This window comes from Nocardia sp. NPDC050435 (assembly GCF_040655395.1).
GTDB lineage: Bacteria > Actinomycetota > Actinomycetes > Mycobacteriales > Mycobacteriaceae > Nocardia.
The window spans coordinates 57,672-172,169 of record NZ_JBFAJW010000011.1; the positions used below are offsets into that span (position 1 = coordinate 57,672).

Genomic DNA, 114,498 nt, shown 5'->3' on the forward strand with positions numbered 1-114,498 from the left:
CCACGCTGCTCACCACCCAGTATCTGGAGGAGGCGGACGCGCTGTGCGACCGGATCATCGTGATCGACCACGGCGTCGTCATCGCCGAGGGCACCGCCGACGAGTTGAAGGCGCGCACCGGCGGCGCGTACTGCGAGGTGGTGCCGCTGGATCTGAAGGATCTGCCGACCATCGCCGAGGCGCTGGGTTCGCTGCTGCCGGACGGTAATCGGGCGACCCTGTCCGCCGACGCCGACCGCATCGCGATCCCCGCGCCGGACGGCGCGAAGACATTGGCCGAGGCGCTGCGGCGGCTGGACGACGCGGACGTCGAACTGGTCGACATCGCCCTGCGCCGCCCGTCGCTCGACGACGTGTTCCTGCAGCTGACCGGACATCTGGCCGCCGCCGAGGCGGAGGAGGTGGCATGACGGCCGGGGCCTGGCTGACCGACGCGCGCGCCACGCCGGTCCGCGTCCAGCAATGGTGGGTGCTCACCTCCCGGCTGATCCTGCCGTCGCTGAAAACCGGTGAGGTGCTGTCCTCGATCCTCGCGCCGGTGGCGTTCACGGCCAGCTTCTACATCCCGCTGAAGACCGTGATGACCTTCGCGGGGCACGGATTCAGCAGTTACGCGCAGTTCATGATGCCGATCGTGATCCTGCAGGCGGCCGCGTTCACCGCGATCGGCGCGGCCTTCCGCGCCGCGACGGACGCGGTCGCCGGCCTGGACCGGCGGTTCGGCTCGATGCCGATCGGGCCGCTGGTGCCGGTGGCGGCGCGCATGGCGGGCAACGTGTTCCGGCTGCTGATCGCCCTGGTCGCGGCGCTGCTCTCGGGGTACGCCATCGGCTTCCGCTTCCATCTCGACGCGGCGCACACGATCGGATTCCTGGCGTTCGCCATGCTGATCGGCGTCGCGCTGACCCTGGGCGCGGACGTCATCGGGACGGTGTCGAAGAGTCCGGAGGCGACCACCCAGGCCCTGGTGCTGCCGCCGCTGATCCTCGGCATGCTCTCGACCGGGCTCGCGCCCGCGAGCCAATTTCCTTCCTGGGTGCAGCCTTTCGTGCGCAATCAGCCGATCTCGCAGTTCGCCATCGGACTGCGCGCGCTGGCCGGGGACACGAAAGGCGATGCGGGCACGGTGAACTGGGAACTGATGGGACCGCCGCTGCTGTGGGCGATCGGGATCCTGGCGGTGTGCCTGCCGCTGGTGCTGCGGCTGAGTTCGAGGAGGGCATGATGGTGCTGTCGATCGCGCGTGCGGACAGTCCGGCCGAGACGGCGCCGGTCTCGCTGGTGCGGCACACGGTGATTCAGACGCAGCGCCTGCTGCTGCGCTGGTCGCGCAACCCGGTGGCGCTGCTGGAGACGCTGATCATCCCGTGCCTGCTGCTGCTGATGCTCGACATCGTGGTGGGCAACCAGATCGAGAAGTTCGCCGGCACCGACGCGCTCTACGGCTCGGTGCCGATGGTCGCGATCGTCGGCGCCCTGTCGGGCGCGGTGGCCGGCGGAGTGATGCTGGGGCGTGAGCGCGACGCCGGGCTGCTGGCCCGGTTCTGGGTGCTGCCGGTGCATCGCGCCTCGGGGCTGATCTCGCGTGTGCTCGCCGAGGGCTGCCGCATCCTCGCGGGCACGCTGGTGGTGATCCTGGTGGGTCACCTGCTCGGCTTCCGTTTCCAGCAGGGTCCGGCGGCCGCGCTCGCCTTCGTGTGCGTGCCGGTGCTGTTCGGTCTGGCCTTCGCCACGATGGTCACCGCGGTGGCCGTCTTCACCGCGAAAGCCACACTGGTGGAGGGGATCACGATCCTGAGCTCGCTGCTGATGTTCTTCAGCACCGGGTTCGTGCCGCTGATCGCCTATCCGCAGTGGATCCAGCCGGTGGTCCGCAATCAGCCCATGTCGGTCGCGGTGGACGCGATGAAGGGCCTGGCGCTGGGCGGGCCGATCGCGCACCCGCTGCTGCTCACGGTGGTGTGGTCGCTGGGCCTGATCGTGGTCTTCGCGACGCCCGCCGCGCTCGGGTACCGGCGGGCCAGCCGGCGCTGAGCTCAGGCCAGCAGCACCACCCGGTCGGCCTGCGGATCGAACGCCAGCACGGCCCGGGACGGATCCGTCTCGGGGGAGAGCCGGACGGGCTTGCCCAGATGCCTGCCGATCGTGCCGAGGAACTCGCAGAGCAGGTCGACCCCCTGCTGCCCCTGCAACTCCCGCAGATCCACGTCGAAGTCGACGGACTCGGCGGCCCACGGGCGGAACACCATCAGCACGTCCGCCCGGGGCCGCACCCGCAGCTCCGGCATCGCGGCGTCCTCGGACCGGCCCAGCACCTCCTCGGCCGCGGGCAGGTCCGCGGGCACCCCGTCCTCGCTGTACTCCCACTCCCAGCCGCTGGACCGGATCAGCTCGAACAGCGCCTGCCAGTCGGCCGCGGTGGTGCCGGCGATCGTCAGGTCGGGCAGCGCGCCCATGGTCTCGGGGTCGAACAGGCTCCGCACGTCATCCCACAACAGATCAGGCATCCGGCCATTCTCCCCGGCCGGTGCGCCGCCCCAGCGCTCAGGCCAGCGCCCGCACCAGTTCGGCGGCCAGCGGGGCGGAGGAGGCCGGGTTCTGACCGGTGTAGAGGTTGCGATCGACCTCGATGTGCGGGGCGAACGTGGCCGCCTCGCGGAAATCAGCGCCCAGGGCGACCAGGCGGTCCTGCAACAGCCAGGGAGCCTTGCCGGCGAGGCCGGCGGCGGTTTCCTCGTCGTTGGTGAACGCGGTGAGGCGGTAGCCCGCGAAGGGCGACTTGCCGTCGGCGTCGACGGCGGCCAGCAGGGCGGCGGGCCCGTGGCAGACGATGGCCAGCGGCTTGCCGGAAGCCAGTGCGGCCGTGAGCAACGCGCCCGAGGCCGGGTCGGTGGGGAGGTCTTCCATCGCGCCGTGGCCGCCGGGGTAGTAGACGGCGGCGTAGTCGTCCAGGACGGCGTCGGCGAGGCGAATCGGGTGGTGCAGTTCGGGGGCGGCGGCGAGGGCGGCGGCCGCCTCGTCCGCCGCGCTCTGGCCGCCGTTCGAGTCTGCGGTCAGGCTGACCTGGTCGACCGGCGGCACGGTGCCGGCCGGGGTCGCCACCACGATCTCGTGGCCCGCCGCGGTGAGCGCGGTGTAGGGCGCGAGGAACTCCTCGGCCCAGTAGCCGGTGGCGTGGGTGCTGCCGTCGTTCAGCGTCCAGTGGTCGGCGCCGGTCAGCACGAACAGGATCTTGGCCATGGTGGATGAGCCTTCCGTCGGGATGGATGTCGCGGTATCGACGATAGGAACGGAAGCGATCGGCCCGCCAATAGACTTTCCGATGTGAGCGATAGGGAAACCGATGGAGCCCTGGATCTGACCCAGGTGCGCACGTTTCTCGCGGTGTACCGGGCCGGGACGGTGACGGCGGGCGCGCGACTGGCCGGGCTGTCCCAGCCGACGGTCACCGCGCAGCTGCGGGCGTTGGAGCGGCGGCTCGGCTATCAGCTGTTCGAACGGTTGCCGCGCGGTGTCGCGCCGACGGCCGCCGCCTCGGAGCTGGCGGCGCGGGTGGCGGGCCCGCTGGACGCGCTGGAACTCGCGCTCGGCCACGGCGGCGCCACCGATCCCGCGCCCGAACCGCCGGTGCGGCTGGCCGGACCGGCGGAAATGCTCGCGGTCCAGGTGCTTCCGGCGCTGGCGTCGCTGGTCGAGCCGGGGGTGCGGCTCACCGTCACCGCGGGGCTGTCCGAGGATCTGCTGGCCGGGCTGCGCGCCGGGCAGTACGACCTGGTGCTGTCCACGGTCCGGCCGCGCGGCCGCGCGGTGTTCGCCGAGGCCCTGGTCGACGAGGAGTTCGTGCTCGTCGCCGCGCCCGGCGTGGCCGCCCGCGTCGATCTGGACCGGCTGGCGGCCGAGGGCCCCGCGGCGCTGGCGGGCCTGCCGCTGATCAGCTACGCGGCGGACCTGCCGATCCTGCGCCGCTACTGGCGGCACGTCTTCGGGCTGCGCCTGTCCGCTGAACCGGCCGTCGTCGTCGCGGATCTGCGGGCGGTCGCCGCGACCGTCGGCGCGGGCGCGGGGTTCAGCGTGCTGCCGCGCTACCTGTGCGCCGCGGACCTCGCCGCGGGGCGGCTGGTCGCACTCCTGGAACCCGCCGACCCGCCGATCAACACCGGCTTTCTGGTGCGGCGGCCCGGACCGGCGTCGCCGCACGTCGAGCAGGTGACCCGGCGGCTGCGCCGCGCCGCCCGCGACTGGTGACCCGCTCAGCGCTGCCGCTCGCCGAAGCGGCGGTGCAGGTAGTCGGCGGTGTGGTCGTCACCGGGGAGGAACGCCTCCAGGTGCAGCTCGGCCAGGGTGATGTCCACCGCGGTGGCGAAGGAGGTGATCGTGGTGATGAGCTGGAGCTCGCCCTCCGGGCTTCGCAACCGCAGCGGCACCGCGAAACCCAGGTGGTCGGGGCCCGGATGTGCCTCGGGCAGATAACTTTCCAGCTCGGCGATGAACTCGTCCAGGGCCGGGTCGGGGCTGCGCAGGGCGCGGCCGCGCAGGGATTCGGTGACGTGGCGGCCCCACTCCGGCAGGTTGACCACGTGCCGGGCCAGTCCCTCCGGGTGCAGGGCCACGCGCAGCACGTTCAGCGGCGGCGCCAGCAGGTGCGGCGCGGCCGTGGCGGTGAGCAGATCGAAGGCGGCGTTGGCCGCGACCAGCCGGCCGTAGGGCGCGATGACCACGGCCGGGTAGGGCAGGTGCCCCGTCAGGATCCGGTCCAGCGCGGCCCGTACCGGCGCCAGTTCCGGTGTGTCCAAGCTCGATTCGGGGAAGATCGGCGCGAACCCGGCGGCCAGCAGCAGGTCGTTGCGCTCGCGCAGCGACAGGCCCAGCGATTCGGCGAGCCGCACCACCATGGTGCGGCCCGGGCGCGAGCGGCCCTGCTCCAGGAAGCTGAGATGGCGCTGGCTGGTCTCGGCCTGGATCGCGAGATCGAGCTGGCTCACCCGCCGCAGGGTGCGCCAGTGCTTGAGCTGGCGCGGAAATCCGGTCGCCGCCGCTGTCGTCATGCGTCCCATCGTGGCCGAGGCCGCGCCGGCGCACCATTCCCCGCAGGGAATCGCGCGGCCGCATCCGCCGGAGCAAGCTCACCGCCATGAGCAAGGAATTGAACGACAACGAGCTGGCCGCCTTCGCCGAGCGCTACGTCGCGGTGTGGAACGAATCCGACGACGGCCTGCGCCGCAAGCTGATTCACGACCTCTTCGCGGTCGACGGCGCGCAACTGCTGATCGATCCGCCGCAGGCCGTGCGGGAGGCGCTGGCGGAGTTGGCTTTTCCGATCCCGCCGGTCGCGGTGCGCGGGCATGCCGAGATGGAACGCCGCGTGACCCGCGCCTACGAGATGTTCGTCGCGCCCGGTCACCGCTTCGCCGCGCGGGGCGCGGCCACGCGGTTGTCGACCGGCCTGATCGGTCTGGGCTGGGACATGGTCACCGCCGACGGCGCGGTGGCCGGTGCGGGCTACGACGTCATTGCCCTCGACGACCAGCATCGAATCCGGCTGGACAGCCAGTACATCGGCTGATCCCGGGCAGGTCGGCGCGCCTGGCTACAGTGACGGGATGTCGCAGCGGTTGAGTGTGGTGCCTTCGCGGTTCGTGATCGAGCATTTCCCGGAGGCGACCTTCCCGGAGGACGACGAGTGGATCGCCCTGGTGCGAGCGCCGGAGGGACTCACCGTGATCCGGGACGCGCCGCCGTGGGTGGACGCGGAGAAGTGGGTCGGCTTCTACGGCGGGGCCTCGGCGCACGGCCTGGACGTGCCGGGGATGCTGGCCGCACTGGTGGGCCCCTTGGCGGAGGCGAAGATCCCGGTGTTCGTCGCCTCCACCTATCACGCCGACCTGGTCCTGGTCCCGGAACACAAGCTCGAGACGGCGACCGGCGTGCTCGAAGCCGCCGGTCACCGCGTCGCGAGCTGAGGGTCAGGCCTCGAACGGGACGGTGTTGCCCGCCGCGTCACGCTGGCCGACGCCCGAGGTGATGGCCGCGGCCAGTTCGGCCGCGGTCTTCCAGGTGCGCGGCGGTTCGGCGGCGAGGTTGCCGATGGTGTACCAGTTCTTGTTGCCGCGGTAGCGGACCTGCCCCTTTCCGGCCTCGTCCACGGTGATATCGAGCTCGCCGGAGACCGTGCCCTCTTCCTCGGTCATGACGGCGGCTTTGACGGGGATCTCGATGATGTCGCTTATTTGAACTCTCCTCGAGAGACACAATCCGCGACCGCGGTGCGCAGGGCGGACTGTTCGGCGGAATCAACGGTCAAGCCATATTTTATCTTGACCCGGACGTAGCGATCGATGTAGACGCACCGGAAGGAACCGGGCGGCAGGTAGTTGGCGGCGTCCTGGTCACCCTTGGAGCGGTTGGCCGAGGGGTCCGACGCCTCCAGGTTGAGCGCGTCGTTCGCGATCCGGCGGCGGGTGTCCTCGTCGCCGCCGGCCGCCCCCGAACGCCAGGCTTCGGCCAGCGGCACGATGTGCTCGGCGTCGACCGAGGCCGAGTCGGTCATGAACTTGTAGGGCTTGAGCTTGCCGGTCTTGGCGTCGAGGAAGCCGTATCCGTCCTGCCAGCCGCCGCCCTTGCCGACGGTGATCTTGCAGGTCTTGGCGTCGAGGGTGACCGCGCCGGTGGCGTCGCGCAGCAGCATCACCTCGCGGGTGGTGCATTTGGCGTACTGGGTGAATTCCGCGCCGAAACCGTGCTCGGGCTTGTTGGTGTCCCAGTGCGGGAACTTCTCCCGGTCGTAGCCGCTCATCGAGCCTTCGGTGCCGACCTGCAACTGCTCCACCAGGGCGTTGATCTCGGCGGCCGAACCGGCGGGCGTGCCAGGGGAATTGGGTGCGCCGGGCGTGACCGGCGTGCTCTGCCCGCACCCGGCGAGCACCGCCAGGGCAACACACAGACCGGCCGCCCGGCCGAGGACCGCGGGCCGTGGGGCCGTGACCTTCATCGATTTTCCTAACGCCTGCAATCGGGAACGGCGTCAAGGTATCTCGCCGTAGCAGCCACGAAAGGCAATGCCACGTATGAGGTTAGGCACATTTGGTGACGCACGTCACCTCGGACGCGGTCACAGGCCGGTCAAAACCTGTGTCGAAACCAGGTGTACGCGACCGAACAAACCGAAAGGGCGGCCATGAAACACGAGACCGTCGATGTGCTCGATGCCTTCATTTCCTACTCCGACACCGGAACCGGCTCGGTGCCGGTTGTTTTCCTGCACGGCAATCCGACCTCGTCCTACCTGTGGCGGAACGTGATCCCGCACGTTTCGGATCGGACCCGGGCGCTCGCGCCGGATCTGATCGGGATGGGCGCCTCCGGCAAACCCGACAGCCGGTACCGTTTCGTCGATCATGCTCGCTACCTCGACGCCTGGTTCGACGCCTTGGATCTGGAGCAGGTGATCCTCGTCGGCCACGACTGGGGTGGCGCGCTCGGCATGGACTGGGCGGCACGCCATCCCGGGCGGGTGCGCGGCCTCGCCGTGCTGGAGACGTTCCTGCGACCGGGCAAGTCCAGCGACATGCCGCCGCAGGCCCGGGAGCTGTTCGCGAAGTATCGCGGTCCCGAAGGTGAGCGAATGGTGCTGGAGGAGAACATGTTCCTCGAGTTCAACCTGCCCGCGCAGGTGACGAACCTGTCGCAGGCGGATCACGACGTCTACCGCGCGCCCTACCCGACGCCCGCCTCGCGTCGGCCGTTGCTGGCCTGGCCCAGGGAGCTTCCGCTCGACGGCGAACCGGCCGACGTGGTCGCGATCATCGAGAACTACGGCAGGTATCTAGCCGGAGCGCACGAGTTTCCGAAGCTGATCATGGCGCTGGAGAACGGCCAGGGCGTCCCGGCGGCCGCGGTCGACTGGGCCGCGAGAACGTTCGCGAACGCGGAGAAGGTCATGATCCCACCGGCCAAACACCATGCCCCGGAGGACCGCCCGCACGAGATCGGCGCGGCCGTGGCTGCGTGGATCGACCGGCACGCGCTGGCAGAGCTGCCGTGATCTGCTGAACACCGTCGTCCGGCCGCTGGGTGCCGCAGCTCCGGGAAGCGCATGCTGTCTGTGTGGAATCCGAATCGGCCGGCCGCGCTGGCATCTTTATCGGGACCGAACATGGCATTGCGGAGCCTGCGCAGCGCGGGAGTCGCGCTGTGGGTTTCACGCGCGCCGCAGGGGATCCGACGCCGGACGACCAGCACGCGCTGGTCGAACGTGCGCTGGCGGGCGACCACGACGCTCTCGACGCACTGCTCCGCGAAATCCAGGATCCGCTGTACCGCTTGGCCCTCCGGATGACCGGCCGCCCGGTCGAGGCGGAGGACGCGACGCAGGAGATCCTGCTGCGCGTCCTCCAGCACCTGGGCACCTGGCGGGCCGAGGCCAAACTCCTGACCTGGGCGTATCGGATCGGCGTCAACTATCTGATCAACCTGCGCCGCCGTTCGCCGCAGGAGCGGGCCGAGCTCGACTTCGACCAGTTCGCGGCGGGTTTGGCCGATGGCCGGGCGGAGGAGGACTACCGGGGGCCGGACGCGGCCCTGCTGTCGGCTGAGGTCCGGCTCAATTGCAGCCAGGCCATGCTGCAATGCCTGGCCCGGGACGAGCGCGTCGCCTTCGTGCTCGGCGAGGTTTTCGAACTGCCGTCCACCGAGGCGGCCTACATTCTCGACATCACCCCCGCCGCTTACCGGAAACGGTTGCAGCGGGCCAAACAGCGCATCGGCACGTTCCTGGACGCCAGCTGCGGTGTCGCCAATCCGCAAGCGCTGTGCCGGTGTTCGCGCCGGGTCGACCAGGCGCTGCGCCTGGGCCGGATCGACCGGGACAGTCCGGTCTATTCGGCGCACCGCGTCGCCCCCGGTGGGCGCACGGCCGTCGAGGCCGAGGCGCAGATGATCAGGCTGCACGATGCCGCGGCGGTGTTGCGCGCACATCCGGATTACGCCGCGCCGCAGGTGAAACGGCAGGTGATCGCGGACCTGCTGGGTTCCGGCCGGTTCCCGCTGCTGGATTAGGCGCGGCGGGGATCAGGCAGGCGCCGGGACCGGAGCGCGCAGCAGCACGCCGCTGAACAGTCCGCGCAAGGTCTTCTGGACCACCACCGCCCAGGCGGTGACCAGCAGCGCGTAGAGCACCACCGCGGTTCCGGCGAAAAGGTAGGCGCCGGTGTGGGTGTAGAGCACGGTGCTGCCGGTGATGCAGGTGCCCAGGGGGAAGGTGAAGCCCCACCAGGTCAGGTTGAAGCTCAGTTCACCGGCGCGGTAGGTGCGGTAGGTGACCGCGATCGCGAGCGCCAGCCAGAGCATGGCGAAACCCCAGGTGATGATGCCGAAGATGACCGAGAAGACGGTCAGTCCCTTGATGTAGAGCTCGGGCAGGGCGCTGGGTGCGGCATTGGCGATCAGGCCGGAGGCGGTCACCGCCTGGCCGAGCGGGCCGAGCACGATCCACAGGGTCGGCACCATTTCGCCCTTGGAGACGCCGAAATGGACCAGGCGCGACCAGATCATGGTGATGGTGACCAGCGCGGCGATCAGCGACAGGCCGAACATGGCGACGCACACGATGATCATGGTCAGCCGGGCCTGCCCGGCCGGGGTGTGCGGGATCAGCAAAGCGCCCATGGACGCCGACACCATCGGCGGCACCACCGGCATGAGCCAGCCGCCGAAGGCGGCGTCCCGGGCGACCCGATGCCGGGTGAACATCCGGTAGGGGATCGCGAAGGCGGTGAACAGGCCGAGCACTGTGCCCACGCTCCACAGCACCCAGTCCACGGCGACGGCCGCGCCCAGCCCGATGACGTCGCGGCCGAGCAGCAGGGTGCCCGCGCCGACGGTCATCAGCGCCATCGGCGGCGCGCCGAAGAACTGCGACATGATCGGATTGGCCCGGTGGTCGCGCGCGTTGTCCGGGAAGCGGATCAGGTGCACGGCGTAGGCGACGGTTAGTCCGAGCAGCAGCAACGCGGAGACGCCCCAGACCAGGATCGCCGCCCCGCGCAGCCCGGGCAGGCGCAGCGGCAGGGTGGCGGCGGCCGTGGCGACGATCCCGGTCCCCATCACGGCCGCGAACCAGTTGGGTCCGAGGTGCCGCAGCGATTCGCGATCCAGCTCGCCGAACAGGCGCCGCGCGGGCGGAGTCAGGGTGGCGGTCATGGGTCCAGCTTCGCCGCCGCCGGGCGCGTCCGGTAGCGGCGCCATAGCTATGCATGCATAGAGTGGATCTATGCCCCTCTCGCCGCAGGTTCCGGATCTGGCCGCGCTGGATCTGCTGCTGTCGGTGATCGAATTGGGCAGCCTGGGCCGCGCGGCCCAGGCACACGGCATCAGTCAGCCCTCGGCGTCCTCGCGCATCCGCTACCTGGAGCAACTCGTCGGCATGCCGGTGCTGGAGCGCAGTACGCTCGGCTCCCGGCCCACCCCGGCCGGTGAGCTGATCGCGGCGTGGGCGCGGCAGGTGGTGGACGCGGCCGCGCAACTGGACGCGGGCATCCACGCGCTGCGCTCCGAGCGCGACTCCCGATTGCGGGTGGCCGCCAGCCAGACCGTGGCCGAGTATCTGTTCCCGGGCTGGTTGCTGAGCATGCGCGCCGCCGCCCCCGAGGTGACCATCGCCTTGGAGTCCGGCAACTCGGTCGAGGTCGCGCAGGCCGTGCTGGACGGCCGCGCGGGCATCGGTTTCATCGAGACTCCGCAGACCTTCCGCGGCTTGCAGAGTCACGAGGTGGCCCGGGACCACCTGCTCGTCGTCGTCGCGCCGCAGCATCGCTGGGCCCGCCGCGGGGTGGTGAGCCGCGCCGAACTGGCCGCCACGCCGCTGGTCCAGCGCGAGCCCGGCTCGGGTTCCCGGGCGCTCTTCGAAAAGGTTGTCGCCCAAGCGGTTCCGGGTTGGCGACCGGAGATCGCGCTGGAGTTGTCGTCCACCACCGCCATCAAGTCCGCCGTCGCCGCGGGGGTGGGCGTCTCGGTGCTGAGCTCGCTCGCCGTGGCCGCCGATCTGGCGAGTGGTGCGCTGGTCGCCGTCGCGGTGCCCGAGCTGGATCTGACGCGCAGCCTGCGCGCGGTCTGGCCGACCGGTCAGCGCCTCACCGGGCCCGCGCGCGACCTGTACGCGATCGCCGTGAAGGGGCCTCATAGCACCGCTCTATAGCTCGGCGCGCCAACCCCGCCCGGTCTCCGGGCGGGGTTCCGGCGGTGTTCAGGAGATGTTCTTCAGGAAGGAGACGGCGTTGGCGCTGCCCGCGACCACGACATCGAGCTTGCCGTCGCGGTCGAAGTCCGCGACGACCGGTGTCTGCGGCTGCGAGGTGACGCCGAACTCGCCGGCGCGGGTGATGGTGCCGTTGCCGTTTCCGCTGAACACCACCATCTTCGAGTTGAGCACCGCGGACATCGCGGCATCCAGTTTGCCGTCGCGGTCGAAGTCGCCGACGGCGATGCTGGTGGGGCCCAGGCCGGACAGCGCGACCCGGTCGGTCTTCGAGAAACCGCCCTGGCCATCGGAAGTCAGCAGCGTCGTGCTGAACGAGAAGGAGTCGGCGGTGATCACATCGTCGATGCCGTCGCCGGTGAAGTCGCCGGCGCGGACGTCCTCGGTGATCAGGCCCGAGGTGCTCGCGCCGCGCCGGTCGAAGCTGCCGTCCCCGTTGCCGGTGAACACGTGGACCTGTTGCAGCACATCGTTGTTCACTGCCAGGTCGACGCGGTTGTCGGCGTTGAACCGGCCGAGGGTGAACGCGGCGGCCACACCGGGGATGATGCTGGTGGGCCCGGATTCGAGGCTGCCGTCGCCCTTGCCGAACCAGGTCTTGACCCCGGCGGGGGCGAGGCTGAGCACGTCGGCCTTCCCGTCTCCGTTGGTGTCGGCGACCGCCACCTCCTGTTGCGCCCCCTCCAGTGTGGTGACCTTCTTCGGGGGCGCGAAGGTGCCGTCGCCGTTGTTGAGGAAGGTGGCCACGAAGGTCCAGGCCTGGGCCACCACGTCGGGCGCCCCGTCGCCGTTGAGGTCACCGGCGGCGACCGCGCCGTAGCCGTTGCCGACGGTGCCGACCCGGCTGCCGGTGCCGAACTTCCCGTCGCCCTTCCCGGTCATGAGGATCGGTCCGGCGCCTTGGAAGTCGGCGGCCACGATGTCGAGGATGCCGTCGCCGTCGAAGTCGGCGCCGACGGTGCCGGTGGGTGAGGGGCCGGGGCCCCAGGAGGGAAACGAGCCGCCGGAGGGCGAATCCACCTTGGCGGCGAAGGTGATCGGTCCGGCGTGGGCGGTACCTGCGGCGAACAGGCAGAGGGCGGCGGCGAGGGCGAGCGAAGTGGTGCGCATGAGAATTCCTGACGGGCGGGTAGGTTCGATACCTGGGCTCGGACCATATGGCGCACGTCACTTGAAGATATTGGTATTCAACGGAATTCGTTCAGGTGCCCAGCGCGGCCGGGCACAGTGCCCAGCTGTCGGCGTGCGTTTGCTGTGACCCGCAAAAGCAAATGCACAGCTATCTAGAAGTCACTGTCAGAAGTTCCTGATTCGCGCTGCCGGGGCGATTCGATCGATTTTGCTATGACCGCAATGTCCGATTTCGGAAGGGGGCATGCGGTGAAAAGCGAATGGTCAATCCGCTTCTGTTCAGCGGAAATGTGTCCCGCGTCGCACTCGTGATCATCTAGTGATGTGTTTCACAAATAACTCTTGCTGTATCGAAAACCGAATCCGGGTGGCCAGCGTCACAGGGGCGCGATTTTGTTGTGACCTAGAGTACCTATTAGCTTGCTTGAGTTGGCATTGCTGCCGGATTCGGAGAGATACCTGATGAACTTCGACACAACCCGCGCCCCCGGCGTGGGCGGAACTCGCGTATGACCCCGGATACCCGCGCAGCGCTGGAACAGCTCGAACTCCTGCGACAGGAGAAACGCCGCGACAGCCCGGTCCAGGTGGTCCGCAAGAACTTCTCCGACACCGTGGTGTCCTCCCTGCGCACCTTCGGCCGCGCGGTCGGCATCGCCGAGGAGTCGGTGACCGGAGCCGCCGGCGACATCGTGCGCGGCAAGTTCCAGTGGCGTGAGGCCATCCTGCAGGCCTGGCGGCTGATCACCGTCACCACCATCCCGGCCATCCTGATCGCGATCCCGTTCGGCGTGATCGTGTCCATCCAGGTCGGCAATCTGATCCACACCCTCGGCGCGGACTCGCTGCTCGGCGCGACCGGCGGCCTCGGCGTCATCAAGCAGGGCGCCCCGATGGCCACCGGCTTCCTGCTCGGCGGCGCGGGCGCGGCGGCGATCGCTGCCGACCTGGGCGCGCGCACCATTCGCGAGGAGATCGACGCCCTGCACACCATGGGCATCAACCCGATCAACCGGCTGGTGATCCCGCGGATGGCGGCCATGCTGATCGTGGCGCCGCTGCTCAATATCCTCATCATCTTCGTCGGCGTGCTCGCCGGATACGCGGTCGCGATCGCCGGGCAGGGCGTCACGCCGGGCAGCTACTGGGCCACCTTCGGCTCCTTCACCACCACCGCGGACGTGTGGGTTTCGCTGCTCAAGGCCCTGATCTTCGGCTTCCTGGTGGTGATCATCGCCTGCCAGCGCGGCCTCGAGGCCAAGGGCGGCCCGCGCGGTGTGGCCGACGCGGTGAACGCGGCCGTGGTGCTCTCGGTGGTCTCGATCGTCATCGTGAACCTGGCGATGACGCAGGTCACGGCCATGTTCCTACCCACGAAGCTGGCATAGATGACGACATCGGCCTACACCCCCAAGGGTTTTCGCTGGGTCCGCCGCTACTTCCGGCGCGGCTCCCGGGTGGCGCGCGCGGTCGACATGCTCGGCTTCATCGCGGTCTTCGTCTGGCAGGTGCTCTCGGCGATCCCGCTGACCCTCAAGCGGTACCGCGGCGAGACCATGCGGGCGATCACGAACATGACCTGGGGTCGCGGCTCCATCGTGGTCGGCGGCGGCACCGTGCCGATGATGATCGTGCTCGGCCTGGTGATGGGCGCCTCGGTCGCGGTGGAATCCTTCGCGACCCTGGACATGCTCGGCATGGGCCCGGTCACCGGCGTCGTCTCGGCCTACGCCACCACCCGCGAACTCGCCCCGATCGCCGCCGCCGTCGGCTTCGCCGCCCAGGCGGGCTGCCGGATCACCGCCGAGATCGGTTCCATGCGCATCTCCGAGGAGATCGACGCCATCGAATCGCTGGGCCTGCGCTCGGTGCCGTTCGTGGTGACCACCCGGGTGATCGCGGGCGCGCTGGCCATCGTGCCGACCTTCCTGATCGCGCTGATCCTGTCCTACGGCGCCTGCCGCGGGCTGATCACGCTGGTGCACGGGCAGTCCGCGGGCGTGTACGACCACTACTTCTTCCAGTTCGTCTCCGGTTTCGACGTGATCGCCGCGGTGATCAAGGTGGCCATCTTCGGAACCGTGGTGATCCTGGTGCACAGCTACTACGGCTTCTTCGCCAGCGGTGGCCCCGAAGGCGTGGGTATCGCCTCCGGGCGCGCGGTGCGGGCCAGCTTCGTGTCGATCATCGCCATCGACATGGTGCTGTCCATCGTGCTGTGGGGCTTCAACGCGGCGATCAGTTTTACGGGGTGAGTGATGCCTGAATACGGTTTGCCCGGCGTCGCCGCGGACAAGAAGAAAGCCCGCACGGTCGGGCTGGCGCTCGTCGCCGTGCTCGTGGTGGTGGCTCTGGCCACCACCGCGTACCGCAATCTGCGCACCGAGGACGGCCTGCGGATCGCGCTGCACACCGAGCAGGTCGGTGACGGCCTGTCCGCGGGCACGCAGGTGCGCCTGGACGGCGTGCAGGTCGGCAAGGTCGAGGAGATCAGCCCCGACGCCAACGGCACCCAGCGGATCATGTTGCGGCTGGACGGCTCCCGCCTGCACGGCATCGACGACAGCCTGCGCGTGGACTACGCCCCGGCCAACCTCTTCGGCATCAGCGAGCTCGAATTGCTGCGCGGCGCGGGCGGTTCCCCGCTGCGCGCGGGCGGGGTGATCGATCTGACCGGGCCGCGCTCGGACCGGGTCTACGACGCCACCATGGGCTCGATCCTGCGCAGCCTGTCCCAGGTCGGCGCGGCCGTGCTGACCCCGCAGCTGGCCACCGTGATCGCGCAGGTGTCCGCGGACTTCCAGGCGATGACCCCGCTGGTGCAGGCGCTGATCTCGGTCTCGAAGATCATCGCCGACAACCAGAACATGCCTGCCTCCGAGCTGCTCGGCAATCTCGGCCCGGCCTTCGACGGCGGCGGCAAGTTCGCGGGCGCGACCATCCAGATCCTGGACCAGATCCACGACATTCGGATTCTGCAAACCGACAAGGATCGCTACGACGTGGGCGTGGCGGCGCTGACCGGCAAGATCCTGCCGGGTCTCTCGACCACCGTGAACGCGGCGGGCGCGCAGCTGGCCGAGGCCACCGACATGCTCGCGCCGATCCTGACCGTGCTGGCGCGGATGGTGCCGCGGCCGCAGCAGTCGGCCGCCGAGCTGGGGCTGCTGCTGGAGCGGCTGCGCGCGGCCATGCCGGATACGCCGGACGGTCCGGTGCTGAACCTGAAGGTCGATCTGCAGAACGTGCCGGGCATCGCCGTGCCGCTGCTGGGTCTGCACGCACCCACCCCGTCGGCTGCGCCGACTGCCATCCCCGAGGAGGCTCAGCGATGACGGTACGTGCCGCGGCGTGGCGGCTGGCGCTGTTCGCGGGCGTGATGGTGGTGGTGCTGGCGCTGGTGCTGACCGCGATCAAGCGCCCGGTGGACGGCGAAACCCATGCCCACGACGCGCTTTTCACCGACGCGAACGGGCTCAAGGTCGGTGACGACGTGCGCATGTACGGCGTGCAGGTGGGCAAGGTGGAGCGCATCGCGCTGGACGGGGTCAAGGCCCGGGTCCATCTGACCGTGCAGGACGCGACACCGGTTTACGACAACTCGGTGCTGGCCATCCGCTATCAGAACCTCACCGGCCAGCGCTACATCGATCTGCAGCAGCAGCCGAATCCCGGTCTGCGCCTGGCCGACAACGCCACCATCGGCGCCGACATGACCCTGCCGTCCTTCGACGTGACCAGCCTGTTCAACGGCCTCAAGCCGGTGCTGGCCACGATGTCCCCGGAATCGGTCAACCGGTTCACCGAGAACATGCTCGCGGTGCTGGAGGGCGACGGCAACGGACTGGGCCCGGCGATGGAGTCCATCGCCGAGCTCAGCAAGTACGTGGGCGACCGGCAGCAGGTGATCGGCACGCTGGTCAAGAACATGTCCGACATCTCCGACCGGATCGGCGGCCGGGTGCACTACCTGGTGCCGCTGCTGGCGCGCCTCACCGACATCTTCGGCTCGCTGCAGGAGAACATCGGCGGCCTGGCGCGTTTCGCGATGACCGCGCCCTCGGTGCTGGGCCCGCTGGACCGCCTGCTGGCGACGCTGGGCCTGGACGAGTCCGGCGCGGCCGACCTGGACGCGCAGATCCGCCGGCTGTTCCCGGATCCGCAGCAGGCGGTCGAGGTGTTCGGCAAACTGCCCGGCCTGCTCGACGCCGTCGACAACGCGCTGCCGCGCACGGTGGCGGGCTGGAAACCGCAGTGCAGCAAGGGCGCCGCGGAGGTTCCGGCGCCGCTGCAGGTGCTCATCGGCGGACAGAAGGTGGCGGTATGCCAGGCATGATCTCCCGCCTGCTCGGCGGTGACCGGCGCGTGCTCGACGACAGCGCCAAGCGGCGGCGCGAAGTGCGCCTGGGCATCCTGGGCGTGGCGCTGCTGGTGGTCGGCATCGTCGCGGCGGGCGCGCTGTACGTGGTGCCCTTCGGCAAGAGCACCTATACGGCCGAGCTGTCGGAGGCCCAGTCGGTGAAGACCGGCGACGACGTCCGGCTGGCCGGCATCTCGGTCGGCTCGGTGAAATCGCTGGAGCTGAAGCCGGATCGGGTGGTGATGACCTTCACCGTGGACAGCGATGTCTTCGTCGGCGACAAGAGCTCGCTGGACGTGCGGATGCTGACCGTGGTCGGCGGCCACTACGTCGCGCTGTTCCCGGCCGGCGACAAGCCGCTGGGCGACAGCGCGATTCCCGCGGACCGGGTGCGGCTGCCCTACAGCCTGGTGCAGACCTTCCAGGACGCGACCACGCCGCTGAGCAAGATCGACGGCAACACCCTGCGCGACAACCTCGCCACGCTGAACACCTCGGTGAACAACGCGCCCGAGGCGGTGCGCACCACCCTCGACACCGTCGGCGGCTACATCGACGCCATCGAGCGCCAGCGCACCCAGGTCTCCAACGCCATCTCGGTGGCCAGCGAGTACGTGCGGATGTACGACGGCGCCAAGACCGATCTCGGCCGGCTGATGGACAACGCGAACCAGCTCGAGACCGTGCTGATCGACAAGCGCGGCGAGATGCGCGAGGCGGTGGCGCTGCTGAACAGCGTGGTGCAGCGGCTCGCGCTGCTCGCGCCGACCTGGGATTCCAGCCTGAAGCCGCGCGCGCAACAGCTCGCCGACGCGCTGCCGCAGCTCGAACAGCTGGGCGGGCGGCTGGATCCGGTGATCGCCTCCGCGCACGCGCTCACCGAGAAGCTGCGCGAGCTGGTGATTCCGGAGGGCGGGATCGTCATCGATCGCTCCGGCGACACCGTGCCGGCGCCCACCGGTCTGTGCGTGCCGCTTCCCGGGAAGGAGTGCTGATGCTGAACCGGGTACTCGGCAGTCAGGCGTTCATGTCGATCGCGGGTGCGGTCGTGATCGGGCTGCTCGCGGTCGCGGGCTATTTCGTCGTCTTCGATCCGCTGCACAAGACGCAGGCCTACTGCGCGATCATGCCGGACAGCATCGGGCTCTACGAGGGCAACCAGGTGACGATGCGCGGCATCACCGTCGGCACCGTCACCGCCGTGCGTAACCAGGGCTCCACCGTGCGGGTCGAGTTCGAGGTCGACGCCGAGCATCCGGTGCTCGCCGACGCCGCGGCCACCACGGTCTCCGACACCGTGGTCGCCGATCGCGAACTGGCCGTGCTGAGCACCGGCAAGGACACCGCGCGCTGGGACGGCGGCCAGTGCATCACCAAGACGCTGACCCCGAAGAGCCTCACCCAGACGCTGACGGCGCTGGCGCAGCTCTCCGATCAGATCGTCGGACCCGATCCGGCGCAGCCGAACGCGCTCTCCGACGGGCTCTCGGCGCTGGACCGCGCCACGGCGGGCACCGGGCCCCAGATCAACGAGCTGATCAAGAAGCTGGGCTCGGCGCTGAAGACGCCCGACGCCGACATCGCCAATCTGGCCGGCATCTTCGACGCCTTCGCCTCGGTGTCGCTGAAGGTGCAGCAGCACTGGGGTGATCTGCAATCCATGCTGACCAGGCTGGGCCCCGCGCTGCACCAGGCCAGCACCGAGCTGCTCGGCCCCGGCACCGAACTGTTCGACGGCCTGCGCCAGGTGCTGCCGATGCTCAACGACATCACGACCATGTTCGGCGGGCAGATCGGCGCGCTGCTGGATCAGACGGTGCCGCTGATCAAGCTGCTGCGCGCCAACGTCGGCTCGCTGCGCGAGATCGTGCTGACCGCGCCGGTGGTCGCCTCGGCCTTCCAGAGCGTGCTGGACCCGCAGACCGGTGCGCCCGGAATCGGTTACGCCCCACCGAAGGTCGCGATTCCGCAGCAGAACGCGGAGCAGGTGTGCGCAGCGCTCAACGCGCTCGCGCCGGGCCGGTGCGCGGGCGCGGCCGACGGAATGGTGCAGGTTCCCCTGACACAGCTGGTGCTGGGATCGGTTGGTACGCAATGAGATCGGTGACCCTGCGACTCCCGGACCGGCGGGCGCTGCGGCGCACCGGCCTCGCGCTGGCGCTCACGACCGCGGTCGCCCTCGGCGGCTGCGGGTTCGATCCGTCCGAGGTGCCGGTGCCCGGCACCTCGGTCTCGGGCTCGACCCATCGCGTGCAGATCCAGTTCGCGAACGTGCTGAACCTGCCGGCGCGGGCGAAGGTCATCGCCAACGGCGCGCAGGTCGGGACCGTGGAGAAGGTCACCGTCGTGCCCGCCGACAAGGCGCCGGCCGGACGTGGCGGCTACGTGGTCGTCGACGCCGAGATCTCCGACGCGGTGCAGTTGCCCGCCAGCACCATCGCCGAATTGCGGCAGAACACCGTGCTCGGCGATATCCACATCGCGCTGACCACGCCGCCCGACGGCTTCGGGCAACTGCTGGGCGCCGACGCCGTCATCGATCTGGCGCACAGCCGCCCGCCGGTGCAGCTCGAGGACACCATGGCCGCCATGGCGCTGTTCGTGCAGGGCGGCGCGGTCGGTCAGTTGCAGGACATCATCAACCGGTTCAATTCGGTGCTGCCCGAGGATCCGCGCGAGACCGCGCGGATCTCCCAGGTGATGGGCGCCGACGCCGCCGACCTGGCCGCGAACCTGGATTCGGTGGACGCCCTGCTGAACGGTCTGGCCACCAACGCCCAGGTGCTGCACGACATCCAGCCCGAGCTCGACAACATTCTCAGCGCCGAGTCGGTCCAGCACGTGAACGGGGCCGCGCGGTCCATCGACGAGGTCACCAAGATCTTCGGCGTGCTCGGCCCGGTGGGTGAGTCGCTGGTGTGGCTGGCGCCGCTGGTGCGATCCGGCGAGGCCGCCGCCAAGGCGTTCGTGCCGCTGGCCAGCGGAGGTCCGCTGGATCTGCGCTCGCCGTCGAATCTGGCGATGCTCGTGGCGTTCCTGCGGGACAAGGTGATTCCCTTCGCCGAGCGCGGACCGAAGGTGAATATCACCGGCGTGCAGGTGAATTCGGAGGGCACCGACACCGAGCAGCTGGATCGCATGGTGCAGGCGCTGCGCATGATCGGAGCGGTGCGATGAAGGTCAAACCCGGTTCGCTGGCCTCGCTGGCCGGTATCGCCGCCATCCTGATACTCGGCGCGGCCTATCTCACCTTCGGCGTGGTGCGGTTCGACCCGTTCGCCGACTACACCGACGCCTCTCTGGTGCTGAAGAATTCGGGCGGGCTCGGCGTGGGATCGCCGATCTTGCTCACCGGCATCGCGGTCGGCAAGGTGACCTCGGTCGAGAGCACGCCGGCCGGTGTCGAGGTCGGTTTCCGGGTGGACGGCGCGCACCGGCTGCCCACCGACAGCGTGGTCACCATCGAGCACCTGTCGGCCCTCGGCGAGCCCTATGTGCAGTTCGTCCCCAAGCGCGACGGCGGCCCCTATCTGCGGGCGGGCCAGCGGCTCGACACCGCCGACGTGCGCACGCCGCTGTCCATCGCGGAGGTGGCGCGAATGGTCACCAAGACGATGAACCAGCTCGACCCGGCCGTGGTCGATTCGCTGGTGCAGACCATGAGCAAATCGCTGACCGGCACCGAGTCGGTGATGCCCGAGCTGGCGCGCTCGGGTGATCTGCTGGCCGCCACGATCATGACCCGCTCGCCCAAGATCGCCGAACTGCTCAACAGTTTCCAGTTCGCGGCCAAGGACATCGATTGGGCGAATCCGGCGCTGTCGGAGGCGGCCCCGAATTTCGTCGAGTTCGGCAAGGTGCTCGACGGACTGGTCGAGGCGGTGGGCCGATTGGTCCTCAGCGACGGTGCGCCGGAGATGTATCTGGAAGGCAATGGCGTGGTGCCGTTCCTGGAACGGATCACCGAATGGCTCAACGAAGTCGGACCGGAATTGAAGTCGCTGATTCCGGGATTGCGGCCGCTGACCGACGCGATCGCGTCCAGTGCGCCGCAGCTCGATCTGAGCACATTGATCTCGCAGGCGCTGCAGGGCACCGATGCCGACGCGGTCAAAGTGCGGGTCTCGGTGAAGTGAGCCGGGCTTCTCTGCCAAGTCTTACGCGCAGTTAATCAGCAAATATTTGGACAACTTCATATAACGGCCGCTAACTGCGAAAATGCACCATGTCAAAGGTCGCGCAGTTTTCAGCTAACTTCCGGTAGCCTCCCTGGAGATCGGCTATTCGTGACGGTGTTCCCTGTTTCAACAGAGAAGGCGGTGCGATGGTGGAATCCGAAGGCGATCCCGGCCCGAGAGACGACTGGCGCGACAACACTCGCGTGCTGTCGATCGCTGCCGCGCTCGCGGCCGGTGCCGCGGTGATCGTCTCGGTTGCCGTCACCCTGAATTCGGAGCAGCCCGGCGACGACCGGCCCGACCGGATCTCCGCCGCCTATTCCGCCATCCCCAATTCACCGACCGTCGCACCGCCCCCGGCCCCGCCGTTTCCCGCCCGGCAGGTCGGCGACGACTGCTCGGCCGGTGGCGTGCAGGCGCGCTGGACCAAGCTCGAGGGCCAGTGGAACTGCTCGGCGATCAAGGTGGGGCCGAACGGAAAGAAGGTGGGGGAGGACTGCTCGGAGAACGGCGTCGTCAAACGCTGGAACTTCCTGCCCGACGGCAGCTGGGCGTGCAGCCCGCCGCAACGCGACCTCGCCGGCGCCTCCACCGCACCGCCCGTGCCTCCGCCGCCGCCGCCCGCTCCGGTCCCGCCGCCGCCTCCGCCGCCGGAGCCGGTCGCGCCCGAACCCGTGCCGGAACCGCAGTACGTCCCCGAGTACGCGCCGCCACCGCCCGCTCCCGAGCCGGCCTACGAGGCGCCCGCCCCCGCGCCGGAACCGCCCCCGCCGCCCCCACCGCCGCCGCCCCCGTTGCCCTTCGAACTGCCGCCCCTGCCGTTCTTTCCGCCGCCGGGGTGACAGCACGAACGACAGCACGACAGCCAGCCGCACGCGAACTACCTCCCCGTCCGTCTTCTCCGCGCAGAGGTGACAGCACTGATGACAGCCGCAACGAGCGACCGCATGGCAGCCGAAACGAGCGACCGCTCGACCGCATTGGGTCAGATGCTCATCGCCCTCCTGATCCTGCTGCTCTGGCGGGCGGGCCGGCTCTGTCACGCGCCGCCGCCGCCGCTGCCGGGGCCGGTCGCCCGGCTGCCGCGCCTGACCAGCGCGCATCCCTGGCAACGGCGACTACACAGGCACGACGCCGACGGCGATTTCCCGGCTCCCGCACCGATCCGCGCGTGCCCGCACGCGCCTCGCTGACCAGCGCGACCACCGCGAACACGCCGGGCCGACGGCGACACCCCGAAATTCGGTGGACGCGGCTGGGATCGTTGAAGGGTGATCGATGTTCCGAGGTTCTGCGCACGACGGCTGGTCCGGACGGCGGGTGACCCGGGCCGGATCTCCGTCCCCTGGGCAGCCCGTTGAACCCGATGTGGTGGCGGCGTTTCTCCGCGAAGAAGCCGGAACGCCGCATAACCCGCCCGGCGCCGGTGCCCTGGGGGGACCGTCTGCGCCCCAACCCGACCGCCACCCGTCCCCCGAATCGCGCCCCCACCCGCCACCGCTGGTAGCCGGCGTGGCGACACGGGGTCGGATATCCGACGGGCCGCCGGCCGCTCGATAGCGTACAGCTATGGCGATCGAGGGTGATCCGGGTGCGCGGGTTCCGGAGTGGGACGCGGTGCGCGGCTTCGCCGTGGCCGGGGTGGTGATCGCGCAGACCTGGCGGGTCACCGGCGTGCCGGCGACGGTGTCGCCGGGCGTGCTGGATCCGGTGCGGCATCTGCTCGCGGTCGTGGCCGAGGGGTGCTTTCTGCCGATTCTCGCGTTCCTGTTCGGTGTCGGATTTTCGGTGCTCGCCGAGCGGGCCGCCGCGCGCGGGGAGCGCCCGTGGCTGGTGCTGGGCCGGCGGGTGCTGGCTCTGGGGGTTCTGGGATTGCTCCACCAGGTGTTCCAGCCGGGGGAGGCGTTGCTGCCCTATGCGCTGGCGGGCGCGGTGATCCTGCTGCCCGCCACCGGGTTGCCCCGGTGGTGCGCGCTGGCCGGCGGGCTGGTGGCGACCGCCGGGGCGGTGCTCGCGCTGGGTGACGGATTCGGATTGTTGCCAGGGCTTTTCCTGCTGGGCCTGGCCGCCGCGCGCTACGGGGTGCTCGAGCGGTTCCGGGAGCGCGGGTGGCTGGTGGCGCTGGTGTTCGCGCTGGCTCTGCCGGCGGCGGTGCTGGCGGCGCAGTGGGAGTTCCGGACCCCGTATCTGGATCTGGCCAGTTCGGCCCCGGCGGTGGCGGGGCTGCTCGCCGGACTGGCCTACGCGACCGGTCTGCTGCTGGTGCTGCGCACCGGGTTCGGTGCGATCGTCGGCGACGTGCTGCGGCCGCTGGGGCGGATGGCGCTGACCAACTATCTCGGCGCGACGGCGCTGATCCTGCTGGCCGACGCCCGGCTGCACCTGTCGGCGTCGAACAGCTATGTGGCGCTGCTGCTTCTGGCCTGCGTCGTCGTGCTGGCGCAGGCCGTCGTCAGTACCGGATGGTCACGCTGGTTCGTTCATGGACCGGTGGAGTGGCTGTGGCGCTGCGTGACCTGGTGGGAGTGGGTGCCGCTGCGCCGGCGCGGTCCGGAACCGGCCGCGCCGCTCGGCCTGCATCTGCCCTGACCTCAGCCCAGGCGAATCGGCAGGGTGAGCGGCCCGCGATGCCGGAACCCCGAGCGCCACCGGATTTCCGCGGGGTCGGCCGCGAGCGCCGCGCCGGGCCAGCGCGTGTGGAAGTGGTCCAGCGTCGTGGCGGTGATGGTGCGGACCAGCGCCGTGCCCAGGCAGGAGTGCCCGCCGTGGCCCAGACCCAGGTGCGGGTTGCGCCGGCGGCTCAGATCCAGCCGGGCGGGCGCGGTGAAAACGGCGGGGTCGTGGTTGGCGGCCGCGAGGCACAGCAGGACGGTCTGCCCGCGGCGCACGGCGTATTCGCCCAATTGCAGGTCGGTGTCGGCGAATCGGGGCCCCGCGAGCACCTGCGGGGACAGGTACCGGAGCAATTCGTCGACGGCGCGTTCGGGTGCGGTGTGCAGCTGGGGGAGCTGATCCCGGTGCTCGAGCAGGGTGAGAATCGCACCGGCCACGAGATCGACCAGCACCTCGTACCAGACGAACAGCAGGTAGAAGAGCACGCCCTGCAATTCGTCCGCGCTCAGATCCCCGCGCCCGCGCGCCGCGACGAGGCGGCCGAGCACGGTGTCGGCGCCGCCGGCCCGCTCGAGGGCGCCCGCGACGATCGCCTGCATGGTGCGCAGGGTGTCGCGGGCCTGCGGCAGACCCGCCCCGGTCGGCAGCAGCGCCGAATTCGCCCACGTCAGTAGGGCTTCGCGGTCCGGCGCGGCCAGGCCGAGCAGTTCGCCGAGCACCGCCGCGGGCAGCGGCACCGCGAACCGCTCGACCAGGTCGACGGTGCCCGCCGCGTCCACATCTTTCAGCAGCGTGTCGATCAGCTCGGGGGTGCGCTCGGCCAGCCGCCGCGGCGTCAGCTCCGCGGTGATCGTGCGCCGCAGCCGCGCGTGCTCGTCCGGGGTGTTCCCGACCAGCGCGGCGAACGCCGGCGGCAACGTGAAACCCAGGTAGTCGCGCTGGTTCGAATGCACCGGGTCGGTGGTGAGGCGCTCGTCGAGCAGCCCCGCCCGCACGTCGGCGTAGCCGGTGACCAGCCAGGCGGGCGGCCCGTCCGGCGTCCGTACCCGGTGCACACCGCCGTCGTGGCGCAATCGATCGAGTACGGACCACGGCTCGGCCGCGAACCCGGTACCGAAGAATTTCAGCACGCTGCCCCCATCACCCTTGTCTGCCAACAGTTCTCGGCCCCACCCGGTGCGCACCAACCTACCCCGCGCGCGGCGCACCGGCACGCGCCGGTGGGCGATGTCGGCGCGGCTGGACGGGAAACCGCGCGGCGCACCGCACACTGGTCGGTCATGGACCAGTTGGTGTTGATGTTCACCCTGCTGTTCGCCACGATCCTGGCCGAGCCCCTGGCCCGGCGGATCGGGGTCGCCGCACCGGTCCTGATGACCTTGTTCGGATGCGTGGTGGCGCTGATCCCGGTGGCGCCGCGGATCGAACTGCCGCCGCATCTGATCCTGCCGCTGGTCCTGCCGCCGCTGCTGTACGCGGCCGCGCGGCGCACCTCCTGGCAGCAGTTCGCGGAGAACTGGGGCCCGATCGCCCTGCGCGCGGTGGGTTTGGTGATCGCGACGGCGATCGCGGTGGCGGCGGTGTTCCACCGGTGGTATCCGGGGGTGCCGATCGCGGCGGCCATCGTGCTCGGCGCGATCGTCGCGCCACCGGATCCGGTCGCGGCGACGGCGCTGGCCAGTCGGCTCGGCCTGCCGCGCCGCCTGGTCGTGGTGCTCGACGGTGAGGGCCTGTTCAACGACGTCACCGCGATCGTCATCTATACCGTCGCCGTGCAGGCGGTCGTGACCGGCCACTTCTCCACGGCGCACGCGCTGGGTGAGTTCGTGGTCGCCGCGGTGGTGGCGGTGCTGGTCGGACTGGCCCTGGGCTGGGCGGGCAGCAAATTGACCGCCTACCTCGAGGAAGCGTCCTGGCAGGTGGCGCTGAGCCTGCTGCTGCCCTTCGCCGCCTACGGCGTGGCCGAGGCCGGGCACGGGTCGGGCGTGCTCGCGGTGCTGGTGTGCGCGCTGTATCTGACCGACGCCGTCACCGATATCGGCGATCGCGACTACCGCCTGGTCGGCGACTCGTTCTGGGACATCATCGAAATGCTGCTGGCCGGTTTCGCATTCGGCCTGATCGGGCTGGAACTCGGCAATGTCCTGGAGACCACGGGCAAGGACTGGTCCCGGCTGCTCGGGGTCGCGGGCGCGGTGATCGCCGTGGTGGTGGGCTTGCGCCTGGTGTGGCTGCTGACCACCTGGGCGCTGGGCCGGAGCTGGTGGCGGCGGCAGGACGCCGACGAGCCCTATACCTGGCGCGAGACGCTGGTCACCTGGTGGGCGGGCATGCGCGGCGTGGCCAGTGTGGCGCTGGCGCTGGCCATTCCGCTGCTCACCGAGCGGGACGCGGCCTTTCCCGGGCGCACCGAGATCCTGTTCACGGCCTTCGCGCTGGTGCTGTTCACCCTGCTGGTGCAGGGGCCGACGCTGCCGCTGGTGGTGCGGCTCACCGGCGTGCACGCCGACACCCAGCGCGAACGCGAACTCGAGCGCGGGCTGTGGGCGCGGGTGATGCGCGCGCAGCTGAGCCGGCTGAAAGAGCTTGCGGCGCAGGAGCACCTGCCCGACGAGATGTACGAGAGCCTGCGCGAGCAGTTCATGCGGCGGCTGGCCCGGGCCGACCCGGAGGCCGCCGACGACGAGGCGCGGGCCCAGGCGATCAAGGACTTGCGGCTGGTCCGCGGGGTGCGCGAGGAGATCGTCGAGGCCGGTCGGCGGGAGGCGCTGGCCGCGCGGCGCGAGCCGGGAATGCCGCCGGATGTGGTGGACCGGGTGACCCGGCGCCTGGATCTGAACCCGCCGAAGGTCGGCTGAGAAATCCTCCGTTCGATCCGTTGTTTGGGTTGGTATTTGCCGGGAATAGCTCCGTTGTAATGCTCACTCCAGCGACAACGGGATTGTCATGATCATTCTCATCGGGCTGCTCGTCCTGATTGCGGCGGTCATCGTCGGCGTCGCCGGTGTAGCGGCGAACACCGGCGAATTCGACGCATCGACAGGCGAATTCGCAGTGTTCGACTACAGCTTCACCGCGTCCGCAGGCGAACTCTTCCTCTACGGCATGGCCGTCGGAGCCGTCGGAATGCTAGGGCTAGGCCTGCTGCTGGCCGGAGTCTGGCGCGCGTCCTCGCGGAGTCGGGCCACCCGCCGGGAGCTCAAGCAAACCCGCCGTGAGGTGGCGGCCGCGCAGCGTGCCGACACCACTCGACCGGCGGCCCCGGCGACCGGCAGCAAGCCGGTGTGGAGTTTCAACAAGTTCCTGCCGAAGTCATCCGGCTCGGTAAAGACCACACCCGGAGCGACCGCACCGCGGTGATTTTCACAAGCCTGGCGATCAGCGTTCGATCGTCGAGAAAGGGATAAGACAATGATTATTCTCGGATTGGTACTCCTGGTGGTCGGCTGGCTGCTCGGAATTCAGCTACTCGTCACCGCCGGCATCATCGTGCTGCTCGTCGGCGCCGTGTTGCTGATCGCCGGTTCGGTCGGCCGCCCGGTCGGTGGCCGGCGTCACTATTACTGATGAGGTCGTGCGATGTCAGGGTTGAATGATCGTCCTGCGGGCTCCGGCCCGCGGCGGGAAAACCGGTTCTCGCATCAAATTCAGGCGACCACAGGCAAAGTCAAGAAGTTCCTCGGCCGGGCGACGAACAATCGCCGGCTCGAGGCGGAGGGGCGCCGAGATCAAGCTCGCGGCAATCTGAAACGTGCCGCGGACAAAGTGAGGGATGCCTTCAAACGCTGACCTGGTCGCAAAGCTGCCGGCCGATGGGCACCGGGCCCATCGGCCGGCAGCTTTTTTGTGCCCGAACGACGAATGCGGCGATGGACTACGGGACCGGATCGGCCTGCGGAACCGGCGATCGCGGAGCGGGCGGAGATAATCGAGCGAGTAATTCGCAGACCGTGTTCTCCGGGACATCGTCGAAATGCTGATACCACTGGGCGATCGAATGGAACATGGCCGGAGTTTCCAGGCAGACCACATGATCGGCGGACCGGCTGAGGCTGCGGATGGCCCGGGGCGAACCGACCGGCGCGGCCAGGACGACGCGATCGGCGCCCCGCGCACGGGCCGCCTCGATCGCCGCGCGAGCCGTGGCCCCGGTGGCGACGCCGTCGTCGACGACGATCGCGACCCGGCCGTCCAGCCGCAGCGCGGAACCCGGCCCGCGATAGCGGACGATACTGCGGGACAGCGTATTCCGGGCTTCCCGGGTGACGCGGTGCCGCTCCGGATCGGAGACGAACGCGCGCAGCAGCAGCGGTTCATCGATGACCTGGACGCCGTTGTCGCCGACCGCACCGAAGACCAGACCGGGCTGGAACGGCACCCGGAGTTTGCGCACCACTTCCACTTCCAGCGGCAGGCTCAGCGCCGCGGCCACCTCGAAGGCGACCGGGACACCGCCCCGGGGGACGGCGAGGACGACGGCCTCGGAGCCGCGAAAGCCCCGCAACCGCTCGACGAGTCGGCGTCCGGCATCGCGACGGTCGTGAAATGGCATCCAGCGAACCTCCTGAGTCGAATTCCGCCACGGGTTCGAGCCGCGCTGCTGGACTCGGAGAGTGTTTGTAGCTTACGCCCGAACAGAACTGGCCGCGAGCGGCCACCGTGCGGCACCGGCCGGCGGGTCAGCCGACGGGGTGCCGCTCGTGCGGTGGGCCGGCGCCGGGCCGGTCGGTCTGTAACCAGCGGTTGTTGGCGCGATCCACCAGGTCGAGCACCGCGTCGTCGCCGATTTCGGAGTAGTCCAGGTACCACCGGCCGACGGAGTGCGGCAGATCCGGCGTCTCCAGGCACACCACGTGCTCGACCAGGCGGCTCAGCTGCCGGATCACCCGGCTGGGCCCGACCGGTGCCGCGAAGATGATCTTTACCGCCCCTTCGGCTTTCGCGTGCGCGCAGACGGCCCACGCGGTGGCGCCGGTGCTGATCCCGTCATCGACGATCAGCGCGGTCCGGCCCCGCAGCGGCACCGGATCCCGGCCGCCGCGATATTCGAACTCCTTGTGCGCCAGTTCTTCTCGTGGGGCCATCACGTCCAGTGGCAACCGCAGCGCGGTCGCCACCTCGAAGGCGACCGGCACGCCGCCGGTGGGCACCGCGAGCACGACCACATCGTCCCCGCGGAACGCGCGCAGGCGGTCCACGAGCCGGCGACCTGCGTCGCGGCGGTCGGAAAAGGACATGGGAATCCTCCTGAATCCAAGGGAGATCGCGAATGGGCGAGCCGCGCTTCGGGACTCGGAGAGGACTCGAAGTCTAACCATGTGGTCGGGCGATCAGGGAGCTAACGAGGTTATTGCCCGCTGCCCTCGGCGAAATGCGGCCCCTCGGGCTCGGCTCCGGTGACCGTGCGGATGATCTCCCGCGCGATCGCGGTGAGTTTGATATTGCGATGCTGCGAGGCGCTGCGCAGGATGTCGAAGGCCTGCGCGCGGGTGCAGCCGCGCTGCCCCATCACGATGCCCAGCGCCTGATCGATCAGGGACCTGGACGCCAGGGCGGCCCGCAGCTGCGCGGTGCGATCGTTCTGACGGGCCACCGCCAGCGCGGTGCTGAGCAGCACGCTGGTGTGCTCGCCGGTCAGTTTGATGGCCCAGCGGGTCTGCTCGTCGAATCCGTTCGGCGCGGTCGCGTAGAGGTTGAGCGAGCCGATGGGCTTGCCGTCGGCGAGCAGCGGCTGGGCGTAGATCGACCGGATGCCGTGCGCCATCACCCGCGCCGGGTAGTCGCCCCAGCGGTTCTCCCGCGCCACGTCGGGCACCGACACCGGCTCCGCGGTGTGCATGGCTTCCAGGCAGGGGCCGGTGCGCTGCTGGTACTGGAGTTCGTCGACCCGGCTGGCCTCGGCGCCGGTGGCTCCGACCGTGACGGTGTCGTCGGCGCGTTTGAGCGATACCCCGGCCATCGGCTTGCCGGGCAGCATCCGGGAGGCGACCGTGGCCAGCTGGCGGAGCGCGGACTCGATGTCGCTGGTGGACAGCAGCAGGGCCGTCAGCTCGGACATCCCGGAAACGAGTTCGTACGCGGTGTTCTCATCATCTCGATCTCTCATGTCCTGGGACATGGCTGACCAGCCTCCATCGCTGGGGTGTCGCTGGGTTGTCCAACTTGTCTGGCAAATACCCGCTCGCCGGCGAGAGAAACGATCGATCAGATTCCGGAAAGTCCTGCCAGCTGGCCTATTCCGTAGGTTACGGCCATGGCCAGGGCGCCGCCGAACACCACGCGCAGCACCGCCCGGCCGCGGTCGCTGCCGCCTAGCCGGGCACTCACCGAGCCGGTCGCGGCCAGGGCGACCAGGACCGCCACGAAGGTGACCGGGATCCGCAGCGGCACCGGCGGCAGCAGGATCGCCAGCAGCGGCAGCAGTGCCCCGAGCGTGAACGACACCGCTGAGGAGGCGGCGGCCTGCCACGGGTTGGTGAGTTCCCTGGGATCCAGCCCGAGTTCGGCTTCGGCGTGCGCGGTGAAGGCGTCGTGGGCGGTGAGCTCCTCGGCGACCCGGCGCGCGGTGTCGGGACTGAGGCCCTTGGCCGTGTAGATGCCCGCCAGTTCGGCGAGCTCGGAATCGGGTTCCTCGCGGAGTTCGCGGGCTTCCTTGGCGAGCAGGGCGCGTTCGGAATCGCGCTGGGTGCTCACCGAGACGTACTCGCCGACCGCCATCGAGATCGCGCCCGCGCTGAGCCCGGCGACGCCGGCGGTCAGGATCGCCGCGGTGCCGGTGGTGGCCGCAGCGACGCCGACCACCAGGCCGGCGGTCGAGACGATGCCGTCGTTGGCGCCGAGCACGCCCGCGCGCAGCCAGTTCAGCCGTGCCGCCATCGGCTCGTGGTGCGGCTCGCCGGGGTGGGCTCCGGTGCTGGTCTCGGCCATCTCCGGACCCTATCCGCTGGGTGCGCCGGAATCGCGGAGCCGGTCCGCCAGCCGCACGGCGAGCGCCACGATGGTCAGCGTCGGGTTCGCGTGGCCCGTGGTGGGGAAGACCGAACTGCCCGCGACGTAGAGGTTCTCGACGCCGTGCACCCGGCAGTCGGTGTCCACCACGCCGTCCTGTGGGCGGGCCGCCATGCGGGTGGTGCCCGTCGGGTGCGCCCAGTCGGTCAGCTGGGTCGGCAGCGTGCTGCCGGCCCGCGCCCAGTCGTGGAGCGCCGGTTTCGGATAGCCGAGCCGGGCGAACTGCTCCACGGCGAGCGCGGCCGCCCGCCGCACGGTGGCGTCCTCGCGCTCGTGGACGCGCCAGTCCACCCGGGCCAGTGGTACGCCGAGCCGGTCCACCCGATCGCTGAGGGTGACCCGGCTGGCCGGGTCCGGCTCCTGCTCGACCATGCAGCGCAACTCGATTCGGTCCAGCTTGTGCGGTAGCCCGGCGTGCTCGATGAGCCGGCGGCGCGCGCCGGTGAGCAGCAGGCCGGGGTTGGCGAGCGCCACCCGGGCGTCGCGGCGGGTGCCGCGCCCGCGCAGCAGTTGCTTCACCGACTCCCAGGGGTCGTCGTCGGCGGGCACCTCCTGCAACCACAGCGCGCAGTTGAGCAACTGCTCGGTGCGTTGCAGCGCGGGGGCGAGGGCCAGTCCGTGCAGGAAGGTGTGTCGGCCGTGCGGACTGCGCACCACGTATTTGCCGAACCGGTGCAGCGCCGCGCCGGCCTGCGCGGGCGCCAGCGTGCCGACCGCGCCGCAGCGGTGGTCCATCAGGTAGCGGCCCACCAGATCGTGCCGATTGCCGACGCCCTCGGGGCGAATCCGCCGGGAGGCCAGCAGCAGTCGCGGCGTGTTGATGCCGCCCGCGGCCAGCACGAATCGCCGGGCGCGGACCGTGCGCGGCGCGGGATCCGCGACCCGCACCGCCTCGACGCGGGTGCCCTGCGGATTCGTGTCGATATGGGTGACGGTGGCGTGCAGCAGCACCCGGACATTGGGCGCGGCAAGACCTTCGACGTGCCTGCCGAACCGCTTGCAGTCGAACGGGTCGGCCGGATCGCGGCTGATCTGCCAGAAGTAGGGGCGAAAGGCGCTCGGGTCCAGTGCTTCCCGGGGGCGCGCGCGTCCGGCCAGCTCCCAGAAGGCGTCGTCGGTGAACCCGGTCCCGTAGCCGATCCCGAGGTGCCGGGCGGCGCGTTCCAGATAGGGATCCAGGCCGGTGATCGGCCAGCCCGAGCCGGGAACCCAAGCGCGAGCGCCGAAGTCCAGGTCGTCGAGCAGGCCGCAGCGGCCGCTCCAGGAGTAGGAGTTGCCGCCCAGGACCCGGTCACCGGCCACCCGGCCGGCCACCGCGTGCGGCGCTCCGGCGTCGTCCAGGTCGTCCAGTGCGTTGGCGGACTCCGCGGCGTCGCGGCCGCCGCTCTCCAGAATCACTACGCTGGTGGCGGTTCCGGCGAGTTCGGCGGCCAGGGTCAGTCCGGCGGGGCCGGAACCGATCACGCAGAGATCGGCGACCAGTTCCGCGTCGGCCACCGTGGATAGCTCATCGATCCGCATCCGCGTTCCTCCCTGGGCCGCGACCGGCAGCGCACGCCGCTGTTCGGCGCCCGCGTCGGCAGGTGTCGTCGGTTTCGAGAGGCCGCCCGGATCGCAGACGTCGGCAGTGTGTTGATCGGCCGAGCGCCGCTGATCGATACGCATCGTTCCGTGTCCGCCCCTGGACTCGCAACAGTGCTACTTTATGCGCCCGGGGCTGGGTTTATACCTGATTCGGTAGGCGCGATGCGGGAAAGCGCGGGCATGCTCGTCTCTGCGGCCGGGGCCGCTCGTGTACGTGGTTCAGCAGCCGTGATGCGGGAATGCGCGCACGGCCAAGGCCGATTGGCGGACATGCGTTCTCTATGCGGCCGGGGCCGCTCGTGTGCGCGGTTCAGCAGCCGTGATGCGGAAAGACGCGCACGGCCAAGGCCGAGTGGCGGACATGCGTCCTCTATGCAGCCGGAGCCGCTCGCGTACCCGATTCAGCAGCCGCGATGCAGGAAAGCGCGGACGTACCCGGCTGACTGGCGGACATACATCCAGGACCAGAAACGCACGCCGGATTCGCTCGGGCTGGCGACCATGGTGAGCTCGCCGTCGAAACACTTGCCGACGATGTAGCGGGCGCGGGACACGTGCGGGGTGTAGGTGATCACGATGAGGTGCCGCCAGCCGAATCGCTCGGCGCGGCGGCGGATCTCCTGCGCCTCGCCGTCGGTGGTCCACGGGTCCGGGACGAAACAGTCCACGGTGAAATCGAAGTGGCCCGCGCAGTACTTGTCCATCACGGTGTCGTCGTTGCCGGTGGAGCGGGAAATCAGCAGTTCGGGGGCGTAGCCGCGGCGGGCCAGGTCCAGGCCGAGATCGAAGCGTTCGTAGGCGGTGCCGCCGAGCACCACGATGGCGTCGGCCGGGCGCAGCGGATCGGTCTGGGGGTGAATGTAGACCGGCACGCCCGCCAGCGCCGCCGCGAGCAAGAGCGCGAGCACCGGCAGGCCGTATCGGGCGACCTGCGAGCAACCACGGCGGAATCCGGTGGGCGGCGGGCCCGGCATGCCCTCGACGATACGCGAAAGCCGATGCGGCCCAGCGCGATGCCGGTCGGCGCGGCAGGCACGGCTACTGGCGGACGCGGCGCACCTTCCGGACGGGTGTGGGATGCGGCATGAGCCGGCGGTGGATCAGCTGCAGCGCGACCAGCAGCAGCAGGGACAGGCCGGCGGTCAGGTAATCGCCGAGCAGCAGCGCGAGCACCGCGAAGCCGCCGAACAGCGGCAATTCCAGCAGCGCGCACCAGCCGAGGATCCGTAGTCGGGTGGCGTTGGAATCCAGCCAGCGCACGCCGTCGTCGATGATTTCGCGGGCCGTCACCGGGCAGACCATGCCGTCGCCGACCTGAACGAATCGGTGCACCGCCTCGTCCCGGGACAACTCACCGAGCCACGCCCGATCGATCAGCCGCTTGCCCTCTTCGGCAACCTCTCTGACCGTATCCATGCGGCCCCTTCCTCACCCGGTCACGCCAGCCGAAATCCCCGGCGAACACCGGGATCCGCGGCAGAAGTCTAGGGGCCGCCCAGGACACTGCCTAGAGGTGATCGACGCCGCCTTTGTCATGTCCGGTCCGGTTCGCTGCCCGCCCGCGTGAGCTGGCATGCTGACGCCCATGATCAATCTGCGGGGTGCACGGTGGATGGCGGGGCTGGCGGCGGGTGCGCTGCTGCTGAGCGGGTGTGGCGAATCGAAATCGGCGGACAGCACGGCCGCGCCGAGCACGCCGCGCGACCAGCTGCTGCTGACCGAGGCTGAATTTCCCTCCGGCGCAAAGAAAATCGATCTGCCCAAGGACAAGCTGGACGCGGCCGCCGCGGACATGACCGGTCTGCAGGACAGCGCCACCCTGACTCCCGCCGAATGCGGCACGACCACAAAGGATCTCGGCACCGCCAGCAAGGCGCTGCTGGCCGACTCGGCCGTGGCCGCGGCCACCGACGCCAAATCCGGGGTCATGTACATCGAGTTCCTGGCCGGCCGCACCGGCGATCTGCAGGCCGTCACCGAGGGCAACAAGACCTGCGGCGACATCTCGGTCACCAGCTCGGTCGAGGGCAAGCAGATCAGCACCAGTGCCAAGGCCGAGAACCTCAGCGCGCCAGCGGATCTGAAGGGCGTGAACGCGATCGCCTACCGCACCACCACGACGTCCACGGTCGGCTCCGGCAAGCCGCTGGTCTCGGTCGGCTACCAGGGCATGGCGGTGCTGCGCGGTCTCACCGTGGTGGTCCGGGTGAGCGCCCTCAAGGACACCCTCGACGAAGCCGTGTTCCAGAAGCTGTTCGTCGACGCTGTTCGCAAGGTGGAAAAGGCGGACTGATTTTCGCGGCGCAGGGCGGGCCGGGGCGTCCGAACGGCATCGCGGTCTTGCTCAAGCCTCGCGGCGCACGGCGCTGGGGGTCGCACCCCACCAGCGCCGGCAGCAGCGGGTGAACGTGGCCTGCTCGGAAAGGCCGAGCAGCGCGGCGATCTGGGTCATGGGCATGTCCGTGGTCGTCAGGTAGCGGCGGGCCTCGGTGCGACGCACGTCGTCGAGGATGCGCGCGAAGGTCGTGCCCTCCGCGCCGAGGCGGCGCTGGAGGGTACGCGGGTGCAGGGTCAGCAGTTTCGCGACCATGCCGACCTCCGGCGGCGTGGTGCCCAGCAACTGCTGGATCGCCGCGCGCACCTGCGGAACGATGGAAACGCCCGCGTGCCGGGCCTGTTCGGCGAGGAACGCGATGGCCAGGCGGTGCAGGTTCTCGTCACCGCCGGACAGTGACCGGTCGGTGAGATTGCCCGGCACCCGCAGCATCGCGGCGGGTCGCCCGACCCGCACGGGCGCGTGGAAGAACTCCTCGTAGACCCGCAGCGGCGCCTGCGGCCGATAGGGGAGTTCGACCGAACGCAGCCCGTAGCGCTCCCCGGCCAGTCGCTGGATCGTGCGATGCAGGAAGCCCAGGCCCAGGTCGGTGCCCTGCACCGGCGTCGGTGAGCCGGGCTGCACCCCATAGCGCAGGGCCACGATGCCGCGATCCTCGTACGGATCGGGTTCCACGGTCAGGCTGAGCGAGCGCGCGTGCACGAACAGGTAGCGCGAGGTGCATTCCAGCGCGTCGCCCAGGGTCGGCGAGTTGCGGATGGCGAGGGCGAGCGGGCCGAGCATGTCCAGATCCTGCCGGTAGGCGATGCGCAGGCCCAGGTCCGGGCAGTCCAGCCGGTGCGCGGCCAGTTCCAGCACCGCGGCCATGACCTGATCGGAGACCAGGGTGTCGTCGGCGTCGAGGGCCTCGATCGGGAATCCGACCGCGGCGGCCAGCTGCTCGGCATTGCCGCCGAGCTCGGCCACCGTGGCGCGAAAGCCGCGCAGGCCCGCCGACCGGATTACCGACATGTCGTCCAGAATCAAATACTTGTCGCGCAAAGTCAAGAATCTCGGTTACACCTTTCTCACACTGGAGTCATGAACGCTGAGGTTCGGGACCATGTGGATGTCGTGATCGTGGGCGCGGGCTTGTCCGGCGTCGGTGCCGCCTACCGGCTGCAGACCGAATGCCCGGGCAAGAGCTACGCGGTCCTGGAGGCGCGCGACGCCCTGGGCGGCACCTGGGATCTGTTCCGCTATCCCGGGATTCGCTCCGACTCCGACATGTTCACCCTCGGCTATCCGTTCAAGCCGTGGCGCGACGCCAAGGCCATCGCCGACGGGCCGTCCATCCTGCGCTACATCAAGGAGACGGCCGCCGAGTTCGGCATCGACCAGCACATCCGGTACCGCACCAAGGTCGTCGCGGCCGAATGGACCTCGCAGACCTCGCGCTGGACGCTCACCCTGGCCACCGAGGCCGGCGAGCGCACCATGACCTGCAATTTCCTCTACACCTGCGCGGGCTACTACAACTACGACCAGGGCCACGCCCCCGAGTTCCCGGGTGCCGCCGAGTTCGCCGGGCAGACCGTGCACCCGCAGTTCTGGCCCGAGGACCTGGACTACACGGGCAAGCGCGTCGTGGTGATCGGCAGCGGCGCCACCGCGGTGACCCTGGTCCCGGCCATGGCCGACACCGCCGCCTCGGTCACCATGCTGCAGCGCACCCCGAGCTGGATCAGCGCGGTGCCCGGCCGCGACAAACAGGCCGACAAGATCCGCGAACTGCTGCCGGCGGACTTGGCGCACCGGGTCATCCGCACCAAGAACATCCTGTTCAACATCGGGTTCTACCAGTACTGCCGACGCCGCCCGGAATCCGCGCGCAAGCTGCTCACCGGCCTGACCACCCGCATTCTCAAGGACGAGCGGGCGGTCGCCGAACACTTCACGCCCGCCTACGACCCGTGGGACCAGCGCCTGTGCGCGGTACCCGACGCCGACTTCTTCAAGGCCATGAAGAAGGGCAAGGCCGAGGTCGTCACCGACCACATCGACACCTTCGTGCCCGAGGGCATCCGGCTGAAGTCCGGCCGCACGCTGCCCGCCGATATCGTCGTCACCGCCACCGGCCTGCAACTGCTCGCCTTCGGCGGCATCACCCCGATCGTCGACGGCCGCAAGGTCGAGTTGTCGGAGCAGTTCGTGTGGCAGGGCGCCATGCTCACCGGCATCCCGAACTTCGCGGTCTGCCTGGGCTACACCAACGCCTCCTGGACGCTGCGCGCCGACCTCACGCACCGGCTGGTCTGCAAGGTGCTGCGCCACATGGACCGCAACCGGTTCGGCGCCGTGGTCCCCGAGCCCGAGGGCGATCTCGCCGAGCGCCCGCTGCTGGATCTGGCCTCCGGCTACATCCAGCGCTCCATCGGCGACTTCCCGCGCCAGGGTGATCGGCATCCCTGGAAGGTCCGGCAGAACTACCTGCTCGACACGGCCACCACCATGCGCACCAACCTGCACAAGACGCTGACCGGAACCCGCGCGCGCTGACCGGGAATTCCGGGGGCGGGTCGGTAGGTTCTCAGTTCCGAGCCCGAGAAAGGAACTGCATGGCCGACGACTGGAACGCCAAGATCATCGAGGAATTCCGAGCCAACGACGGAAAGGTGGGCGGCCCGTTCGAGGGGCGCGACCTGCTGCTGTTGCACACGACCGGCGCGAAATCCGGTCTGCCGCGCGTCAACCCGCTGGCGTTCCTGCGTGACGGCGGAAACCTCGTGATCATCGCCTCGGCGGCGGGCGCGGACAGCAACCCGGACTGGTACCACAACATCCTGGCGAACCCCGAGGTGACCGTCGAACTCGGCACCGGCGACCTCCAGGCCACGGCCACCCCGATCACCGGTGGGCCGGAGCGGGACCGGCTCTACGCCGCGATGGTCGAGATCATGCCCGGCTTCGCGGATTACGAGGCGAAGACCTCGCGGGTGATTCCGGTGGTGGCCCTGACACCGGCGTGACGATCCGCTGCCTCGCACTGAATCGTAGTGCGAGGCAGCGTGTTCGGACTGTGTGCTCGAGCTCGAGGGTGCCTCTCCGCGGGCGTGCGCCCGACTGGTCAGGCCGCCGGGCCGGGTGCCGTGTCGCGGCGTGCGGTGGAGCGAGCCCGGACGGCCGCCTCGACTTCCGCCACGGCGGTGCGGATCATGTCCCCGTAGGCGTCCGCGCCGAGGGTGTGCAGGCAGGCGCGCGCGGCGTCGAGCGCGTGCTGCGCGGCCTCGAACGAGCCGAGCTGCCGGTAGTTGTCGGCCAGGTTGAGGTGCAGCGACGGATAGAAGCCTGCGACGTCGAGCGAGGAGTGATGCTGTCGCGCACGCTCGTTGGTCAGGCTGTCGGCGGCGTCGAGCGCGCGGACGTCCCAGGCGAGGGCCTGGGCGGCGTCGTCCTGGAGGTCGGCCAGGAAGTGCGCGAGGGTGCAGCGATGCAGCGGATCACCCTGGGGGCCGAGGGTTTTCCAGATATCGGTGAGTGCGGCACGTGCCGCGCCCGGGTCGCCGTCGCGGCCCAGGCCGACCGCGCCCATGATCGCGTCCATCGTCGAGTCGGTGGTGCTCATGCGGAACTCCTTGTACAGAGGGGTATTTCGGGCAGGAAGAACCGGCCGGAGTGCTGCTCCGGCGCGGGTGGGGGATGGGTCAGGGAAGGCGGATCGGCATGACCAGGGTGGTGAGGTCGCCGTCGGTGGCGGAGCGGACCACCACCGGCTGGTCGGGCTCGGCGAGGTCGAGCATGACGTCGGGGCCGACGGCGCCGAGCAGAGCGGGTCGCAGGACCTCGGGGGCGAACGCGATCTCGAGGGCCGGACCGGCGACGGACGCGGGCAGCCTCCCGTAGTCGCGCACCGTGAATTCGGCTGGGCCGATGGCGAATACGACCGGTGCGCGGTCGATCGCGGTGAGCAGCGCCGCGCGATCCACGACCACTCGCGTACGCACCGCCGCCAAGCCGGCGAGGATGGCGCGATAGTCCGGGAAGGGCTCGGCGATCAGGGCACAGCGGTGCTCGGTGCCGTCGGCGACCAGGACGAGCGCGTCCTCGGTGACCGACGCGCTCACCGCCTCGACCTTGCGCAGCTGATCCGCGGCCGTGCACAGCGCCTCCGCCTCCACTACCGCCGACCAGCGGCCGCCGGGTTGGCTCGGCACCAGGGTCCGGGTCGTCAACCGGTAGCGATCGGTCGCCGTCACCCGCACGGCGGTCTCGTCGGCTTCCACGAATATGCCGTTCAGCACCACGAATTCGCCGCCGCGCGCCGCCGCCGGGCGTACCTGATCCACCGCCTCGGCCAGCGCGTTGCCGCCGACGACCACGCCGCCCAGTCCCCGCTTGATCGCCGCGGCGACCTCGGCGGCCGCCCGCGCGCGTTCCTGGAGCTCGCGGACATGCGCGTCCAGCACCCGCACCGCCTCGAACGGTTCACCGTCCAGGATCCGGGCCACGCCCTCGAGCGGCACGCCGATCTCCCGCAGCCGCCGCAGCGCGATCGCGCGCCCGCACTGGTCCTCGGTGTAGAAGCGGTAGCCGGTCACCGGATCGACCCGGGCCGGCGGCAACAGGCCGCAATCGTCGTAGAACCGCAGCGCGCTCGCGGTCACCCCGCTGGCCCGTGCCATCGCCCCGATCGTCAACTCCGTCACCCGGCCATCATGGAGCCTCAGGTAACTCGAAGGTCAAACGCCGCGGCTATTTGCCGCCCGGCGTGTAGGGAATGCCGTCCGCGGCCGGGGCCACGGCCCGGCCGATGAACCCGGCGACCACCACCAGCGTGACCGCGTAGGGGAGCATGCCCAGGAACTCGGTGGGGATCGGATTGCCGGGCATGGTGTTCAGGAACCGTTGCAGGGCGCTGGAGAAGCCGAACAGCAGCGCGGCGGTGAGCACGCCGAACGGATGCCAGCGGCCCACGATCATCACCGCCAGCGCGACGAAACCCAGGCCCGCGGTCATGTTCTTGCTGAACGAGACATTGTTGGCGATCGTGAAGAAGGCGCCGCCGAAACCCGACAGCGCCCCGGCCAGGGTGACGTTCCAGAAGCGCAGCCGATTCACGTTGATCCCGGCCGCGTCGGCGGCGGCCGGGTGCTCGCCGACCGCGCGGGTGCGCAGGCCCCAGCGGGTCCGGAACAGCAGGAAGGCCACCAGCGCGACGCTGGCCAGCGCCACGTAGACGAAGACGTTCTGGTCGAAGAGCACCGGCCCGAGAATCGGGATGCGGGCCAGCGGGCCCAGCGCGTCGCCGACGCGCTGCACGGTGGCGGGCTGGTTGAGCGAGCCGTCGGCGCGCATCAGCCGCTCGTAGAGGAAACCGGTCAGGCCCAGCGCCAGCAGATTGAGGATGATGCCGGTGACCACCTGGTTGACCTGGAAGCGGGTCGCCAGCCAGGCCAGCAGCAGGGTCGAGCAGATGCCGCTGAGCATGGCCGCGAGCATGCCCGCGTAGGCGTTGCCGGTTACCGAGGCCAGCAGCGCGGCGGTGAAGGCGCCGGTCAGGAACTGGCCTTCGATGCCGAGATTGATGACGCCGGAGCGTTCTGCCACGACACCGGAGAGGGCGCCGAAGATGAACGGTAGCGCCAGGAAAAGGGTGGTCGCCAGCACGAATTCGACCGGGAACCCGACGCCGGGGGTGACCGTCCAGGACAGCGCGGCCAGCACGAGCGCGGCCACGCCCGCGCCGATCAGGGCCTGATCGCACCTGGTCACCACCGGCTTGGGCAGCACCAGCAGCGCCGCCCCGGCGACCACCGCGAGGCCGCTGAGCACGGCGACGACCCCGATCGTGCCGAGGGTCCAGCTCGCGTCGACGGTCTGATCCAGGCGGTAGGTGGTGGTCCGCCCGTCGTCGACGAGCAGCAGGCCCAGCGTGCCGAGCAGCAGCCCGGCGCCGATCAGCCCGGCGGCCGCCCGCGTGCGCCGCCGGAAAGCCTTGTCGGACACCTGCGGTTCGGTGCCGGTCGATGCGTTCACCAGCCCCTCGCTTCCAGAGTGTTGAGCCCGCCGCGCGGTGTCCGCAGCCGCAGCAGGGTTTTCACCAGCGCGGGTGCGGCGATGAACAGCACGATGACGGCCTGCAGCAGGGTGGACATCTCCACCGGGATCGCGGGCTGCATGTGCAGGGTGCCGGACTTCAGCGCACCGAAAAGCAGTGCGGCGGCGACGATTCCGCCCGGATGCGCGCGGCCGAGCAGGGCCACGGTGATGCCGTCGAAGCCGTACTCCACGGCCGTGCCGGGATTGACGGTGTAGGGGCTCAGGCCGAGGGCCAGGGCCGCGCCGCCGAGCCCGGCCAGGCCGCCCGCCACGCCCATGGTCGTGGTGAAGGTGCGGCCGATGTCCATGCCCGCGGTCTCCGAGGCGTGCGCGTTGGCGCCGACGGCGCGGATCCGGAAACCGAACGTGGATTTACTGAGCAGCCACCAGGTTCCGGCCGCCAGCGCGAAACCCAGGAGCAGGCCGATGCTCACCCGCAGCCCCGATCCGGCCCAGCCCAGCAGCTGCGGCAGCCGGGCCGAGACGGCCACCGGCTTGGACACCAGCTCCTGGGAGGTCACCGAGTGGAGGAAGGTGGTGCCGAGCGCCCACATCAGGAAATAGGCGGCGATATTGTTCAGCATGATCGAGGAGATGACCTCGTGCGCACCGGTTCTCGCCTTGAGATAACCGGGCACCGCGCCCAGCAGACCGCCCGCCAGACCGCCGGCCAGCAGCGCCAGCGGCAGGTGCAGCACGGCCGGCAGGTCCACCGCGAAGCCCACGATGAGCGCGCCGAGCATGCCGAAGATGAACTGCCCCTGCGCGCCGATGTTGAACAGCCCGGCGCGGAAGGCCAATCCGACGGCCAGGCCGGTGAACAGCAGCGGCGTGGCGTAGGTGAGCGTCTCCGAGAGCGGCCGCAGGACCTGGGCCAGCGTGGCGTCCCCGGCCAGGAACTGTTGCAGGCGACCGAAATCCAGGATCGAACCCTGGAACAGATCCTGGTAGGCGGTGCTCACGGCGTACCAGGACGAGCTGAACGCGTCCGCGGGGCGGGCGAACAGGTAGCTCCAGGTGCCGCGCACGCCCGGGTCGGAGACGATGATGAGCAACGCGCCGATGGCGAAGGCCAGCAGCAGCGAATAGATCGTCACCATGACGTTGTTGGCTTCGGTCAGATAGCGAACGAAGGTGGGGCCGAAGCTTTTTCGCCGGTCTTCGGTCTCCGCGGTCGTCGTGTCCGGGTTCATGCCTCGTCCGCCGCGGTCTCGGGCCGGTGGCCGATCATCAGCTGTCCGATCTCGGCGCGCGGGCTGTCCGGCGCCACCTCGCCGACGATGCGGCCGTTGTAGATCACCGCGACCCGGTCGGACAGCGCCAGAATCTCGTCCAGCTCGGCGGAGATGAGCAGCACGGCGGTGCCGGTGTCGCGCTCGGCCACCAGCCGGGCGTGAATGAACTCGATGGCGCCGATGTCCACGCCGCGGGTCGGCTGCGCGGCGACCAGAACCTTGCGCGGCCGGGAGAATTCCCGCGCGATGATGACCTTCTGCTGGTTGCCGCCGGACAGCGCGGACACCCGCTCGCCGGGGCCCTGGGTACGAATGTCGAACTCCGCCACGGATTTGGTGGCGACCGCGCGCACCGCCTTGTCGTCGACCACGCCGCGCCTGGACAGCGGCGCTTCCCGGTACTGGTTCAGCACGATGTTCTCGGCCACCGTGAAATCGCCGACCAGGCCGTCGCGGGCCCGATCCTCCGGAATGTAGCCGAGTCCGGCCGCGATCCGGCGCCGCGGCGACCAGCGGGTGACCTCGGCGCCGGTCATCTCGATGGCGCCGGCGGCCGGTGTCAGGGTCCCGAGGACGGCGCGCGCCAGTTCCGTCTGGCCATTGCCCTCGACGCCGGCCAAGCCGACGATCTCGCCCGCGCGCACGGTCAGGTTCAGGCCGTCCAAGACCGGGACGCCGCGGTCGTCGAGCACCGTCAGGTCCGTGATCCGCAGCGCGTCCGCGGCCGGTGCGGCGGGCGTCTTCGCCACGGTGAGTGAGACCTCGCGGCCGACCATCGCCGCCGCCAGCTCCGCCTCGCTGTCGGTGGGCGCCGCCTCGGCGACGACCTTGCCGCGCCGGATCACCGTGATGGTGTCGGCCACCGCCTTCACCTCCTTCAGCTTGTGGCTGATGAAGATGATCGACATGCCCGACTCCGCCAGGCTGCGCATGATCGCCAGCAGTTCGGCGACCTCCGGCGGGGTGAGTACCGCGGTCGGCTCGTCCAGGATCAGCAGCTCGGTATGGCCCGACAGAGCTTTGACGATCTCCACCCGCTGCTGGACGCCGACCGGCAGGTTCTCACAGATCGCGTCCGGATCCAGGGCCAGGCCGTAGCGCTCGGAGACCTCGAGAACCGCGCGCCGGGCGGCGTCGCGATCGAGGATCCCCGCCTTGACGTGCTCACGCCCGAGTTGCACGTTGTCGGCGACGCTGAACGGTCCGACCAGCTTGAAATGCTGATGCACCATGCCGATTCCGGCCGCGATGGCGTCGCCCGGCGAGCGGAAGCGCACGGGTGCGTCGTCGATCAGGATCTGCCCGTCGGTGGGCTCCAGGATCCCGTACAGCATGTTCATCAGCGTGGACTTGCCCGCGCCGTTCTCGCCGAGGACGGCGTGGATCTGGCCCGGCAGCACGGTCAGGTCGATCGCGTCGTCCGCGACGAAATCGCCGAACTTCTTGGTCAGTCCGCGTAACTCGAGGCGCATACGCTGCGGTTACTTCGGCGCGGCAGGTGAGGTCACGGTGACGGTGCCCGCGATGATGTCGGCCTGCAGTTGCTTCAGCTCCTGCTTGAGCGCGTCGGGGACCTTGCTGTCGAACTCGTAGAACGGGGCGAGCGCGACGCCCTTGTTGTTCAGGGTGCCCACGTAGCGGCCGTCCTTGGCACCCTCGTTGAAGGCGTTGTCGATCGCGACGCGGATCGCCGAGGAGATGTCCTTCATCGAGGAGGACAGGATAATCTGCTTGTACTCCGGGACCGCTTGGTAGCCATCGGAATCCACCCAGATCATGGTGGCGTTGCCCTTGTCCTTGATTGCCGAGGCGCCGCCCAGGCCGACCGGGCCGGCCACCGGATGCACCACGTCCGCGCCCTGGGCCAGGAAGTTCTCGGTCAGCGAGCGACCCGCGCTGGTGTCGTCGAAATTGCCGGTGAACGAACCCTTCTGGGCCGCGGTGTCCCAGCCCAGCACCGCGGTGTTGGTGTTGTGGGTCTGGTTGTACTTGGTCACGCCCGCGGCGAAACCGTCCATGAAGATGGTGACCGCCGGGATCTGCATGCCGCCCCAGGTGGCGACCTTGCCGGTCTTCGTGGTGCCCGCGGCGAGATAGCCTGCCAGGAAGGAGGATTGGGCGGCGTTGAACTCCATCGAGTACACGTTCGGTAGGTCGACGTGGGTGTCGACGATCGCGAAGCGTTTGTCCGGGTTCTCCTTGGCGACCGTGGTGATCGCGTCCGCCATCAGGCCGCCCACCCCGATCACCAGGCCGCAGTCCGCGTCGTCGGCCGAGGCGCGCAGGTTGGGTTCGTAGTCGGCGGTGCTGTTGGACTGCCGGTAGCTGCCCGAGATCGCCTTGTTGGCGTCGACCGCCGCCTTGACGCCGTTCCAGCCGGATTCGTTGAACGACTTGTCGTCCACGCCGCCCGCGTCGGTCACCATGCAGGCCCGGAATTTCGCGTCGGCCGAACCGTAGGTATTGCCGGATCCTTTGGCGTCCTTGTCGGCCGGCGGAGATCCGCAGGCGGACAGGAGCACGAGCGCGGCGGCGGCACCGCCGGCGACAATGGTCTTCAAGGCAGTGGCAGATCTCATCTGCTCACATTTACCCGATCGGCCGTGTGCGCGATTGAAATTGAAACATTGCTTTACACAATCTCGGTCTCCGCGCCGCCGTGCGCCGCCCGCACGAATGCCGCACACGCCGCCGCGACCTTGTCGCCGCGCCCATCCTCCACACCACTGTTGACATCGACGGCGAACGGCGCGACCATCGCCACCGCCGCGCGCACGGTGGCCGGCGTGAGCCCACCCGCGAGAATCACCGGACACCCCAACTCCGCCACAATCCGCGCACTGATCGACCAGTCATGCGTCTCCCCGGTACCACCGAGCCGCTCCGCGGTCCGCGAATCCAACAGCACCCCATCACAATCCGCCGCGGCCTCCCGCGCCACCTCCAACGCCTCACCCCCCGTCACATGCACCGCCCTGAGCACCCGCCGCCCACCGGCCCCCCGCTTGACCCGCCGCAACGTCCCCGCATCAACCAGCCCATGCACCTGAATCGTATCCACGCCGACCCGCTCAGCCAGCTCGACAATCGCCCCCGCCTCCGCCAAATGCGTAACCAGCACCCGATCGACGAACGGCGGCGTCATCCCCACCAACCGCCGCGCCCCCTCGACATCCAACGCATCCTCACTGAAATGCGTAACCCCACAAATAAACCCCACCGCATCAGCCCCACCCGCCACAGCCGCCCGAAGATCCCCCTCGGACCTGATCCCGCAAATCTTCGCCCGCACGGTCATACGCCCAAACCCTAGCCCAGCCCCCACCTGCACTTGCTCGTCGAACACGAGCCGCGGCAACGCGGCTGGGCTGATTCGGTTCAGCGCGTGACCGCCCCGACCGGGCCTGCACTTGCTCGTTGGTCCCAGGCTGTGGCAACGCGGCTGGGTTGATCCGGCCCAACGCGTGACCGCCCCGACCGGGCCTGCACTTGCTCGTCGGTCCCAGGCTTTAGCAGCGCGGCTGGGCTGATCCGGCCCAACGCGTGACCGCCCCAGCCGGGCCTGCACCTGATCGTCGGAAACAAGCTGCGGTAACGCAGCGTGGCTGATCCGGTTCAACGCGTGACGGCCACGCCGGGCCTGTACTTGCTCGTCGAACGCAAGCTGCGGCAACGCGGCCCGGCTGAGGCGGTCCAGCGCGTGACGGCCTCAGCCGGATCTGCACTTGCTCGTCGAACGCAAGCTGCGGTAACGCGGCGCGGCTGATCCGATCCGACGCGTGCCCCCTCAACGGGCCTGCACCTGATCGTCGGACCGAGGCTGCGGTAACGCGGCTGGGCTGATCCGGCTCAGGCTCGTGATCGTCCCGGCGGGGTCATGTACTAGATCGTCGGACGCGTTCTGCGCGTGGATCGTAGTGAATTCTCCGGGCGGGATCGCTTGGCTCAGTGCCGAATTGCCGCGTCCGGTGGAGGTACTGGGCGAGCTTGTCGGCGAGCGCCGTGTGCGACGTCGAGCACGGCAGCAGACTGTCGGGTGCCAGGGACCGGCCAAAGTTCACCGCGCAGGCGCGATCGTCCTAGTGCGTATGTTGTATACGTTGCCAATCAGGAGCGCTATACCGGCGCTGGGACCGGGCCGGTGGCGGTTCTCTGGCGTGCGCTACCGACTGTCGCATATGGCCATCCCATATTCAGGGCAGTTGAGGAACGCCGCGGACGGGGCCGTGACGCGACGGGGCTTGCGTAGGCGCTATCGGCGGTCGCGACTCAGGGCCAGCCCGCACCCGGGGCGGGAGCGGGGAAGACCACTACTCGGCCGCTATGGGAGTTGGTTTCCTCGCCGTATCGCTGGCCGACCACGTACAGGCGTGGGGAGGGGTCGCGGCTCAGTGCGCAGGCGAATGCGCCGCGGTCGAGGGTGACGGTGGAAAGTATTGTGCCGCCCTCGGCGATTCGGACGCAGTGGCGGTTGCCGACGTCGGCGTACCAGAGGTGGCCTTCGGTGTCGAAGCAGATGCCGTCGGGGTGGTCGCCGGGGGTCGGGGCCCATACGCGGCGTGCGGTGAGGCTGCCGTCGTCGGCGATGGTGAAGGCGGTGAGTTGCTCGGCGTAGGACTCGGCGACTACCAGCGTTTCGCCGTCCGGGCTGATGGCCATTCCGTTGGGGAAGGCGAGATCGTCGGCAACGCGGCGTACCTCGCCTTCCGCGCCGACTCGCACCACCAGCCCCGGCGCGACTTCGCCGCCGGGAAAGTCGAATCCGATGTTGTTGACATAGGCGTTGCTGTGCTGGTCGACGACGATGTCGTTCCACGGCGTGACGGCCACCGCGCTCAGCTCCGCGTGCGCTTCGAGTTCCCCGCCCGGTTCGCGGCGCAGCACCCGCGCGTGCGTCGAATCCACCAGCAGCATGTGGCCGTCGGGCTGGAAATCGAAGCACAGGGGGAACGACTCGACGCTCGCCATCACCTCCTGCCCGCCGTCCTCTCCGACCCGGATCACCTGCCCCGCAGCCCAATCGGCGAACCACAGCCGCCCGTCGTGCCACCGCGGTGACTCGCCGAACGCGATTCCTTCCACCAACACCTCGGATGCGCCCACTTCTGATTTCCTCTCCTCGTCGACAGAAATGCTGACGGGCCCGGTGCCGAGAACTCATCGCCTTCGGCCCACGCACGGAAACGCTGCCAACCTATCCCTGGCGCGCCCCGCAAAACGCCCACCGCGCCGAGAAGCGGCGACACGTCAGCGCCGCCACCAAGCTTTTGGTACACCCACCCCGCCCACACCCCGCCCGCGAGACCGCCCGAGCTGAACCAGCGTCGACCCGCTGCCCCCGTCGACCGCTAGCAGTGGTCAGTGCACTGTTGGTGTCGGTCGCTGTGTGGTGCTGGGTCGACATGATGGGTGGTCAAGTGCTGTTCGTGTTCCACAGGTGCTCGAGGACGCGCTGGGTGATCCCGGTCGGCCCGAAGCAGTTCGCGCTGATGGTCAGATAGTGCCGCGCATCGTGGAAAAGGCACCTGCGCCTTAGGTTTCGCTGTGCGACCCCGCCAGACCCTCAGGGTCCAGGACGTGCCGCCGCCCGAGGGGGACAGTGTCGTCGGCCGCTGAGGGGGCTGGGTCCGACTCGGTGGGGTGGTCGGGTGCTGTTCCGTGCACCAGAGGTGCCCGAGGACGCGTGGTGATCCTGGTCGGCTCGGGCCAGTTCGCCTTGGCGGTCAGGTAGCGCCACACGTCGGGGAAAGGTTCATACGCCTACGCTTTTGCGGTGCGCCGGCACGCGCGCGCATGCGGCGGCCCGGTCCAGAGCGTGCCCCAGCGCCCAAGAGCGAACAGTGTCGGCCGCTACGTGGGTGCTGGGGCGATTTGGTGGGGTGGTCGGGTGCAGTTCCGCGCACCCAAGGTGCCCGTGAATGCGCTGGGTAATCCTGGTCGGCTCGGACCAGTTCGCCCCGGCGGTCAGGTAGTGCCACACGTCGGGAAAGATCCATTTCCTGCGCCTTTCACGGTGTGCCGCCCCGCGCGCGTGCATGCGGTGGTCGGGTCCAAGGCGTATCCCAGCGCCAGCGCCCGAGAGCGAACAGTGTCGGTCGCCTGTGTGGTGTTGGGGCGTCTCGGCGGAGTGGTGAAGCGCGGCGCTGTTCTTGTCGGCCGTTGCGTCGTGCTGGGGCGATTTGGTGGGGTGGTTGGGCGTGGCGCCTGTTCCTGTCGGCCGTTGTGTGGTGCCGCAGCGATTTGGTGGGGTGGTTGGGCGCGGCTCTGTTCATGTCGGCCACTGCGTGCGCCTCCGTCGACTTGGTGGCGGTGGTGGGCGGACAGTTCACTCGTCAGCGCAATAGTGGTTGGCGCACGGTCGTCTCGGCCGAACCCGCTTGCAGCTGCCCGCTCACCAGTCGACCGCCGATCAGTGCTGGACTGCTGAAGCAACTCTCGGCTCAAGCCGCGTGGGTGTGTCGCGTGTGGCTGGATAGCCACCGCTGGCGTTGTTCGCGTTCCTGGTTTCGTTGTTCGTGGATGCGGGCCAGGGTGGTGGCGAGTAGTTCGCTGGTGTGGTGGCGGTGGTTGACGCGTGGGGTGGCGGTGGGGTCGATGTGGGGTGGCGCGATCCAGCCGGTGCGGCCCGGGAACTGGGAATCCTGGTCCAGGGTGACTGTTTTCCAGCCGCCTGGTCCGTCGTGGACCATCGCGTGGCAGCGGTCGCAGGCCAGGGTCAGGTTCTCGATGTCGGTGTCGCCGTGGGTGTTCCAGTCTCGTACGTGGTGTACCGCGCACAGACTGGCCGGTGCGTCGCATCCGGGTCGGCTGCAACCACGCAGCGCCGCGATCAACGCGAGCCGCTGAGCTGGGGTGGCGAGGCGTTTGGTGCGGCCCAGGTGGAGGGGGACGCCGGCGTGGTCGAACACCATCAGCCACGGCAACCCTTGCTGGGCCAGCTCGAGGGCGTCGGTGAGGGGGACGGTGCCGCCGGTGGCGGTGGTCGCGACCCCGGCTGCGGCCTCGACCTCGGTGACCGAGAGGGTCAGGATCGTGGAGACCGGCAATCCGCGGTGGGTGCCCAGGGTCGAGGTGTCGACGTTGGGGGACAGCAGTGCTTGCAGGGCGTCGTGGGTGCGTTGACCGGTGCTGCGGGTGTCTCGTCGGGCGGCGGCGTCGAGGATGTCGCGGTCGATGTGGTCGTCGCTGCCGTGGGGGCTGTGTGGGTCGTCGGGGTTGTTCATGCCGGGGCGGGCGAGTTTGGCCAGGACGGGTTCGAGTAGTGCTCGTAAGGTCGGGGTGATTTCGCCGGTGAGGGTGGACATGCCGTCGGGTTGTTGTTTTCCCAGGCGCAGGCTGCGGCGGCGTTGGTGGTCGCGGTCGGTGCTGAGGCGGCCGTCGGGGTCGAGGCGGGCCAGGATGTCGCGGCCGATAGTGGTGAGGTCTTCGGGGTGGACGTCGCGGGCGGCGGTGGCGAGGATGTGTTCGGCGGCGGCGAAATCGGGGTTGCTGGTGGTGCCGGGGATTTTGTGCAGGATCTTCGCGATCGCGCGGGCGTGGTCGGTGGAGATGGCGCCCTCGGTTTGGGCGGCGGCTGTTGCGGGGTGGTGGGGTTCGACGTCTGTTCCGGTGAGGTCGTGCCAGGTGCCGAGGGTGCGGGCGGCGGCGACGCGGGCGGTGGCGTCGGGGTGGGAGATCCGCAGGGTGTGGATGAGGAGTTTGGGCAGGGTGCCGGTACCGGTTCGGGCGGGTAGGCCGCCTTCGCTGGCGCGCACGATCAGGGCGTGGGCGAAGGAATCGAGCATGCGGCGGGCTTGTTCGAGATCGCGGAGTGCGTGCAGGGTTTGCTCGTCGGTGAGGTGGGTGACGGTGGTGGTGGTGAGTTCGGTGGCGGCGCTCAGCAGTGGGTCGGTGATCGCGGCGGGGTGGGGGGCGGTCATCGAGGTTTCGGGGCTGGGTTCGCTGCTCGAACGCATGTGCCAATTCTATCGTTGTCGAGAGCGGTTCGCTATCGTGTGTGGGGTCTGAATTCGATCTCTTCACATTCGGTGTGTTTGTGAAAACGCTGACAACACAAGGGTTTTGCTGACACGTGCTCGACGGTGAACCTGGGCGCGTGTGTCTGTGGCTGACCCGGGCGGGAACCGAATGTGCTGGGCGCGTGGGGAGCCCTACCGGGCTTACCTGCCGCGGTGGGAAGCGAATGGTGGATCTGGTCGCAGGCGCCCCGCTGTGGTCCGGTTCCAGAGATCGATGAGAAGAAGAATCTATGGGTTTTCATGGAGAGGTTTGAAACGGGACCACAGCGGGGCGGGGAGACGCGTCGAGTGTTCGTGTTCTGGTGATTGGTAAGTCCGGTAGGGCTCCCGGCGTGCCAGGCATGGTTGGTTTCCTACCCCGTGCCTCCACGGCCTTCCCAGGCGCACTCACCCCTCGGACCTCGAAGCCGATCCCGAGGAACGTCCCGTCCGATTACCGCCAGCCGCGCAACCGCCTCTCCTGCAAGTTGGAGACGAAACCGCCGACGAGAGGACCAGGGCCGTGCCGATACCCATCACCGCAGTCGCCGACCAGAATTGGTCAGCAATCAGCACTGAACTGGGAGAACACGGACACGCCCTGACAGCCCCACTACTCGACCCGACCCAATGCGCAGAAATCACGTCCTACTTCGAGGACGACCGCCGCTTCCGATCCACAGTGGAGATGGCACGCCACCGCTTCGGCTCGGGCCGCTACCGGTACTTCACCCACGACCTACCGCCACTGATAGCCGAGTTACGACAGGCGTTCTATCCGAGACTGCTCCCGATAGCCCGGGACTGGGCCGGCAAACTGTCCCGCCCCGCCCCCTGGCCGGACACGCTCGACGAGTGGGTAGCCCGCTGCCACGCGGCAGGGCAGTCGAGGTCGGCGCAGATCCTGCTGCGCTACGGCCCGGGGGATTGGAACGCACTGCATCGAGATCTGTTCGGCGACATGGTCTTCCCGCTACAGGTCGTGGTGGGTCTGAGTACCGAGTACACCGGCGGTGAGTTCCTGCTGGTCGAGCAGCGCGCGCGGGCGCAGTCACGCGGCTACGCCAGCACGATTCCGCAGGGGCACGGACTGATCTTCACCACCCGCGACCGCCCGGTCCCGAGCGCGCGCGGTTGGTCGGCCGCTCCAATGCGGCACGGCGTGAGCGTGCTGCGTTCCGGCGTGCGCCACACCCTGGGGCTGGTGTTCCACGAGGCGAGTTGACCGATTTGTCGAAAATGGTTGTGCGCCAGGTCACAGTGGAATATGTTGCAGCGAACAACATTCGCTCGACTCGACCGTCCGGCGCACCCGGGGCGGTCCGATGAAAGGCCCACCATGCGTAAGGGCATTCTCACCATCACCGCTGTTTCGGCCGCGCTGCTCACCTCTCTCACCGCCTGCGGCGACGACGAGAGCGGCAAGGGTTCCGGCGCCGAGATCGGGGTGATCCTGCCGGACAGCAAGACGTCCGCGCGTTGGGAGACCGCGGATCGGAAGTATCTGCAGGAGGCGTTCGACAAGGGCGGGGTGAAGGCGGACATCCAGAACGCGCAGGGGGACAAGGGCGCGTTCCAGACCATCGCCGACCAGATGATCACCAACGGCGCGAAGGTCCTGCTGATCACGAATCTGGACAGCGGCACCGGCAAGGCCGTCATCGAGAAGGCCCGCTCCCAGGGCGTCACCGTGATCGATTACGACCGCTTGACCCTGGGCGGCGGCGCGGAGTACTACGTCTCCTTCGACAATGTGAAGGTGGGCAACCTGATCGGCTCGGGCCTGGTGAAGTGCCTGTCGGACAAGAACGCCCAGAAGCCCGTGGTGGCCTACCTGAACGGCGGCCCGACGGACAACAACGCCACGCTCTTCCGCAACGGTTACGACGGCGTGCTCAAGCCCAAGTTCGACTCCGGTGACTACCTCAAGGGCCCGGACCAGGCGGTCCCGGAGTGGGACAACACCAAGGCGGGCACCATTTTCGAGCAGATGCTCACCGGCACCCCGAATCTCGGCGGCGTTGCCGCGGCGAACGATGGTATGGCCAACGCCGCCATCGCGGTGCTGAAGAAGCAGAAGCTCAACGGCCAGGTCCCGGTCACCGGCCAGGACGCGACGGTGCAGGGCCTGCAGAACGTGCTCGCCGGCGATCAGTGCATGACCGTGTACAAGGCGATCAAGCAGGAGGCGGCCGCCGCCGCGGAGCTGGCGATCAAGCTGACCAAGGGCGAGAAGGGCACCACCAACGGCACGGTGGCCGATCCGGAATCCAAGAAGGACGTGCCCTCGGTGCTGCTGGAGCCCAAGCCGATCTACAAGGCCAACGTCAAGGACGTGATCGCCGACGGTTACGTCAGCGAGAGCGAACTGTGCACCGGCGAGGTCGCGAAACTCTGCGCGGACAACGGGATCTGACGCACACCACCCGCACCAGCTCCTTCCGCGGTTTCGATGAGGGGACCGCGGAGGGAGCGCTAGGAGTTTCCCGATGGACAACACCCCGATCATCGAATTGCGGGGCATAGACAAGAGTTTCGGTGCGGTTCAGGTGCTGCACGATGTCGCCTTCAGCGCCTATCCGGGCGAGGTCACCGCGCTGGTCGGCGACAACGGCGCCGGCAAGTCGACGCTGGTGAAGTGCATCGGCGGCACGCATCCGATCGACGCGGGCGAGTTCCTGTTCGAGGGCGCGCCGGTGCACGTGCACAGCCCCCGGGACGCCGCCGATCTCGGCATCGAGATCGTCTACCAGGATCTCGCGCTCTGCGACAACCTCGACATCGTGCAGAACATGTTCCTCGGCCGGGAGCGCCGCCGCGGCCTCGTGCTGGACGAGTACGGCATGGAGGAACTGGCCGGAAAGACGCTGGCGGGCCTGTCGGTGCGCACGGTGAAGTCGGTGCGCCAGCAGGTGTCGAGCCTGTCCGGCGGGCAGCGCCAGACCGTCGCGATCGCCAAGGCCGTGCTGTGGAACAGCAAGGTCGTGATCCTGGACGAGCCCACCGCCGCGCTGGGCGTCGCCCAGACCCAGCAGGTGCTCGAGCTGGTCCGCACCCTCGCCGACCGCGGCCTGGCCGTGGTGCTGATCTCGCACAACATGAACGACGTCTTCGCGGTGTCGGACCGCATCGCCGCGCTCTACCTGGGCCGGATGGCCGCCCAGGTGCGGACCTCCGATGTCACCCACGCCCAGATCGTCGAATTGATCACCGCCGGACGCAGCGGCGATCTCGGCATCACCACGACGGGAGCCAGCCGATGACCGTGGCGCTCACCAAGGAACCGGCCGCCTCCGGCACCGCGCCGTTCACCGATCTGGTCACCTCCTATGTGGGCCGGGTGCGCAGCGGCGACATGGGCGCGCTGCCCTCGGTGATCGCGCTGGTCGTGCTGACGGTGATCTTCTCCGTCGCGCGCCCGGTGTTCCTGACCCAGGCCAATTTCGCGAACCTGTTCACCCAGGGCGCGGCGATCGCGGTCATCGCCATGGGCCTGATCTTCGTGCTGTTGCTCGGCGAGATCGATCTGTCGGCCGGCTTCACCAGCGGCGTGTGCGCGGCGGTGCTGGCGGTGCTGCTCACCGACCGCGGACTGCCCTGGTACGTCGCCGTGGCCGCCGCGCTGCTCACCGGCGTCGCGATCGGCCTCACCATCGGCGCGGTGGTGGTGCGGATCGGGGTGCCCTCGTTCGTGGTCACGCTGGCGGCGTTCCTCGCCTTGCAGGGCGTCGCCTTGAAGATCATGGACAACGGCCGCAACATCTCGATCACGGATCCGACGATCGTGGCCATCGCGAACAAGAACGTGCCCCCGCTGCTGGGCTGGGTCATGTACGCGGTACTGCTGATCGGGTTCGCGCTCATCCAATTGCGCAAGCTGCGGGCGCGCACGAAACTCGGGCTCACCGGCGAGACGCTGCCGGTGATCGCGCTGCGCATCGCCGCCGTGGCGCTGGTGGTGGGCCTGGTCGTCGGCGTGCTCAACGACGAGCGCAGCCGTAACCCGGCACTGAACTCGTTGCAGGGCATGCCGATCGTGGTGCCGCTGATCGCCGCGCTGCTGCTGCTGTGGACCTTCGTGCTGCGCCGCACGCCCTTCGGGCGGCACGTCTACGCCGTCGGCGGCAACGCCGAGGCCGCGCGCCGTGCCGGCATCAACGTGAATCGGATCAAGATCACGGCGTTCGTGCTGTGCTCGACGATGGCGGCCGTGGGCGGACTGATCGCCGCCTCGCGCGCCAACTCCGTCGATCCGAACACCGGTGGCAGCGACGTGCTGCTCACCGCGGTGGGCGCGGCCGTCATCGGCGGCACCAGCCTGTTCGGCGGCCGGGGCCGCATGCTCGACGCGGTGCTCGGCGCGGCGGTGGTGGCCGTGATCAACAACGGCATGGGTCTGATGGGCTTCAGCGCGGGCACGAAATTCGTTGTGACAGGATTCGTGCTGCTGCTGGCGGCCGGCGTGGACGCCTTGTCCCGCAAGCGCGCCCGGGCAACCGGCTGAGGCGGTGTTCATGGACGCTGTGTCGTCGGGCACGCTCGGGTGACTGGCTGAGGCGGTGGTCGTGGAGGCTGTGTCTTGCGGGCATGCTCGGGTGACTGGCTGAGGCGGTGGTCGTGGAGGCTGTGTCTTGCGGGCATGCTCGGGTAACCGGCTGACGCGGTGGTCGTGGACGCTGTGTCTTGCGGGCACGCTCGAGCAACCGGCTGACGCAGTGCTCGTGGACGCTGTGTCATGCGGGCACGCTCGAGCCACCGGCTGACGCAGTGCTCGTGGACGCTGTGTTCGCCAGCACGGTCGGTCACACAACACAGGTGTCTGCGGAGGCAGGCACAGCTAGCACACACGACATCTGCACAGCCGCAGGGAGAGGGGGAGACGCGGCATGCGAGCGGCCCCCGCACCCGAGGAGATCCGGCGGCGCAATCTCGCGGTTCTGCTGCGGCACATCCACCGCGACGGCCCGATGTCGCGCGCGGTGCTGGCCGAGCGAATGGGATTGAACCGCAGCACGATCCTGGCGCTCACCGCCGATCTCGCCGCCGCCGGCCTGGTCAGCGAGGAACTGCCCGGCCAGACCGGGAAGGCGGGGCGGCCGTCGCTGGTGGTGCGTCCGTCCGAGCAGGTCTATGTCGTCGCGCTGGACGTCGGCGCGGACCGGCTGGCCGCGGGCCGGGTCGGCTTGGGCGGGGCAGTACTCGACCGCGTCGAAACCCCGCGCACCAGCGGGACTTTCGACCCGGACGAGGTACTCGGCGCGCTGGCGGCGATGGCCGGCAGGATGATCGACAGCGCCGGTCCGGGCACCCGGTGCGCCGGCGTCGGCGTCGCCTTCTGCGGCATGGTCCGCGAATCCGACGGCGTCGTCCGCTACGGCCCCAATATCGGCTGGGTCGACGTCCCGATCGGCGCCCGGCTGTCCGCGGCGCTCGGCCTGCGGGTCACGGTGGGCAACAACGCCAATCTCGGCGCCCTCGCCGAACGGGAACGCGGCGTCGGCGTCGACGTGGAGAACCTGATCTACCTGCACGGCGATGTCGGCATCGGCGGCGGAATCATTCTGGGCGGCAATCTGATCGGTGGCGAGGGCGGCTACGGCGGCGAGGTCGGGCACATGATCGTGAACCCCGGCGGCCGCCCGTGCGCCTGCGGATCGCGTGGCTGCCTCGAGGCCGAGGCCGGGGAATTGGCGCTGATCGCCGCGGCCGGGCGCACCGATCCCGCCGGGCGGGCCGTGGTCGAGGCGATCATCGACGCGGCCGCGCGCGGTGACATCCGAGCACGGGACGCGCTGCACCAGGTCGGGGACTGGCTCGGCTACGGGGTCGCCAACCTGGTCAACATCTTCAACCCGTCGGTGGTGGTCTTCGGCGGCGTGCTGCGCGAGGTGTATCTGGCCTCGGCCGCGCAGGTGCGCAGCCGGCTCGCGGTCGACGGCCTGCTCGCGCTGCGCGAGCGCGTCCGCCTGCGCACCTCGGCGCTGGCCGCCGACGCCACGTTGCTCGGCGCCGCGGAGCTGGCCTTCACCGATCTGCTGACGGATCCGCTGCGCGCGCCGGGCTAGGCGACTCGGCGTGCCGCCTGGTCATCAGCACGCCCGCCGCGTAGGCCAGCGGCAGCATGCCGACGCCGTACACGCCTGCCGGGACCGCCATGCGCACGTCGTCGAGCAGGCTGATCGCGATCGTCATCGCAAGCGTGCTGTTGTGGATGCCGACCTCCATCGAGCAGGCGATGGCCTGCGCGCGCCGCACGCCCGCGAGCCGGGGAACCCAGTAGCCGATGACCAGGCTGGCCACCGCGAACAGCAGCATGACCAGCCCGACCTGGAGCACGTAGTCGAAGATGTTGCCGCGCTCGGCGATCAGCGCGGCCATGGTGATGAAGGCCAGGAAGACCAGCGATCCGATCCGGACCGGACGATCCATCCTCCGGGCGAAGCCGGGCGCCCAGTGCCGGGTGAGCATGCCCGCGAGCACCGGCACCAGCACGATCAGGAACACCTGCAGGACCTTGCCGACCTGTAAGCCGAGCCCGCCCGCGCCCGGCGGCGCGAAATAGTCGAGCGCGAGATTGGTCAGCAGCGGCAGCGTCACCACCGCCAGGATCGAATTCACCGCCGTCAGCGTCACGTTCAGGGCGACGTCGCCGTGGAACAGATGGCTGAGCAGGTTGGCCGTGGCGCCGCCGGGGGAGGCGGCCAGCAGCAGCACGCCGACCGCCGGCTGCGGAGCCAGATCGAAGGCCGTCACCAGGCCGAAGGCGATCAGCGGCAGCACCACGATCTGACAGCCCAGCGCCAGCACCACCGCCTTCGGGTATTTCACGACGCGGGTGAAATCGGCGACGGTGAGCGCCAGGCCGAGCCCGAACATGATGAGCGCCAGCGCGATGGGGAGCGCGACGGTGACGGGCCAGCCATCCATGAGTCACCTCGCCAGGTCGAACGTGTCAACCACAGTAACCGCTGACACGTCCGTTACCGATATTCACACGAATCTGGCTGCACCAGAACGTGTTTCAACTGGCACGTCCGTTACTGGCATTCACACGAATCAGGCTGCACCAGAACGTGTTTCAACGGAAGAATTGGCACCAAGATCAGCTCGGCCGACGCTACACTCATTTGCAGGCCAGTTCTCCTTAGAATTATCGAATCGGGCTAGAGCGCAGGAAAGTTAGACCGGGAGGCACAGCCTCCCCCGGGCAGCAACCGGAGGTGCAGGATGATCGACAACACGTACGCACACGCGGGAGACACCGCCGATCCTTGCCAGCACCCCACCGGCAATCGCATGTGGACGGTGTCCGCCGTCGTCGTCCAGAACGAGGATTCCACGCCGTGGAGCGGCGTGGTGGCCGCCGCGCAGCTCGGCGACGCGGCCGAACAGCTCTGCGAATACCTACCCGAGCCCCAGGGCGAGGGCGATTATTACCTTGTGGCACAACAGGTCCCCCTGGTGGGCCGGGGGCAGCGCGCGGCCGCCATGCCGCGGCCGACCTGGGTCAGCCCGGTCCGGCGCGACGACACCGGCGCGCAGACCTACGGCCGGTGGATCGTGGCCGATCAGCTGCCGGGCTTCCGCAAACACGGTCAGCGCAGCGCGAACTGAGGCGGGTCGCGCGGGCCGGTTACCGGGCGGCGCCGCTCGGCTCGGCCCGTGCGCGCCGATGTTCGGCTACGTGTACCCGGGTGGAACAGCGCGTCGTGCAGAACCGGCGGCGGCCGTTGCGTGAGGTGTCCACGAACACCCACTCGCAGCCCTCGCGCGCGCATCGCCCGATCCGTTCGGGCGCTTCGCAGAACAATTGCGCGAGCCCCATCGCGGTGTAGGCCTTCACCCGCTCGACCGTCGGGATCTCCAGGCGCGAGAAATGCAGATGCGGCGCCCGGCCGTCGTGGGTGGAAATGTAAGGCTCGCTGGTGGTTTCGGCCAGCAGCTCGTTGAGCAGCCGCACCGACGGCGCGCTGAACGCCGCGTCGAGCCGGCCGATCCATCGCCGCAGTTCGGCCAGCTGCGCCGGATTCAGCGAGCCCAGCGGCCGGTAGTCCGCGTCGTCGAGCAGCTGTTGCAGATCGGTCTCCGGCGTGGCGTTGACCAGCTGTGCGGCCAATTCCGCGGCCGCGCCGCCGTAAGGGTTGAAATGCACTGAACCATTACATCAGGCTGGGGGCATGAACACCAGCTGCCCCACCTGCCAGTGGCCCTCGCCCACTCTCGTCTCGGCGCACGGCTCGACCCGCTACCTGCGCTGCGTCTGCGGGCAGTGGCTGATCAGCGAAGACGCCCGGGTGATCGCCACCGCCGGCGGCAGCGACTTCCGGCTCGCCGAGGTGGATTAGCGACGCCGCGCCTGCGCGCCGCCCCCGGTGGACTTGTCGCGGTACATGGCCGTATCGACGGTGTGCATCAGGGTGTCGACATCGCGCGGCTTCTCCTCGGCGAAGACCGTGCCGATGCTCGCGCCCACCGTCACCGGATGCCCGGCCGCCTCGATCGGCGCCGCCAGCGCGACCCGGATCCGCCGCGCGATCGCGGAAAGCTGGTGCTCGCCTTCGCATCTGTCGACCAGCACGATGAACTCGTCGCCGCCGATGCGGGCGGCCAGGCCGCCGGCCGGCTCCACCGCGGCGCGCAGGCGGTGCGCCACATCGCGCAGCACCCGGTCGCCGACCGTGTGGCCCCAGCGATCGTTGATGTCCTTGAAGCCGTCCAGATCCAGATAGCAGACACCCAGGGGCGCGGTCGCGGCGGCCAGCCGGTCGAAGAAGAGCACTCGATTCGGCAGGCCGGTGAGATTGTCGTGATTGGCGTCGTGCCAGAGCTGATTGGCCAACTGCTGGCGTGCGGTGACATCGACGGCCACGCCGATCAGGAACCGGATCTGTCCGCTGGTGTCACGGACCGCCGACATGGACAGGTCGATGTAGGCGAAGCCGCCGTCGCGGCGGATGTGCTCGGTTTCCAGCCGGAACCGGTCGATCTGCCCGGACAGCATCAGCTGCATCTGCTCGAAGGCGTAGCCGATGTTGTCCGGGCCGATTAGTTCCGCCACCGAGTGCCCCGGCATCTGGTCGGGGGGTAAACCCAGCATTTCGGCGAAGGCGCGGTTCACGTCCAGCACCCGGCCCATGGTGTCCAGAGTGCCGATGCCGACCGACGCGCCCTCGAACACGGCCTGGAATCGCGCCTCCGACAGTTGTCTTCGCGCTTCGGCCTCCTGGGCCGCGGCCAGCGCCGCCGCCAGGGTGGTCTCCTGTTCGCCCAGCGCCGTGGTGCGCAGCGCGGCGGTGAAACCCGCAGCGAACTCCGCCGCGACGGTGATCGCGCGATCGCGCACCCGTTCGTAGTCGGCTCCGGCGCGGCTGGGGCAGATCTCGGCGACCATGTCGCGGCAGATCAGTCCGATGGATCGGCTCACCGCCACCGGATCGCGGTAGTTCGCCGCCACCAGGACCGCGGCCGCGTCGTAGGCGACGCGGGCCGCGGCCTGCTCGCGCAGCGTGGCGATCAGCACCTCGGACAAATCGCCCAGCAGCGCTTCGATCTGGGTGCGGTTGAGGGTGGGGGCGACAACGCCGTCGAGCGCGTCGGCCCACCGGGCCGCCAGCTCACCCAACCCGCTCACCGTCCCCCTGCTACTCGGGCAGCGCTCAGCCCTTGCGGCCGACGCCCGCCAGGCCCAGCGACCGGCCGGGCGCCTCGTGCCGATCGCGCTCGGATTCGGGCCGCCAGGCCGGCAGTTCGACGACTCCGGGTTCGACCAGGTCCCACCCATCGAACATAGCCTCGATGCCCGCGCGGTTGCGGAAGTGGATGCCGATTCGATTCTGATTCGCCGCGTTGGCGCCCAGTTGGGCCGCGTCCTCGGGCCGCAGCTCCGAGGTCAGATGCGAAATCGCGACGAAGCTGCCGGTGGGGATCGCGTTTCGTAACGCGGCGACCATCTCGATCGGCCGGTCGTCGTCCGCGAGCAGGTGCAGCACGGCAATCAGCAGCACGCCGACCGGCTGCTCCAGATCGACCAGCCCCGCCGAGCGCACTTGCTCGAGCAGCGAGTCGGGCTTGCGCAGATCGGCTTCGGTGGCGGCCGCGTGCTCGTTGCCCAGCAGGATGGCGTTGGCGTGCGCGACGGCCACCGGGTCGATATCGATGTAGTGCACCCGGATCTCGGGGTCGATGCTCTGGGCGATCTCGTGCACGTTGCCCGCGGTCGGGATGCCGGAGCCGATGTCGAGGAACTGCTTGATGCCGGCCTCGGCCATGAACCGGACGACCCGGCGCAGGAACGCCCGGTTGCTCAGCGCCAGGCGGGGCAGATCCGGCACCAGTTTCTTGCCCATCTCGGCGGCTTGGCGGTCGATCTCGAAATTGTGCGAACCGCCCAGCAGGGCGTCGTACATCCGCGCCGGGCTCGCCTGCTGCATGTCCACGCCCTCGGGCGCCCACGCCGGCCTATCCATGTCAACCCCTCTGACTCACACTCGAAAGCCCCGAAAGGCAATGCCCGCATAGTAATCGGATCAGCCAATCGCGGTGCATCCCAGAAGATCACGATTGCGCACGGGGCAACCGATGGGATACCTTGCCTCAGGTAATAGATGCAGACATGCGCATGCATGCACTTTGAGTTAAGCTGTGCGACGGAAGCCGTACACACGAGACGAGGACGCTGGGATATGGGTGGAGATCACTGCGGGGCGGAGCAGCCGCAAGCGGCGGTGGGCGTGGTCGCGCCGGCCTCGGCGCCCGCGCACGATCACGGCAAAGGCGCAGATCACGGCCACAATCACGACCACGGCGTTTCCGTCGATTCGGACCGGCGCTGGCTCGGGCTCGCGCTCGCGCTGATCGTCACGTTCATGGCCGCCGAGGTCACGGTCGGCATTCTCGCGCACTCGCTGGCGCTGATCACCGACGCCGCGCACATGCTCACCGACGCCGTGTCCATCGTGCTCGCGCTGATCGCGATCCGGCTCTCGCTGCGCCCGGCGGGCGGCCGGTTCACCTACGGCTACAAGCGCGCCGAGATCTTGTCCGCCCAGGCCAACGGCATCACGCTGCTGCTGCTCGCGGTCTGGTTCGTCTACGAGGGCATCCAGCGCCTGATCGACCCGCCCGACGTCGAGGGCCCGCTGGTGCTGGTGACAGCGCTGTTCGGCATCGTGGTCAACATCCTCGCCGCCTGGTGCATCAGCAAGGCCAACCGCAGCAGTCTCAATGTCGAAGGCGCCTTCCAGCACATCCTCAACGACCTGTACGCCTTCATCGGCACCGCCATCGCGGGCGCGGTGGTCTGGCTGGCGGGCTGGGCCCGCGCCGACGCGATCGCCGCCCTGGTCGTTGCCGCCCTGATGTTCAAGGCCGGCTGGGGTCTGGTGCGCGAGTCCGGCCGCATCTTCCTCGAGGCCGCCCCCGCGCACCTCGACCCGGATGCCATCGGCGCCCGGCTGGTCGGCATTCCGCCGGTCGTCGAGGTGCACGACCTGCACGTCTGGGTGATCACCTCGGGTCAGCCGTCACTGTCCGCGCACGTCCTCGTCGACGCCGGCGCCGACTGCCACGCCGCGCGCTCGGCCATCGAAGCGGTGCTGCACGACGAATTCGGCCTGGAGCACACCACATTGCAGGTCGACCACGTCGGCGCGGACGCCCCGCCCGCCGACGATCTGCACTGCGCCGACGCGCACGGTCCGGTGCATCGCTCCTGAGCTTGCCCTGAACCCCGGTCAGCGGCCGGGGTTCAGGCGCGCGCCGACTGCGGGCAGGCGGTCGATCATGTCGATGGCGTAGTCGGCGAGCAGTTCGATCAGGGTGCCGCGATCGACCGGCAGATGTCCGTCGATCCAGGTCAGCACGAGTTCGGCGGCGCCGCCGGAGATCAGCTGCGAGACGGTGGCCAGGGCCGTGTCCTGCCCGTCCGGCAGGTCCAGCACCAGGCGCGCCTGTTCGACGATGACCTCGGCGACCCGGTGCATGCCCGCGAATCGGGCGCGCATCAGCACTTCGTTCTCGTAGGCCTGGGCGAAAATCAGTTTGGCGCGGCACGGGTCGTCGGTGAGGTCGGTGATCAGCGCGGCGACCCCGGCGCGGATCCGGTCGGCGGGCGCCCCCGTGGTGCCCGCGACCGCGGCCCGGGCGCGGGTGAGCGCCGAATCCTGGATCTCCACCAATAGTTCCGCGGCGAGCGTGTCCAGATCGGGGAAGGCCTCGTAGAAGAAGCGGGGGCCGACGCGGGCCTGTTCGCACAGGCCGCGCACGGTGAGCGCCGCCAGCCCCTGGGTGCCGATGATGTCGAGGGCGGCGTCGAGCAACCGCCGCCGCCGGTCCTCGCGGCGCTCCGCGGTGGAGGTGCCGCGATAGGTGCCGGTGAATGCTCTGCTCACCCTGCCCAGCTTGGCACGGAAGATATTGGGAAACAAACGTTTACGGAAATCTCCGTTTCCGATACAGTCGAGTGACTCGCATCACACGAAAGGTGCTGATCATGAGTCTGCTCGTGCCGCAGGCAAGCAATGCCGCCACCGGAGCCGTCCGCCAGGCCAGAGCCCGGGTCGCCGGGCGGGTGCAGCGGGTCGGCGCGCGGCTGACCGAGCGCTATCCCGCGCCCGCCGTGCCGCTGGCGGAACCACCGCCCGGCAGCGGATTACGGCCGATCATGGGCAATTTCGGCCCGCCCGGCATCGGATACACCCTGAGCACCCTGTCCGACCCGATCCCCTTCGCGCGCAAGCGCTTCGAGCGCTACGGCCCGATCCAGTGGTTCGGGATCCTGGGGCGGCGGGTGGTCTCGGTCGGTAGTCCGGCGGCGCTGGAGGCCGTGCTGCTGGACCGGGACAAGGTGTATTCCGCGCAGCGCGGCTGGGAGTTCCTGATCGGCCCCTTCTTTCACGGGGGCCTGCTGCTCCGGGATTTCGACGAGCATCTGTTCCATCGCCGGATCATGCAGCAGGCCTTCACCCGGCCCCGCCTCGTCGGCTACCTGGACCTGACCACGCCGCGCCTCACCCAGGGCATCGCGGCCTGGCAGCCGAGCCGGAACTTCCACGCCTACAGCGCGATCAAGCAGCTGCTGCTGGCGCAGGCCACCGAGGTGTTCGCCGGGGCCGAACTCGGTCCCGAGGGGGCGCGGCTGGCGCGCGCCTTCGAGGACGCGGTGGCCGGCGGCAAGGCCCTGGTCCGGGCCGGTGTCCCGGGCGGGGTGTGGGCGCGCGGGTTGCGCGGGCGGCGGTACCTGGCCGACTACTTCCGGCGCGAATTGCCCGCCAAGCGAGCGGGTTCGGGCGCGGACCTGTTCAGCGTGCTCAGTCGCGCCAGCTCCGCGGAGGGGCACGCCTTCACCGACGACGAGGTCGTCGAGCACATGATCTTCGTGATGATGGCCGCGCACGACACCAGCACCATCGCCGCGTCCATGCTGCTCTACGAACTCGGCCGCAACCCGGACTGGCAGGAACGGCTGCGCGCCGAAGCGCGTGCCCTGGACAAGGATTCGCTCGACTACGACGATCTGGACCAGCTGCCCGACCTGGATCTGGCGTTCCGCGAAGTGCTGCGGCTCTACGCGCCCGTCGCCCAGCAGGCTCGCGAAACCATCGCCGACACCACTCTGCTCGGCTACTACCTGCCCCGCGGCACGCTGCTCATGTGCAGCCCCTACGCGATGATGCGCACCGACGAATACTGGCCGGACGCACATGTTTTCGATCCCGAGCGGTTCGCGCCCGCCCGTCGTGAGGACAAGACGCACCGCTTCACCTGGGCGCCGTTCGGCGGCGGCGCGCACAAGTGCATCGGCCTCTACTTCGGTGGCATGACGGTGAAAGCCGTACTGCACCAAGTGCTGCTGCGGTACCGGTGGACCGTGCCTGCCGACTACCGGGTGCCGCTGGTGGCGGGCACCGGCCCCACCCCGGCCGACGGCCTGCCGATCACGTTGCGGCGGATCACCGGATGAGAATCGTCGCCGATCGGGCGCGCTGTGCGGGCCACGGCATGTGTGAAGCTGTCGCGCCCATGCTGTTCCGGGTCGACGACGAAGGGATGGTGACCGTGCTCGCCGATGCTGTCACCGCGGACGACCGTCAGCTGGTCGGCCTGGCGATCGACAGCTGCCCCGTCCAAGCGCTGCGATCGGGAACAGCCTGACGGCAGACATGGGTGACGCGAGTTGGACAGTGGGGCTGCGCGTCGCTCAGTCGAAACAGCCTGCCGTGGGTGTGCGCCGGGTGCGTTGTCACAGCCTGACCCGGCTGCGGTTCGCTCTCAAATGTCCGGCAATCTCGGTCGGCTCGGATAGCGTGAGCTGGTGCGATTCAGCGCCAGTCCCCTGGAACTGGTCACGGCTTTCGTTTCCGCCGTGATCGGTGGGCTGGCGCTCACCACCCCTATCTCACTGGCCTGGGCCGAGGGCACCTCGACCTTGCAGATGGAGTTGCTCGGCTACAGCATGCCCCGCGCCACCGCCATCGGCTGCCTGATCGCGGTGCTGGTGGCCGCGTTCGCCAGCGCCGCGAACTCGCGCCGGGTGGCCTGGTGGGTGTCGGTGGCGGGCGTCGCGATTCTGCTGGTCAACCATCTGCTGGGCGCCATCTCCGCCACCATGGCCCCGCTGACCACCCTGAACTACGTGGACTCGATGGCCGGTGGCGTGCTGCTGGGCGGGGTCGCGGCCGCCACGGTGACCAGACTGCTGCCCGCCGTGGTCTTCACCCTGGGAGCGCTGCTCAGCCTCGCGCTCGGCGACGTCAGCGTCTCGGCGTCCGACGCCGGCGCGCCGGTGCGCAACTCGCCGGTCTTCGGGTTCATCGTGGACTCGCCGCCGCTGTGGCTGATCTGGCCCACCGTCGCCCTGGCGGTGCTGTGCGCGCTGCGCGGTCCGCGCGTGGACGCGCTGGACACCTCGGTCGACCTGCCGTTACGGCCGATCCTGGCGGCGCTGGTGACCACCACGGTGCCGCTGCTCGGCTCGGAGTGGCTGGCCCGGCACGGCAGCACGCTGCTGCACATCATGCTGGTCGTCGCCGCGACGGTGCTGTCGGGCACGGTCGCCGCGCTGCTGCTGCCGGACCGCGACGGCCTGCTGCTGTTGCAGACCATCGCGCTGTCGGCGGTCGGCGGTGCGATCGTGTTCACCGCCGAGTCCAACTGGCTGGTGCCGATGCTGGTCGGCGCGTGCTCCGGTGGGTTGTGGCTGGGCGCGCGCTGGTCGCTGCCGCCGCTGGGGATGGCCGCCACCGTGGGGCTGGCCGGGCTGGCCCTGCTGGTCGGCGACACGCAGGGAACCGTGCTGGCCGCGGCGGGCGTCGTGCTGGCCGGGGTCACGGGATACTGCTTCACCGCGTCGATGCCGGTGCAGGGCGCGAGTCTGATGCTCGGTATCGCAATGCTTTTCGTGCCCGGCCTGGTGGTGGCCATGCACGGGCGGGTGTTCCGGCAGACCGGCCGGCCGCGGATGTACGCCGAGCCGGGCCTGCTCAGCGACGTGACCCCCGGTTTCGCCGCGCTCGTCGTCTCCCTCGGCTGTGCCGTGGGCTTCCTCCTGGTGCGCCGACTACGCCGGCCCGCCACCGACCGGTCACCGGAAGGGGATGCGTGAGCGGGTGGCGGGCGGGATGACCCGCAGGACGATCTTGGCGCCGTCGACGCCGAGGATGTGCACGAGATTGCCGAGCTCGAACCGCTGCGGCACCAGCTGCACGGTGCGCTCGCCGAGAATCAGCGTGCGCGGCGTGCCCAATGCCCAGCCGTGCGGGTGATAGGCGACGCGCCAGGGCAGGCCGACATGGGGGTGCAACGCCGTCAGCAACAGCGGAAGCTCGGTGCTCAGATGCCGGGTACGGGGCCACCACACCCCGTCGATGCCACCGAACTGCGGCGGGGTGGGGCTGAACTTCACCTGAGCGGTGTTCACCGAGGGCAGGTGCTGCCGGCCGCAGAGCAGCCGAAGGTGGTTTGGCGCCATGTCACGGCTCCTTTTCCGACGAAATCCACCCTACACGCGGCGTTCGGACGGCTCCGTGGAGCCTGCCGGCCGCGCGGGACTGTTTGCCCAGGTGACCGGGCGGGTAACCTGAGTGAGTTGCCCTAGACTTCGGCGACCGCACAACGACGCAGTTGCGTGCCGAATACCCGGTGGATCGTGAGGCAGCCATGGCCCGGCCGGTTTCGAATTCCCGGATACCCCCCATCGAGCAGCGCCCGCCCGACAAGGCGCGGTTGCGCTCGTGGCTCCGAATCCTGCTCGACACCAACGAGACTCGCCAGCGCAGAGTGCCGTTCATCGGCCACGTGCCGCAAGCCCCGCGCGGTCGCGACAACTGATCGGCGCGCCGCCGCTCCGACTGCCCCCGAACCACCCGGCGCCCAGGAACAATCGAAAGCGTGAATCTCAGGGAGCGGGCGGCCGACCTCGGCTACGCGGCGGGCTGGCGGCTGGTCCGGGCGCTGCCCGAGCGGTGGGCGGTCGGCGTGTTCGACGCGGCCGCGGATTTCGCCGCCCGGCGGCACGGTGGGCCGGATCAGTTGCGGCGCAACCTCTCCCGCGTGCTCGGCGTCCCGCCCGAGCAGGTGCCCGACGAGCTCGTCCGCGCCAATCTGCGCTCCTACGCGCGATATTGGCGCGAGGCGTTCCGTCTGCCCGGTATGGATCCGGTCGCGCTCACCGCCCGGATCGAGGCTTCCGCCGTCGGGTTCGAGCACATCCTCGCCGCCAAAGCCGCTGGGCGCGGCGTCATCCTGGCCCTGCCGCACAGCGGCAACTGGGATCTCGCCGGGATCTGGGTGGTGCGCCGCGTCGGCACACCCACCGTCGTCGCCGAGCGCCTGCGGCCGGAATCGCTGTTCCAGCGGTTCGTCCGCTTCCGGGAGGGCCTGGGCTTCGAGATCATCCCGCTCACCGGCGCCGAGGCGCCGCCCTTCGAGCAGCTCGCCGACCGGCTGCGCGCGGGTCGGCTGGTGGGCCTGCTGGGGGAGCGCGATATCGCCGGCACCGGCGTCCCGGTCAGCTTCTTCGGCGAGGCGGCGCGGATGCCGGCCGGGCCCGCGCGCCTGGCCATCGAAACCGGCGCCGATCTGCTCCCGGTGCACTGCTGGTTCACCAGCGACGGCTGGGGCTTCTCGGTCGGCGCGCCGATCGACACCGCGGACGGCGTGGCCAGGGCGACCCAACTGCTGGCCGACAGTTTCGCCGCGGGCATCGCCGCCCACCCGGCGGATTGGCACATGCTGCAACCCCTGTGGACCGCGGATTTCTCGGCTTCCCGGCAGGCGCGGATGCGGGCTCGGCGGGCGGCTGCGGGTATTCCGGAGTGAGTCGGCTCGAGCAGTGTCAGGGGTTCCGGTAGGCGGGGATGCGCGTCCGGCGGGCGGTCACTGGCATCGCGGAATGCGCCAATTAGAATTAGATCAGAACAGCGTCATCGGTTCGGTTGGCTCGGGTTCGGGCAGGGGTTCCAGCTCGGGTAGCCGGGCGCGCACCTCGTCGTGGAAGCGGCGGGCCAGTGGCAGGGAACTCGCGTTGTCGGGGGTGTGGATGAAGACAGTGGGGGAGCGGCCTTCGCGCAACCACGCTGTGACAGTGTCCAGCCACGGCTGCCAGCCCGCGATCGTGCGCTCCGGGTCGTCGCGGCCGTGATAGCGGACGACAGGAAACTCCGTCAGCGCCAGCGTTCTGCGCGGCACCCGCGGCTTCTTCGACCACGCCTCCTGCTCCGCGGCGCTCTGTGGCAATCCCTCGAAAAGCGTTGTGGTGTCGAAGGTTACCCACTCCGCGCGCACCCGGTTGAGCACCTGTTCCAGGTACCGGGCGGCGCGCTCGTCGGTGAAGAACGCCGGATGCCGCACCTCCACGGCCGCGTGCGACGGCAACTCGCGCAGCAGCCCGGCCAGCGCCCCCAGTTCGTTGGGCCCGAACGAGGCGGGCAACTGCACCCACCACGCGTGCACCCGGGGACCGAGCGGTTGCATCGCGGTCAGGAATTCGCGCAGCAGCGCGTCGGCCTCGATCAGGCGGCGCTCGTGCGTGATCGTTTTCGGCAGTTTCACCAGGAACCGGAAATCCGGGTCGGTCTGGTCCGCCCAGGACCGCACGGTGGCCGGCGACGGTGTCGCGTAGAAGGTCGTATTCCCTTCCACGGCGGTGCAATTGCTCGCGTAGACCCGCAACGCCTCGCTCGCGGGCAACTGCCCTTCCTGCCACGCCGCGTGTCTCCACATCGCACATCCCACGTGAAGCCGCATGCGAAAACGCTAGCGCGCCCGCATCGGCCGCGCTGGTTGCGGGTCGGCCACAATCGGGCGGCGGACGATCTCAATGCTGTGCGCGGGGGCCTCTCGTCGGATAATTGGCCCGTGACCGAGATCGAGCACCTCGACCCGAACGAGACGAGCGTCGGCGAACGTGTGCTGCCGGGAAGCCGGCCGAGCATCGGAAGTTTCCGGTTCTGGTTCGCCGACCAGCGCTGGGAGTGGTCCGACGAGGTGGCGCTGCTGCACGGATACGCGCCGGGCAGCGTGGTCCCGACCACCGAGCTGCTGCTGGCGCACAAGCATCCCGCCGATCGCGCCGAGGTGGCGCACACGCTCAACGCGGTGACCACCACCGGTGAGGCGTTCTGCTCGCGGCACCGCATTCTCGACACCGGCGGCGAGATCCGCGAGGTGCTGGTCGTCGGCGATCAACTCCTCGACGACCGCGGCAACGTCACCGGCACCACCGGCTACTACATCGACGTCACCGACACGCTATCGGAGAACCGCCGTGCGACTCTGGACGAAACTCTCCCGGATCTGATCGAGGCGCGGGCGGTGATCGAGCAGGCCAAGGGCGTGCTGATGCTGGTCTACGGCATCAGTGCGGACCAGGCGTTCAAGGTGCTGCAGTGGCGTTCCCAGGACACCAACACCAAGCTGCGCCGGGTGGCCGAGTTGCTGATCGGGGCCCTCGGCGACCTCGGCGGCGCGCCGGTCGGATTCCGCTCCCGGTTCGACCATGTACTACTGACCATGCACGAACGCCCGCGCTAGCTTTTCGGACGTGTGTACTCGCACCGCCTGGGTAGTGCGTACATATGACTGGCGTGGATGGGGAGCTACTCGATCCGGAGGCTTCGCGGGCGGTCATCGAACAGGCCAAGGGTGCGCTCATGCTGGTGTACGGCTTGACCGCGGAGCAGGCTTTCGATGTATTACGCAAGCGGTCCCAGGAGACGAATATCAAACTCCGGGTGCTGGCGAGCAGACTGGTCGCGGAGCTGCCGGAGATGTCGAGATCGCGGGCGGCGGTGGCCTACCTGCGCGGACGGTTCGATCAATTGCTACAGCACGAGTTCCAGTGGATGACGTCGGAAGCGAGGGTGCGATGAACGAACCAGCCGGTCGCCGGGCTCTGGGTGCGGCATGTGCCGCGGTGGCGATCTCCTTCGCCGCGGTCGGAACGGCACAGGCGGCCGCGCCGCCGGTGGTGGGTGGTGGCTCCGGCATCATCATCGACAACCAGTCCCAGTGCACGCTGACCACGGTCGGCTACGACCGCGACGGCCGGCTGCTCGGGCTGACGGCCGGGCACTGCGGCGACGCGGGCGCGCAGGTCGTGACGGAGGCGAATCCGAACTTCGGGGTGGTGGGCCGCTTCGTCTACTCCAACCCGGAGCTGGACTACGCGCTCATCGAATTCACGCCCGGCAAGATCGATCCGGTGGCCCGGGTCGGCGATACGACCATCACCGGCATGGGCGCGCCCGCGCAGTTCCCGGCGGTGGTGTGCAAGAAGGGCCGCACCACCGGCACCAGCTGCGGTGTGGTGTGGGGCCCGCTGCGGGCGGCGCACCACGAGACCTGGACGCAGCTGTGCGTGCTCGAAGGTGACTCGGGCGCCCCGGTGATGGCGGGGTCGACCCTGGTCGGGATGGTGAACGCCTACCTGGCGATCGGCTGCCTGGGGCCCGAGGTGGGGACGAACATGAGCGCGATCAGCGCTGATCTGGAAGCGCGCGGCGAGGTCGGCGCGGGGTTCCATCCGATCCAGTAGAACCGCGAGAGCGGTGCGGGCTTGCCCGCACCGCTCTCGGCCCAGGGCTACTTGCTGTGCCCGCCCAGCGCGTTCCTGGCCTTGTCGGCCATCTCGCCCAGGGCGTGCTTCGCGTCGTCCAGGACGTCCTTCGCCTTGGCTTCGGCCTGCTGGGCCTTGCCTTCGGCGGCCATCCGGTCGTTGTCGGTGCCCTTGCCGACGGCCTCCTTGGCCTTGCCGGCGGCGTCGTCCATCTTGTCGCGCAGAGACATCGAAGAACCTCCGATCGTGTCGCGCCCCGGGTGGGCACGCCCTCCCGATACTGCTCCGGGATACGTCAGCGCGCACGTGGCAATTCGCAAGAGAAGTGCGATGCATATCGATGAGCTGGGCATTATCCGGTGACAGCAACAGAACAGTGCCGAGATCGTTATCTCGCAGCTACTCCTGCTTCGGCTGCTCGAACTGCCCGCGCTTCCAGTCGCCGTACGGCTCGTCCCGTTCCCGTACCGCTTCCCGGAAGCCGGTCGTGGCCGCGCGCAGCTGGAAGGCATAGCCCTCGCGGGTGTGCCGGGAGATGCCGTCGAACACCGTGCTGATCATGCCGGAGTTCTGCACGCCCTGGGCCAGCAGCGCGCTGTTCAGCGCCAGCTTGGCCATGACGAGCTGGTTGATCGGCATCCGCGCGATCCGCTCCAGCAGCGCCTCGGTGCGTTCGTCCAGTTCCGCGGCGGGCGGCGCCTCCACCGCCAGGCCCCACTCCTCCGCCTGCTTGCCGGACAGGCAGTCGCCGGTGAACAGCAGGCGCTTGGCGCGCTGGTCGCCGAGGCGGTGTGCCCACATGCCCGCCGCCGGGATGCCCCACACGCGGGTGGGCGGGTAGCCGATCTTGGTGTCGTCGGCGCAGATGATCTGGTCGGCGTACAGCGCGATGTCGGTGCCGCCCGCCACCGCGAAGCCGTGCAGCTTCGCCACCACCGGCTTGTTCGCGTGCAGCAGGCTCGCGAAGCCGCGGTTGAATCGGCTCATCATGGCGTAGTCGACCATGGGATCCCAAGTGCCCCAAGGGTTGTGGTTGGCCGCCTGGATGGCGGGATCGAGCACCGTGCCGGCGGTGTCGTGCGCGCCGACGCCGAGATCGAAGCTGTTCTCGGCGAAGATCGACAGGTCGTAACCGCCGCAGAACCCCTTGCCGCGGCCCGAGACCACCATGACGTGCACGCGCGGATCCAGATCCGCCCGCTCGACGGCGTGCGCGAGCTCGATCGGGGTGTCGGCGGTGATGGCGTTGCCGTGCTCGGGCCGATCGAAGGTGATGCGCGCGATCCGGCCGTCCACCTCGTAGGTGAGCGTGCGATAGGTGACGGCGGTGTCATCGGGCAGCGGCCGCCCGGCCCAGGGTGCGTCGGGTCCTTCGGTGAGCCCCTCGTACCAGGCGGCGGGACGGGTACCGGAGTGCTTCTCGGAGTCCATGCCGCCATCGTATTACATGCTTGTGTCAACTGATCATGTATTGTAATACTGAGTCGGGCGTTAGGAGTTCGCATGACCACACACGCGGTGACCAATCAGGTTCCGCCCCTGACCGATTACGACGCGGCCGAGCAGCCGGTGATCCTCGAGGCGTTGCAGCGCGCCGGGGCCGGGCACGCGCTCGACGAATTGCACGAAATCGGCCGGTTGGCGGGCAGTGCGGCGGCCCAGGAGCTGGGCGATCTCGCCGAGGCGCACCCGCCGGTCCTGCACACGCACGACCGGTACGGTCATCGCGTCGACGAGGTCGTCTACGACCCGAGCTACCACCAGCTCATGCGGCACGCCGTGAGTTTCGGCCTGCACGGCGCGGTCTGGGCCGACACCCGGCCGAACCCGCACCTCACCCGGGCCGCCAAGCTGAGCGTCTGGGGTCCGGTCGACGCCGGTCACGGCTGCCCGATCTCGATGACCTACGCCGTGGTGCCGGCGCTGCGCGCGAACCCCGAACTCGCCGCGCGCTACGAGCCGCTGCTGACCGCGCGCGACTACGATCCGGGCCTGCGCGCCCCGCAGGACAAGCGCGGGCTGATCGCGGGCATGTCCATGACCGAGAAGCAGGGCGGCTCCGACGTCCGCGCCAACACCACCGCCGCGGTGCCGCAACCCGACGGCAGCTACCGGATCACCGGGCACAAGTGGTTCACCTCCGCACCCATGTCGGATCTGTTCCTCACGCTCGCGCAGGCCCCGGGCGGGCTGTCGTGCTTCCTGGTCCCGCGCGTGCTGCCCGACGGCTCCCGCAATCCCCTCGCGCTGCAACGGCTCAAGAACAAGCTCGGCAACCGCTCCAACGCCAGCAGCGAGGTGGAATACGACAACACCGTCGGCTGGCTGGTCGGGCCGGAGGGCCGGGGCGTGCCCACCATCATCGAGATGGTCAACCTGACCAGGCTCGACTGCACGATCGGCAGCGCCACCATGATGCGCACCGGCGTGGCCCAGGCCGCCCATCATGCCGCGCACCGGAAAGCGTTCGGCGCGAGCCTGTCCGAGCAGCCGCTGATGCGCAACGTGCTGGCCGACCTGGCGATCGAGGCCGAAGCGGCCACCACCGTCGCACTCTGGCTGGCCGAGCTCACCGACCGTGCCGTCGCCGGGGTCGAGGGCGCCGATCCGCTGCGGCGCATCGCGCTCGCGGTCAGCAAGTACTACGTGTGCAAACGCGGGCCGATCCACGCGGCCGAGGCGCTGGAATGCCTGGGCGGCAACGGATATGTCGAGGAATCGCGGATGCCGCGGCTCTACCGCGAAGCGCCGCTGCTCTCGATCTGGGAGGGCTCGGGCAACGTCGCCGCGCTGGACACCCTGCGCGCCATGGCCAAACAGCCCGAGACGCTCACCGCCTACTTCGAGGAGGTGAAACAGGCCGCAGGCGCGGACCGCCACCTCGACGCGGCGATCACCCGCCTGGAAGGACAATTCGCGGACTTCGACACGATCCAGCACCGCGCCCGCCGCGTCGTCGGCGACATGGCCCAGGTACTGCAGGCCGCGCTGCTGGTCCGCTACGGGCACCCCGCCGTGGCAGACGCGTTCACGGTCAGCCGGTTGGGCGGTGAGCACGGCGATGTGTTCGGGACGCTGCCCACCGGGGTCGACACCGCGGCGATCATAGATCGGGCGACGCCGAAGCTCGGGTAGGCGGTGGGCTGGCCCGGGCGTTGATCGGGTCGTGCATGGGCTGGCTGGCGAGGCTGTTGAATCGGGCCGTTTGTGCTGGCTGCGCGGGCTGGCGAGGCAGCTGAATTAGGCGGTGTGCTGGCCGGCTGGCGGGCGGGCTGGCTGGTGTGGCCGTTGACCGGGCGGTGTGTGCTGGCTGCGCTGGCGCGGCTGTCGAATCGGGCAGTGGGTGTGCTCGCTGGGTGGCGGCTTGAAGGGCCGGCGCGGCCCGCTGGTGGGCGCAGGCCGGAGCGCGAGTGGCGCGTGTGCTTGCTGGAGGCCGGGGCGGCATGGCTGTTGGATAGGCCAGGGTGTGCTTGCTGGACTGCGGAGCGGCGGGCTGGCGTGGCCGTTGACCGGGCGGCGCGTGTGCTGGCTGGCGGAGCGGCGAGTTGGCGCGGTTGTTGATCGGATCGTGCGGGTGCTGGATGGCGCGGCCGTTGAATCGGGCGATGTGCGCACGCCCGAACGGCGGGCTGGCGTGGCTCTCAAAGGCCAGGGCGTGTGCTGGCTGCCGCAGGGCGGTATCCAGTCGCGCCCGCGCTCTGCTCCTTAAGCACTGAAGTTCAGCTCTGCGAAAGCTATGAATTCAGCTCTGAAGGTTTCGTATTCAGTGCGTAGGCGGGGGCCGGGCCAGTCGGTGGGTAGTAGCGGCGGGGGGAGCAGGGGGTCGTCCAGGATGTGCCGGACTGCGGCGGCGGCTACTTGGAAGCGGTCCGCCATCGTGGGGGCGGTGTCGAACGCGCGCAGCAGGCGCTCGGCGTCGCGGGCCCAGAGCTTCGGCGCGAACAGTGATTCCGCGAGTTTGACCGGGTTGCCCTGCGGTGCGGCGGTGAAGCGCGCGATGCGCCGGTCGGCGTCCCGGCCGAGGGTGATTTCGAGGTTGGCCGGGCGGGTCCACACTCCCTCGCGCAACTCGGCGAGCTTGCTCGCGCGCATGGTGTCACGGAAGGCGATGCGGGCGCTGGCGTCGGCGCCGACGGCGGTCACCACGGCCATGAACCACTGCCCGTCCCACTCCTGCTGCACCGGGCGCAGGGCGGCGTCCTGGCGGCGCTGGCGTTCGATCAGGCGTCGCGACAGGCGGTAGACGCTGTTGGTGCGCTCCAGATCTCCGGCCGCCACCATCCGGGTGAGCGCCACCCGCACCGCCGACTGCTGTAATCCGAGCTCCTCGGCGACGGTCACGATCCAGCTCACCGGCGCTTCGGCGGGATGTGCGCCGAGCAGCGCGCTCAGGATCGCCGACCGCGCGGTCAGCTTGCGCAGGCGCATCGCTAGCGACTGCTCGCGGGGCACTCGAAAAGGTCAGCCACTGTCGTCCACCTCGTCCGGGAAGGGCCGGGAATCGGCCAGCCGGAAATTGTACAGAGCCGCGGTTACCAGCGGTGTCCGGCAACGCCGGGGCGAATTGCCGGAAATGCCTCCGTAGCCCGCCGGAATGGCGCATGATCGGCAGTCGTCGCGGCCGTGATCGAGGCCCGGCGCCGGCGGCGGCCGGGGAGTCGGATCGTTAGGGGATGTGATGTGCGGACGCGTTGCTGACGGTGGCGCGGGAGCGGGGCGCCGCATCGGCTATCCCGGTGATCTTGCCGCGCTGCGGGTATGGCAATCTGGACGCGTCATTTTCCTTGCTGCCCAGGGGCTTTCGATCAGACTCCATTTCACTTCCGATTTATGGAAAGTGTCCGCAATGCGCTGCCGTGATAGTCGTTACGAATATTCGCACGCACCGTGTGTCGCCGCGCGCCACGCCGAGTTTGGCGTGCCATTGGCTAATCAACGGTTTCGCAGGCGGCGGCCATCGACTATGAATGCTTGGGTGCCGAACCCAACCGCGACTACAAGTCTCCCCCCGAGCGTCCGTAGTGGGGGGCCCAGATGACCATCGAGCATCCCATCGAGGACGAGGTGACACAGCTGGCAAGGCGGGTCGAGAAGGCCCGGGGCCGGCTGGCCTGGCAATTCGATCCCGCGCTCACCGAGGCGCTGTCCGAGGACGAGCTACACGCCGAACGCGAACTCGCCGAGCGGATTCGGGAGCAGGAACGGGGCCAGCGCTGGAAGGAAGTGCAGGCCCTGTCCGCGGCGGCCGATCGAGCGCGGCAGACCACCGAAGCAATCGAGAAGGCCGACATGCGAGATCTTCTGGTCGCCCGCAAGGCAATCGCCGCACAACGCCGCGAATCCAGCCCGCATGCCCGGCTGGCTTCGCTGTATCGGCATCGGTCCTGGTCGCTGCGCGCGCTGGCCGGCGTGGTGGGCGCGGGCATGCTGTGGTCCGCGGTGAACGTTCAGCACAACATCGCGCCGGGCGGCCCGTCGGATCCGCTGTTCTGGTTCAGCTATCTGCTCGAAGGCATGATCAGCGTCTGTCTGATCATCATCATGATCGGCACCAACAAGGTGTCCGAGTGGGGGGTCGTCGACAATCGCGGGCAGGTCGCCCTCGCCGAGCTGGCACTGCTCGGCCTGACCGTCTGCCTCAACACCTATCCCTACCTGCGCGGCGGTGAATGGTACGAGGTCGCCGTGCACGCCATCGCGCCGGTGATGATCGGTGTCGCGCTACTCATCCACGACGCGGCCAGCGCACGCTACGGTCTCGCCATCGCCCGGGCCACCGAGCAGGTCAAGGACATGCCGGACCCGGCCGAGCGCATCCGCCGGCAACTGCCCTCGATCGCGAACTACGCGCGCAGCATGGCGGCCCAGGCGGCCCTGGACGAGGAAGTCGCGCCCGTGGCCGCCGAACCCCAGGTCGTCGTGGTGCCGGTCGAGGACGTCGAGCCGGAGGTGGTCGAGGTCGAGGAGATCGCGGGGCCGCCCGCTCCGCGCAAGCGCAACGGCGTGCCCGGCCCGGTCGAGGCGCAGGCGCGCAACGGAGTTCAGGTGACCGACGAGGTCCCGGTGCAGCAGATCGCTCCGGCGCCGAAGCCTGCCCCGGCGGCCAAGGTCGCCCCGGCGGCGAGTGCCGCCGCGGCCGGAAATGTGGTTCCGGCCGGGAATCCCGCGGCGAACGGGGACGCGGTGCGCAAGGCCGAGCCGGTCGAGCAGGCCGCCACCGAGAAGCGGCGTACGGCCATCGATCCCGCGCGGATCGCGGCGGCGCTGAACGGTGACCTGCCCGCGCCGACCAAGACCAACGGCCGTCCGGTCGCCGCCGAGAAGCGCGTCGCGCAGGCCGAGGCCGAGCCCCGTCCGGCCGCCCGGGTGAACGCGAAGCCCGCCGCCAAGCCCGCCGCACCGGTGAAAGCCGCCGCGCCGGCGAAGCCCGCGCGCAAAGCCGAGGCGCCCGCGCCCGTCGAGGCCGCCCCGGCGGCCGAGCGCAAGGCGCCCGCCAAGGCTGCCGTCGCCGAGAAGCCGAGCACCCCGGAGCCGGATCCGCTCTACGACACCGGTCAGTTCCGGGTTGCCGACATCCTCGAGCAGGAGCTCGCCGAGCTCCAGGCCGAGCGCCGCAAGGCCCGCACGAGCAAGCAGCGGACAGCTACGCGCTGAGTATTTCCGGCACCTCGACGCCCCTGACCCCGCGTCCGTCTCCGGTCGCGGGGGAGGGGTGTCAGCGCGCTGACGGCGCGCGGTCTCTATAGTTGCTCGCAACTCGCTTGCGGCGCATGGCCTGCCGATCGTGGCGGGCCCGCGCTTGTTCGAGATACACCGCAGGACTTCGTTTTTCCCCGTGCAGTCGCTCCCGCCGGAGCCCGCGGGTGGATAGACCTATTTCCCGGATGGTCGATCAGAGCTGAGGCCCGCATGACGAACCCGACAACCACCTCACTGTCGCATCGGCAGATCCTGAGCATCCTGTCCGGTTTGTTATTGGGCATCTTCCTGGCCGCGCTGGACCAGAACATCGTCAGCGTGGCCATCGTCCCGATCGCCAACGATCTGCACGGATTCGACGAACAGGCTTGGGCCACAACGGCATACCTGATCACCGCTACGGTCAGCACCCCGCTCTACGGCAAGCTGGCCGACATCTATGGCCGAAAACCGTGCTATCTCATCGCAATCGGGTTGTTCGTCGTGGGCTCCGTCGCCTGCACCTTCGCCACCTCCATGTACGAGCTGGCGGCCTACCGGGCCTTCCAGGGCCTGGGCGCGGGCGGGCTGATGTCGCTGGCGTTCACCATCCTCAGCGATATCGTGCCGGCCCGCGAAAGGGTGCGCTACCAGGGCTATTTCATGGCGGTGTTCGGTTCCGCGACGGTGCTCGGCCCGGTGCTCGGCGGCTTCTTCTCCGGCTACGACATGCTGGCCGGGCTGGACGGCTGGCGCTGGGTCTTCCTGGTGAACGTGCCCTTCGGCGTGCTCGCCTTCCTGGTGGTCATGAAGTTCCTCAACGTCCCGCACCAGCGCACCAAGCAGCGCATCGACTGGTTCGGCGCGGTGATGCTGACCGTCGGCGTGGTCCCGCTGCTGATCGTCGCCGAGCAGGGCCGGCAGTGGGGCTGGGAGTCCCAGCGCGCGCTGATCTGCTACGGCGTCGCCGCCTCGGGCATCCTGCTGTTCATCATCGTCGAATTGCTGATGAAGGACGCCGCGCTGATCCCGATGCGGCTGTTCGAGAATTCCACCTTCAGCGTCTCCATTCTCGGCGGCTTCATCGTCGGCATCGCCATGTTCGGCGCGATCGTGCTGGTTCCGCTGTATTTCCAGGTGGTGCGCGGATATGCGCCGACGAAGTCGGGTCTGCTGATGCTGCCGCTGGTGATCGGCATCATGATCGGCGGCCAGATCTCGGGCATGGTCACCCAGCGCACCGGCAGATACAAGGTGCTGCCCGTGGGCGGGTGCTTCCTCATCGCGGCGGGCGCGGTCCTGCACGCGCAGGTGCATTTCGACAGCCCGCTGTGGCAGCCGCTGGTCTGCGGCGGGGTGATCGGCGCGGGCCTCGGCTTCTGCATGCAGACCTTGATCATCGCCGCGCAGAACGCCGGTCCGCGCCGGGACATGGGTGTGTCCACCGCGACGGCGACCTTCTTCCGGCAGATGGGCGGCACCCTCGGCGTCGCCATCTTCCTCACGATTCTGTTCAATCTGCTGCCGCACAAGATCCTCGACGCCTTCGGCGGTCAGCTGCCCGCCGGGTTCGACGCCGCGCGCCTGGGCGGCATCATCAGCGACACCACCGGCATCGCCGCGCTGTCCGCGGACCTGCGCGGGCCGATCCTGGTCGGATTCACCGACGCCATGAACGGCGTCTTCTACACCGCCGCGGGGGTGGCGCTGTTCGCCGGATTGGTGCTGCTGTTCATGAAAGAGCTGCCGCTCCAGGATGATCCGATCGAACTGCTGGTCGCCGAAGGCGCGGCAGCGGATCCCGGCTGGGCGAAAGACCACGACTGGGACGGCGCGGCGCAGGCGCTGCTGGACGAGCCCGAACCGGCCCTCGAGGTCACCGCGCCGCTGCGCCTGGACGGACCGGAGGACTCGGACGAGGACGAGGAGGAGGAGGACGACGCGATGGCGGCCGGACTCGGGTCCGAGAGTCCCTCGCTGACCGGCCGGATCCACCACGAGGACGGCAGACCCGTGCCGGACGCGGCCCTCACGCTGATCGACAAGCGCGGACAGCAGGTCACCCGCGCCACCGGAGATCGCTACGGCGACTACGCCATCTACGCCCCGGAGCCGGGCACCTACGTTCTGATCGTCTCGGCCACCGGTCATCAGCCCACCGCGATCAGCGTGGTCGCCGGACCGTGGCCGCAGCAGTTGGATCTGACCCTGATGGGGTCGAGCGAAGTCTCGGGCATCGTGCGCTCGGTCGTCAGCGGCCACCCGCTCGACGGCGCGACCGTCACCCTCACCGATCGGCACGGCGAGGTGGTCGGCGCGGCGATCACCGCCGAGGACGGTCACTTCGTCTGCCACGACGTGGTTTCCGGCAGCTACACGCTGGTGGTGATCGCCGAGCACATGCGTCCGTACGCGGCGGCGCTCACGGTGCCGCCCACCGGATCGCTGCGCCACGACATCGCGATGGACCCGATGGCGGTGCTGACCGGCATGGCGGTGGCCGACGGTCGGGCGGTACCGGACGTGCAGATCATGGTGCTGGACGTGGCGGGCGATCTCACCGCGACGGCGCGCACCGACGAGGACGGGCAGTACCTGGTCGCGGATCTGCCCGAAGGCGAATACACCGTGGTGGCCCGTGGCTATCCGCCGGTGACCAGCCGGGTGTCGGTGTCGGGCGGCGAAGTCGAACACGACGTGCGGCTGGGGTACGGCCGGGAAATCGACGACGAATTGCTGGATCGCGCCGATGTGACCGGATGACGACCGTGAGCGAGCTGGATGTCGGAGCGGTAACGAGGTGCGGCGGCGCGGGCCGGGATGAACCGGTGCGGCACACTCGGCACGTGGACGCCATTGCAACGCAATGATTTCGCTCTTCCGTACAAGTCGCGCGTGCGATTATGGGGCATGTCGTGGCTACGCAGTATCGGTGCCATCGCGATCGCCCTGACCGCTGTGCTGACGGTCGCCTGTGGCGAATCCGGGCAGGAATCGCCGCCCGCGGACCGTCCCGCACCGGGAGAGCACACCGTCGAATTCGAATTCGACGGTAAGACAAGGAATTATGTGGTGCACGCGCCGCCGGGCTACGACGGCCGCACCGCACTGCCTTTGGTGGTCGTCATGCACTATCGGCCCGGGACCGCCGCAGAAGTCGCCCAGACTTCTGGGATGAACGCGAAGGCAGACAAGGAGAATTTCCTCGTCGCCTATCCGCAGGGGCTGAACGACGCGTTCAACGCGCTCGTCTGCTGCGGGTCCGAAGACGACGTCGGGTTCATCACGCGGGTCGTCGAAAGGATGACCGAGTACTGGAAAGCCGATCCAAAACGTGTTTACGCCACCGGTATTTCGAACGGCGCGGACATGTCGTTCAAACTCGCCGTCGAAGTGCCGGGCACCTTCGCCGCGATCGCGCCGGTCAGCGGCGGTTTCATCGGCGACCGCGCGAGCAAGGAGGCGAGCTACAAACCGTCGACGCCGGTCTCGGTGCTCAGCTTCCTCGGCGGCAAGGATCGGGTCGCCGCCCAATTGTCCGCCGGCATCACCGCCTGGGAACAGCGGCTGGGCTGCTCCTCCGCGCCGGTGCCGCGGGAGTTGCCGCGCGGCATCACGCTGACCGCCGGGACCTGCGGCGACGGCAGCGAAGTGCAGGTCTACCGGTTGCCGGACATGGGGCACGCCTGGCCCGGCGCGGCGCGCGGCGGTCTGTCCGACCCGGCCGCCGGCATCGACGCCACCGAACTGATGTGGGAGTTTTTCGAGACGCGCAGCAGGTGAGCTGGCACTGTGCCCGGCGGCACGGCAAACTCGATGTTGTGTTTCGCAAACTCCAAGGAGTGCTCCGGAACAACGGAGCGAACCGATGACGGCGCTGGCCCGCGGCGAGAACCGCCCCGCGCCCGGCGACAGGCTCACCGTCACGGTCACCTGCAGTGATCCGGTGGATGTCTCGGCCTTGCTGCTCGGTGCGAACGGCAAGGTGCGCACCGACGCCGATTTCGTCTTCTTCAATCAACCGGTGGGCCCGGGCGTCACCTACCGGCACGGTGGCGGCGGGCCGGACGTGGTCGATGTCCAGACCTCCGCCCTCCCCTCCGACGTGGACAAGGTCGTGGTGACGGCGAGCCTGGATCGGCCCGGCACCTTCGCCGGCGCGGGTTCGCTGCTGGCCACCATCGGATCGTCCGCCGGCACACTCACTTTCCCGATGACGGGGCTCACCACCGAGACGGCCGTGGTCTGCGTCGAGATCTACCGGCGGTCCGGAGCCTGGAAGGTGCGCGCCGTCGGGCAGGGCTACGACAACGGATTGGCCGGCATCGCAACGGCCTTCGGCGTCGATATCGACGACGAGCCCGCCGCCCCGCCGCCCGCCGCATATCAGCCGCCCCCGGTGGCGGCCGGTCAACCGCCGCCGCCCGCGTATCAGCCGCCGCCCGGCCCCGGCTATCAGCCCCCGGCGCACCAGCCGCCGCCCGCCTACTCCGCCCCGCCGCAATTCCAGCAAGGAGCACTGCCGATGCAGAGCGATCTGTTCAACCCGAGTTTCGCCGAAGCCAGCGGCCCCGGCATCCAGAAGCAGGGCGGCAAGATGATCAAGGTCGCCGTCGCCGGGGAGGTGATGGCGCGCGCTGGGTCGATGGTGGCCTACCAGGGTGATCTGCAATTCAAGGCGCTCGGCTCCGGCGGCATCGGCCGCGCCATCCAGCAGCGGATCACCGGCGAGGGGGTGCCGCTGATGAAGGTCACCGGGCGCGGCGATCTGTTCCTGGCCAGCGGCGCCGCCGACGTGCACACCGTCGACCTCGACGGCTCCGACGGGCTCACCATCAACGGCTCCAACGTTCTCGCCTTCGATCCCAGCCTGCGCTACGACGTCAAGATGGTCTCCGGGGCAGCCGGTTTCGCCAGCAACGCCGGGTTGTTCAACTGCGTGTTCACCGGGCGCGGGCGCATCGCCATCACCACCCACGGCACCCCGGTGGTGCTCAATGTCGACCAGCCCACCTACGCCGATCCGCAGGCGGCGGTCGCCTGGTCGTCCAGTCTGAGCACCGGCATCAAACGCAACGACTCCTTCGGGCTGGGCCGGTTGATCGGGCGCAGTACCGGCGAGGGCATGACGCTGTCGTTCTCCGGGCGCGGTTTCGTCATCGTGCAGCCTTCGGAGCTGCCGCCCGGCGGGCTGCTCGGCGGCACCGGCGGCGGGCAGCAGGCCGGGCAGTCCGGCGGCGCGCTCGGCGGCTTGTTCGGCTGACGCTGTCGGCGAAATAGGCTGGCTGCCAGGGTCTTGCCGCTGGCATGCTGGCGAGGTGAGTGAATCGGGGATCACCATCGCGTTCGCGCCGCAGTTACACGTCTTCGTCGCGGCGGCGCTGCGCGACGGCCCCGCCCCGGCACGGGTGGACGGCACCTCGACGCTCGGCCACGTCGTGGAGTCGCTGGGCGTCCCGCTGACCGAGGTGGGCGCGCTGCTGGTCGGCGGGAGCCCGGTCACACCCGCCCACGTTCCCGTCGCGGGCGAATCCATCGAGGTCCGCGCCTTCCCGCGCCCGCAGCCCACCGCCGAGCCCCCACGATTCCTGCTCGACATCCACCTCGGCACCCTCGCCCGCCGCCTCCGCCTGCTCGGCCTCGACACCGCCTACGAGAATCCCGACATCGGCGACGCCGCCCTCGCCACCCGCTCGGCCACCGAACGCCGCATCCTGCTCTCCCGCGACCGCGGCCTGCTCCGCCGCCGCGAACTCTTCGCCGGCGCCTACATCTACAGCCACCGCCCCGCCGACCAACTCGACGACGTCCTCACCCGCTTCGCCCCGCCCCTCGCTCCCTGGACCCGCTGCACCTCCTGCAACGGTCTGCTCCGCCCCACCCCCGCGACCCCCGCGCACCCCACCCCGCGCACCCACTGCACCACCTGCGGCCAGTCCTATTGGAAAGGCGCCCATCACCCCCGTCTCGACGCCATCGTCACCCACGCTCTGACCCAGGTCCCCCAGGCCGATCCCCTCAGGCCCGAAGCAGGGTGACGGTTCGGCCCGCCGGGGTCTGCGCCTTGTCGAAGCCGGTGCGCTGGGCGATCGGTGGGGCAGTGGGGCGTCGATCGAAGATGATCAGGGTTCCGGTGTCGAGCGTGAGCCGATCCAGGTAGCTGTCCAGCTGGGCGAGACCGTCGGCGAGCGGGTCGGCTTGGTGGCCGGCCCAGACCTTCAATTCCAGTGCCTCGCGTTGTTCGTGGCGTTTGCCGACGGCGTCGGAATAGGGTTGTCGGATAAGCAGATCGATGCGGCCGCGCCCGACCCCGACCTCACGTTCGACGAAGCCCTGACCGTTCACGATGCGGTGCAGGAACGCCATCAAGACCAGCTGTGCCGCCGCCTCGTGGTAGTTGTCGCGTTTGGCGAGGATGTCACCGTGCTGGATCCAGAACGTCGAGAACTCCTGGAGCAGAAGCGGAAAGTCGATGCGACCGTCGGGGAATCGGAAACCGGCGGGCTGGGCGGTCACCGCCGACTCGGCGCTGGCGCCGAGCACTCGCACGATGACCTCCTGATAGATCGGATTGGCGATGCGCAGCTGTTTGCCCGGTGCGATCAATCCCAGGTCTTTGGCGTAGGTGGTGTCGTCATCGAAGTCGGAGCGGGGAATGCGGACGCCGCCCGTGATGATGGGCTCCAGCACGCGCTGGATACGCGGATCGTTCAGCTTGTCGATCAGCGAATCCAGGTGCGTCGCCCGCGCCAGGATCAAGCGCTCCTTGGCTTCCTCCACGTGATCGATGGTGATGGTTTCCCGAACCCGCATCTTGCCGATGATCTGCCAGGCCAGCGCGTTGACGAGCCAGGGCTGGCCTTGCGTGTACCAGAACGCCAGATCGATGGCTTGATCATCGAACCGCTGACCGGTCTCGAGGGTGTGCTGCCCGTACAGCTGCTTCATCTCTGCTTTGGTGAAGTCGCCCAGGCGGATAGATTCGATCACGATGTTGAACGGACTCGGCCCGCCCAGCCGCTTCGGATCACCGCCCGAGGCCGCCTTGTAGTCGCGAATATCGCGCATCCCGCAGAGCACCACCGAGTGCACGAACTCCTTGCGGTACTGCGTGTGGCCCGAACGTAACTGGCGCAGCACACTGATCAAGCCCTGCCCCGTCAACGTGTCGATCTCGTCGAAGAACAACACCAGCGGGCGCGGACATTTCGCCACCCATGCGGCCAGTCCAGCGCTGAGACGAATCCCGGGCGCACCGCTGTGCTCCCAGTCCTCCGGCGGCAGCAGATCCGGAGTCCAGCGTTGGCGCCGGGCTGTTTCAGCGATCAGCACCAGGAGCGCCACCTCGAGGCCGGCGAAGTCGTCACCGTAGGTCGAGACCGATTCACAGGAGACCGACAGGGCCAGAAAGTGCCCCTCGGCCGTGAGTTCCCGTGCCATACCCAACAGCGCCGTGGTCTTCCCGCTCTGCCGCGGTGCGTGAACGATGAAGTAGAAGCCGAACTCGAAGTACTCCTGTGCGGAGGGCAGGCGCTCCTCGGCCGAGAGCATGTAGTGCAGGTCCGGATCACACGGACCAACCGTGTTGAAGTACCTCACGTCGCACACCCTACGCAGATAGCTGGCCGACACGCCCGGGTGATCTTCGGGGCCGAAAAAGGTGTAACGCGTCGTGGGGGCGGGACGAGTAGAGGGCAATCATGCGGAAATCGCATGACTGCCCGCAGGATTGATGCTCGGACGCGGGGTCGGCTCGGTGATGGGAGTTGACGTGGGTGAAGGGCGTGGATATTTGCGGGCGGCCCCGAATTACGAGCCGCCGCTGCGGAGTTGCGAGTGTCGGCCGCGCAGGCGGGTGGGAGTGGGGGAGGTGTGGGTGGATCCGCTGGTGGGGCGGGCGGGGGGAGGCTCGGCGGGTTCGGGAGTCGTGCAGGGGGATTCGGCGGGGGTGGCAGGCAGTCTTGATGTGACCGCGCGGGACAGCGGCGATGTGGTCGTGCAGTGCGGTGCTGATTCGGCCGCGTTGCACAGAGCTGGCGAGGTTGTGCAGTGCGGTGCTGATGAGTCCGTGCCGAACAGCGATGGTGTAGCCGCGCAGGCCAGTGTTGGTGTGGCCTTGCGAGACAGCGCCGGTGGAGTCACGCAGGTTGGTAGCGGCGCCGCGCAGACCAGGGGCGGTGAAGTCGGGTGGGGCGGTGCAGATGTGACTGTGCAGGTAGTGGGTGTGGGGCCGCTGGGAGGTGCGGTGTCGGGAGTGGTGCCGGAGCAGGCAGGTGCGGGGGCGTCGTCATCTCGGTGTGAGGCTCGCGCGGCGGGGGAAGAGCCGGCTGGCGGTCGGCCGGGTGGGGCAGCCGAAATATCGGCGGCGGGAGCGGGGGAACGGCAGTGGGGCAGGGAGGGTTCGGGGGCGCGAGGCTGCGGGGACCGGGTAGAGACAGAGGGCGTCGGGGAGTTGGCGGCGGAGGGGCAGTGTGTGGCGGGGTCGCGGGGGATCTCGCCGCGGCTGCGTAAGGGCGGAGTGCCGGTGGCCGAGGCTCCGGTAGATGGGGTGCCAACTGCCGGGGTGACGGGTGCTGCGATGGCGAACACCGAGGTAGTAGCTGCTGGGGCGGTGAGTGCTGGGGTTGTGGCTGCTGGGACGGTCAGTGCTGGGGTCGCGGTCGCTGGAGCGACGAGTGCTGCTGTGACGGCGGTTGGGGTGGCGGTGGCTGAGGCGGCGACTACTGAGGTGGCCGCCGCTGGGATCGCGGCGGCCGGGGTGGCTGGGGCCGCGGCTGGGGTGCCGGCTACTGAGGCGACGGCCGGAGTGGTTCCTGCGGGGGTGGCAGCTGCTGGGATGGCGGCGGCTGGAGTGGTTCCCGCAGGGGTGGCTGCTGCTGCGGCGCCGGTGGTTGGGGTGGCGCGGCAGGACGCTCGGCGGTTTGCGGATCGGGCGTTGCGGGTGATGTTGGAGGTGTTGGATCGTCGGCGGCCGGTGGGGCAGTTGCGGGGGATGGTTAGTCCGCAGGTGTTGGAGGGAGTGCGGACGATGGTGGCGTGTGGGTCGGCGCCGAGCCGGGGGTTGGGGGTGGCGGCGTTGGAGCGGGTGGATGTGTACATGGTGGATGCAGGGAACGCAGAGATCTGTGCGCGGTATGTGCGGGGGGAGCGCAGGCTGGCGATCGCGGCGCGGGCGCGGTATGTGCGCGGCGCCGGGTGGCGGATCGGTGTTTTTCGGGTGTTGGGGGTTTAGGTATGCAGCGCAACGTGATTCGGGTGTGGGAGGGCGCGGCCGAGCCTACTGTGGAGGAGGTGCGCTGGGTGTCTTTGTTGTTGGCGTTGCCGCTGGTGGCCTGTGGGGCCGAGGAGCCGCAGGCGGTGCCGCCACCAGTCACGACTACTTTCGCGCGGACTGCGGAGGATTGCACCGAGTTGGCGGTGCGGGCGCTGGAGGTGGAGCCGGGTGTTGCCGAGGTGTTCGGCACGCATGCGGAGTTGCTGCCGAAGGGGCAGTTCGTGCGGGTGCGGATCGCGCTCAGCAATACCGGCAACCGGGTGCACGACACCCGCTCGGAGGATTACGAGCTGGTCGACGCCGCCGGGGGCGCCCACCACATGAGCATCGACGCGATGCGCGTCGAGCGGCAGTTGTGGGAGTTGCAACTCGGCGCGGGCAACCGGCTGGAACTGGATCTCTGGTACGACATCCCGCTAGGCGCGATCCCGCGTGAAATACGGGATACGGTGTGCGCCAGCACGATTCCGCTCCCGGAGCGGTGACGCGGATGCCGAAGCGCTACAGCCCGCAGGTGCGCGACGAGGCGGTCCGCCTCGCGCTCGAGTACGTCGAGACATATGGATCGGCCTACGCGGCGGCCCGCGCGGTCGGCCCGATGGTCGGGGTGCACTACGAGACGCTGTGGATGTGGACCAAGCAGGCGCTCGCGGAACGGGCGTGGCGCGCCGGAACCGAGTAGCCCGGCGTGTCCCACGCCCCAAAGAAGGTAACTAATGGTTTGCTCGACTCCGCATCGACGCGGAAGGAGCAAACCCTATGGTCCGGAGAACTGCATCGGGGGTTGCCGCGTTCTGCGCACTGCTGCTGTGCGCCGCGCCCGCGAACGCCGAGCCCGGCCGGGGCGGCCCCACGGCCGCCGAGTACGCCGCGGCCGAGATCCCGAACTGCGCGACCCCCGAGTGCGAGGCCGCCGTCCGGCAGGCCGGGCTCAGCATGGCGATGCTGCGCGCCACGAATCGGCTGATCGCCCTGACGATCGTGCCCGCCTACCAGTTCCCGGCCTTCGACATGGTGATCACCCGCGAGAGCGGCTGGAACCATCTGGCGCGCAATCCCGCCAGCGGCGCCTACGGCCTGGGCCAGGCGCTACCGCCGGAGAAGATGTTCACCCACGGCGTCGATTGGATGATCAACCCGGTCACCCAGATCCGCTGGACCTACGACTATATGAACAAGCGCTACGGCAGTCCCGAGGGCGCGTGGGCGTTCTGGCAGGCCAACCACTGGTACTGACCGGATCGGTCAGGCGTCGACGGGCCGGCGGATGCCGTCGATCGGCATCTGGTCCACCGGCGCGTAGGTGACGTTCTGCCCGGAGCTGGGCGCGTGCACGACCTGTCCGTCACCGGCGTAGATGGCCGTGTGCGTGCCGCCGTTGTAGACGACGACGTCGCCGGGCCGGGCGTCGGCCAGGTCGACGGGGGTGCCGACGTACTCCTGCTCCTGGCTGGTGCGCGGCATGCCGACGCCTTCCTGCCCGTAGGACCACTGCACTAGGCCGGAGCAGTCGAAGCCGCCGGGCTGGGTGCCGCCCCAGACGTAGGGCGTGCCGATCTGGGATTCCGCGGCCTGGAGCGCGCGCAGCCCGACCGAGCTGGCCGGCGGCGGCGTGACCTGGTCGATCACCTCACGGGCCTGGCCCTGCCACGGCTCGGGCACCTGGGCGAGCAGGCCCTGGGCCTGCGGCGAGGTGAGCTGCTCCTGGACGGGCTGGGGCACCTCGGGGATCTCGACGGCGCCGACGCCCGGGACCTGGATGGTCTGGGCGAGGGCCGGGACAGCCGGCAGGGCCGCGCATCCGGCGATGGCGCCGGCGACGACGGCGGCTCGAGCGGTTCCACGCAGTCGGGTGCCGCGGAAGTGGTGTTTGCCCATGGGGTTCTGCAATCTCCGTATTCGTCGTGCACCCGCCGGTGCGCCTGGAACACGCGTCGGCTGCCGGGCGGGACCGGAGTTCGGCCCTCTGCGACCGGGCTCACGCACGCGGTCGCCTGCACCCCCGGCGCCATGGGTCCTGCACCGGCGACAGGGCCGGACAGGGCGGGTGACTTGCTTGATCGCAAGATTGCTTCAAGATTACTACGATTCGGTAACGGCATTCAAACCGGGGTCGTTTCAGATATGAATAAGACCAGGTGAGAGCCGCTAAATTCGAGATCACAGAAAGGGCTCGCCGAAGGCTGCGGGGTCGTTGCCAGGACAGAAATTCTGCCCTACTGGGGCGCACTTGTCGGTGCGGGCTCGTAGCCTCGGAATATGTGCCGAAACATCACCGCGCTGCGCGGCCTCGAGCCCGCGGCAACGCCCGAGGAAATTCAGGCGGCGGCCCTGCAATATGTCCGCAAGGTCGGTGGCCTGTCCAGCATTTCCGCAGCAACTAAGCCGGCGGTAGAGGAGGCGGTCGCCGACATTGCCGCGGCAACGGCTCGGCTATTGGCGCAGCTGCCGGATCGCCGGGTGCCGCCGAAGACGATCCCGCCCTTGCGCCGCCCGGAGGTCCAGGCGCGCATCCACGCGCACGACTGACGCGTCAGGCCATCTCTTCGAGGTCGGCCAGCTGGGTGTGGACGTAGGCGGCTATTCGATGCCGCGCGGCCGCTGGGAGCCGTGCGATGTCCGCGGCCGACAACACCGGCTCACTGGGCACCTGCACGTGATACTCGTCGGGTTCGGGCGTGTCTGCGACCACCGATAGGTGGTCCGGCCGGGGCGCCGACACGGGACGATCTGGTTCGTCCGGGTCGGCTCCGGCTAATGCCGTGCGCACCATGCGAGTCAGAATATTGCTAACTCGTTGGTATTGCGGCAAGTTCGCCATCGATGCAGGAAAGTGGGGTTGCCAGCAAACTCGAAGTCTGCAAAAAGAGAATTCGCTACGCAGTACTCTCGGGGGCCTGGAACCAGGTGCGGTAGAAGGTGATCGCCAGACCCGCGAGCGCGCCCAAGATCATCAGAGCCGACGGCAGCGGATGCGCGGCCATGGTCAGCGGCAGGTAGCGTACGGCGAGCAGCACGCCCGCGAAGGTCGCGACGCCCAGCGCGATCACCCGCACCCTGGCCCGATCCCAGCCCCGCTCCGGATCGCGCAGCACCGATTCGATGGTCAGACACAGCGCCGCGCCCACCACCAGGTCCACGCCGTAGTGCGCACCCAGGCCCAGCGTCGCGATCAGCGTGCACACCAGCCAGAACACTCCGCCCCAGCGCAGCCAGGCCGGCCCGCGCCGGGTGTGGATGAACAGCGACAGCGCCCACGCGGTGTGCAGTGACGGCATGCAGTTGCGCGGCGTGATGCCGTCGAAGGGCATCGACGACAGCGCCGTCGGCAGCGGCGGCACGACATCGGGCCAGACATTGCTCAGCTCCATCCCGTTGCCCCAGGGCCCGTAGGCCAGGATCGGCCCGACGACGGGGAACAGCACGTAGAACAGCGGCCCGATCAGGCCGATCGTCAGGAACGTGCGCACCAGGTGGTGCCGCGGCCAGCGGCCCGCGGTGACTCCGCGCAACTGCCACACCGCGACCACGATGGCCGCGACCGGCAGCTCGAAATACACCCAGCGCACCAGGCTCTCGAACCACGGCGCGGCCTCGAGCACCTGACCGGCCAGCCAGGACGGATTGCCCAGCACTCGATCCGCCACCTGCACATAGGGATCGAGCACCATCGGCCGCGACCACGCGGTGATGTCGAGCCAGATCTCGCCGACCTTGGTCGCGAGGATGAGCAGCGCGCCGAGCGCGATGGTGCGCAGCGCGGTCTCGCGCTGGGTGCCACTCCAGCGCACGGCCGCCAGGATCGCCAGCACCGTCAGCACGATGGTCGGTCCGTTGCCGACGGTGAACTTCGCGCCCTCGACCGCCCGGATCCCGACGAAGACCAGATCGAGCGCGACCGCCGAGGCCAGTGCGGTCACCCGCACCCGGTTGGTGACACCGACCAGCGCGAGCAGGAAACCCGCCCAGGAGGTGCTCGCCGACTTGGGTACGCCCGCATAATCCCTGGCCAGGCTCGTCAATGGCCCGAGTGCGCCGATGTGCGCGGCCATCGCCTGGCCCGCGACGAGCACCAGCACAGCGGCCGCGAGGCCGCCCCAGATAGTGACCGGTCGAAAATGCCCATCCCGCCGCGCAATCCCGGTTGCGGAGGTCGAACGTTCGTGCGGGTCGAGAATGAGCATTCGGCCATCGTAAACACGATGCGAATGCGGCGAGACGGCGTGGTTAACAGGCGGCCGCAGCGCGGTGGCGAGCTGCCCGGATTCCCTGCCGGGCCGCTCGCCCGTTCTCGGCTGAGCCCAGCGGGTTTCGGTCACAAGGTCTGCGGCCATCCGGTCCCGGCGGCGGCGCGCAGCCGCACCGGCAGCGCGTTGAGGCCGCGGATCAGCAGGCTCTTGCGCCAGGACAGCTCGGCGAACTCGCCGTCGAGGGTGAGGGCCGACGTGCGCCGCAGCAACTGGGTGAGCGCGACGGTGGCTTCCAGCCGGGCCAGCGCCGCGCCGACGCAGAAGTGGATGCCGTGCCCGAAGGCCATGTGCCGGTTGTCGGCGCGGTCGGTGTCGAAGCGGTCCGGCACGGCGAACCGTTTGGGATCGCGATTGGCCGCGCCGATCGAGATCATGACGAATTCGCCCGCGTCGATGTGCTGGTCCGCCAGCACGATCGGCGCGGTGGTGTAGCGGGCCGTGGCCAGGTGGATCGGGCCGTGCGCGCGCAGGATCTCCTCGACGAAGGCCGGAATGTGCTCCGGATCGGCCCGCAGCCGGGCCGCCAGCAGCGGATTGCGCAGCAGCTCGTGCACGGCGTTGCCGATCAGGTTGACCGTGGTCTCGTGCCCGGCGGCCAGCAACAGCAGCAGCATGGAGATGAGTTCCTGCTGTTCCAGCCGATCGCCGTCGTCCATGGCGACGATGAGTTCGGAGAGCAGGTCGTCGCCGGGTTCGGCGGTGCGGGCGGGGATCAGTCCGGTGAGGTAGGTGAAGAAGCTGATGCCCGCGCTGGTGCGCACCTCGATGCTGGCGGCCTCGTCGACCACCCCGGCGGTCCAGGCGCGGAACTCGTCCTTGTCGTCGTCGGGCACGCCGAGCAGTTCGCAGATCACCGCGACAGGCAGCGGGAAGGCGTAGGCGTCGAGCAGGTCGACCGTGCCCGCGGCGAGCATGTCGTCGAGCAGCTGGTCGGCAATGGCGGTGACGCGCGGTCCGAGTTCGCGAATCGCGCGCCCGGCGAAGGCTTTCTGCACGAGTTTGCGCAGCCGGGTGTGCTGCGGCGGGTCGGCGAAGAGCATGTTGTCGGTGATCGCGGCGTTGAACTTGTCGGCGGCACCGTGCTTGGCCAGCACCGCCTGCCCCTCGGGCGACCCGATCCGCTTGCTGATGTTCGGCTCGGTGAAGGCCTGGCGGGCGAGGTCGTGGTCCACGACGAGCCATCCCACCACGCCGTCGACGCGCACCCGGTGGATCGGCCCGTGCACGCAGAGTTCGCGGTAGATCGCGTGCGGGTCCTGGTAGAAGTCGTCGCCGAGTTCGATGATCCGGGACGCGGTGGTCATGGTCGACTGCCTGTCGGCGCTGGGGCGGAATCCAATGTGCACGGTGCCCTGATCCTTTCGACGTGCGAGTGGCTGCTGGCGGACGCGCGGACCGGGGCAGCAGGGGACACCTGCGCGGCAAAACGGGAAGGAACAGCCGGGTCCGCGGCGGAAACGAAGGTCGAGCAGTGGAGCACGGTCTGCGAAATCGGGACAGCGGGGCGAACCGGCTCGGCCGCCGACGGAAGAACCTACTCATCTCCCGCGATTCCGCAAAACCACGACGGCGCGGCGCGGTTGCCGAAAATCAGCTGAGCGCAGGTATTTTCGCCGGCGAGCAGGGAGCGCGACGTCAGTGTTCAGGACTGTTCGAGGTGGCGCAGGCGGTGCGTGTGGCCTCCAGGCCCCCCGACGGTGTAGGTGGTGACCCCAGTACAGCATCGCCGGGTCGGTGCGTTCGAAACGCTTGCTGAGCCGGCCCAGCCGGATGGCCGCGCCCCGCATCGGCGCGGCGAGGACGCCCCCGGGCAGGGGGTCGGGGTGGCGGCCGTCGCAGCGTTTCGTCCGCGACGGCGGCGATGGCGTCGATGGCGGCGACGAGGTCGTCGATGAGCCGGTGGCCCGGTTCCGGTTCCGGTTCCGGTTCCGGCGGCACCGTGGTGATCGGCATCGGCATCGGCGACGACGCGGGAGCCGTCCGGGTTCTCGGCGGCCTAGCGCAGGCCCGCGCCGAAGGCGGTGTGCACCATCTCGGTCAGCTCGCGGCCGGGCAGGGGGTCGTAGACCGGCAGCAGCGTCGCCCGCATCGTCTCGGCCTCGCGCTGGAACACCCGGCGGAACAGCTCCTTCTTCGATCCGAAGTGCGCGTAGAGCGTCGGCTCGGTCGAGTTCGCGGCGTGGGCCCGGGCGTCCATGCGCGCGGCGCGATAGCCGTGCTCGGCGAAGATCGCGCGGGCGGCGTCGCGGAGCTCGTCGTCGGTGGGGCGTCGCTGTGACAGGATTGTGCGCGTCACGGTCGGGGACCATGTGACGCAGGGCATTCGATGTGCGGGTGGTTCGACGTGATACTTCGACGGTGGCGGCCGCTGGTCGCGGTCCTCTCGATGGCGGTGCTCGGCGCGCCCGCGCCACAAGCGGCGGCCGACGCGGTGAGCACACCCGCCTGGGCCGGGCAGTGGCAACAGACGACCTACCCGGCGGTCAGCGCTGAGCACGAAGTCGCACTCACCATGAGCGACGGAATCGTGCTGAAAGCCAACATCTTCCGTCCCGCGGACGCAGCCGGGCAGCCGATCGGGACTCCGCTGCCCGTGCTACTGACGATGACCCCGTACATGAAGCAGACCTCGGAACCTGTGCCGGGCGGCGGCATGGTGGGCTTGTCTCAGGAGCTGATCCGCAGCGGGTACGTCTCGGTCGTCGTCGACGTGCGCGGCACCGGTGTCTCCCAGGGCATCTGGGATGTGCTCGGGCCGCGGGAGCAGGCCGACACCCTCGAGGTGATCGACTGGGCCGCGCGCCAGCCCTGGTCGAACGGCGCGGTCGGCATGAGCGGCCCGTCCTACATGGGGATCAACACGGTGCAGGCCGCCGCGCAGCGCCCGCCCGCGCTGAAGGCGATCCTGCCGATCATCCCCGGCTCGGATCTGTTCCGCGACATCGTCGGCACCGGCGGCGCGATCGGGCTCGGCTTCATGCCGATGTGGCTGAGCATCGTCAACGGCGGCAAGTGGGCCTCCGGCTTGCAGGCGTTGCAGCAGGGGCGGCTGGACCCGCGCTGGCTGACCGACCGGCTGGCCAGCCCGGCGACCATGCTGCCGGAGCTGGCCAGCGTGTTCGCCAGCCCCGATCTGGCCGCGCTGCCCCCGGCCACCGTGGAGCTGGCCGGCTACAGCGATTGGTACCGCGCCCGGCAGTCCGATCCGAGCCGAATCCAGGTGCCCACCTTCGTCATCGGCGGCTGGCACGACATCTTCGCCAACAGCCAGCCCGACATCTACAACGCGATTCCGCTCCCACCGGGGCAGAAGCAACTGGTGATGGGCAACGGCTACCACGCGACCGCCACCAAGGGTTTCGGCGTTCCCGGCGGCCCGCCGGCGGTGGCGGCCTTCCAGCGCGCCTGGTTCGACAAGTGGCTCAAGGGCATCGACACCGGCATCGAGGAGTACGGCCCGGTGACGCTGTACCAGCAGGGCGGCGTCTGGACGTCGGGCGACAGCTTTCCCCGCACCGGTGCCGCCTACGAAAAGCGTTATCTCACGGCAGATTCCAGTGCCAGCGCGCCGCATGCGACCTTCGACGGCAGCCTCGGCGCGGCCGCGCCCGCGGCACCCGCCCGGCTGACCGTCGCGCCGGGGCCGCGCGGTCTGTGCTCGCGCCAGGCCATCGAGGGCACCGCGGGCCTGATCGCCATGCTGCCGGGCGGCACCACGTGCGAATTCGATTCCCGCTACGCCGAAGCCGAGGCGCTGACCTTCACCACCGCACCCGCCGGCACGGCGACGGTGCTGTCGGGTCCGATCAATCTGCACCTGAACACGGTGCTCGACGCACCGGACGGCTTCTGGGCGGTTTCGCTCAACGACGTAGCGCCGGACGGGACTTCGACAGTCCTGTCCACCGGCCAGCTGGTCGCGAGCCTGCGCGCCGTCGACGACGAGCGCAGCACCCGCACGCCCGCAGGCGATTACATCAAGCCCTATCACCCGCTCGACATCAACGCACGCGCCGACCAGACGCCGGGCGCGCCAACGGTTCTCGACATCGGGCTGCTGGCCACCGACGCCGTGATCCAGCCCGGCCACCGGCTGCGCCTCGACGTCTACGCCTTCAGCGTGCCGCGCGCCTTGCCCACCGGAGCGAGCGTGCTCGCCAGTGGCCTGCGCCCGCAGCACGTGCAACTCGACCCCGCCGAGCCCAGCTATGTGACGCTGCCGCTGCACGGCAGGCCGGGCTTCTAGCGGGGTGTGGCCCAGATCTCCGTTTGTGGCCCGGGCGCGCACGGGTATGGCACGATCACCCGGTTCGTCGCTCGGTGCAGGAGGCTCTGGTTTGGAAGCGCGTCTGGGACCCAACAGGTTTCGCTGGGTCCGGCGCACCGCCTCGGTGCTGCTGCTGGTCGCCGGGGTGCTGGGCGCGCCGGGACTCGCCGCCGCCGACGAGCCCGCCGACGCCTACCTCGACCCGCTGGCCGCGGCGGCCTACACCCCCGAGCTGCGCTGGACCGACTGCCGGGACGGGTTCGAATGCGCTTCCGCGCCGGTCCCGTTGGACTATCACGAGCCCAACGGCGCACAGGTCGAGCTGGCGGTGATCAAGCTCCCGGCCGCCGATCCCGCGCGCCGGATCGGCACGCTGTTCGTCAATTTCGGCGGACCCGGACCCTCGGGCGTGGACCGGTTGCGGGAGCGGGCGCGCTGGCCGTGGCTGTTCTCCGAGGAGCTGCGGTCCCGGTTCGACCTGGTCTCCTGGGATCCGCGCGCGGTGGCCCGCAGTTCCGCGGCCCGCTGCTTCGCGAACGAGGGGGAGCAGCTCGCCTTCCTCGGCTCGGTGCCCGAAATGCCCACGGCCCCGGGCGAAGAGGCCGCCTTCTACGACTGGTCCCGGCAGTTCGCCGAGCGCTGCCGGGCGCAGGCGGGCCCGATTCTCGAGCACGCGTCCACCGCCAATACCGCGCGCGATCTGGAACTGCTGCGCCGCGCGGTGGGTGATCCGAAGCTGACCTACCACGGCATTTCCTACGGCACCCAGGTCGGCGCGGTTTACGCGAACCTGTTCCCGGGCCGGGTGCGGGCCATGGCTTTCGACGGTTCCCTGGATTTCGAGGGCAATGTCAACGGGCACGAGGGCCAGGGCACGGTTATGCCGCTCGACGCCAGACAAGATGTCGCGCAGGGCATCTCGGAGACTTTCGAGGCTTTCCTGCGGCAGTGCTCGGCCGCCGGGGAGCGCTGCGCCTTCGCCGCCGGGGATCCGAAACTGAAGTGGATCGCCCTGGCCGAGCGGGCCCGCCTGGCCCCGATCCGGCTGGACGGCCAGGCCTGGACCTACGGCGCGATCGTCAACGCGGCAGCGGAACTTTCGCAGTCCGCGACCTATCCTGCGCTGGCCACGCAGTTGCAGCGGCTCTTCGACGCCGGCACGACGCTGCCCGGCCTGCTGCCCGTCGCCAAGGCCGCGACCTACACCGGCAATCGCACCGAGGCGTTCCACGCCATCCAGTGCGCCGACAGCACCGTGCCGACCGATCCCGAGATCTACACCCGCGCCGCCATTTCCGAGGATCTCCGGGTGCCGTACTTCGGCCGCATCCCGGTCTTCGGCAGCGCCACCTGCGCGTTCTGGCAGGCACACGACGCCGACCGCTACACCGGGCCCTGGGACCGCCGCACCGCAGCGCCGATCCTGGTACTCAACAGCCGATTCGATCCCGCGACCCCGCTGGCGGGCGCCTACGCCGGCGCCGAGCAGCTGGCGCGATCCCGAGTCGTGGTGATCGAGGGCGCGGGCCACAGCAGCATGTACGTGCCGAGCGGCTGCGCCGAGCGCATCAAACGCGAGTACCTGGTCACCGGCGTGCTGCCGCCGAAGGGCACGCGCTGCGGCATCGACCGCTCGCCGTTCGACTGATCGGGGTGTGATCCGGGGCGGATCGAGGCGGTACCCCAGCGTCGGTGGTGGCGCGCGGCTGGGGTGCTGGCGGCGGTTGTGCGGTGGGCGGACTCGGCATCGGTTGCAGCACTCGGCTGGGGTGTTCGCGGCGGGCGCACTCGGGATCGGTGGTGACGCGCGCGGCTGGGGTGGTGGCGGCGGTCGCGTGCGGTGGGCGCACTCGGCGTCGGTAGTGGCGTGCTGCTGGGATGACAGCCACTGCGCGGTGGGCGCACTCGGCATCGGTGGCAGCGCTCGGCTGAGATGCCAGCCACTGCGCGGTGGGCGCACCCGGCATCGGGGGCAGCGCGCGGCTGGGGTTGTTGGCGGCTACTGCGCGGCGGGCACAATTGTCGGCGATGAGACTGCCTGAGCTTCCTGACCTACCTGTACAGCCGCAGCTGGCTCGGATCACCGAGACTCTGGCCGGTGCCGGGGCGGCGGTGCTGGTCGCGCCGCCCGGGACCGGGAAGACCACGCTGGTGCCTCTGGCGCTGGCTGCCTCGACGAGCGGGCGGGTGGTGGTGGCCGAGCCGCGGCGGCTGGCGGCGCGGGCCGCGGCGGCGCGGATGGCGGCGCTGCTCGGGGAGCAGGTCGGCGCGAGTGTGGGGTATGCGGTGCGCGGGGATCGGCGGGTCGGGCCGAAGACCAGGATCGAGGTGGTCACCTCCGGGCTGCTGGTGCGCCGGTTGCAGGGGGATCCAGAGCTGTCCGGGGTGGACGTGGTGGTGCTCGACGAATGTCACGAGCGGCACCTGGACGCCGATCTGCTGCTGGCGCTGCTGCTCGACGCGCGGGCGGGCCTGCGCCCGGACCTGCGGGTGCTGGCCACCTCGGCCACGGTGGCCGCGGATCGGCTGGCGGCGCTGCTCGGTGCGCCCGCGCCCGTGCTGGAGGTGCGCGGGCGGGCCTATCCGGTGCGGTTCGACTATCAGCCGCCGCTGCCGCGCGAGCGCGTCGAAGCGCAGGTGGCGCGGGCCACCCGCGCCGCGCTCGCCGAGACCGAGGGTGACGTGCTGGCCTTCCTGCCCGGGGCCGCCGAGATCCGCCGCACCGCCGAGCACCTGTCCGGGCTCGGCGGGGTGGACGTCGTTCCGCTGCACGGGCGGCTGTCCGCCGCGCATCAGGACGCCGCGCTGCGTCCGGGCGCGCGACGGCGCGTCGTCTTGGCGACGGCGGTCGCCGAGTCCAGCCTCACCGTGCCCGGGGTGCGGGCGGTGGTGGACTCCGGGCTGGCGCGGGTGCCGCGCATCGATCACCGCCGGGGGTTGTCCGGCCTGGCGACGGTGCGGGTGTCGGCCGCGGTCGCCGAGCAGCGGGCCGGGCGGGCCGGGCGCGAGGGCCCGGGGCGCGCCTGGCGCTGCTGGCCCGAACACGAGCACAGCACGCTGCCCGCCTACCCCGAGCCCGAGATCCGGACCGCGGATCTGACGCGGCTGGCGCTGGAGCTGGCGTGCTGGGGCACCGCCGACGGGTCGAGCCTGGCGTGGTGGGATCCGCCGCCCACCGGCGGCCTGAACGCGGGGCGCGCGGTGCTGCGCGCGCTGGGCGCGGAGTCCGCCGACGGCGCCGTGACCGAGCGGGGCCGCCGCATGGCCGCGCTCGGTCTGCACCCGCGGCTGGCTCGGGCGTTGCTGGACGGCGCGCCCGTCGTGGGCGCACGCACCGCGGCCGAGGTCGTCGTCCTGCTCGACGACGACAGCTTCTCTCCCGCAACCGATCTCGTCGCCGGGCTGCGGTCGCTGCGGCGCGAGCAGCCGGCCCGCTGGAAACGCGAGGTGGACCGCATCGCCCGGCTCGCCGAGGGCGGCTCCGGCGCGGCGGACGACCCGGCTTACGTTGTCGCACTGGCCTATCCGGAGCGGCTGGCCCGCCGCCGCGCGCCGGGCTCGGCGAGCTATCTGATGGCCGGCGGCACGGCGGCGACGCTGCCGCCGGGTTCCGGTCTGGGCGAGGCGGAATGGCTCGCCATCGCGGGCGCCGCCCGCGATCCGGGCCGCACCGAAGGCCGAATTCGCCTGGCCGCCATAGCCGATGCGGAACTGGCGCGCCGGGCCGCGCCGAACCTGCTCGACACCGGCGTGGAGGTGGAGTGGCGCGACGGTGACGTGGTCGCCCGCCGGGTGACCCGCCTGGGCGCGATCACGATGTCGGAGCAGCCATTACGCGATCCCGCTCCGGAGCTGGTCGCCGCGGCCGTACGCCGCGGCTTCGAGCTGGACCTGCTGCGCTGGGATGCCGACGCCACCGCGCTGCGGCAGCGGATGGACTTCCTGCACCGCACGCTGGGCGCGCCCTGGCCCGCCGTCGACGACGCCGCGCTGCGCGCGGACCTCGACGCCTGGCTCGGCCCGGAACTGGCCACCGCGCGCCGGCGCGCCGACCTGGAGCGCATCGACGCCGGCGCGGCGCTGCGCCGGCTGCTGCCGTGGCCGGAGGCCGCGCGCCTGGACGAACTCGCGCCCGAGCGCCTGGAGGTGCCCTCCGGCAGCCGGGTGCGTCTCGACTACGCCGCCGACCCACCTGTGCTGGCGGTCAAGGTGCAGGAGATCTTCGGCTGGACCGACACCCCGCGCCTGGCGGGCGGGCGCGTGCCCGTGCTGCTGCATCTGCTGTCCCCGGCGCAGCGTCCGGCGGCGGTGACCGCCGATCTGGCCTCGTTCTGGCGAACCGGCTGGCCGCAGGTGCGGGCCGACCTGCGCGGCCGCTATCCCAAGCATGCCTGGCCGGAAGACCCCGCCACGGTCACCGCACATCGTGGTACCGCGCGTAACGCTTTCCGGGACTGACACCCGTTCTAGCAATGTTCTGGCAACCTCGAGCGACTGTTGTTGCAGATCACAGCGCTGGATCGGCAAGAGTGTCCGAATTGTGATCTGATAGGGGCCCGACTGCCCCGAAAGCTTCGGTCTTGCGTTGTTCGTTTCGGGGATTTCGGAACAAGATCGGCTTGGCGTGAGAGGGACGTAGTACTCGGATGGATGGGGTTCGTCGCGCTGTTCGAGGTCGAAGCCGTCGCCGGTCCGGCTCTCCGCTTTTCGTCCAGTTGCTCACCGCCGCCGTCGAATCCGCGGCCGGTTCCATAGCCGTTCGCTACAACCCGTCCGGTGCGCCGGAGGATCAGCGCGAGCTGACCTACACCGAGCTGGACGAAGCGTCGTCGCGGCTAGCGCGCGAACTCATCGATCGCGGCATCGGCCCCGGCGACGTCGTCGCGATCGGGTTCACCCGCTCCGTCGAGTCCGTGCTCGCGGTGTGGGCGATCGCCAAATCCGGCGCCGCCTACGTGCCGGTGGATCCCACGCTGCCCGCCGACCGCGTCGACTACCTGCTGGCCGACTCCGGCGCCGTCCTCGGCGTCACGGGCACGGCGCACCGGGCCGCCTTGGGCACCGGCGTCGAGTGGCTGGTGCTGGACGCGCCGGAGACGCGGGACCGCGTCGCGGCCCAGCCCGCGCACCCGGTCTCCTACCTGGATCGGCTGCGCACGCTCGGCGACCAGCATCCCGCCTACGTCATCTACACCTCCGGGTCGACCGGCCGGCCCAAGGGCGTCGTGGTCACCCACACCGGGCTCGCCGCGCTGGTCGCGGCGCAGCGCGAGCAGTACGGGGTGGATGGGAACTCCCGGGTGCTGCACGTCTGCTCGCCGAACTTCGACGTCTCCGTGCTGGAGCTGCTGCTGGCCTTCGGTTCCGGTGCGACGCTGGTGATCTCGCCGCCGACGGTGTTCGGCGGCCCGGATCTGGCCGAACTACTGCGGGCCGAACGGGTGACCCACCTGCTGATCACCCCGGCGGCGCTGGAGTCGGTGGACCCGGCCGGCCTGGACACGCTGCGGACGGTGGTCGTCGCGGGCGATGCGTTCGGCCCGGACCTGGTGCGGCGCTGGGCTTCCGGGCGCGACTTCTACAACGGCTACGGGCCCACCGAGGCCACCGTCCTCGCGACCGGGACCGGGGCGCTGCGCCCGGACGAGCCGATCACCATCGGCGCCGCCCTCCCCGGAATCGGTGCGGTGGTGCTGGATTCGCGCCTGCGACCCACGCCCGCCGAGGTGACCGGTGAGCTCTACCTGTCCGGGCCCGCGCTGGCCCAGGGCTACCTCGGGCGTCCCGGGCTGACCGCCGAACGCTTCGTCGCCAGCCCCTTCGCCGCGCCCGGCACGCGCATGTACCGCACCGGCGACCTGGTGCGCCGGCGAGCCGACGGCACGCTGGAATACCTAGGCCGCTCCGACTTCCAGGTCAAAGTCCGCGGTTTCCGCATCGAACTCGGCGAGATCGACGCCGCGCTGACCGCGCATCCGGACATCGACTACGCCGCGACCCTCGGCAGGACCGCGCCCTCCGGCGCGACGCTGCTGGTGTCCTACGTGCTGCCGCGTAGCGGGTGCGCGGTCGCGGACGCCGAACTCGCGGACTTCCTCGGGGCGGCGCTGCCCAGCCACATGGTGCCCGCGGCGTTCGTCACGCTGGACTCGATTCCGTTGACGCCCAACGGAAAACTGGACCGGCGGGCGCTGCCCGAGCCGGTGTTCGAGACCGCGGCCTCGCGCGCGCCGCAGGGCGAGCTCGAGTCCCGGATCGCCGAGGTGTTCGCGCAGGTGCTCGGGGTGTCCCGGATCGGGGCCGAGGATTCGTTCTTCGCCGCCGGCGGGGACAGCATTCTGTCGATCCAGCTGGTCTCGCGGGCCCGTGCGGCGGGAATCGTTTTCACCCCGCAGGACGTGTTCGAGCAGCGCACCGTCGCCGGGCTGGCGCGGGTCGCGGTCTCCGGCGCCGAGTCGATTCCGGCGCTGCCGGAGCTGCCCGGCGGCGGGGTGGGGGAGATGCCGCTGACGCCGGTGCTCGCGGCCTATCTCGCGCACGGCCCGGTCGGCCGGTTCAGTCAGCAGATGGTGCTCGAACTACCTGCCGATATCACCCGAAAAGCCTTGGTGGACACGCTGACCGCCGTGCTGGATCAGCACGACGTGCTGCGTGCGCGCCTGCGCCGCACCGAGAGCCGGTGGCTGCTGGACGCCCGGCCCGCGGGCACCGTCGACGTGGACGCACTCTTGGACCGCCGGGACGTGCCCGCCGGAGCGGACGCGGCCGCGATCGCCGAGGCCGCCATGGACGCCGCGCTGGACACCCTCGACCCGGTGGCGGGCCGCATGCTGGCCTGCACCTGGCTGGCCCGGCCCGACGAGCCCGACGCGCTCGTGCTCGCGGTGCACCACTACGTGATCGACGGTGTTTCCTGGCGGATCCTGATCGCCGATCTGGTGGCCGCGTGGACGCGGATCGCGGCCGGACAGCCGGTCGCCCTGCCCGCGATCGGGACTTCGTTCCGGCGGTGGGCGCACGGCCTGGCCACCGCCGATCGTTCCGCCGAACTGCCGTACTGGCAGCGGGTGCTCGAAGTCGCCGACCCGCCCCTGGGCGCAAGAGATTTCGACCCCGAGCGCGACACCGCGGCCACCGTGCGCCGCGTCACCGTCACCGTTCCCGCCGAGGTCACCCAGGCGGTGCTGACCGAGTTGCCGAAGCGCTACCGCGGCGGGGCCAACGACGGCCTGCTCGCGGCGCTGGCACTGGCGGTGCGCACCTGGCGGGCGCGGCGCGGCGTCGACGCACCCACCACCCGGATCCGCTTGGAGGGCCACGGCCGCGAGGAAACCGCCGTGCCCGGTGCGGATTTGACGCGCACCGTCGGCTGGTTCACCGCCATGTACCCGGTAGTGCTGGATCTGTCGGAGCACCCGGCCGACGCGGTAGACCCGGGCGCACTGGTGAAATCAGTAAAAGAGCAACTGCTCGCGGTGCCGGACAAGGGCATCGGCTTCGGCGTACTGCGCCACCTCGACCCGCACGGCGCTGCGCGCCTGGACGGCTCGCTCGGCCAGATCGGCTTCAACTACCTGGGCCGCATCACCGGTGACGAGGCGCTGGGCGAGCACGCCTGGCTGCCGACCGGCGCCTGGGGCGAACCCACCGCCGCACAGGATCCCGCGCTGCCCGCGGCCGCGGTGGTCGACATCAACGCCCTCGTCACCGACGGTGCGCGCCTGACCGCCTCCTTCGCCTACGTCACCGGTCTGCTCGACGAGGCCGACGTGCGTGAGCTGGCCGAGTACTGGGTCGCGGCCCTGGCCGAGCTCGCCGCGCACGCGCACGACCCGGCCGCCGGCGGCCTGACCCCCTCCGACGTCGCGCTGGTGCGGGTGACCCAGCACGATCTGGATGCCTGGCAGCGACAGCGCCCGGGCCTGGTGGACGTGCTGCCGCTCTCGCCGCTTCAGCTCGGATTGCTCTATCTCGCACAGGTTTCCGAGTCCGATCCGTATCTGCTCCAGCTCGCGGTGGAGCTGTCCGGCGTGATCGACGCCGAGCGCCTGCGGCGCGCGGCGCAGGCCGTGCAGGACCGGCACGCGATCCTGCGCACCGCCTTCGACACCGGCGCCGACGGCGCTCCGGTTCAGCTTGTCGCCGAACGGCTTTCGGTCCCGTGGCGCGTGCTCGACAGCGCCGACGCCGAACCGGCCGACCTGCTGGCGGCCGAACAGCGCGAGCGTTTCGATCCGGCGGTCGCGCCGCTGTTGCGGTTCACGCTGTACCGCACCGACTCCGGGCGCACGCACCTGGTGCTGACGGCCCATCACCTGCTGCTCGACGGCTGGTCGATGCCGCTGCTGATGAAAGAGCTGTTGATCGCCTACGCGACCGATGGCGCGGCGGCCCTGCCGAGCGTGCGGCCGTATCGGGACTATCTGGCCTGGCTGGCCCGCTACGACCGCGAGAGCACTCGCGACGCCTGGCGGTCCGCCCTGGCCGAGGTGCGACCGACCCGGCTCACCGACGCCCTGGCCGCGCCCGCCACCCCGGGCGTCGGCCACGGCCTGTGCGACGCCGATCTGACCGTGGCCGAGACCGCCGCGCTGCAATCCTTCGCCGGCGCGGCGGAGGTCACCGTGAACACGGTCGTGCAGGCCGCCTGGGGGCTCGTGCTCGCCGCCGCCACCGGTGCCACCGACCTCGTGTTCGGCGCGGTCGTCTCCGGACGGCCGCCGCAGCTCGACGGCGTCGACGCGATGGTCGGACTGTTCGCCAATACCGTTCCGGTCCGGGTCCGCTTCGACCCGGACGCCCCCCTGGGCGACCTGCTGAAGAACCTGCAGGCCGAGCAGGTTGCCCTGCTCGAGGCGCACCATCTGGGCCTGGCCGAGATCCAGCGGATCGCGGGCGCGGGCGAACTGTTCGATTCGCTGCTGGCCTACGAGTCGTATCCGGTCGACGCCGACGGGCTGCGCCAGGCCTACGGTTCGATCGACGGCCTGGAGATCGTCGATCTGCACGGCGGCAATCTCACCCACTATCCGGTGGCCATTCAGGTCGAGCTGGGCGATGCGCTGCGGATCGGCGTGCAGCACCGGCGCGACCTGATCGACGCCGCGACCGCGCGGGCGCTCGCGCAGCGCCTGCGCGCGGTGCTCACCGAATTCGCCGCCGCGCCGGAACGCACTCCCGCGCAACTGGAACGGCGATTCCGCGAGCACAACGACCTGATCGCGCAGACCCGGTACTGGCGCACCGCACTGGCCGATTTGCCGGAGGCCCTGAACCTGCCGGTAGACCGGCCGCGTTCGGCGGTCCGCGACGGTGCGCTGGATCAGGTGACCTTCGACGTCGACGCGGACCTGCACCAGCGGCTGCAGGGCCTGGCCCGGGCCCGCGACACCACCGTCTTCACCGTCGTGCACGCCGCTTTCGCGGTGCTGCTGGCGCGACTGTCGGACGCGGGTGACGTCGTCGTCGCGACCCCGGCCGCCGTCGTCGGCGATCCCGGCACGAGCCGGGGACTCACCCTGCTGCGGACCCGGGTGCCCGGCGACCGGTCCTTCGACGAGCTGCTGGTCGAGGCGAAAGAAGTAGCGCTGCAGGCGTTCACCCGGACCGGACCGCGCCTGGAAGCCCTGGCCGGACCGGAGACGTATCCGGCGCTGACTCGAATCCTGCTGACCGCGGACGACCTGTTCGACGCCGCCGCGCACCCGGACCTGGCCCTGCGGATCCGGGAGCAGCGCGCCGCGGGCGGCATCGCCGCGAGCTTCACCTTCGCGGTCGAATTGTTCGATCGCCGCACGGTGGACTCCTTCGCCGAGCGGCTGCTCCGGCTGCTGACCGCCGTCGCCCGGGATTCGGCGCGACTCGTCGGCGACCTGCCGCTGCTGGCCGCCGACGAGTACGCGCTGCTGACCCGGGTGACTCCCGACGACGCCATGCCCGCCGGCCTGCTGCCCGACCTGCTCGGCGCCGGAGCGGCGCTGGGCCCGCACCGCGTGGCCGTGCGCTGCCGGGGTCGCTCGATCAGCTATGGCGAACTGACACAGGCGGGTTCGCGGCTGGCGCGCCTGCTGATCGATCGGGGCGTCGGTCCCGAGGACCTGGTCGCCGTGGCGCTGCCGCGCTCCGCGGAGACGGTCACCGCGGTGCTGGCGATCGCCGGGGCCGGCGGTGCGCACGTGCCGATCGATCCGGCCTACCCGGCCGACCGGATCCGGCACATGATCACCGATTCCGGTGTGGTGCTGGGCATTACGACCAGCGAGTACGCCGACCGGCTGCCCGCCGGGGTGCAGTGGCTGCTGCTGGACGATCCCGAGCTGGCGCAGCGGTGCGCCGCCTACTCCGCCGCTCCGGTCACCGATCCGGATCGTCCCGCGCCACTGCGGCTTCGGCATCCCGCCTATGTCATCTACACCTCGGGCTCCACCGGCCTGCCCAAGGGCGTCACCGTCACCCACGCCGGGCTCGCGGGCCTGCGCGACGAGGTGGTCCGCGGCTATGCGCTGGGGCCGGAACATCGCTTCCTGCACCTGTGCTCGCCCAGTTTCGACCCGTCGGTGCTGGAGTGGCTGTGCGCGTTGTCGATCGGGGCGACGCTGGTCATCGTGCCGCCCACGATCGCGGGCGGCGCCGAGCTCGCCGAACTGCTGCGCGCGGAGGGCGTCACGCACGCCATCTTCACCCCGGCGGTGCTGGGCACCCTCGACCCGGCCGGGCTCGACGGGCTGGAGGCGGTGCTGGTCGGCGGCGACGTGACCTCGCCGGACCTGGTCGCGACGTGGCAGCCGGGCCGCCGCTACTTCAACGCCTACGGTCCGACCGAGGCGACCATCGCCGCCACCTGCGCGGAAATCACTGCGGGCCAGCGGATCACGATCGGCAGGCCGCTGCGCGGCACGTCGGCGCTGGTGCTCGACGCCCGCCTGCACCCGGTGCCGCCGGGCGTGCCCGGTGAGCTGTACCTGGCCGGCGGTGCGCTGGCGCGCGGCTACCGCAATCGTGCCGGGCTGACCGCCGAACGCTTCGTCGCCGATCCCTGGGGCGCGCCCGGCGCGCGGATGTATCGCACCGGCGATGTCGTGCGCTGGTACGGCCCGGACCGGCAACTGGAGTACGTGGGGCGCAGCGACGCCCAGGTCAAGGTGCGTGGTTTCCGCGTCGAACTCGGCGAGATCGACGCGGTCCTCGGCAAGCATCCCGGTGTGGGGCAGGTGGCCACGCTGAGCCGGACGACACCGGCCGGATCGGTCGCGCTGGTGTCGTATCTGGTTGCGGCGACGGGACATACGCTCGATACGGCGGCCCTCACCGAGCACGCGGCGGCGTTCCTGCCCGCGCACATGGTGCCCGCCGCGCTCGTCGTCCTGGACGCGCTGCCGCTGACGACGAACGGCAAGCTCGACCGAAAAGCCTTGCCGGAGCCGACTTTCGAGGTCGCGCCCGCGCGGGCCCCGCTGGGCTCGGTCGAGACCGAGCTGGCCCGGCTGTTCGCCGAGGTGCTCGGTTTGCCCGACGTCGGCGCCGACGACTCGTTCTTCGCGATCGGCGGCGACAGCATCCTGTCGATCCAGCTGGTGTCGCGGGCCAAGGCCGCGGGGCTCGTGTTCACCGCCCGCGATGTGTTCGAGCAGCGCACCGTCGCCGCGCTGGCCCGGGTGGCCGCCGCCGGTGCGGCGGACGCGCCGATCGTGCTGGCGGAGTTGCCCGGCGGCGGGCTCGGCGACATCCCGCCCACCCCGGTCATGGCGGAGTTCCTGGCCGCGGGCTCGCACGATCGGTTCGCCCAGACCATGGTGCTGGCGCTGCCGGCCGGAATCGATCGGGCGGGCCTGGTCGCCACGCTCGGCGCGGTCCTGGATCGGCACGAGATCCTGCGCTCCCGCGTCGCTTTCGAGGACGGGCGCTGGCGCTTCGAGACCTTCGGCCCGCCGGCCGTCGACGCGGAATCGCTGATCGCCGCCGTCGTCGAAACCGACGCCGGCGGTGCGGAACTCACGCGCGTCGGCAGCGCGGCCATGGCCCGTGCGCTGGCGGCGCTGGCCCCGGCCGCGGGCCGGATGCTGGCGTGCACCTGGATCCGCCGCGGCGACGCCCCGGATCTGCTGGCGATCGCGGCGCACCACTACGTGATCGACGGCGTGTCCTGGCGCATCCTGGTGCCCGATCTGGCGCTGGCCTGGGCGCAGCACGCGGCCGGTCAGCAGATCGCGCTGCCCGCCGTGGGCACCTCGTTCCGGCGGTGGGCGCACGGCTTGGCCGAGGCCGCGGTCGCGCCCGAACGGGTCGCCGAGGCGGCCTACTGGCAGCGCGTGCTGGCCACCCCCGATCCGCTGCTGGGCACGCGGGCCGCCGACCCCGCCCTCGATACCGCCGAGACCATGCGGTCGTTCACGGTCCCGGTGCCGGTGGAGGTCACCACCGCCGTGCTGACCACGTTGCCCGCGCTCTACCGGGCGGGCGTCAACGACGCCTTGCTCGCGGCGCTCGCCCTCGCGGTGCGCGCCTGGCGGGCCCGGCGCGGCGTGGACGCGCCGGTCACCCGGATCCGGCTCGAAGGACACGGGCGTGAGGAGGCGGTCGTGCCCGGCGCCGACCTCACCCGCACCCTGGGCTGGTTCACCAGCCTGTACCCGGTCGCGATCGACTGCTCCGGCGACGACAGCGCGGCGGTGCTGAAATCGGTCAAGGAACAACTGCTCGCGGTGCCGGACAAGGGCATCGGGTTCGGACTGCTGCGGCGCTCCAATCCCGAGACCGCCGCGCTGCTCGCGGGCGAGCTCGGCCAGATCGGCTTCAACTATCTCGGCCGCGCCACCGCCGGCGCGCCCGCCGGCCCCGCCGACTGGATGCCCAGCGGCGACCTCGGCGACCTGGAGATCGAGCACGACCTGCCGATCGGCGCGATCGTCGACATCAACGCGATCGTCGCCGACACCCCGGACGGACCGCGGATGGAGGCGAGCTTCCGGTACGCGAGCGCGATCCTGGACGAGGCGGCGGTGCGCGAACTGGCCGACGAGTGGTCGGCGGCGCTGGCGACGCTGGCCGCGCACGCACGGCGCCCGGACGCGGGCGGGCTCACCCCGTCCGACGTCCCGCTGGTGCGGGTCACCCAGCCGGAACTGGATCAGTGGCGGCACGATTACCCGCGCCTGACCGACGTGCTGCCGCTCGCGCCGCTGCAGGGTGCGCTGCGCGTGCTCATGGAACTGCTGGACGACGCGGTCGAGGCCTACATCATCCAGCTCGCCGCCCAGTTGAGCGGCCCGCTGGATGTCGAGCGGCTGCGGCGCTCCGCGCAGGCGATCCTGGACCGGCACGCGAATCTGCGCACCGCCTTCGTGGCCACCGCCGCCGGGACGCCGGTGCAGGTGGTCGTGGACGCGGTCGAGGTGCCGTGGCGGGTGGTCGAGGGCGTCGACGCCGCGGACCTGCCGGGCCTGCTGGCCGCCGACCGGGCCCGCGGCTTCGATCCCGCGCTCGCGCCACTGCTGCGATTCACGGTGTACCGCAACGGTTCCGGGATCAGCCATCTGGTGCTGACCGGACATCACATCCTGCTCGACGGCTGGTCCATGCCGTTGCTGATGAAGGAACTGCTGGTGCTCTACGCGGCGGGCGGGGACGCCGCGCTGCTGCCGCCCGTGCGGCCCTACCGGGACTACCTGAGCTGGCTGGCCCAACAGGACGTGGCGGCGGCCGAGCAGGCGTGGGCCCGGGTCCTGACCGGTGTGACGCCGACCATGCTCGGCCCCGAACTGGCGACGCCCGCGCCCACCGGGGCCGGGTACGGTCTGTGCGAGTTCACCCTGTCCTCCGCCGAGACCGCGGCGCTCACCGCCTACGCCGCGGCCGCGGAGGTCACCGCCAACACCCTGCTGCAGACCGCCTGGGGCCTGGTCGTCGCGGGCAGCACCGGCCGCGACGACATCGTCTTCGGCGCCACCATCTCCGGCCGTCCGGCCCAGCTCGACGGCATCGGCGACATGATCGGGCTTTTCGTCGACGCCATCCCGGTGCGGGTCCGCTTCGGCACCGCTACCACCGTCACGGAGCTGGTGAGTTCGGTGCAGGCCGAGCAGGTTTCGCTGCTGGATCACCACCATCTCGGCTTGAGCGCGATCCAGCGCTTGGCCGGGCAGGGCGAATTGTTCGACACCATGCTGGTTTTCGAGTCGTACCCGGTCGATGTCGAGGGATTGCGGCAGGCCGGCGGCGCGCTCGACGGACTGCGGGTGGACGGTTTGCAGGGCGCCGACCACACCCACTACCCGGTCACGGTGCTGGTGTTCCTGGGCGCGCGGACGCTGGTACAGGTCAAGTACCGGCGCGACCTGGTCGCGGACGCGACCGCCAAGGACGTGACGGACCGGCTCCAGCGAGTGCTCATGGGCCTCGTGCGGCAGCCGCGGGCGCGGGTCGTCGACGTGCCGCTGCTGGCCGCACCCGAATACCGGCGACTCACCCGGATGGGCGGGAGCGCGCCCTTCGACTCCGGTCTGCTGCCCGAGTTGCTCACGCGCGGACTCGCTTACGGCCGCGACCAGGTCGCGGTGCGCGAAGCCGGGCGCTCCTACACCTACGGTGAACTCGACGAGCGATCCGCACGGCTCGCGCGGGTCCTGATCGAGCGCGGCGTCGCACCCGAGACCGTGGTGGCACTGGCGCTGCGGCGGTCCTACGCGATGGTCGTCGCGATCATGGCCGTGGCCAAGGCCGGTGGCGCCTATCTGCCGATCGACCCCGGCTACCCGGCCGATCGGGTGCGGTACATGCTCGCCGATTCGCATGCGGCAGTGGGAATCACGACCTCGGAAACCGAACTCGACGACGTGCTGGACTGGCTGGTGCTCGACGATCCGGAGCTCGAGCGCCGGTGCGCGGCGGCCGCCGCGACGCCGGTGACCGACGCCGATCGCCGTGCGCCCCTGCGACTCTCGAACCCGGCGTACGTGATCTACACCTCCGGCTCGACCGGGCAGCCCAAGGGCGTCACCGTCACCCACGCGGGGCTCGGCGGTCTCGTCGGCTACTCGACCGCGCTGCTCGGGCTGGGCCCGGACCACCGCATGCTGCACGTCTGTTCGCCCAGCTTCGACCAGTCGGTGGAAGAACTGTGCACCGCCTTCTACAGCGGCGCCACCCTCGTGATCGCGCCGCCGGACCTGCTCGGCGGTCCGGAACTGCACGACCTGCTGCGCGCCGAGCGCGTCACCCACACCATCATCACGCCGGCGCTGCTCGGCACGCTCGACCCCGCCGGGCTGGACGAACTGGCGGTCGTCTCCGCCGGCGGCGAGGCGTGCACGCCGGAACTGCTGAGCCGGTGGCAGCCCGGCCGCCGGTTCCTCAACGGCTACGGCCCGACCGAGGCCACCATCGGCGCGGCCTACACCACGCTGGTCGCGGGGCAGCGCATCACGCTCGGCGCGCCTGTGCCCGGCCTGACCGCCGTGGTCCTCGATCCGCTGCTGCGCCCGGTGCCCGCGGGCTCCGCCGGCGAGCTGTACCTGGCGGGCCCCGCACTCGCTCGCGGCTATCACGGCCGCGCGGGCACGACGGCCGAGCGGTTCGTCGCCGATCCGTGGGGCGCGGCGGGGGAGCGGATGTACCGCACCGGCGATCTGGTCCGCTGGGTCGGCACCGCGGCCGCCAGGTGGGAGCTGGAATACCTGGGCCGCACCGACTTCCAGGTCAAGATCCGCGGCTTCCGGATCGAGCTCGCCGAGATCGACGCCGTGCTGACCGGGCATCCCGAGGTCGACTTCGCGATCACCGTCGGCTGCCCGAACTCGTGCGGCGACACCGTGCTGGTCTCCTATGTGACCGGTGGCGCACCCGATTCCGCCGCGCTGCTCGGCTTCGCCACTCAGGCGCTGCCCCCGCACATGGTGCCCGCCGCGATCGTCGTGCTCGACGAGGTGCCGCTCACCGCGGTCGGCAAAATCGACCGAAAGGCTTTGCCCGCACCGCAATTCGCCACCCGCGCCTACCGCGCGCCCGCGACGGCGGCCGAGCGGACCGTCGCCGCCACCTTCGCCGAGGTGCTCGGCCTGGACCGGGTCGGCGCGGACGACAACTTCTTCGCGCTCGGCGGCAACTCGCTGCTGGCCACCCGCGTCAGCGCCCGGCTCGGGGCCGCGGCCGAGGCCCGCGTCCCGGTGCGGCTGCTGTTCACCGCGCCCACGGTCGCCGAACTCGCCGCCGAGCTCGCGGGGCGCAGCGGCGCCTACCGGGCCCGCGCCCTGGTCGCCGGTCCCCGGCCCGCGCACATTCCGCTCTCGCCCGCCCAGCGGCGCATGTGGTTCCTGAACCGCTTCGACAGCGGGTCCGCGGCCTACAACATCCCCATGGCGATCCGCCTGACCGGGACGTTGCACGTCACCGCGCTGCACGAGGCGTTCGCCGACCTGATCGAGCGCCACGAGATCCTGCGCACCGTCTACCCGCACACCGGCGACGGCCCGGCGCAGGTGATCCTGCCGCCCGGCCACCCGGACCTACCCCGGCTGGAACTGCGCACCCTCGCCGCCGCCGACATCGAATCGGCGGTCGCGGAACTGGTTTCGACCGGCTTCGATGTCACCGCCGCGGTTCCGCTGCGCGCGGTGCTGATTCGGGTCGATGGTGAAACAGACTGGGCCGCAGATGAACTGAACACTGAGACATCAGCGCGCAGTGCGCCGACGCCCTCGGACGCCTCAGGTTTCCCGGGCCCGCTGGGAGCCGATTTGGCCATCGGAGGCACCGGGTCGGGCAGTGCCGCAGCGGGTCTCGATGGTGAGGCTTCGAGCACGGGCGGTTTCGCGACCGTAGAGTCCGGAGTTGCCGGGTCGGGTGGTGCGGCGGCGGGTCTCGATCATGAGGCTTCGAGCGCAGGGGATGCCGCGACCGAAAAATACAGCAGCTCGGCGGAATTCGTGTTGGCGCTGGTCGTTCATCACATCTCGGCCGATGGCTTCTCCGGCGGCCCGCTGACGCGGGACCTGGCGATCGCCTATGCCGCGCGAGCGCAAGGCGTTGCCCCGCAGTGGGAGCCGCTGCCGGTGCAGTACGCGGACTACACGCTGTGGCAGCGCGAGCTGCTGGGCAGTGCCGATCAGCCGGGCTCTCCGGCGGCGGAGCAGCTCGGATACTGGCGTTCGGCGCTGGCCGGGCTGCCGGATCAGCTGGAACTGCCCCGGGATCGGCCGCGACCGGCCGTACAGTCCTACGCCGGTGGGCAGGTGGACCTGCGGATCGACGCGGCCACCCACGCGGCGCTGGCCGAACTCGCGCGCACCGAGGGTACGACGCTGTTCATGGTGGTGCACACGGCGCTGGCGGTGCTGCTGGCCCGGCTCTCGGGGACCGACGACATCGCCATCGGCACGCCGATGGCGGGCCGCGGTGACGCCGCCCTCGACGATCTGATCGGCATGTTCGTCAACACCCTGGTTTTCCGCACGCGGTACGACGCGAACGAATCGTTCACCGAACTGCTCGCGCGGCAACGGGAAACCGATCTGCAAGCCTTCGCCAACGCCGATATCCCGTTCGAGCAACTGGTCGAGGTCCTGAATCCGGCACGCTCGACCGCGCGGCATCCGCTGTTCCAGGTGGGGCTGTCCTTCCAGAACCTGGCCCTGTCCGCGCTGGAGTTGCCCGGACTGACCATCGCCTCGTTGCCCGCGAATCGCCAACTGTCGCAGTTCGATCTGCACGTGATCGTCGCCGATACCTACGACTCGGACGGGCCGACGGGGATCGGCGGGTTCTTCACCTACGCCACCGATTTGTTCGATCGCTCGACCGTGCAGGGGTTCGCGGACCGCTTCGTGCGGTTGCTCACCGAGATCGTCGCCGCGCCGGAGCGCGCGGTCGGTGATCTCGAACTCCTCGATGCCGCCGAGCGTTCGGCACTGGTCGAGTCGGCAGGGGCACAGGTCGATACACCGGGCACCTTGGCGTCGCTGCTGGCGGCGACGGTGGCCGCTGATCCGAAGGCCGAGGCGCTGGTTACCGACGATGGTACGCAGCTGACGTATGCCGAGTTGGATGCTCGGGTGAATCGGCTTGCGCGGCATTTGATTGCGTTGGGTGTGGGTCCGGAGTCGCGGGTGGGGTTGGCGATTCGGCGGTCGGTGGATCTGGTGGTGGCGATGTATGCGGTCACCGTGGCTGGTGGCGCGTATGTGCCGGTCGATCCGGATCAGGCCCGCGAGCGGACGGAGTATGTGCTCGAGACGGCGGCTGTGGTGTGTGTGCTGAGCAATACCGAGACCGGGTTCGAGACCAGGGTCGCGCCGGTTGTGCGGATCGATGAGGTCGATCTGTCGGGGTATGCGACGACGCCGATCGTTGATCCTGGTGTGGTTGCGGGTGTTGCTGGTGATCGTTTCGGTGTGCGTCTGGGTGTGTTGCGTGCGGGGAATTCGGCGTATGTGATTTTCACGTCGGGTTCGACGGGTCGTCCGAAGGGTGTGGTGGTTTCCCACGCCGCGATTGTGAATCAGTTGTTGTGGAAGGTCGCGGAGTTCGGTTTGGATGCCGCGGATGCGGTGTTGTTGAAGACGGCGGCGACGTTCGATTTGTCGGTGTGGGAGTTCTGGTCGGCGGCGGTGTGTGGTGGTCGTTTGGTGATCGCGGCGCCGGAGGGTCATCGGGATCCGGTGTATTTGAACGAGTTGATGGCTCGGGAGTGGGTGACCACGTTGCATGTGGTGCCGTCGATGGTGGAGGCGTTGCTGGGTGCGGGTGGGTTGCCGGATTCGTTGTGGCGGGTGCTGGCGATCGGTGAGGTGTTGCCGGGTGGTTTGGCGCGGCGGTTGCGGGCGGGTTTGCCGCGGGTGGAGTTGTTCAATTTGTATGGTCCGACCGAGGCGGCGGTGTCGGTGACCGCGCATCGGGTGAGCGGGAGCGAGGAACCCGTTCCGATCGGTGGGCCGGTGTGGAACAGCGGCGTGCTGGTGTTGGATGCGCGGTTGCGTCCGGTGCCGGTGGGTGTGGTGGGTGAGTTGTATTTGTCGGGTGTGCAGTTGGCGCGGGGGTATGCCGGTGGTGGGGGTTTGACGGCGGGTCGGTTCGTGGCTGATCCGTTCGTGGCCGGTGGGCGGTTGTATCGCACGGGTGATTTGGTGGTGGGGGATGGTGCGGGTGGTTTGGTGTATCGGGGGCGTAGTGATTTTCAGGTGAAGGTTCGGGGTTTCCGGATCGAGTTGGGGGAGATCGAGTCGGTGTTGGTGGGGTTGTCCGGGGTGGGGCAGGCTGTGGTGGTGGCGCGGTCGGATTCGCGGACGGGCGACCAGCTGATCGCCTACCTGGTCCCACGCTCGGAAATCGATGTGGCACAGGTGAAATCAGCTCTCTCTGCGGCGCTGCCCTCGTACATGATCCCCGCGGCATTCGTGGTCCTGGACGCGCTCCCGCTCACTGTGAACGGCAAACTGGACCGAAAGGCGCTCCCGGACCCGGACTTCGAGCCGCGTTCGCACCGCGCCCCGGTCACGCCGCTGGAAGCCACGGTCTGCGCGAGCTTCGCGGAGGTCCTCGCCGTCCCACGCCTCGGCCTCGACGACAACTTCTTCGAACTGGGCGGCAACTCCCTGCTGGCCACCCAGCTGTCCGCGGCGCTGAGCGTCGCCGTGGCCACGCCGATTCCGGTGCAGTGGTTGTTCACCGCGCCCACCCCGGCGGGCATCGTCGCGCTGCTGAACGGCTCCGGCGCGGACGCCGCGTTCGACATCCTGCTCCCGATCCGCCGCACCGGCACCGCCGAACCCCTGTTCTGTCTGCCCCCGGTGAGCGGCATCGCCTGGTCCTTCGCCGGCCTGTCGGCCCACCTCGACCCCGAGCGCCCGATCTACGCCCTGCAATCCCCGGCCCTGAATTCCGATGCCCCCCTGCCGGATTCGATCGAGGACTGGGCCCGCCGCTACCTCGACGAGATCCGCGCGGTCCAGCCCGAAGGCCCCTACCACCTGCTCGGCTGGTCCCTCGGCGGCACCCTCGCGCACGCCATCGCCGTCCAACTCCAGGACGACGGTGAAAAAGTCGCCCTCCTCGGCATGCTCGACAGCCGCCTCGGCGCCACCGTTCCGGACACCGAATCGCCCGCCGTAACCCTCGCCGACCTCTTGGGCGGCCTGCTCGGCGACGAGACCCCCGACCTACCGCTGCACACCGCCACCGACCTCGCCGACCGACTAGCCGACCTCCCCGAGCCTTT

The 114,498-nt window shown here is 69.9% G+C and carries 98 protein-coding genes and 1 pseudogene (2 of these 99 running past the window's edge); 58 read left to right on the plus strand and 41 right to left on the minus strand.

Features of this window, described 5'->3' with window-relative positions; all coding sequences use genetic code 11:
* The 3 genes in view from AB0I43_RS30380 to AB0I43_RS30390 are tightly spaced (each overlapping or abutting the next) and all read left to right on the plus strand, a layout consistent with a single transcriptional unit that may run on beyond the window.
* Positions 1-410: the 3' portion of an ATP-binding cassette domain-containing protein gene (locus tag AB0I43_RS30380; protein ID WP_356980306.1), read on the plus strand. Its footprint begins 565 nt before the window's first position; 410 of the gene's 975 nt are visible here — the last part of the coding sequence; its start codon lies off the left edge, out of view; it ends in the stop codon at positions 408-410.
* On the plus strand, positions 407-1,225 hold the full coding sequence (locus AB0I43_RS30385) for an ABC transporter permease (protein ID WP_357433049.1): 819 nt from the start codon (positions 407-409) through the stop codon (positions 1,223-1,225). Before AB0I43_RS30380 ends, AB0I43_RS30385 begins: the two co-directional genes overlap by 4 nt.
* Positions 1,225-2,034, plus strand: coding sequence for an ABC transporter permease (locus AB0I43_RS30390; RefSeq protein WP_356980303.1), 810 nt, complete (start codon positions 1,225-1,227; stop codon positions 2,032-2,034). The genes AB0I43_RS30385 and AB0I43_RS30390 overlap by 1 nt, the downstream gene beginning before the upstream one ends.
* Before the next feature lie 2 nt (positions 2,035-2,036).
* Here AB0I43_RS30390 and AB0I43_RS30395 read toward each other — a convergent pair whose 3' ends face one another.
* Both AB0I43_RS30395 and AB0I43_RS30400 read right to left on the minus strand, forming a co-directional pair.
* Positions 2,037-2,507, minus strand: coding sequence for a hypothetical protein (locus tag AB0I43_RS30395; protein WP_356980302.1), 471 nt, complete (start codon positions 2,505-2,507; stop codon positions 2,037-2,039).
* 37 nt (positions 2,508-2,544) lie between these two features.
* Entirely contained in the window at positions 2,545-3,240 is a 696-nt protein-coding gene (locus tag AB0I43_RS30400; RefSeq protein WP_356980301.1) for a type 1 glutamine amidotransferase domain-containing protein, read from the minus strand.
* An 84-nt stretch (positions 3,241-3,324) separates the two neighbouring features.
* Here AB0I43_RS30400 and AB0I43_RS30405 point away from each other — a divergent pair, with 84 nt between their 5' ends.
* Positions 3,325-4,245 carry a LysR family transcriptional regulator gene (locus AB0I43_RS30405; protein WP_356980299.1) on the plus strand — a complete coding sequence of 307 codons (921 nt, stop codon included), beginning with the start codon at positions 3,325-3,327 and terminating at the stop codon, positions 4,243-4,245.
* A 5-nt stretch (positions 4,246-4,250) separates the two neighbouring features.
* Here AB0I43_RS30405 and AB0I43_RS30410 read toward each other — a convergent pair whose 3' ends face one another.
* Positions 4,251-5,045, minus strand: a complete 795-nt coding sequence (locus AB0I43_RS30410; protein ID WP_356980297.1) for a helix-turn-helix transcriptional regulator — start codon at positions 5,043-5,045, stop codon at positions 4,251-4,253.
* 86 nt (positions 5,046-5,131) lie between these two features.
* On the opposite strand from AB0I43_RS30410, the gene AB0I43_RS30415 reads away from it, so the two are divergent.
* Together AB0I43_RS30415 and AB0I43_RS30420 are read left to right on the plus strand one after the other, a co-directional pair.
* Entirely contained in the window at positions 5,132-5,563 is a 432-nt protein-coding gene (locus tag AB0I43_RS30415; RefSeq protein ID WP_356980296.1) for a hypothetical protein, read from the plus strand.
* Between the two features lie 37 nt (positions 5,564-5,600).
* Positions 5,601-5,960 (plus strand): ACT domain-containing protein, encoded by a 360-nt coding sequence (locus AB0I43_RS30420; RefSeq protein ID WP_357433050.1) that lies wholly within the window; start codon positions 5,601-5,603, stop codon positions 5,958-5,960.
* Between the two features lie 3 nt (positions 5,961-5,963).
* Here AB0I43_RS30420 and AB0I43_RS30425 read toward each other — a convergent pair whose 3' ends face one another.
* Both AB0I43_RS30425 and AB0I43_RS30430 read right to left on the minus strand, forming a co-directional pair.
* On the minus strand, positions 5,964-6,188 hold the full coding sequence (locus AB0I43_RS30425; RefSeq protein ID WP_356980293.1) for a hypothetical protein: 225 nt from the start codon (positions 6,186-6,188) through the stop codon (positions 5,964-5,966).
* A gap of 35 nt (positions 6,189-6,223) precedes the next feature.
* Complete coding sequence (locus tag AB0I43_RS30430) at positions 6,224-6,988, minus strand: HNH endonuclease family protein (RefSeq protein WP_356980291.1); 765 nt, start codon at positions 6,986-6,988, stop codon at positions 6,224-6,226.
* A 153-nt stretch (positions 6,989-7,141) separates the two neighbouring features.
* Between AB0I43_RS30430 and AB0I43_RS30435 the strand changes: the two genes are divergently transcribed.
* Together AB0I43_RS30435 and AB0I43_RS30440 are read left to right on the plus strand one after the other, a co-directional pair.
* Positions 7,142-8,041: a haloalkane dehalogenase gene (locus tag AB0I43_RS30435; RefSeq protein ID WP_356980289.1), complete on the plus strand. Its 900-nt coding sequence runs from the start codon at positions 7,142-7,144 to the stop codon at positions 8,039-8,041.
* Positions 8,042-8,190: 149 nt separating this feature from the next.
* Positions 8,191-9,054: an RNA polymerase sigma factor gene (locus AB0I43_RS30440; RefSeq protein ID WP_356980288.1), complete on the plus strand. Its 864-nt coding sequence runs from the start codon at positions 8,191-8,193 to the stop codon at positions 9,052-9,054.
* 12 nt (positions 9,055-9,066) lie between these two features.
* Here AB0I43_RS30440 and AB0I43_RS30445 read toward each other — a convergent pair whose 3' ends face one another.
* The gene (locus AB0I43_RS30445; protein WP_356980286.1) at positions 9,067-10,197 is read right to left on the minus strand and encodes a TDT family transporter; all 1,131 of its coding nucleotides are present in this window, start codon (positions 10,195-10,197) and stop codon (positions 9,067-9,069) included.
* Positions 10,198-10,267: 70 nt separating this feature from the next.
* On the opposite strand from AB0I43_RS30445, the gene AB0I43_RS30450 reads away from it, so the two are divergent.
* Positions 10,268-11,191 carry a LysR family transcriptional regulator gene (locus AB0I43_RS30450; protein WP_356980284.1) on the plus strand — a complete coding sequence of 308 codons (924 nt, stop codon included), beginning with the start codon at positions 10,268-10,270 and terminating at the stop codon, positions 11,189-11,191.
* A gap of 48 nt (positions 11,192-11,239) precedes the next feature.
* Here AB0I43_RS30450 and AB0I43_RS30455 read toward each other — a convergent pair whose 3' ends face one another.
* Positions 11,240-12,361: a VCBS repeat-containing protein gene (locus tag AB0I43_RS30455; RefSeq protein WP_356980282.1), complete on the minus strand. Its 1,122-nt coding sequence runs from the start codon at positions 12,359-12,361 to the stop codon at positions 11,240-11,242.
* 530 nt (positions 12,362-12,891) lie between these two features.
* Here AB0I43_RS30455 and AB0I43_RS30460 point away from each other — a divergent pair.
* From AB0I43_RS30460 to AB0I43_RS30510, 11 genes are all read left to right on the plus strand, one after another.
* Positions 12,892-13,770, plus strand: coding sequence for an ABC transporter permease (locus AB0I43_RS30460; RefSeq protein ID WP_356980280.1), 879 nt, complete (start codon positions 12,892-12,894; stop codon positions 13,768-13,770).
* On the plus strand, positions 13,771-14,637 hold the full coding sequence (locus tag AB0I43_RS30465) for an ABC transporter permease (RefSeq protein ID WP_356980279.1): 867 nt from the start codon (positions 13,771-13,773) through the stop codon (positions 14,635-14,637).
* A 3-nt stretch (positions 14,638-14,640) separates the two neighbouring features.
* Positions 14,641-15,717 (plus strand): MlaD family protein, encoded by a 1,077-nt coding sequence (locus AB0I43_RS30470; RefSeq protein ID WP_356980277.1) that lies wholly within the window; start codon positions 14,641-14,643, stop codon positions 15,715-15,717.
* On the plus strand, positions 15,714-16,718 hold the full coding sequence (locus AB0I43_RS30475; RefSeq protein WP_356980276.1) for an MlaD family protein: 1,005 nt from the start codon (positions 15,714-15,716) through the stop codon (positions 16,716-16,718). Before AB0I43_RS30470 ends, AB0I43_RS30475 begins: the two co-directional genes overlap by 4 nt.
* Entirely contained in the window at positions 16,706-17,737 is a 1,032-nt protein-coding gene (locus AB0I43_RS30480) for an MlaD family protein (RefSeq protein ID WP_356980274.1), read from the plus strand. The genes AB0I43_RS30475 and AB0I43_RS30480 overlap by 13 nt, the downstream gene beginning before the upstream one ends.
* Positions 17,737-18,840, plus strand: coding sequence for an MlaD family protein (locus AB0I43_RS30485; RefSeq protein ID WP_356980272.1), 1,104 nt, complete (start codon positions 17,737-17,739; stop codon positions 18,838-18,840). The genes AB0I43_RS30480 and AB0I43_RS30485 overlap by 1 nt, the downstream gene beginning before the upstream one ends.
* A 5-nt stretch (positions 18,841-18,845) precedes the next feature.
* A complete protein-coding gene (locus AB0I43_RS30490; RefSeq protein WP_356980271.1) occupies positions 18,846-19,919 on the plus strand; it encodes an MlaD family protein in 1,074 nt (357 codons plus the stop codon).
* Positions 19,916-20,878 (plus strand): MlaD family protein, encoded by a 963-nt coding sequence (locus AB0I43_RS30495; RefSeq protein ID WP_356980269.1) that lies wholly within the window; start codon positions 19,916-19,918, stop codon positions 20,876-20,878. Before AB0I43_RS30490 ends, AB0I43_RS30495 begins: the two co-directional genes overlap by 4 nt.
* Positions 20,879-21,066: 188 nt before the next feature.
* Positions 21,067-21,762 carry a hypothetical protein gene (locus AB0I43_RS30500; protein WP_356980267.1) on the plus strand — a complete coding sequence of 232 codons (696 nt, stop codon included), beginning with the start codon at positions 21,067-21,069 and terminating at the stop codon, positions 21,760-21,762.
* A gap of 105 nt (positions 21,763-21,867) precedes the next feature.
* Positions 21,868-22,113, plus strand: coding sequence for a hypothetical protein (locus AB0I43_RS30505; RefSeq protein ID WP_356980265.1), 246 nt, complete (start codon positions 21,868-21,870; stop codon positions 22,111-22,113).
* Between the two features lie 376 nt (positions 22,114-22,489).
* On the plus strand, positions 22,490-23,509 hold the full coding sequence (locus AB0I43_RS30510; RefSeq protein WP_356980263.1) for a DUF418 domain-containing protein: 1,020 nt from the start codon (positions 22,490-22,492) through the stop codon (positions 23,507-23,509).
* A gap of 2 nt (positions 23,510-23,511) precedes the next feature.
* Here AB0I43_RS30510 and AB0I43_RS30515 read toward each other — a convergent pair whose 3' ends face one another.
* Complete coding sequence (locus AB0I43_RS30515; RefSeq protein WP_356980261.1) at positions 23,512-24,663, minus strand: cytochrome P450; 1,152 nt, start codon at positions 24,661-24,663, stop codon at positions 23,512-23,514.
* A gap of 150 nt (positions 24,664-24,813) precedes the next feature.
* Between AB0I43_RS30515 and AB0I43_RS30520 the strand changes: the two genes are divergently transcribed.
* The 4 genes from AB0I43_RS30520 to AB0I43_RS30535 all read left to right on the plus strand — a co-directional run bounded on the left by AB0I43_RS30520 (position 24,814) and on the right by AB0I43_RS30535 (position 27,322).
* Positions 24,814-26,391, plus strand: a complete 1,578-nt coding sequence (locus AB0I43_RS30520; RefSeq protein WP_356980259.1) for a Na+/H+ antiporter — start codon at positions 24,814-24,816, stop codon at positions 26,389-26,391.
* A gap of 88 nt (positions 26,392-26,479) precedes the next feature.
* The gene (locus AB0I43_RS30525) at positions 26,480-26,893 is read left to right on the plus strand and encodes a hypothetical protein (protein WP_356980258.1); all 414 of its coding nucleotides are present in this window, start codon (positions 26,480-26,482) and stop codon (positions 26,891-26,893) included.
* Positions 26,894-26,944: 51 nt separating this feature from the next.
* On the plus strand, positions 26,945-27,100 hold the full coding sequence (locus AB0I43_RS30530; RefSeq protein WP_356980256.1) for a hypothetical protein: 156 nt from the start codon (positions 26,945-26,947) through the stop codon (positions 27,098-27,100).
* A 12-nt stretch (positions 27,101-27,112) separates the two neighbouring features.
* Entirely contained in the window at positions 27,113-27,322 is a 210-nt protein-coding gene (locus tag AB0I43_RS30535; protein WP_356980254.1) for a CsbD family protein, read from the plus strand.
* An 85-nt stretch (positions 27,323-27,407) separates the two neighbouring features.
* Here the strand turns inward: AB0I43_RS30535 and AB0I43_RS30540 are convergent, their stop codons facing one another.
* The 7 genes from AB0I43_RS30540 to AB0I43_RS30570 form a co-directional block, all read right to left on the minus strand.
* Positions 27,408-28,085 carry a phosphoribosyltransferase gene (locus AB0I43_RS30540; RefSeq protein ID WP_356980253.1) on the minus strand — a complete coding sequence of 226 codons (678 nt, stop codon included), beginning with the start codon at positions 28,083-28,085 and terminating at the stop codon, positions 27,408-27,410.
* A 127-nt stretch (positions 28,086-28,212) separates the two neighbouring features.
* The gene (locus tag AB0I43_RS30545; RefSeq protein ID WP_356980251.1) at positions 28,213-28,770 is read right to left on the minus strand and encodes a phosphoribosyltransferase family protein; all 558 of its coding nucleotides are present in this window, start codon (positions 28,768-28,770) and stop codon (positions 28,213-28,215) included.
* A gap of 110 nt (positions 28,771-28,880) precedes the next feature.
* Complete coding sequence (locus tag AB0I43_RS30550) at positions 28,881-29,591, minus strand: GAF and ANTAR domain-containing protein (protein WP_356980249.1); 711 nt, start codon at positions 29,589-29,591, stop codon at positions 28,881-28,883.
* A 146-nt stretch (positions 29,592-29,737) separates the two neighbouring features.
* Entirely contained in the window at positions 29,738-30,460 is a 723-nt protein-coding gene (locus AB0I43_RS30555) for a VIT family protein (RefSeq protein WP_356980248.1), read from the minus strand.
* Positions 30,461-30,469: 9 nt separating this feature from the next.
* Complete coding sequence (locus tag AB0I43_RS30560) at positions 30,470-32,062, minus strand: GMC family oxidoreductase (protein ID WP_356980246.1); 1,593 nt, start codon at positions 32,060-32,062, stop codon at positions 30,470-30,472.
* Between the two features lie 464 nt (positions 32,063-32,526).
* Positions 32,527-33,099, minus strand: a complete 573-nt coding sequence (locus AB0I43_RS30565) for a YdcF family protein (RefSeq protein ID WP_356980245.1) — start codon at positions 33,097-33,099, stop codon at positions 32,527-32,529.
* A gap of 64 nt (positions 33,100-33,163) precedes the next feature.
* The gene (locus AB0I43_RS30570) at positions 33,164-33,541 is read right to left on the minus strand and encodes a hypothetical protein (protein WP_356980243.1); all 378 of its coding nucleotides are present in this window, start codon (positions 33,539-33,541) and stop codon (positions 33,164-33,166) included.
* Between the two features lie 169 nt (positions 33,542-33,710).
* On the opposite strand from AB0I43_RS30570, the gene AB0I43_RS30575 reads away from it, so the two are divergent.
* Positions 33,711-34,418 (plus strand): hypothetical protein, encoded by a 708-nt coding sequence (locus AB0I43_RS30575; RefSeq protein ID WP_356980241.1) that lies wholly within the window; start codon positions 33,711-33,713, stop codon positions 34,416-34,418.
* A 51-nt stretch (positions 34,419-34,469) separates the two neighbouring features.
* Here AB0I43_RS30575 and AB0I43_RS30580 read toward each other — a convergent pair whose 3' ends face one another.
* A complete protein-coding gene (locus tag AB0I43_RS30580) occupies positions 34,470-35,507 on the minus strand; it encodes an AraC family transcriptional regulator (protein ID WP_356980239.1) in 1,038 nt (345 codons plus the stop codon).
* Positions 35,508-35,540: 33 nt separating this feature from the next.
* Between AB0I43_RS30580 and AB0I43_RS30585 the strand changes: the two genes are divergently transcribed.
* Together AB0I43_RS30585 and AB0I43_RS30590 are read left to right on the plus strand one after the other, a co-directional pair.
* A complete protein-coding gene (locus AB0I43_RS30585) occupies positions 35,541-36,998 on the plus strand; it encodes an NAD(P)/FAD-dependent oxidoreductase (RefSeq protein ID WP_356980237.1) in 1,458 nt (485 codons plus the stop codon).
* A gap of 59 nt (positions 36,999-37,057) precedes the next feature.
* Positions 37,058-37,468, plus strand: coding sequence for a nitroreductase family deazaflavin-dependent oxidoreductase (locus tag AB0I43_RS30590; RefSeq protein WP_356980236.1), 411 nt, complete (start codon positions 37,058-37,060; stop codon positions 37,466-37,468).
* A 98-nt stretch (positions 37,469-37,566) separates the two neighbouring features.
* Here AB0I43_RS30590 and AB0I43_RS30595 read toward each other — a convergent pair whose 3' ends face one another.
* The 9 genes from AB0I43_RS30595 to AB0I43_RS30635 form a co-directional block, all read right to left on the minus strand.
* Positions 37,567-38,064 carry a hypothetical protein gene (locus AB0I43_RS30595; protein ID WP_356980235.1) on the minus strand — a complete coding sequence of 166 codons (498 nt, stop codon included), beginning with the start codon at positions 38,062-38,064 and terminating at the stop codon, positions 37,567-37,569.
* A 79-nt stretch (positions 38,065-38,143) separates the two neighbouring features.
* Positions 38,144-39,145, minus strand: a complete 1,002-nt coding sequence (locus AB0I43_RS30600; RefSeq protein WP_356980234.1) for a MerR family transcriptional regulator — start codon at positions 39,143-39,145, stop codon at positions 38,144-38,146.
* A 46-nt stretch (positions 39,146-39,191) separates the two neighbouring features.
* Positions 39,192-40,475, minus strand: a complete 1,284-nt coding sequence (locus AB0I43_RS30605; protein WP_356980233.1) for an ABC transporter permease — start codon at positions 40,473-40,475, stop codon at positions 39,192-39,194.
* Complete coding sequence (locus tag AB0I43_RS30610; protein ID WP_356980232.1) at positions 40,472-41,731, minus strand: ABC transporter permease; 1,260 nt, start codon at positions 41,729-41,731, stop codon at positions 40,472-40,474. The genes AB0I43_RS30605 and AB0I43_RS30610 overlap by 4 nt, the downstream gene beginning before the upstream one ends.
* Complete coding sequence (locus AB0I43_RS30615; RefSeq protein WP_356980230.1) at positions 41,728-43,245, minus strand: ABC transporter ATP-binding protein; 1,518 nt, start codon at positions 43,243-43,245, stop codon at positions 41,728-41,730. The genes AB0I43_RS30610 and AB0I43_RS30615 overlap by 4 nt, the downstream gene beginning before the upstream one ends.
* 9 nt (positions 43,246-43,254) lie before the next feature.
* On the minus strand, positions 43,255-44,352 hold the full coding sequence (locus AB0I43_RS30620) for a BMP family ABC transporter substrate-binding protein (protein ID WP_356980229.1): 1,098 nt from the start codon (positions 44,350-44,352) through the stop codon (positions 43,255-43,257).
* A 53-nt stretch (positions 44,353-44,405) separates the two neighbouring features.
* Complete coding sequence (locus AB0I43_RS30625) at positions 44,406-45,071, minus strand: phosphoribosylanthranilate isomerase (RefSeq protein WP_356980228.1); 666 nt, start codon at positions 45,069-45,071, stop codon at positions 44,406-44,408.
* Between the two features lie 971 nt (positions 45,072-46,042).
* Entirely contained in the window at positions 46,043-46,876 is an 834-nt protein-coding gene (locus AB0I43_RS30630) for an SMP-30/gluconolactonase/LRE family protein (RefSeq protein WP_356980227.1), read from the minus strand.
* Between the two features lie 1,337 nt (positions 46,877-48,213).
* A complete protein-coding gene (locus AB0I43_RS30635) occupies positions 48,214-49,728 on the minus strand; it encodes a DUF222 domain-containing protein (protein ID WP_357433051.1) in 1,515 nt (504 codons plus the stop codon).
* A 577-nt stretch (positions 49,729-50,305) separates the two neighbouring features.
* Between AB0I43_RS30635 and AB0I43_RS30640 the strand changes: the two genes are divergently transcribed.
* From AB0I43_RS30640 to AB0I43_RS30660, 5 genes are all read left to right on the plus strand, one after another.
* Positions 50,306-50,995: a 2OG-Fe(II) oxygenase gene (locus tag AB0I43_RS30640; protein ID WP_357433136.1), complete on the plus strand. Its 690-nt coding sequence runs from the start codon at positions 50,306-50,308 to the stop codon at positions 50,993-50,995.
* Between the two features lie 114 nt (positions 50,996-51,109).
* Positions 51,110-52,186 carry a substrate-binding domain-containing protein gene (locus AB0I43_RS30645; RefSeq protein WP_357433052.1) on the plus strand — a complete coding sequence of 359 codons (1,077 nt, stop codon included), beginning with the start codon at positions 51,110-51,112 and terminating at the stop codon, positions 52,184-52,186.
* Between the two features lie 73 nt (positions 52,187-52,259).
* Positions 52,260-53,033 carry an ATP-binding cassette domain-containing protein gene (locus AB0I43_RS30650; protein ID WP_356981172.1) on the plus strand — a complete coding sequence of 258 codons (774 nt, stop codon included), beginning with the start codon at positions 52,260-52,262 and terminating at the stop codon, positions 53,031-53,033.
* On the plus strand, positions 53,030-54,274 hold the full coding sequence (locus tag AB0I43_RS30655) for an ABC transporter permease (protein ID WP_356981174.1): 1,245 nt from the start codon (positions 53,030-53,032) through the stop codon (positions 54,272-54,274). The genes AB0I43_RS30650 and AB0I43_RS30655 overlap by 4 nt, the downstream gene beginning before the upstream one ends.
* 382 nt (positions 54,275-54,656) lie before the next feature.
* The gene (locus tag AB0I43_RS30660; RefSeq protein WP_356981176.1) at positions 54,657-55,835 is read left to right on the plus strand and encodes an ROK family protein; all 1,179 of its coding nucleotides are present in this window, start codon (positions 54,657-54,659) and stop codon (positions 55,833-55,835) included.
* On the opposite strand, the gene AB0I43_RS30665 is transcribed toward AB0I43_RS30660, so the two are convergent.
* On the minus strand, positions 55,795-56,697 hold the full coding sequence (locus AB0I43_RS30665) for a bile acid:sodium symporter family protein (protein WP_356981178.1): 903 nt from the start codon (positions 56,695-56,697) through the stop codon (positions 55,795-55,797). The two genes, AB0I43_RS30660 and AB0I43_RS30665, sit on opposite strands and share 41 nt — an antisense overlap.
* Positions 56,698-56,997: 300 nt before the next feature.
* On the opposite strand from AB0I43_RS30665, the gene AB0I43_RS30670 reads away from it, so the two are divergent.
* On the plus strand, positions 56,998-57,384 hold the full coding sequence (locus AB0I43_RS30670; RefSeq protein WP_356981180.1) for a hypothetical protein: 387 nt from the start codon (positions 56,998-57,000) through the stop codon (positions 57,382-57,384).
* A 19-nt stretch (positions 57,385-57,403) separates the two neighbouring features.
* Here AB0I43_RS30670 and AB0I43_RS30675 read toward each other — a convergent pair whose 3' ends face one another.
* Complete coding sequence (locus AB0I43_RS30675) at positions 57,404-57,922, minus strand: CGNR zinc finger domain-containing protein (protein WP_356981181.1); 519 nt, start codon at positions 57,920-57,922, stop codon at positions 57,404-57,406.
* A gap of 25 nt (positions 57,923-57,947) precedes the next feature.
* Here AB0I43_RS30675 and AB0I43_RS30680 point away from each other — a divergent pair, with 25 nt between their 5' ends.
* The gene (locus AB0I43_RS30680) at positions 57,948-58,115 is read left to right on the plus strand and encodes a hypothetical protein (RefSeq protein ID WP_356981183.1); all 168 of its coding nucleotides are present in this window, start codon (positions 57,948-57,950) and stop codon (positions 58,113-58,115) included.
* Here the strand turns inward: AB0I43_RS30680 and AB0I43_RS30685 are convergent.
* Together AB0I43_RS30685 and AB0I43_RS30690 are read right to left on the minus strand one after the other, a co-directional pair.
* Positions 58,112-59,401 (minus strand): diguanylate cyclase, encoded by a 1,290-nt coding sequence (locus tag AB0I43_RS30685; protein WP_356981185.1) that lies wholly within the window; start codon positions 59,399-59,401, stop codon positions 58,112-58,114. The genes AB0I43_RS30680 and AB0I43_RS30685 overlap by 4 nt on opposite strands.
* Positions 59,402-59,426: 25 nt before the next feature.
* Positions 59,427-60,236 (minus strand): SAM-dependent methyltransferase, encoded by an 810-nt coding sequence (locus tag AB0I43_RS30690; RefSeq protein WP_356981186.1) that lies wholly within the window; start codon positions 60,234-60,236, stop codon positions 59,427-59,429.
* A gap of 216 nt (positions 60,237-60,452) precedes the next feature.
* On the opposite strand from AB0I43_RS30690, the gene AB0I43_RS30695 reads away from it, so the two are divergent.
* Complete coding sequence (locus AB0I43_RS30695; RefSeq protein WP_356981188.1) at positions 60,453-61,484, plus strand: cation diffusion facilitator family transporter; 1,032 nt, start codon at positions 60,453-60,455, stop codon at positions 61,482-61,484.
* An 18-nt stretch (positions 61,485-61,502) separates the two neighbouring features.
* On the opposite strand, the gene AB0I43_RS30700 is transcribed toward AB0I43_RS30695, so the two are convergent.
* On the minus strand, positions 61,503-62,159 hold the full coding sequence (locus AB0I43_RS30700; protein WP_356981190.1) for a TetR/AcrR family transcriptional regulator: 657 nt from the start codon (positions 62,157-62,159) through the stop codon (positions 61,503-61,505).
* Positions 62,160-62,260: 101 nt separating this feature from the next.
* Between AB0I43_RS30700 and AB0I43_RS30705 the strand changes: the two genes are divergently transcribed.
* The 3 genes from AB0I43_RS30705 to AB0I43_RS30715 all read left to right on the plus strand — a co-directional run bounded on the left by AB0I43_RS30705 (position 62,261) and on the right by AB0I43_RS30715 (position 65,371).
* The gene (locus AB0I43_RS30705) at positions 62,261-63,730 is read left to right on the plus strand and encodes a cytochrome P450 (RefSeq protein ID WP_356981191.1); all 1,470 of its coding nucleotides are present in this window, start codon (positions 62,261-62,263) and stop codon (positions 63,728-63,730) included.
* Complete coding sequence (locus tag AB0I43_RS30710; protein ID WP_356981193.1) at positions 63,727-63,921, plus strand: ferredoxin; 195 nt, start codon at positions 63,727-63,729, stop codon at positions 63,919-63,921. The genes AB0I43_RS30705 and AB0I43_RS30710 overlap by 4 nt, the downstream gene beginning before the upstream one ends.
* Positions 63,922-64,081: 160 nt before the next feature.
* A complete protein-coding gene (locus AB0I43_RS30715; protein WP_356981195.1) occupies positions 64,082-65,371 on the plus strand; it encodes a hypothetical protein in 1,290 nt (429 codons plus the stop codon).
* On the opposite strand, the gene AB0I43_RS30720 is transcribed toward AB0I43_RS30715, so the two are convergent.
* Positions 65,351-65,737 carry a DUF5994 family protein gene (locus tag AB0I43_RS30720; RefSeq protein WP_356981197.1) on the minus strand — a complete coding sequence of 129 codons (387 nt, stop codon included), beginning with the start codon at positions 65,735-65,737 and terminating at the stop codon, positions 65,351-65,353. The two genes, AB0I43_RS30715 and AB0I43_RS30720, sit on opposite strands and share 21 nt — an antisense overlap.
* Before the next feature lie 170 nt (positions 65,738-65,907).
* Between AB0I43_RS30720 and AB0I43_RS30725 the strand changes: the two genes are divergently transcribed.
* Positions 65,908-66,096 carry a hypothetical protein gene (locus AB0I43_RS30725; protein ID WP_356981199.1) on the plus strand — a complete coding sequence of 63 codons (189 nt, stop codon included), beginning with the start codon at positions 65,908-65,910 and terminating at the stop codon, positions 66,094-66,096.
* A gap of 60 nt (positions 66,097-66,156) precedes the next feature.
* Positions 66,157-67,086: a phosphatidylinositol mannoside acyltransferase gene (locus tag AB0I43_RS30730; protein ID WP_356981200.1), complete on the plus strand. Its 930-nt coding sequence runs from the start codon at positions 66,157-66,159 to the stop codon at positions 67,084-67,086.
* Between the two features lie 93 nt (positions 67,087-67,179).
* Here AB0I43_RS30730 and AB0I43_RS30735 read toward each other — a convergent pair whose 3' ends face one another.
* The gene (locus tag AB0I43_RS30735; protein ID WP_356981202.1) at positions 67,180-67,989 is read right to left on the minus strand and encodes a DUF72 domain-containing protein; all 810 of its coding nucleotides are present in this window, start codon (positions 67,987-67,989) and stop codon (positions 67,180-67,182) included.
* A gap of 186 nt (positions 67,990-68,175) precedes the next feature.
* Between AB0I43_RS30735 and AB0I43_RS30740 the strand changes: the two genes are divergently transcribed.
* The 3 genes and pseudogenes from AB0I43_RS30740 (at position 68,176) to AB0I43_RS30750 (ending at position 69,802) form a co-directional block, all read left to right on the plus strand.
* Positions 68,176-68,799 carry a PAS and ANTAR domain-containing protein gene (locus AB0I43_RS30740; RefSeq protein WP_356981240.1) on the plus strand — a complete coding sequence of 208 codons (624 nt, stop codon included), beginning with the start codon at positions 68,176-68,178 and terminating at the stop codon, positions 68,797-68,799.
* 80 nt (positions 68,800-68,879) lie between these two features.
* Positions 68,880-69,023: pseudogene (locus AB0I43_RS30745) on the plus strand (ANTAR domain-containing protein); the annotation flags it as partial.
* A 110-nt stretch (positions 69,024-69,133) separates the two neighbouring features.
* Entirely contained in the window at positions 69,134-69,802 is a 669-nt protein-coding gene (locus AB0I43_RS30750; RefSeq protein WP_356981204.1) for a S1 family peptidase, read from the plus strand.
* A gap of 47 nt (positions 69,803-69,849) precedes the next feature.
* On the opposite strand, the gene AB0I43_RS30755 is transcribed toward AB0I43_RS30750, so the two are convergent.
* Positions 69,850-70,053, minus strand: coding sequence for a CsbD family protein (locus AB0I43_RS30755; protein WP_356981206.1), 204 nt, complete (start codon positions 70,051-70,053; stop codon positions 69,850-69,852).
* Positions 70,054-70,222: 169 nt separating this feature from the next.
* The gene (locus AB0I43_RS30760) at positions 70,223-71,254 is read right to left on the minus strand and encodes a crotonase/enoyl-CoA hydratase family protein (RefSeq protein WP_356981208.1); all 1,032 of its coding nucleotides are present in this window, start codon (positions 71,252-71,254) and stop codon (positions 70,223-70,225) included.
* A 72-nt stretch (positions 71,255-71,326) separates the two neighbouring features.
* Here AB0I43_RS30760 and AB0I43_RS30765 point away from each other — a divergent pair, with 72 nt between their 5' ends.
* Complete coding sequence (locus tag AB0I43_RS30765; RefSeq protein WP_356981209.1) at positions 71,327-72,958, plus strand: acyl-CoA dehydrogenase family protein; 1,632 nt, start codon at positions 71,327-71,329, stop codon at positions 72,956-72,958.
* A gap of 570 nt (positions 72,959-73,528) precedes the next feature.
* Here the strand turns inward: AB0I43_RS30765 and AB0I43_RS30770 are convergent.
* Complete coding sequence (locus AB0I43_RS30770; protein WP_356981211.1) at positions 73,529-74,251, minus strand: PaaX family transcriptional regulator C-terminal domain-containing protein; 723 nt, start codon at positions 74,249-74,251, stop codon at positions 73,529-73,531.
* Between the two features lie 606 nt (positions 74,252-74,857).
* Here AB0I43_RS30770 and AB0I43_RS30775 point away from each other — a divergent pair.
* The 5 genes from AB0I43_RS30775 to AB0I43_RS30795 all read left to right on the plus strand — a co-directional run bounded on the left by AB0I43_RS30775 (position 74,858) and on the right by AB0I43_RS30795 (position 82,539).
* On the plus strand, positions 74,858-76,477 hold the full coding sequence (locus AB0I43_RS30775; protein WP_356981213.1) for a hypothetical protein: 1,620 nt from the start codon (positions 74,858-74,860) through the stop codon (positions 76,475-76,477).
* Between the two features lie 255 nt (positions 76,478-76,732).
* Positions 76,733-79,264, plus strand: coding sequence for an MFS transporter (locus AB0I43_RS30780; RefSeq protein ID WP_356981214.1), 2,532 nt, complete (start codon positions 76,733-76,735; stop codon positions 79,262-79,264).
* A 57-nt stretch (positions 79,265-79,321) separates the two neighbouring features.
* Entirely contained in the window at positions 79,322-80,284 is a 963-nt protein-coding gene (locus AB0I43_RS30785; RefSeq protein ID WP_356981216.1) for a PHB depolymerase family esterase, read from the plus strand.
* A gap of 85 nt (positions 80,285-80,369) precedes the next feature.
* On the plus strand, positions 80,370-81,764 hold the full coding sequence (locus AB0I43_RS30790; RefSeq protein ID WP_356981217.1) for an AIM24 family protein: 1,395 nt from the start codon (positions 80,370-80,372) through the stop codon (positions 81,762-81,764).
* 55 nt (positions 81,765-81,819) lie between these two features.
* Entirely contained in the window at positions 81,820-82,539 is a 720-nt protein-coding gene (locus AB0I43_RS30795) for a Mut7-C RNAse domain-containing protein (RefSeq protein ID WP_356981218.1), read from the plus strand.
* On the opposite strand, the gene AB0I43_RS30800 is transcribed toward AB0I43_RS30795, so the two are convergent.
* The gene (locus AB0I43_RS30800; protein WP_356981219.1) at positions 82,520-84,100 is read right to left on the minus strand and encodes an ATP-binding protein; all 1,581 of its coding nucleotides are present in this window, start codon (positions 84,098-84,100) and stop codon (positions 82,520-82,522) included. The genes AB0I43_RS30795 and AB0I43_RS30800 overlap by 20 nt on opposite strands.
* Positions 84,101-85,337: 1,237 nt before the next feature.
* Between AB0I43_RS30800 and AB0I43_RS30805 the strand changes: the two genes are divergently transcribed.
* From AB0I43_RS30805 to AB0I43_RS30820, 4 genes are all read left to right on the plus strand, one after another.
* The gene (locus AB0I43_RS30805; protein ID WP_356981242.1) at positions 85,338-85,733 is read left to right on the plus strand and encodes an Rv3235 family protein; all 396 of its coding nucleotides are present in this window, start codon (positions 85,338-85,340) and stop codon (positions 85,731-85,733) included.
* 68 nt (positions 85,734-85,801) lie between these two features.
* Positions 85,802-86,260 carry a hypothetical protein gene (locus AB0I43_RS30810; RefSeq protein WP_356981220.1) on the plus strand — a complete coding sequence of 153 codons (459 nt, stop codon included), beginning with the start codon at positions 85,802-85,804 and terminating at the stop codon, positions 86,258-86,260.
* Between the two features lie 5 nt (positions 86,261-86,265).
* Positions 86,266-86,457, plus strand: coding sequence for a hypothetical protein (locus tag AB0I43_RS30815; RefSeq protein ID WP_356981221.1), 192 nt, complete (start codon positions 86,266-86,268; stop codon positions 86,455-86,457).
* A 77-nt stretch (positions 86,458-86,534) separates the two neighbouring features.
* Positions 86,535-87,011, plus strand: coding sequence for a lytic transglycosylase domain-containing protein (locus AB0I43_RS30820; protein WP_356981222.1), 477 nt, complete (start codon positions 86,535-86,537; stop codon positions 87,009-87,011).
* A gap of 9 nt (positions 87,012-87,020) precedes the next feature.
* On the opposite strand, the gene AB0I43_RS30825 is transcribed toward AB0I43_RS30820, so the two are convergent.
* The gene (locus AB0I43_RS30825; protein ID WP_356981223.1) at positions 87,021-87,653 is read right to left on the minus strand and encodes an NlpC/P60 family protein; all 633 of its coding nucleotides are present in this window, start codon (positions 87,651-87,653) and stop codon (positions 87,021-87,023) included.
* A 381-nt stretch (positions 87,654-88,034) separates the two neighbouring features.
* Here AB0I43_RS30825 and AB0I43_RS30830 point away from each other — a divergent pair, with 381 nt between their 5' ends.
* Positions 88,035-88,304: a DUF2277 domain-containing protein gene (locus tag AB0I43_RS30830; protein WP_356981224.1), complete on the plus strand. Its 270-nt coding sequence runs from the start codon at positions 88,035-88,037 to the stop codon at positions 88,302-88,304.
* A 4-nt stretch (positions 88,305-88,308) separates the two neighbouring features.
* On the opposite strand, the gene AB0I43_RS30835 is transcribed toward AB0I43_RS30830, so the two are convergent.
* From AB0I43_RS30835 to AB0I43_RS30850, 4 genes are all read right to left on the minus strand, one after another.
* A complete protein-coding gene (locus AB0I43_RS30835) occupies positions 88,309-88,467 on the minus strand; it encodes a hypothetical protein (RefSeq protein WP_356981225.1) in 159 nt (52 codons plus the stop codon).
* 184 nt (positions 88,468-88,651) lie between these two features.
* On the minus strand, positions 88,652-89,959 hold the full coding sequence (locus tag AB0I43_RS30840) for a phosphatase PAP2 family protein (RefSeq protein WP_356981226.1): 1,308 nt from the start codon (positions 89,957-89,959) through the stop codon (positions 88,652-88,654).
* Between the two features lie 131 nt (positions 89,960-90,090).
* A complete protein-coding gene (locus AB0I43_RS30845) occupies positions 90,091-91,329 on the minus strand; it encodes a cytochrome P450 (RefSeq protein ID WP_356981227.1) in 1,239 nt (412 codons plus the stop codon).
* A gap of 692 nt (positions 91,330-92,021) precedes the next feature.
* Positions 92,022-92,321, minus strand: coding sequence for a helix-turn-helix domain-containing protein (locus AB0I43_RS30850; RefSeq protein ID WP_356981229.1), 300 nt, complete (start codon positions 92,319-92,321; stop codon positions 92,022-92,024).
* A 48-nt stretch (positions 92,322-92,369) separates the two neighbouring features.
* On the opposite strand from AB0I43_RS30850, the gene AB0I43_RS30855 reads away from it, so the two are divergent.
* From AB0I43_RS30855 to AB0I43_RS30870, 4 genes are all read left to right on the plus strand, one after another.
* On the plus strand, positions 92,370-94,271 hold the full coding sequence (locus AB0I43_RS30855) for a CocE/NonD family hydrolase (protein WP_356981230.1): 1,902 nt from the start codon (positions 92,370-92,372) through the stop codon (positions 94,269-94,271).
* A 91-nt stretch (positions 94,272-94,362) separates the two neighbouring features.
* A complete protein-coding gene (locus tag AB0I43_RS30860) occupies positions 94,363-95,940 on the plus strand; it encodes an alpha/beta hydrolase (RefSeq protein ID WP_356981232.1) in 1,578 nt (525 codons plus the stop codon).
* A gap of 380 nt (positions 95,941-96,320) precedes the next feature.
* Complete coding sequence (gene hrpB / locus AB0I43_RS30865) at positions 96,321-98,750, plus strand: ATP-dependent helicase HrpB (protein WP_356981234.1); 2,430 nt, start codon at positions 96,321-96,323, stop codon at positions 98,748-98,750.
* A 257-nt stretch (positions 98,751-99,007) separates the two neighbouring features.
* On the plus strand, positions 99,008-114,498 hold the 5' portion of the coding sequence (locus AB0I43_RS30870) for an amino acid adenylation domain-containing protein (RefSeq protein WP_357433053.1). The gene runs 280 nt beyond the window's last position; only the first 15,491 of its 15,771 coding nucleotides appear in the window; the start codon lies at positions 99,008-99,010; its stop codon lies off the right edge, out of view.

Excerpts from the sequence above, each read along its gene's own strand:
- AB0I43_RS30385 (WP_357433049.1), top strand. The coding sequence starts at position 407 with ATGACGGCCGGGGCCTGGCTGACCGACGCGCGCGCCACGCCGGTCCGC.
- AB0I43_RS30390 (WP_356980303.1), top strand. The coding sequence starts at position 1,225 with ATGGTGCTGTCGATCGCGCGTGCGGACAGTCCGGCCGAGACGGCGCCG.
- AB0I43_RS30395 (WP_356980302.1), bottom strand. The coding sequence starts at position 2,507 with ATGCCTGATCTGTTGTGGGATGACGTGCGGAGCCTGTTCGACCCCGAG.
- AB0I43_RS30400 (WP_356980301.1), bottom strand. The coding sequence starts at position 3,240 with ATGGCCAAGATCCTGTTCGTGCTGACCGGCGCCGACCACTGGACGCTG.
- AB0I43_RS30410 (WP_356980297.1), bottom strand. The coding sequence starts at position 5,045 with ATGACGACAGCGGCGGCGACCGGATTTCCGCGCCAGCTCAAGCACTGG.
- AB0I43_RS30415 (WP_356980296.1), top strand. The coding sequence starts at position 5,132 with ATGAGCAAGGAATTGAACGACAACGAGCTGGCCGCCTTCGCCGAGCGC.
- AB0I43_RS30420 (WP_357433050.1), top strand. The coding sequence starts at position 5,601 with ATGTCGCAGCGGTTGAGTGTGGTGCCTTCGCGGTTCGTGATCGAGCAT.
- AB0I43_RS30425 (WP_356980293.1), bottom strand. The coding sequence starts at position 6,188 with ATGACCGAGGAAGAGGGCACGGTCTCCGGCGAGCTCGATATCACCGTG.
- AB0I43_RS30430 (WP_356980291.1), bottom strand. The coding sequence starts at position 6,988 with ATGAAGGTCACGGCCCCACGGCCCGCGGTCCTCGGCCGGGCGGCCGGT.
- AB0I43_RS30445 (WP_356980286.1), bottom strand. The coding sequence starts at position 10,197 with ATGACCGCCACCCTGACTCCGCCCGCGCGGCGCCTGTTCGGCGAGCTG.
- AB0I43_RS30450 (WP_356980284.1), top strand. The coding sequence starts at position 10,268 with ATGCCCCTCTCGCCGCAGGTTCCGGATCTGGCCGCGCTGGATCTGCTG.
- AB0I43_RS30455 (WP_356980282.1), bottom strand. The coding sequence starts at position 12,361 with ATGCGCACCACTTCGCTCGCCCTCGCCGCCGCCCTCTGCCTGTTCGCC.
- AB0I43_RS30460 (WP_356980280.1), top strand. The coding sequence starts at position 12,892 with ATGACCCCGGATACCCGCGCAGCGCTGGAACAGCTCGAACTCCTGCGA.
- AB0I43_RS30465 (WP_356980279.1), top strand. The coding sequence starts at position 13,771 with ATGACGACATCGGCCTACACCCCCAAGGGTTTTCGCTGGGTCCGCCGC.
- AB0I43_RS30470 (WP_356980277.1), top strand. The coding sequence starts at position 14,641 with ATGCCTGAATACGGTTTGCCCGGCGTCGCCGCGGACAAGAAGAAAGCC.
- AB0I43_RS30475 (WP_356980276.1), top strand. The coding sequence starts at position 15,714 with ATGACGGTACGTGCCGCGGCGTGGCGGCTGGCGCTGTTCGCGGGCGTG.
- AB0I43_RS30480 (WP_356980274.1), top strand. The coding sequence starts at position 16,706 with ATGCCAGGCATGATCTCCCGCCTGCTCGGCGGTGACCGGCGCGTGCTC.
- AB0I43_RS30485 (WP_356980272.1), top strand. The coding sequence starts at position 17,737 with ATGCTGAACCGGGTACTCGGCAGTCAGGCGTTCATGTCGATCGCGGGT.
- AB0I43_RS30495 (WP_356980269.1), top strand. The coding sequence starts at position 19,916 with ATGAAGGTCAAACCCGGTTCGCTGGCCTCGCTGGCCGGTATCGCCGCC.
- AB0I43_RS30500 (WP_356980267.1), top strand. The coding sequence starts at position 21,067 with ATGGTGGAATCCGAAGGCGATCCCGGCCCGAGAGACGACTGGCGCGAC.
- AB0I43_RS30505 (WP_356980265.1), top strand. The coding sequence starts at position 21,868 with ATGGCAGCCGAAACGAGCGACCGCTCGACCGCATTGGGTCAGATGCTC.
- AB0I43_RS30510 (WP_356980263.1), top strand. The coding sequence starts at position 22,490 with ATGGCGATCGAGGGTGATCCGGGTGCGCGGGTTCCGGAGTGGGACGCG.
- AB0I43_RS30520 (WP_356980259.1), top strand. The coding sequence starts at position 24,814 with ATGGACCAGTTGGTGTTGATGTTCACCCTGCTGTTCGCCACGATCCTG.
- AB0I43_RS30525 (WP_356980258.1), top strand. The coding sequence starts at position 26,480 with ATGATCATTCTCATCGGGCTGCTCGTCCTGATTGCGGCGGTCATCGTC.
- AB0I43_RS30530 (WP_356980256.1), top strand. The coding sequence starts at position 26,945 with ATGATTATTCTCGGATTGGTACTCCTGGTGGTCGGCTGGCTGCTCGGA.
- AB0I43_RS30535 (WP_356980254.1), top strand. The coding sequence starts at position 27,113 with ATGTCAGGGTTGAATGATCGTCCTGCGGGCTCCGGCCCGCGGCGGGAA.
- AB0I43_RS30540 (WP_356980253.1), bottom strand. The coding sequence starts at position 28,085 with ATGCCATTTCACGACCGTCGCGATGCCGGACGCCGACTCGTCGAGCGG.
- AB0I43_RS30545 (WP_356980251.1), bottom strand. The coding sequence starts at position 28,770 with ATGTCCTTTTCCGACCGCCGCGACGCAGGTCGCCGGCTCGTGGACCGC.
- AB0I43_RS30550 (WP_356980249.1), bottom strand. The coding sequence starts at position 29,591 with ATGTCCGAGCTGACGGCCCTGCTGCTGTCCACCAGCGACATCGAGTCC.
- AB0I43_RS30555 (WP_356980248.1), bottom strand. The coding sequence starts at position 30,460 with ATGGCCGAGACCAGCACCGGAGCCCACCCCGGCGAGCCGCACCACGAG.
- AB0I43_RS30560 (WP_356980246.1), bottom strand. The coding sequence starts at position 32,062 with ATGCGGATCGATGAGCTATCCACGGTGGCCGACGCGGAACTGGTCGCC.
- AB0I43_RS30565 (WP_356980245.1), bottom strand. The coding sequence starts at position 33,099 with ATGCCGGGCCCGCCGCCCACCGGATTCCGCCGTGGTTGCTCGCAGGTC.
- AB0I43_RS30570 (WP_356980243.1), bottom strand. The coding sequence starts at position 33,541 with ATGGATACGGTCAGAGAGGTTGCCGAAGAGGGCAAGCGGCTGATCGAT.
- AB0I43_RS30575 (WP_356980241.1), top strand. The coding sequence starts at position 33,711 with ATGATCAATCTGCGGGGTGCACGGTGGATGGCGGGGCTGGCGGCGGGT.
- AB0I43_RS30585 (WP_356980237.1), top strand. The coding sequence starts at position 35,541 with ATGAACGCTGAGGTTCGGGACCATGTGGATGTCGTGATCGTGGGCGCG.
- AB0I43_RS30590 (WP_356980236.1), top strand. The coding sequence starts at position 37,058 with ATGGCCGACGACTGGAACGCCAAGATCATCGAGGAATTCCGAGCCAAC.
- AB0I43_RS30595 (WP_356980235.1), bottom strand. The coding sequence starts at position 38,064 with ATGAGCACCACCGACTCGACGATGGACGCGATCATGGGCGCGGTCGGC.
- AB0I43_RS30610 (WP_356980232.1), bottom strand. The coding sequence starts at position 41,731 with ATGAACCCGGACACGACGACCGCGGAGACCGAAGACCGGCGAAAAAGC.
- AB0I43_RS30615 (WP_356980230.1), bottom strand. The coding sequence starts at position 43,245 with ATGCGCCTCGAGTTACGCGGACTGACCAAGAAGTTCGGCGATTTCGTC.
- AB0I43_RS30620 (WP_356980229.1), bottom strand. The coding sequence starts at position 44,352 with ATGAGATCTGCCACTGCCTTGAAGACCATTGTCGCCGGCGGTGCCGCC.
- AB0I43_RS30625 (WP_356980228.1), bottom strand. The coding sequence starts at position 45,071 with ATGACCGTGCGGGCGAAGATTTGCGGGATCAGGTCCGAGGGGGATCTT.
- AB0I43_RS30635 (WP_357433051.1), bottom strand. The coding sequence starts at position 49,728 with ATGCGTTCGAGCAGCGAACCCAGCCCCGAAACCTCGATGACCGCCCCC.
- AB0I43_RS30645 (WP_357433052.1), top strand. The coding sequence starts at position 51,110 with ATGCGTAAGGGCATTCTCACCATCACCGCTGTTTCGGCCGCGCTGCTC.
- AB0I43_RS30650 (WP_356981172.1), top strand. The coding sequence starts at position 52,260 with ATGGACAACACCCCGATCATCGAATTGCGGGGCATAGACAAGAGTTTC.
- AB0I43_RS30655 (WP_356981174.1), top strand. The coding sequence starts at position 53,030 with ATGACCGTGGCGCTCACCAAGGAACCGGCCGCCTCCGGCACCGCGCCG.
- AB0I43_RS30660 (WP_356981176.1), top strand. The coding sequence starts at position 54,657 with ATGCGAGCGGCCCCCGCACCCGAGGAGATCCGGCGGCGCAATCTCGCG.
- AB0I43_RS30665 (WP_356981178.1), bottom strand. The coding sequence starts at position 56,697 with ATGGATGGCTGGCCCGTCACCGTCGCGCTCCCCATCGCGCTGGCGCTC.
- AB0I43_RS30670 (WP_356981180.1), top strand. The coding sequence starts at position 56,998 with ATGATCGACAACACGTACGCACACGCGGGAGACACCGCCGATCCTTGC.
- AB0I43_RS30680 (WP_356981183.1), top strand. The coding sequence starts at position 57,948 with ATGAACACCAGCTGCCCCACCTGCCAGTGGCCCTCGCCCACTCTCGTC.
- AB0I43_RS30690 (WP_356981186.1), bottom strand. The coding sequence starts at position 60,236 with ATGGATAGGCCGGCGTGGGCGCCCGAGGGCGTGGACATGCAGCAGGCG.
- AB0I43_RS30695 (WP_356981188.1), top strand. The coding sequence starts at position 60,453 with ATGGGTGGAGATCACTGCGGGGCGGAGCAGCCGCAAGCGGCGGTGGGC.
- AB0I43_RS30705 (WP_356981191.1), top strand. The coding sequence starts at position 62,261 with ATGAGTCTGCTCGTGCCGCAGGCAAGCAATGCCGCCACCGGAGCCGTC.
- AB0I43_RS30710 (WP_356981193.1), top strand. The coding sequence starts at position 63,727 with ATGAGAATCGTCGCCGATCGGGCGCGCTGTGCGGGCCACGGCATGTGT.
- AB0I43_RS30720 (WP_356981197.1), bottom strand. The coding sequence starts at position 65,737 with ATGGCGCCAAACCACCTTCGGCTGCTCTGCGGCCGGCAGCACCTGCCC.
- AB0I43_RS30735 (WP_356981202.1), bottom strand. The coding sequence starts at position 67,989 with ATGTGGAGACACGCGGCGTGGCAGGAAGGGCAGTTGCCCGCGAGCGAG.
- AB0I43_RS30750 (WP_356981204.1), top strand. The coding sequence starts at position 69,134 with ATGAACGAACCAGCCGGTCGCCGGGCTCTGGGTGCGGCATGTGCCGCG.
- AB0I43_RS30755 (WP_356981206.1), bottom strand. The coding sequence starts at position 70,053 with ATGTCTCTGCGCGACAAGATGGACGACGCCGCCGGCAAGGCCAAGGAG.
- AB0I43_RS30760 (WP_356981208.1), bottom strand. The coding sequence starts at position 71,254 with ATGGACTCCGAGAAGCACTCCGGTACCCGTCCCGCCGCCTGGTACGAG.
- AB0I43_RS30765 (WP_356981209.1), top strand. The coding sequence starts at position 71,327 with ATGACCACACACGCGGTGACCAATCAGGTTCCGCCCCTGACCGATTAC.
- AB0I43_RS30770 (WP_356981211.1), bottom strand. The coding sequence starts at position 74,251 with ATGCGCCTGCGCAAGCTGACCGCGCGGTCGGCGATCCTGAGCGCGCTG.
- AB0I43_RS30775 (WP_356981213.1), top strand. The coding sequence starts at position 74,858 with ATGACCATCGAGCATCCCATCGAGGACGAGGTGACACAGCTGGCAAGG.
- AB0I43_RS30780 (WP_356981214.1), top strand. The coding sequence starts at position 76,733 with ATGACGAACCCGACAACCACCTCACTGTCGCATCGGCAGATCCTGAGC.
- AB0I43_RS30785 (WP_356981216.1), top strand. The coding sequence starts at position 79,322 with ATGAACCGGTGCGGCACACTCGGCACGTGGACGCCATTGCAACGCAAT.
- AB0I43_RS30790 (WP_356981217.1), top strand. The coding sequence starts at position 80,370 with ATGACGGCGCTGGCCCGCGGCGAGAACCGCCCCGCGCCCGGCGACAGG.
- AB0I43_RS30805 (WP_356981242.1), top strand. The coding sequence starts at position 85,338 with ATGGCGGCGGCTGGAGTGGTTCCCGCAGGGGTGGCTGCTGCTGCGGCG.
- AB0I43_RS30815 (WP_356981221.1), top strand. The coding sequence starts at position 86,266 with ATGCCGAAGCGCTACAGCCCGCAGGTGCGCGACGAGGCGGTCCGCCTC.
- AB0I43_RS30820 (WP_356981222.1), top strand. The coding sequence starts at position 86,535 with ATGGTCCGGAGAACTGCATCGGGGGTTGCCGCGTTCTGCGCACTGCTG.
- AB0I43_RS30825 (WP_356981223.1), bottom strand. The coding sequence starts at position 87,653 with ATGGGCAAACACCACTTCCGCGGCACCCGACTGCGTGGAACCGCTCGA.
- AB0I43_RS30830 (WP_356981224.1), top strand. The coding sequence starts at position 88,035 with ATGTGCCGAAACATCACCGCGCTGCGCGGCCTCGAGCCCGCGGCAACG.
- AB0I43_RS30840 (WP_356981226.1), bottom strand. The coding sequence starts at position 89,959 with ATGCTCATTCTCGACCCGCACGAACGTTCGACCTCCGCAACCGGGATT.
- AB0I43_RS30845 (WP_356981227.1), bottom strand. The coding sequence starts at position 91,329 with ATGACCACCGCGTCCCGGATCATCGAACTCGGCGACGACTTCTACCAG.
- hrpB (WP_356981234.1), top strand. The coding sequence starts at position 96,321 with ATGAGACTGCCTGAGCTTCCTGACCTACCTGTACAGCCGCAGCTGGCT.